We start from the raw sequence: 98472 nt of genomic DNA, 5'->3' as shown, positions 1-98472 counted from the left end.
CTGGCGGACGCGCCCTTGCCGGATCACGGCCTGTGACGCCTGGGACCCAACGAGCTGCGCCCGCCAGCCATCAGGCGACCGCCCGACCTACATCGCAATACACAGGGACCCGGGGCGGGCGCACTGCCGGCGGGCCCCGGGTCCCGGCTCTGCGGTCCGCTATGCGAACCTCCGGCCAGGATGACGACCTTTATAGCTAAGCCAATAGAGTACGCGCCCCGTGGACAGGCCCCCCAGCGCCGCGCCTGTGCGGGCTCAACCGTTCCGTGCTAGAGCGGGGCGTTAGCGTTCGGGGGCGTGTCGCGGCATGGAATGGGTGTTCATCGTCGGCCTGACGGTGTGGATCGCGGTGCAGCACCAATCGCTCGACATGGTCAAGCGCCAACTGAGCAAGGCGCTGGTCGAACTGGAGCGCCTGAAGGCCTCCCTGGAGCCGTCCGCGCTTTCCGCTCCGCGCGAAGTCGCCGCGCCGATCGCGCCCGAGCTGTCCCCGCAAGCGCCGCAACCCTCGCCCTGGACGATCGAGCCCAAGGCCGCCCAGCCGCCGCGCGCGCCGGCGCCGTCGGTTGAGCCGGTCTCCAATCCCAGGCCCATTCCGGCGCCCGCCCCGCGGCCGATCATCACCCGCGAGGCGGCCTCGACCTGGCTGGCCGAGAACGGCCTGGCCTGGATCGGGGGCGGGGGTCTGGCCCTGGGCGGCCTGCTGCTGGTGGCCTACGCCGCCCAGAAGGGCATCTTCACCCCGCCGCTGCGGATCGCCGCGGCGGTGGTGCTGGGCGCGCTGATGGTGCTGGCCAGCGAGTGGATCCTGCGCCGCAAGACCGAGATGAGCCGCCACCTGCTGGCCGCGGCCATCGCGGCCGGGGCCGGGGCGGTCACCCTGTACGGCGCGGTCTGCGCCGCCCACGGCCTCTATCACCTGATCCCGTTCTGGCTGGCGGCGAGCCTGGCCGCGGCCGTGTCGCTGGGCCTGCTGGCCCTGTCGCTGCGACATGGCGAACCGCTGGCCCTGGTGGCCATGGTCGGCGCCGCCGTCACCCCCATCGTCACCGGCATCTCGTCCTGGTCGCCGATCGTCTTCGAGGCCTACGCCGTCCTGATCGGCGCCACCGGCTTCGTGTTGGCCGCCGGCCGTCGATGGGGCTGGACCAGCCTGGCGACCGCCGCGGGCGTGGCGGTGCTGAGCCTGCCGCCCCTGGTCGACCGGCAGTACGCCGCGGCCGCCGTCCTCGTCGTCCTGGCCGCCGCCGGGCCGCTGGCCGCGCTGTGGCGTCGCCGCCGGACGGGCGAGACGCAAGCCGAGGTGCTGCGCCTGCGCCAGGCGGTGATGACCGCGCTGCTGGGCGCGGCCGTGCTGGCCCTGGCGGTCTGGTTCGCCCCGCCGAGCCCGGCCGGAGCCGCGGCGGGCGTGCTGAGCGCAGTCCTGCTGGGCTTGACCGCCCTGGCGATCGCCACGCGCACGGCGCCGGCCGGCCTGTTCGCCGCCCCGGCCATCGTCACGGTCTTCGCCGCCATGGCCTGCCTGCTGTTCGACGGCGACGACGTGGGCGTCGCCGCCCGGCCGCCGTGGCTGCACCTGCTGCTGGCGCTGGCGCCGCTGACGGCCTTGCCCGCGGCCTTGCGGCTGCACGGGCGCCAGCGGACGCAGCTGCTGGCCATAGCCGGGATCACGACGGCCGTCGCCGCCAGCCTGGCCTGGATCCTGCTCGACGAGGCTCGCTTCGGCTACGCCTGGAGCCCGGCCGCCCTGCTGGGCGCGGGCCTGTTCGGTCTTGCGACGCTGATCGCCCGCCGGTCCGAGGAGCCGTCGCGCGACATGGGCCTGGCGCTGTGGCTGGGCGCTGCCGCCGAGATGGTCTTCCTGGCCGTTCACGGCGCCGTCCAGCCGAGGTTCGAGCCGGCCGCCTTCGCCGTCGCCGCCCTGGTCCTGGCTTCGCCGCCCGCCGCCTGCCCTGGCGGGGCCTGGCCGAGGCCAGCGTCGTCGCCGGCCTGCTGGCCCTGGTCGTCATGCTGCGGCCGGCCTTCATCGGCCCGGCGCTGGAGGGCCGCCTGCCGTTGCCGCTGATGGCGGCCGTGTCGGGCGGCGCCGCCGCGATCACCTTCGCCGCCGCCTGGCTGCTGAAGGCCGCCGGACGCCGCAACGAGGCCGAGGCGCAGGGGGCGTCGGCCCTGATGGTCCTGCTGCTGGGCCTGTTCATCGGCGTGCACGTGCTCGTGGTCGGCAAGCCAGGCGGCGCCTCGACGTTCCTGCTGGAGGCCTCGCTACGAACCCTGATCCTGCTGGCCGCGGGCCTCGTGTTGGTGCTGCGCCAGGGGCCGGGCGACGGCCCGCTGGCCCGCTGGCGCACCCTGCTGGTGGTCGGCGCCGGCCTGGCCCACGGCCTGCTGCTGCAAGGCCTGGTCGCCAATCCCTGGTGGGGCGTGGGCGAGGTTCCGGCCGGACCGCCGCTGCTGAACACCCTGCTGCTGGCCTACCTGGCGCCGGCCCTGCTGCTGGCCGTCGCGGCCTGGCGTCGGCCCGTCGACGCCGCCGGGCGCGGCTGGGTGGTCGGGGCCGCCGCCTGCGGCCTGCTGTGGGCGGTCATGGCCCTGCGGCACGGGATCCATGGCCAGGCCATGGGCGAGGCGGCGATCGGGCGCGGCGAGATCGCGGGCTATGCGGTGCTGGCCCTGCTGGCGGCCCGGGGCTTCTTCGACCCTCGCCTGGCCGCCCGGCCGGCCGCCAGCTGGCTGGCGCGCGCCGCCCCCACGATCGGTTGGATCGCCGTGGTCTTCGCCATCCTGGTCTTCGGCCTGCTGGCCAATCCCTGGTGGGGACCCGAGCAGGCGCGGCTGGCGCCGCTCGTCGCGGCCGTGCTGCTGGCCCTGGCCCATGGCGCGGGCGCGGCCCTGCTGCTCGAGCTTGGTCGCCAGGGCGGGCCGTTCGGAACGACGGCCCGGGCCAGCGCCGTCGGGGTGCTGTTCGTGCTGGTCAGCCTGATGGTGCGCTACAGCTTCCACGGTCCGGCCATGGGCGCGTCGATCGACGCCGGCGGGCTGGAGACCTGGACCTTCTCGGCCGTCTGGGCCGCCTTCGGCCTGGTGGTCTTGAGCCTCGGTTCGGCCCGCAAGGACGCCGTGCTGCGCTGGGCGGGCCTGGCGGTGCTGCTGCTGACCGCCGCCAAGGTGCTGCTGGTCGACCTGGCGCGGCTGGAGGGCGTGGTCCGCGCCGCCTCGTTCCTGGCCGTCGGCGCCCTGCTGCTGGGCGGGGCGGTGCTGGTGCGGCGCCTCAATGCACGCGGCGCGAAGGCCCCGGAGATCCCGCAGCCGCCCGAGGCCGGCTGAGCCGGCCCCGTGACTGGGCCCGTCAGCTTCCGGGCGTCGGCGCCTCCAGGCCCTTCAGCCGGTTGACCGCGTTGGTGTTGCCCGGGTCGAGCGCCAGCGAGCGGCGGTAGTGGACGATGGCGGCGGCCTTGTCGCCGTTGACGGCATAGGCTTCGGCCAGGCTGTCCTGGGCGTTGCCGCTGTTGGGGAACAGCTCGGCGGTCAGGGCCAGCACTGCCAGGGCCTTGGCCGGCTCGCCGAAGGCCAGCAGGCGATAGCCCCAGTCGTTCAACTCATGCTCGGCCGGCTTGAAACCGGGGGCCTGGCGCTGCTTGGCGATCACCCCGGCAAAGGCGGTCTGGGGCTGGCCGGCCAGGGCCGCGCGCAGGGCCGCCACCCCGGTCAGCTTCATGCCGGGCACGAACAGCTGGGCGATCTCGTCGATGGCGTCCTCGGGCGTGCCGCCGGCCAGGTTGCTGAGGATCGCCACGCCGACCTTGTCGTCCGGATAGAGATAGACGGCGTTGCGGCTGCCGCCGGTCATGCCGACCACCAGGCGGTCGGAGCGCTCCAGCACCAGCCAGCCCATGCCCCACTGGCCCAGCTTGCCGTCGGCGTAGGCGTCCTGGGTCCACATGGTCTTGCGGGCGGCGGGCCCCAGCAGGCGGCCGTCCATCAGGGCGATCATCCATCGGCCCATGTCGTCGCCGGTGCTGTCGAGACCGGCGGCGGCGCGGGCCAGGGGCGAGAACAGCTCCTTGCGCACGCCGGGCTGGTCGGGGGTCTCGCGGCGATAGGTGTACGAGGTGGTGCGCGAGGGGCCGGGGTCCTGGCTGTCCCCGTAGCGCGAGCTCTTCATGCCGGCGATGGCGAACTGCTCGCCGCCCAGGGGCGTGGTGACCGGAAGGCCGTGCAGGCGGTCGATCGCCATCTGCACCAGGGCGTAGTTGGTCTGGCAGTAGTGGAAACGCTGGCCGGGCGGGAACAGCACCGGCGCGGCCAGAGCCTCGTTCCAGGCGACGGCCTCCTCGACCGCGCCGTCCTTCTGGCGCGGCACGAAGTCGGGCAGGCCCGAGGTGTGGCTGAGCAGGCGGCGCACCTGGATGGAACGCCAGGCCTCCGGCAGGTCCTCCACGTAGTCGCCGATCGGCTTGTCGAGATCCAGGCGCCCGGCCTCGACCTCGCGCATGGCCGCGACGCCGGTGAAGGCCTTGGTGATCGAGTTGATCGGGAAGGTGGTGGTCGGGGTCGCCTTGGCTCCGCCGGCCAGGTCGGCCAGGCCATAGACGCGCGAGAAGACGATCGCCCCGTCCTTGACCACCACCACTTGCGCGCCGGGCACGTGGCGGTCGGCCATGAACCGCCGGACGAGGGCGTCGGCGCGATCGGCCGGGGCCGGTTCGGCCGCGAAGGCCAGCGGGGCGGCGACGAAGGTGGAAACGGCGAGCGCCGGACAGGCCAGTCCGGCCGCCAGCAAGGCGCGGCGGTTCATGATGCGATTACCCCTGGAGCTGTCCCCGCCCCGGCGGGCAAGGGATCAGCCCCGCGCGCGGCGGGCCAGTTAATCTTCGGTCATGCGCCGCCGGTTTCCTTCGCCGGCGAACCCGCCTAGGAAGGGCCCATGCCGACCGGACCCGACATGATGCTGGAAGCCGCCTGCGGACCGGGACCGGTCTGCGGGGTCGACGAGGCTGGCCGCGGGCCCTGGGCCGGGCCGGTCAGCGCCGCCGCCGTGATCCTGGATCCGGCGCGGATGCCCAAGGGGCTCAACGACTCCAAGAAGCTCTCGGCCAAGGCCCGCGCGGCCCTGGAGGCCGAGATCAAGGACATGGCTGTCGCCTGGTGCGTGGGTATGGCCAGCGTCGAGGAGATCGCGCAGCTCAACATCCTGCACGCCGCGGGCCTGGCCATGCGGCGCGCGGTCGAGGGCCTGTCGGTGAAGCCCAGCTTCGCCCTGGTCGACGGCAACTACCGCTTCGTCCTGCCGTGCGAGGTCAAGACCGTGGTCAAGGGCGACAGCCTGTCGTGCTCGATCGCCGCGGCCTCGATCCTGGCCAAGGAAGCCCGCGACCGGATCATGGTCGAGATGGACGCGGTCTATCCCGGCTACGGCTTCGCCGGCCACAAGGGCTATCACGCCCCGATCCACCTGGAGGGGCTGCGCAAGCTCGGCCCTTCGCCGATCCACCGCCTGGGCTGGGCCCCGGTGAAGCTGGCGCTCGCGGGCGGGCTGGCCGAAGAGGCCTGAGGCCTCAGCCGGCGGGCTTCATGCCGGCGATCAGCCAATCCCACTGGAACGGGATCTGCACGTGGGCGCCCGCCGTGGGGAAGCCTTCCCTGGTCTGCGGCGCCGCCCGCATGCGCGACACCGCCTCGGCGGAGGCCGCCTTGGCCTTGGGATCGTCGACGCCGCGATAGTCGCAGGTCGTCAGGCGTCCGTCCTCGGCGATCTCGCAGTCGGCGAGGCGATCCGTCGGATCATCCGATGTCCCCCTCAATACCGGCGATCGACCTAACAGCCGGATGTCCGGCGGACAACCGAAGGATGAGTTCGGAGCGGAAAGACCGTGACCGGAATCGAGATCGCATCGAGGTCAGGCGGGGACGGTCTCCCACGCCGCCAGGGCGCCGAGCGCGCGCAGGCGCGCGAAGAGCCGCTTGAGATTGGCGCGATTGGCCTGCGCCATGGCGAGGAGGGCAGGCGCGGCGTCGGCCGGGGCGGTGGCGACCCAGCCGTCGGCGCGGCGCAGGCCGTAGCCCTGGGCCTCCAGGCCGTTCAGATGGCGGCGGACGGTTTCGGCCGGCACCCGCAGAGAGCGGGCCAGGGCCGCCGTCCGCGCCGTTCGGCCGACGCCGCTCGGATCGGCCGCCCAGTCGGGGAGCTCTTCGGCCGGCAGGGTCTCGATGTTGCTGACCACCAGTTCCAGCAGCACCCGGCTGGCCACCAGGTTGTCGGTCAAGGCGATCAGGTCGTTGCAGGCCCGCAGCACATACTCCGACAGCGCCCAGTTCATGGCCCGCAGCGGCGGCTCGTCGCCGGACGTCGGCGCGGGAGCAAGTTCGGCCGGCAGGGCTCCGATCGCCTTCAGATCCTGGTGAAAGCGGCGGGCGCGGGCCTGGCGTGCGCGCATCTCGGTCAGATAGAGGTCGGTGGTCACCGCGCTGTTGGGCACCACCACGCCGTGCGGACCGACCACGCACTGGCCCTCGCGGGCCAGACGCAGCACCCGACGGCGCACGGTCTCGAACGGCAGCCGCAGCGACTGGGCGACGGCGTTGACGCTGACCGGCCGCCGCAGGTCGTCGGGCGTCGACTCCGCGGCCCGGCCATAGGCTTCCATCAGCGCCGGATCGCGCGTCACCGGGGCCATGTTGGCGTCGAGGGCGGCGGTCAGGATCCAGGCGTCGAGCAGGTCGCGCTCGCCCCGGGTGATCTCGATGGTGTCGCGCACATAGGCCAGGGAGGCGCGAAGCTCTTCGCCGAGCCGTTGCGCCGACAGGGGCGCGGGGGGACGGGATGTGGCCGGCGGCTCGAGCATCGATCGATGAGAGCAAGCCGGCGGATCGGGCGCAAGACCCGCGACCGCACAGAATGGGTAGCGAGACCGGTATTTTTCCAACCCGCCGGCCGCCTACAGTCCGCGCCGTCCGATTGCGGGCCGCCTCGGGGGAGCGCGGCGCGCGGACCGTTCGTGATCCGGCTGGGGGGCTGGGTGCAACGGGGGAGCGGGAAGCGTGCGGGGGCGCGCGGCCCGCTCCTTGGAACCGCGCCGGATCGGCTAGCGCCGCCGCGCGACGAGGGCCCAGACGGTCACCGCGACCGACACGCCCAGCGCCGCCGCGCCGATCCAGTCCCAGATCCCGTCGTCGAGCAGGGCGGCCACCAGGCCAAACAGGCTGAGCGCCGCCACAACGGCCGGGATGCGGAACACCTGCCAGAGGGTCAGATGCGGGCGGCTCATTGCACGCTCCCGCGCTTGACCAGCCACAGATAGACCCCCGAGCCCAGGATCACGATGGTGGCGAGGTCGAGCAGCGCCCACAGGATCTTCAGCGGCAGGCCGCCGTAGTCGCCGAAATGCAGCGGCTGCGACAGCGACAGGGTCTTCACGTACCAGGGCGTGGGGGCCACGGCCGAGAGTTCCCCGGTGCGGGCGTCGATCAGGGCCGGGGTGGTCAGGTGCGCGGTCAGCGGCGTGTCGCCGTGGAAGAACACCGCATAGTGGTGGTCGGTCGAGTAGCTGCTGCCGGGGAAGGCCACGAACTGCAGCTGCTTGCCCGGCAGGGCCAGCTTGGCGCGTTCGACCGCGGCGGCCAGCGAGCTGCGCTCGCCCGTCGGGGCGGGCCTGTCATAGGCCTGCGTCAGCTCCTTCAGCGCCGTGTCCTTCCAGTAGGCGATGATCGGCGTGGCCAGGGTGTTGACCACCCCGGTGACGCCGACGACCAGCACCCAGGCCAGGGTCACCGCGCCCAAGAGGTTGTGATAGTCGAGCCAGCGGGTGCGGGCGGCCTTGCGGGCCCGCACCGCGCCGAACGGCAGCTTGCGCATGAACGGGGCGTAGAGGACGACGCCCGAGACCAGCGCGGCCACGAGCAGCAGGCCCATCGCCCCCAGGAACAGCATCCCCGCCAGGCCCAGGAACATGTCGGTGTGCAGCTGGAGCAGGAACTCCATCACCGGATGGCCGGCGACCGAGGGGGCGGGATGGCCGCTGGTCTGGTCGATCGGCTGGAAGCTGTAGCCTGACTTGCCCGGCTGGACGGTGGTGACGTTCACCACCGGCCGTTCGACGTCGAAGCTCATGAACGCGGCGACCTCGCCCGGCTTGCGGGCGAGCGCCGTCTCCAGCACTTGGTCGAGGCTCAGCCTGGGGCCGTCCGGATGGGCCGGCGTCCAGGCCTGGTGCATCGCGACCTCCTCGATCTCGTGGGTGAACACGAGCGGCAGGCCGGTGACGCACAGCATCAGCAGGAACAGGGTCGAGACCAGGCTCGACCACTTGTGGACCCACGACCAGGCGCGGAGCGTCGACGGCTTCATCGCGGGCTTAGAAGTCCGTGGTGATCGACAGGCGCAGGGTGCGCGGGGCCCCCAGCGTCAGGTAGTTGGCGCCCGGATAGCCGCCGACCGCCACCCACTGGTTCTTGTCGGCCAGGTTCTCGATGCGGGCGCGCAGGGTGATCGGACGGTCGCCGGCCTCGAAGGCGTAGCGCGCGCCGATGTCGAAGCGGGTCCACGAACCCAGCTTGACCGTGTTGGTCGCGTTGGCGGCCTGCGAGCCGGTGTAGACCGCGCGGCCCTCGACGGTCAGGCCCTCGAGCGCGGCGACGTCGTATTCGACGTTGAGGTTGGTCTGGAACTCCGGCACGCCGATCGGCGACTTGCCTTCCAGCGAGGCGTCTAGGGCGCGCTCGACCTTGGCGTCGACCCAGGTCGCGCCGCCGATCAGGCGCAGGCCCGGGGTCAGCTCGCCATAGGCGGTCAGCTCGGCGCCCTGGTTCTTCTGCTCGCCGCCGGCGCTGTAGATGCGGCTGGCGGCGTCGAAATACTCGCTGGGCTGGGTGGTGCGGAACAGGCTGATCGTACCGCCGAACGAGCCGGCGTCGTACTTGGCGCCCAGTTCGGTCTGCTCGCCGCGGAACGGCGACAGGATCTCGCCGGCGTTGGCCACGACCACGCCGTTGACAGTGCCTGGGGCCGTCTTGCCGGGGATCAGGGCCTGGGCATAGTTGGCGTAGAGCGAAACCTGGCCGGTCGGCTTGTAGACCACGGCCACCGCCGGGGTAGTGGCGTCGCCGTCATAGGCCCCGCTGCGCGCGCCGGTGTTGTAGTCGTACGAGCGGGTCTCGATCTCCTGGTAGCGCACGCCGGCGGTGACCAGCAGGCGCTCGTCCAGGAACGACAGGGTGTCGGCGATCGCGACGCTGCGGGTCTTGGAGCGCTCGGTGACGTTCGGGTCCGACAGCGAGCCGCCGATGAAGAAGTCGGCCGCCGGCCTGGCCACCTGCACCGGCGTGTAGAGGTTGCTGGCGAAGCCCGCGAAGCTGGAGAAGGCGTAGGCGTTGCGCGACTTCAGGTTCACCTGGGCGACCGAGGCGACGATGCTGTGGCCCACCGAGCCGGTTTCGAACTTGGCGCGCAGGCCCGCGTCCGCCGAGACGACGGTGTCCTTGCGGACGTTGTCGAAGCGATAGGCGCTGATCGTGCCGTCCGCCTGGGCGGTGGGGTTGGCCAGGACGTTGTCTTCCTTGCCCTTGCGGCCGCCGATCGCGGCCCAGGCGCTGACGTTGTCGGTCAGGTCGAACTCGCCGCGGGCCGCGCCGAACAGCTGGCGCTCGTCGGTATAGGTCCAGTCCTGGGCGAAGTTCTTGCCGGCCGACGGGGCCTTGGGGATCGCGCCGGCCGGGGTGACGGTCGGGCGCGGGGCGTCGATGTGGTGGTCCTGCCAGCCGAGGTCGGCCGAGAAGCGGGCGCGCTCGCCGCGGCGGTCCAGACCCAGGCCGACCACCTTCAGGTCGCGGTCCTGGCCGTCGATATTGGTCTCGCGGCCGTGCAGGCCCAGGTTCAGGCGCGCGCCGTAGGCGTCGGCAGGGCCGAAGCGGCGGGCCACGTCGGCGGTGGCGTAGAGCTGCTCGCCGCCGTCCCAGCCGGCGGTGACGCGGGTCAGCGGGCTGGCGCCGGCCCGCTTGGGCACGAGGTTGAAAGCGCCGCCGACGCCGCTGCCGCCCGGGGCCGCGCCGTTCAGGAAGGCGTTTGCGCCGCGGAACACGTCTACGCGCTCGACCAACTCGGCGGCCACGAACTGCCGGGGCAGCACGCCGTAGAGGCCGTTATAGGTCATGTCGTCGGAGTACACGGGAAAGCCGCGCACCACGTACAGCTCCTGGAAGTTGCCGAAGCCCTTGGTGACGCGCACCGTCGGGTCGTTCTGCAGCACGTCGCCGATGCTGATGGCCTGCTGGTTGCGGATCAGCTCCTCGGTGTAGCTGGTCACCGAGAACGGGGTGTCCATGGTGTCGAGCGCGCCGAGCAGGCCCACCCGCGCGCCCTTGGCCACCTGGCCGCCGGCATAGGCGGGCGGCAGGCGCACCTGCGAGCCGGTGACGATCACTTCCTCGACCGCGGTCGGCGCGGCTTCCTGGGCCAGGACGGGGCTCGCCGCGAGCGGGGCGAGGAGGGCGGTGGTCAGCAGCAGGGACAGGCGGGGCGACACGGTATTTCTCCGACAGGTGAGAATGCGTCGCGATAGAGGGAAAGCGCTGTCGTGACAACAACGGGGCACTCACGGGGCGAGTTTTCCGGTAACCCGTTGCCGCAACTCGCGTTTCGGCTGCGTAAGTGCCGGGTAGGCGACGCTACGGCCGCCGCCACCCGGTCGGCTGGCCGACGCCCGCCGCGTCGATGCGGGCGATGGCTTCGGCAAGGGGCTCGATCGCCACGGCCATGTGGTGGGCGTTGGCGTGGACGATGGTGTCGCGGTCCAGCAGGATGGCCACGTGACCGTTCCAGAACACCAGGTCGCCGCGCCGGCGTTCGGCCTCGTCGATCGCCGGGAAGAACGAGAACTGCATGTCGGTGTCGCGCGGGGCGGCGCGGCCCGTGGCGGCCAGCGCCTGCTGCACCAGGCCCGAGCAGTCCAGGCCCAGCGACTCCCGCCCGCCCCACTGGTAGGGCGCGCCCAGGAAGCCGAGGGCGACCTCGGCGGCGTCGACCGCGCTCGCCAGGCCGATCGGCGCCAGGTGGGCCTCGATGAACCAGCCCGTGCCCGCGCCCTTGGCGAAGCGGCCCTCGCGGGTCTCCACGCTCACCAGCGCGGCAAGGGAATAGAGCCCTTCGGGGCGCGACTTGATGTTGGGCTCGCTGAACGCATAGGTCCGCAACACCGCCACCTGGTGGGTCGCCGGCTCGCCGAGGGGGACCAGATCAGCCTGGGCCACCCAGCCCACATAGCCGTCGCGCGCGCCCTGGCCCCAGGCGAAGCCGTCCTGCACGTCGAGGACCGAAAAGCGCTCGCCGAACAGCAACTGGGTCCATTGCTCGGCCTCGGCGGCCGGGGCCTTGCGCAGGGCCGTCGCCGGGACCGCGACCTGCCAGGCCTTGGGGGCGTCGTAGCGCTCGGCGGCCGCCACGCCCTGCAAGGCGGCGTCGGCCAGGTCGGGGCGAGCAAGGGTGAGGCGCGGATCCATCAGGCGAACCGGCCCTTCAGCATCGCATAGAGGCCGCGGATGGCCTGGGCCTCGCCGCCGCTGGGACGGCCGGGCGCGCCCTTGGGGTTCCAGGCGAAGATGTCGAGGTGCACCCACGACCCGGTGGTCGGGGCGAAGCGTTGCAGGAACAGGGCGGCCGTCACCGAGCCGGCCTGGGCCCAGCCGTCGGGGTCATTCTTCAGGTCGGCGACGTCGCTTTCCAGCGCTTCGCGATAACCGTCCCACAGCGGCATGCGCCAGACAGGGTCGGCGGCCTTGCGGGCCCCGGCCTCGATCTGCCCGGCCAAGGCGTCGTCGGGGGTGTAGAAGGGGATCACCTGCGGGCCCAGGGCGATGCGAGCCGCCCCGGTCAGGGTGGCGAGATCGATGGTCAGGGCCGGCGACAGCTCGGCCGCGCGTGTCAGGGCGTCGGCCAGGATCAGGCGGCCTTCCGCGTCGGTGTTGCCGACCTCGATGGTGAGTCCCGCGCGGCTGTCGAGCACGTCGCCCGGCCGCATGGCGTCGCCGGCGATGGCGTTCTCGACCACCGGGACCAGCACGACCAGGCGCACCGGCAGCTTGGCGGCCATGACAATGCGCGCCAGAGCAAGAGCGTGGGCGGCGCCGCCCATGTCCTTCTTCATCAGCCTCATGCCGGCCGAGGGCTTGATGTCGAGGCCCCCGGTGTCGAACACCACGCCCTTGCCGACGATGGCCACGACGGGGTTCTTCTCGTCGCCCCACTGGATCTCGAGCATGCGCGGCGCGCGCTCGGGCACGGCGGCGCGGCCCACGGCGTGGACGGCCGGATAGTTCTGCTCCAGCAACTCATCGCCGACGACGGCCGAGAAGTCGGCGCCGAACTGCTCGGCGATCTCGCGGGCGATGGTCTCGATCTGGCGCGGGCCCATGGCGTTGGCCGGGCTGTTGACCATGTCGCGGGCCAGGGCGCAGGCGTGGGCGATCGCCTGGACCTCGGCGAGGTCGACGCCGTCCGGCGCGACAAGGCGTCGCGCCCCGTCTGCGCCGCGCGCCTTGAAGCGGTCGAAGCGATAGGTCCCCAGGGCGAAGGCCAGGGCGATCTGGGCCGGGTCCAGGCCCTCGGGCGCGGCGTGCAGGCGATAGTCGCCGGCCGGCAGCTTGGCCGGCAGGGCTCGGAAGGCCATGGCGTCGGCCTTGGTCCCCTTGACCCGTTGTCCCAGGCCGAAAAGCACGCGGTCCAGCGCGCCTTCGGGGGTGGGCACGGCCACCGCCTGGCCGGCCTTGGCCGAGAAGTCCGACAACTGGGCGAAGCCGCGCACGAAGCTTGGCCGCGCGTCCAGGAAGGCCGCCAGTTCGTCTTCCCACAGGGCGTGCACCGGGATCACGGGGCCGTCGGCGGCGCCGCGCGAGGAGGCGGTGATCAGGGGTTCGGTCATGGGCCGGGGCCTTCGCGAATTTATGCTTAACGATTCCTTGAGGGGGCCGCGCGATGCTCGGCCGACCTTCCGGAGACATGCCTTCCATGTGTCGCAAGCCTGCCCTGCTCGCAACCGTCCTGACGCCCATTCTTCTGCTGAGCGTTCCGGCCCTGGCCGCCGACAAGGGCGACAAGGCGGGCAAGATCGCCGCCAGCGCGCCGGTCGCCGCCCAGCCGGCCGCCCAGTCGGCCGCTCAGCGCAAGGCCGGCGCCGCCGAACGCGCCGAGGCCGCCCGTATGGATCCGCTGGCCCGCGCCGCCTTCTGGAGCGCCGAGTTCGAGGCCGACCCGCGCGACCCCGAGGCCGGGGTGGGGCTGTCCCAGGCCTTGCGCGCCCTGGGCCGCTATGACGACGCCGCGTCTGCTTCCGGCCGCGTGCTGGTTTCGCATCCCAACAATGTCGAGGCGCTGCTGGAGTCGGCGCGCGTGCAACTCGCCCGCGGCGAAGGCTTCTTCGCCATCGAGCCGGCCAGGACCGCCGCCGCCGCCGCGCCGAAGGACTGGCGTCCGCAATCCTTGCTGGGCGTGGCGCTGGAGCAGTCCAAGCGCGACGACGAGGCGCTTGTCGCCCACCGCCAGGCGGTGGCCCTGGCTCCGAACGAGGCCGCTCCGGCCGCCAACCTGGCCATGTACCTGGCCGGCCACGGCGACCTGGCCGGGGCCGAGACCCTGCTCCGCAAGGCCGTGGCCATGCCGTCCTCGACGGTGCAGGTCCGCCAGAACCTGGCCTTGATCGTCGGCCTGCAAGGCCGTGTCGACGAGGCCGAGCGCATGGCCCGCCAGGATCTGCCGCCCCAGATGGTCGACAACAACCTGGCCTGGCTGCGCGCGGCCCTGGGCCAGGGCTCGGCCACCCGCACCTGGGGCGCGATCAAGGCCGGCGGCTAGGGCGCCAGCGTCACCCCGACATCCGGCCGGGTCTCGCCGTTGACCTGGTCCAGCCAGGCCGCCGCGATCGCCTCGGGTCCCTGAGAGCGCCGGGCGTGCAGCCAGCGCGGGGCGTCGGCGACGAAGCCGGTCCAGGCCTCGCCATAACGCTCGTCGAACCCGCCAGGCCCCCAGTCCTGCCGCCGCTTGGCGATGCGGTCGGGCGCGAAGAAGAACACCGGCCTGGGGCCAGGCAGGCCGCCCTGGCGGCCGCCGGCTTCCCAGTGGGCGCCGCCGACCAGCATCGAATAGGCCAGATCCTCGCCGAAGGTTTCGTGCACGGCCCGCAGCACGTCCGCGTCGCCGGCGAAGTCGACGGAGACCGCCGGACGAGCGATCGTCGCGCCCGGCAGGTCGTCATAGGCCAGCACCTGGTCGTAGACGCCCAGCCCCTCGACGAAGGCGCGGCCGCGCGGCGAAGTCAGGCCGACGACCCTGGACGTCCCGCGCTTCTTCAGCAGGTGGGCCAGGCCGATCGCCGTCTTGGACGAGGCGCTGGTCAGCACCACGGACGCTGCGCCAAAGCCGCCATGCTCGTCGAGGAAGTCCTCGATCAGGAACGAGGTGATGAACAGGGGTTGCAGCAGGGCGCGGTGGTCGTCCTGGACCTGGTCGTCGTCCAACGCCTGATAGTGGTTGTAGGCGGCCGCCAGGCCCTGGCGGTGGGGCGCGGTGTCGACGAGGCCCGCGCGACCGGGGCGGGCCTGCACCGTCAAGTGCGTCGACATCGGCAGGTAGCCGTAGAACCGTCGCCCGACCGCGACCTCGGGATGGGCCGAGGCCTCGACCCGGGCATGACCCCAGACCGGAACCCGACCCCAGCCCTCGGGGCCGGGGAAGAAGTCCCAGTAGCGCATGGCCTCGCCGAAGGCGGCGTAGGTGACGTTGTTGGCGGTCAGGGCGAAGTTCTCGATCGCCAGCCGAACCTGGCCGTCCTCCAGCGGCGGTGGATCCGCCGGCTGGAACCGCGTTTGGCGCAGGTCGGACCTGGCGACCAGAAAATCCCAGGCCATGGCCGGCCTCCCTCGTCGAGCGACGGGGGAGTAGGCGGCTGCTGGCGCTGGAAGTCAAACGATTGTTTGAATTCTGTCCTCTCTCTCGGGGATGACGAGGGAAGGCTACTACCCCGCTGGGAAGATCCGCAGCGCCGCGTACTGCAGCAGCATGATCGTCTTGGCGTCGCGAATGGCGCCATCGTCGACCATCGTCAGGGCGTCCTCGATCGTCATTTCCTGGACGGCGATGTCCTCGCCCTCGTCGATCTCGCCGCCGCCGGCCGAGACGCGGTCGCCCGGTCCGTATTCGCCGACGAAGAAGTGCAGGCGCTCGGTCACCGAGCCCGGGCTCATGAAGGCGTCGAAGATCTTGCGCACCTTGTCGACGCGAAAGCCGGTCTCTTCCTCGACCTCGGCGCGGATGCGGGTCTCGGGGTCGGCGTCGTCGAGCAGGCCCGCCGGCGCCTCGATCAAGAGGTCGTCGTGGCCGTTGACAAAGGCGGGGTAGCGGAACTGGCTGACCAGCACGACGGTGCGGCGGGCAGGGTCATAGAGCAGGATCGTCGCGCCGTTGCCCCGGTCGTAGGTCTCGCGCGACTGCCGCTGCCAGGTTCCGTCGGCGCGCAGGTACGAGAAGGTGGTTTTCTTCAGCGTGTACCAGTCGTCGGACAGCACGGTGACGTCCTCGACGCGGATGCGATCGGCGATACTCATGGCGAAACTCCCGGCCTGGATCGGCGTTCAAATTCGTGCAATATCATGCAGAGTCAAGAAGGTTCGTGCATAGATGCTGACATCCGAGCGCAAGGCGCTGATCCTGCGGGTGCTGCGGCGCGACGGCCGGCTGGTCGCCAAGCCGTTCAGCCAGGAGCTGGGCGTCTCGGAGGACACCGTTCGCCGCGACCTGCGGGAGCTGGCCGCCGAAGGGCTGTTGCAGCGTGTCCACGGCGGCGCCTTGCCCAGTTCGCCGGCCATCGCCGATTTCGGCGCTCGCGAAGGGCGGGCTACGGCGGAAAAGGTTGTTCTGGCCCAGGCGGCAGCGCGCATGATCCAGCCGGGACAGATCGTCTTTCTGGACGGCGGCACCACCAATGCGCAGCTGGCGCGAGGCCTGCCGAGCGACCTGCGGGCGAGGATCGTCACCCATAGCCCCAGCATCGCCGTCGAGCTGGCGCGTCATCCGTCGGTCGAGGTCGAACTGGTCGGCGGCCGGCTGTTCAAGCATTCGATCGTCGCGGTTGGCGCGGCCGCCGCCGAGGCGATCGCCCGCGTGCGAGCGGACATCTTCTTCATGGGCGTCACGGGCCTGCACCCGGAGACGGGCGCCACAACAGGTGATCCGGAAGAGGCGACGATCAAGCGTCTCATCGCCCGACAGTCGGCCGAGACCGTCGTGCTGGCCACCCGCGACAAGCTGGGCGCCGCCTCGCCCTACGGCATCGTGCCGTTGGCCGAGATCGGGACGGTGGTGACCGAGCCCCGCCTGCCCGACGACCTGCTGGCGCCGGTTCGGGCGGCGGGGGCGAGGGTGGTCGAGGCCGCTCGCCCCTAGGCGATTTGCTGGGGCGCGAGCCGGGCCTGAGCCAGCCCGACGCTCGTCTCCACCACGAATTGGCTGCCTTGACCCGGCGAGCTGTCGACGTGGATCTCGCCGCCCATGGTCTCGACGATCTGGCGGGTGATGCTGAGGCCAAGGCCCGTGCCGCCGGCGTGGCGCGAGGCGTCGCCGACCTGCTCGAACGGCCGGAAGATGGCGTCCAGCTGGTCGGGCGCGACGCCGACACCGGTGTCCTCCACCGTGAAGACGAGGCGCGCCGTGTCGCCCGCCTCGCCCTCCAGGCGCTCGACCCGCAGGGTGACCGAGCCGGCGTCGGTGAATTTCACGGCGTTGCCCAGAAGGTTGATCAGCACCTGCCGCAGCCGCTTGGGATCGGCGACGATCTGGGTCGGGACGCCGGGGGCCATGGCGACGGCGAAGGCCAGGTCCTTTTCCTCGGCCCGCAGGCGGAACATCTGGTCCAGCTCCGCCAGGCACGCGGCTAGGTCGAAGGCGACCGGTTGCAGGTCCAGCTTGCCGGCCTCGATCTTGGCCAGGTCGAGAATGTCGGTGATCACCGCCAGCAGGTGCTCGCCGCTGGAGCGGATGGCGTCGACGGCCGTGCGTTGCCGGGGATCCAGGTTCCCGCGGCTGAGCCAGTAGCTGTAGCCGATCACCGCGTTCAGCGGCGTGCGCAGTTCGTGGCTCATGTGGCTGAGGAATTGCGACTTGGCGGCGTTGGCGGTCTCGGCGGCGATGCGGGCGTCCGACAGGGCGAGGGCCTCGTCCGCCTGCTGGCGCTGGCGGGCCTCGAAGTCGCGGCGCATGCCCAGCAGGCGATGCACCAGGAAGGCGCCGATCATCAGCAGCCAGACGCCGAGGATGATCAGGTACCACTGCTCGTCCGAAAGCTGGACGCCCTCGGCGCGCACGGCGTCCATCGACACGGCCAGCGGGCCGGGCGCCGCGCCGCTGACCGCGACGGCGATCGCGCGCACGTCGGAGAATTCAGCGTCGACGTCGCGGCGCGACAGCCCGTGGCTCGACAGCCACCATGGCTCGGGCTCCAGCCGGTCGAGCGGCAGGACGATGGTGTTGGCGCCCGGGACGACCGAGACCTCGGCCGCCAGCGGTACGTCCAGGTCGCCCAGCCGCGGGCGCAGGGCGGCCGAAGGAGCGGTCTTGACCAGCACCTTCAGGCGGTCGGCCTCGCCGCGCCAGTGCAACTGCAAGGTCAGGGTCTGGAAGCGCGAGAAGTCGAGCCCCCTGGCCTTGGCGCCCGGGTTCAGCAACAGGCCGTAGCCGCAGTAGGGATAGGCGACGCCCGCGCGGATCTCGCACGACCAGGCCATCGGCCGGTTTGGATCGGGCGTCACGGTCGAGCGGCCGCCGGTCTCGTAGTCGGCGAAGGCGTAGCCGGCGAACTGGGTCGATCCCGGCGTCAGTTCCAGCGCCTGGCGGGTGAGGGCGCTCTTGCCCAACACCGCGGCGAAGGTGACCAGCACCAGCAGGAAGATAACCGCCTCGACCTTGAGGTGGCGATAGCGCAGCCAGCCGGCGTCGTTCTCGTTCGACGCGGCCGGCCGATCGGCCCGACGGTCGAGAAAACGGAACGGACGCTGGGGCACGAGACGCTCCTGCAGGGCCTGGGCGGACGGCGGAAAAACAAGAAGGCGGGACCCTAGACGGTCATGTTTGATCGCCGTTTAACGCGGGACGAAATTTCTTGCCGAACCGTCGCAAATTGCGCGCCTTGCGTCTTTGCCGTGTCAATCGATCGTGGTTCAACCCATCGTGGGGCGCGCCACGCGACCCCCCTGATATTCATGGAGCCGCCGCATGTCCGTCCGTCGCCAGCTTGTCGCCGTCGTCGCCCTGGCGGGCCTGATCTCGGGAGCGGCGGCCGCGCCAGCCTGCGCCCAGATCCCATCGAACCTGCGCGACCTGGTCGGCGCCCGCGCGGCCGGCGGCGAGACCGAACTACAGGCCCGCGGCTATGCGCTGGACCACGTCGACGAGGGCGGTTCGGCCAAGTTCGGCTACTGGCGGCGCGGCGACGAGTGCGTGCAGGTCACCACCCGCGACGGCCGCTACCTGACCATCGTCGAGGCCCGCAACATGTGCCGCAAGAAGAGCTCGGGCTCCGACGCCTCGGCGGTGGTGGCGGGCGTGGCCATCGTCGGCCTGGCCGCGGCCCTGGCGGCCCACAAGAAGAAGCACGACGACGCCGACCGCGACCACGACGCCGAATACGAGCGCGGCTACCAGGCGGCGATGTACGGTTCCGACTACGACGACCGCCACGAGAGCGAGGGCTATCACGAGGGCTACCTTGCCGGGCAGTCCGAGCGCGACAACCGCCGCTTCTCCAACTCGCGCTACGTGCGCAACGCGCCGCGCGCGGCCCAGGACGCCTGTTCTCGCCGGGCCGACGAGTACCAGAGCCGTCCCTACGGCAGCAGCGTGCCGATCAGCGTGCGCGACCTTGGCCGCGGCGACTGGGAGCTGACCATGGCCACCGGCTCGTACCGCTCGCGCTGCACGGTCTCGTCCAGCGGCCAGGTGCGGGCGATGAACCCCTACTGAGCGGTCACAGCAGGGCCAGCGGCAGCACGATCAGCAGCATGTAGAAGAGGGCGCGCGCCAGGGCGGCGATGGCCATGACGGTCGCGCGCGCCTTGCTGATCTTCAGGTGTTTCGACAGCCAGCGGCCTTCGGTGAGGATCAGCCACGCGGTCGCGGCCAGGATCAAGGCGCCGCCCGCCGCGCTCCAGGCCGTCCCGCCGCGCTGCACGGCCACCAGGCCCAGCGAAACGCACAGGGCAGTCGGCGCGGCGAGGTAGCACTGGGCGTAGAACGGCTTGCGCAAGGTTCGGCGCGAGACGGCGTGGCCCTGTTTGCTCAGCAGGGTCAGGGCGACGACCAGCGGCGTCATGCCAAACAGCAGGCAACGGAACATCAGCAGGTTCTGCTGGGAGTCGAAGACCGCCTTGGCCAGGGGCGTGGCCCCCTGCGGTTGCGGCGCGTGCAGCGCCCAGGCCAGGGCGTTGGCGATCACAAGGGTGATGATCAGCAGCACCGGCGGACTTAGCGAGTCGTCATAGCGCTCGCCCTCCGGCTGGCCCTCTTCGCGATCGGAATAGGCCATGGCGGTCAGGGGGCGGGTCACGATCCGCAGCATGGTGCGGGGGTAGAAGTAGAGCCAGGTCATGGCTTCGAAGAGCAGTTCTTCGAAGCTTCTCAGGATCTTCAGCAGGTCCACGTCGTTGCGCCTCGTTCGTCGCTCCCGCCGGTGATAGCAGCGGCGTTCGGCGGCTTTCCAGCCTTTCGACCGTCGCGAGCGCGGCGGGCGCTATACACGCATCGCGAAGCCGGGCCTTAATCCCGCGACAGCGGAGCTTCGAGCATGGCCACCCGGCGCGACTTTCCCTACTACCGCGGCGAGCCCGTCGCTTTGTCGGGCCTCGGCTGGACGCTGGCCCTGGGCGGCTGCGTCGCCGGTTTCCTGGCCCTGATCCTGATCCCTCGCGGCGAGGCGGGCCAGACGCCCGGCCTTATCGGCCCCTTGCTGTTCGTGACCCTGCCCCTGGTCGGCCTGGCGCTGGCGGCGGGCAGGGTATGGACGGCGCTGTTTCCGCGACCCACCGTCCGCGACCTGCTGCTGGGCCTGGCCTTCATGCCGCTGGCGCTGCTGGTCTCCGGCGTCGTGGCGTTCTTCTATGGCAAGGGAGGGCTGGCGCAGGCCAATCCCGTCGCCGGGATCCTGCTTCACCTGGAGCCCGTGGAGCGGGTGGTGTTCATCGCCGGGACCGCGCCGCAGCTGCTGGGCGAGGAGTTGGTGACTGTCCTGCCCTTCCTGGCGGTGCTGACCCTGTGCCATCGGCGGCTGGCCCTGCCGCGCGGCGTGGCGATTGCGATCGCCTGGGTCGTATCGGCGATGATCTTCGGCCTGCTGCACCTGCCGACCTACGGTTGGAACGTCGTCCAGGTGCTGCTGATCATCGGCGTGGCGCGGCTGGTGCTGACGATTCCCTATCTGCTGACCAGGAGCGTATGGAGCTCGTTCGTCGCTCACATCTGCCTGGACTGGTCGATCTTCGCCTTCGTGCTATTGCAGGCGCTGCGGACCTAGCGGCCCAAGCCCTTGGCCTGACTCAGCTTCCGGCGCTTTTGCGCGGTTGACATCGCCCGGCTCGTCGCTTATCCACCGCCCCTCACTCGCGGCGGCCAACCGGCTTTCGCGTCAACGCTATTAGTTTCGGAGCCACGTCGTGAAGCGGACATTCCAGCCGTCGAAGCTCGTGCGAGCCCGCCGTCATGGCTACCGCGCCCGCATGGCCACCAAGAATGGTCAAAAGATCGTCGCGCGTCGCCGCGCCAAGGGCCGCAAGCGCCTGACGGCCTAGGAGCGGGGTCCCCCGCTCTTCTTTCCTGCTTCGGCAGGATCGTACGACATGACAAAAGCCGCCCCTTCCCAGAACCAGGCCTACAGCCTGCGCCGGAAAGGGCGGCTTTTTTCATGACCGATTCCCAAGTTTCGGCCGCCGCCCCGCAGAAGGGGCCGAAGATCGAGCGCCTCAAGGTGCGCGCCGACTTCCTCAAGGCCGCCAAGGCGCCCTCGCTGTCACGCGGCGCCGTCTTCATGCAACTGCGCCCGCGGTCCGACGAGAACGCCCTGATCCGGGTCGGCTTCACCGCCTCCAAGAAGGTCGGCGGCTCGGTGGAGCGAAATCGCGCCAAAAGACGCCTTCGAGAGGCGGCCAGGCTGCTTCTGCCCCTTCATGGACGCCCCGGTTGCGACTATGTGTTCATCGCTCGCGGCGGCACGCGCTCGCGGCCCTGGGGGCGTTTGCTTGACGATGTAAAAGCCGCGCTGATAAGCCTCGCGGCCGAAATCGACCGCGGGAGCAAGCCTGCCCAATCTGGGGCTATCTCTCCCGCGCCCGCCTCACCCTCTTCGCACGCGCAAGCGCCCGAACCCTCCGATCCCGGTTAAGTCTCAATGCAGAACGACAACAAGAACACGCTGGTCTTCATCGTCAGCGCGTTGGCGATCCTGATCGGCTACCAATTCTTCGTGCTGGGCCCGAACCAGAAGAAGCAGGAAGCCGCCGCGCGCGCCAAGAAGGCCGCCGAGGCTCAGGCCGCCGCCGCCAATCCGGGCATGGCCATCGGACCGGACGGCAAGCCGCAGCCGATCAAGCTGTCGCGCGAAGCGGCCAAGGCCGCCAGCCCGCGCATCCCGATCGACACCCCGACCCTGTCGGGCTCGGTTTCGCTGAAGAGCGGCAGCGTCGACGACCTGCTGCTCAAGCGCTATCGCCAGACCACCGACAAGGCCTCGCCGCCGGTCGAGCTGCTGCGCCCCGCCGGCGCGGAGAACGCGTTCTTCACGCTGTTCGGCTGGAGCGGCCAGAACCTCGGCGCCATGCCGGGCCAGGACACGGTGTGGACCGCCGCGCCGGGCCAGACCCTGCGTCCGGGCTCGCCCGTCACCCTGACCTATGACAACGGCGCGGGCCTGGTGTTCAACCGCACCATCGCCGTCGACGCCGACGCCATGTTCACCGTCACCGACAGCGTCCGCAACAACGGCGGCCAGCCGGTGTCGATCACGCCCTACGCCTCGGTGCGCCGCTGGGGCGTCCCGGCCGACCTCGGCAAGAACCACATCGTCCACGAAGGGGCGATCGGCATGCTGGGCGAGAAGGACTACAAGCTCGAGCAGTCCAAGTACCAGAAGTGGAAGAAGGACAAGCCGCAGCAGACCATCACTTCGGTCGGCGGCTGGACCGGCATCACCGACAAGTACTGGCTGACGGCCCTGATCCCGACCCAGAACGAGCGTATCAACGCCCAGTACAACGTCACCCCCGTCGGCGGCGTGGACGTCTACGAAGCCAACTTCGCCGCCGTCGCCAAGACCGTGAACCCGGGCCAGGCCGTCACCGAGACGACCCGCCTGTTCGCCGGCGCCAAGACCGTGCCGCTGCTGCGCAAGTACGAGTACGGCGAAGGCCAGACCCCGGCCTGGTGGCAGTTCTGGGACAAGAAGGCCCAGGCCATCCCGCGTTTCGAATGGGCCGTGGACTGGGGCATGTTCGCCCTGATCACCCGCCCGATCTTCAACGTGCTGGAGGTCTTCTACAAGCTGGTCGGCAACTTCGGCATCGCCATCATGCTGCTGACCGTGACCCTGAAGCTCCTGCTCTATCCGCTGGCGGACAAGAGCTACGAGTCGATGGCGAAGATGAAGAAGGTCGCCCCCGAGGTCGAGAAGCTGCGCGCCAAGCACAAGGAAGACCCCGCCAAGCAGCAGCAGGAGATGATGGCGCTGTACGCCAAGGAGAAGATCAACCCGTTCATGGGCTGCGTGCCCATGCTGATCCAGATCCCGGTGTTCTACTCGCTGTACAAGGTGCTGACGGTGACCATCGAAATGCGGCACGCGCCGTTCTTCGGCTGGATCCAGGACCTGTCGGCGCCGGATCCGACCACCATCTTCAACCTGTTCGGCCTGATCCCGTGGGATCCGGGCATGCTGCCCTTCGTCGGCGCCATGATCGCTCACCTGGGCGTGTGGCCGCTGCTCTACGGCTTCACCATGTGGCTGACCACGGCGATGAACCCGCCGGCCGGCGACCCGATGCAGCAGAAGATCTTCCAGCTGTTCCCGATCATCTTCACATTCACGCTGTCGGGCTTCGCCGTCGGCCTGGTGATCTACTGGTGCTGGAGCAACGTGCTGACGATCATCCAGCAGTACATCATCATGCGCCGCTACAAGGTCGAGAACCCGATCGACAAGATCATCGGCCGGCTGACCGGCAAGTCAGCGACGGCGACCTGATGACCGATCCGATCGAGCCTCTCTACTCTGACGAGGAGATCGAGGCGGCCCGGGTGCTGTTCGCCCAGCCGGTCTCGTTCATGATGGGGGCCGTCCGCATGGACGGCCTGCCGCCCGCCGACCTGCCGGAAGTGGCCTTCGCCGGCCGCTCCAACGTCGGCAAGTCGAGCCTGATCAACGGCCTCGTCGGCCAGAAGTACCTGGCCCGCGCCTCCAACGAGCCGGGCCGCACGCGCGAGTTGAACTTCTTCCTGCTGGCCGAGCAGCTGCGGCTCGTCGACCTGCCGGGCTACGGCTTCGCGCGCGTCTCGCGCTCGACGGCCAGCAAGTTCCAGGACCTGGGCCGCCAGTTCCTGCGCGGCCGCCCGAACCTCAAGCGGGTCTACCTGCTGATCGACGCGCGCCACGGCCTCAAGAAGGTCGACGCCGAGGCCATGGACGCGCTCGACATCTCGGCGGTGTCCTACCAGATCGTCCTGACCAAGGCCGACAAGATCAAGCCGCCCGAGGTCGACAAGGTCGTGGCCGACACGCTGAAGGCCATCGCCAAGCGCCCGGCCGCCTTCCCGCGGGTGATCGCCACCTCGTCGGAAAAGGGGCTGGGCCTGCCGGAACTGCGGGCCGAGATCCAGCGCACCTGCCTGAGCTAGACGGCGCCGTCGCCAGCCTTCGGGACCTCCCCCACAGGGGAGGTTCCTTGGCGGGTGAAGGCGCCGTTATGATCCGCGCACGGATCATCCGCGCATCTACATAAAACCGCAATAAAACTGTCGCCGAAACTTCTCTGGCTCAAGAGTTGTGGCGAAACTATGCCCTCCCCCGACAAGAACACCCGTGTCCCCCGGTGTCGGGCCGATGGCGCGGAGTGTCCGTGGGGATGTTCCGATGAAGAAGACCGCTCTGCTGGCGCTGTGCGCCATCGCTCCGCTGGCGCTCGCCGCCCAGGCCGCGGCCGCCGACCTGGCCGACGCCCCGATCGCCACCGCCGCCGAAGAACCGGTCACCGCTTCCGAAGTGGTCGTCCAGGCCGGCATCGCCTATCGCAACCGCACCGAGGAGACCGCTCCGGTCCTGGAGTACGGCCTCGACTACTTCCAGCGCTTCGAGCCGCTCAGCGCCGGCGACGCTCTCAAGCGCGTGCCCTCGGTGGCCTTCCTGTCGGACGTGCTGGAATCGGACGGCGTGCGCCTGCGCGGCCTCGACCCGGCCTATACCCAGATCCTGATCAACGGCGAGAAGGTCCCGGGCGCCGGTTCGGGCTCGGGCGCGTTCGGCGCCGGCGCCGACGGCTCGTTCTTCGTCGACCGCATCCCGGCCGAGCTGATCGAGCGCATCGAGATCGTCCGTAGCGCCAGCGCCAACCGCAGCGGCGACGCCGTCGCCGGCGCCATCAACATCGTGTTGCGCGACGCCTACGCCCTGGATGGCGGCTTCGTCCGCGCCGGCGCGATGATGTTCGACGACAAGCGCATCCGCGAGACCGTCGGCGGCGTGTGGGGCGGTCAGGTCGGCCCCGGCCGCCTGCTGATCGGCGCCAACCTGCAGGGCCGTCGCAATCCCAAGCTCAAGACCAGCCTGCGCTACGACGAGCCGAACGGCACGCTCGACAACAGCGAGGTCCAGACCGACACCCGCAACGGCACCGACTATTCGGTCAACGCCAGCTACCAGGTTCCGGTGGCCGGGGGGGACCTGTCGCTGGCCGGCTTCTTCGTCCGCACCGACCGCACGCAGGACGAGGACTCGATCGAGTACGCCAAGGACATCCGCACCAACGCCAACATCCAGACGATCAACAACAACGACGTCCAGATCGACCAGGACAGCTGGTCGCTGACCGGCAAGTACAAGCGCGACATGCTGGGCGGCCGCACCTCGGTGAAGCTCGGCTACGCCGGCTTCAAGGGCAAGGAAGACGAGTTCGAGGACGAGATCGAGTACCTGCGCGACGCGATCCCGTTCCCGGACGGCGACCGCATCACCCGCGACAAGTCGCGCCGCGACATCGACGACACCGAGGTCTCGGCCAAGCTCGAGCACGAGCGTGACCTGTCGTTCGGCGCCGAACTGGAGTTCGGCCTGCAGTACGAGAAGAAGGAACGCGACACCTACTTCACCGAGGTTCCGCGCAACCGCTACAACCTGCCCCAGGCCAACCCGCCCGCCTTCGGCGCCTATGCCCCGATCGCCGGCGGCGACTCGACCTTCGAGCAGACCCGCCTGGACCCCTACGTGATGCTGTCGGGCAAGTCCGGCGCGCTGAAATGGGAAGCGGGCCTGCGCTACGAGACCACCGACGTCTCGATCGAGGACCGCACCTCGGGCGACACCTACGACGCCGACTACAAGATCCTGCTGCCGTCGGCCTCGGTGCGCTACAACCTGACGGCCAGCGACCAGTTCTACGCCGCCACGGCCCGCACGGTCCGCCGTCCCAGCTTCGAGTACCTGTCGCCGGCGACCCTGGAAGCCGAACTGGGCGACAACGACTTCATCGGCGTGCCCACCCTGAAGCCGGAAACGGCCTGGGGCCTGGACGTCGGCTATGAGCGCCGCCTGGGCCGCGCGGGCGTCGCTGGCGTCAATGTCTTCTACCGCAAGGTCAACGACCTGCTGGAGCTCTACAACACGGGCGACGAAGGCAGCGAAGGCGACGGCACCTTCGTCTACTCGGCGCGCAACGCCGGCGACGGCAAGGTCTGGGGTATCGAGTTCGACCTCTCGACCCCGCTGACCGTCATCGGCCTCGAGAACACCGGCGTGTTCCTGAACTACTCGTGGCTGGACAGCGACATCGACGACGAGTTCGGCTCGCGCAAGTTCAACAGCCAGTCGGACTACGTGCTGAACGTCGGCTTCATCCAGGACCTGCCGACCTGGGGCGCCTCGTTCGGCGTGACCTACCGCAAGCAGGGCGAGGCCTACAGCCGCGTCGTCGGCGAGGAAGTCACCACCACCTATGGCGGCGACCTGGAGATGTTCGTCGAGAAGCGCATCGGCAAGGACATCACCATCCGCCTGACCGGCTCGAACCTGCTGGACGCCTCCAAGAAGGAGAGCTTCAACAAGTTCACCACCATCGAGGACCAGCTCGACCGCAGCTTCGACGAGTACGAACTCGAGCGCGAGCAGGCCGGCCCGGTGTTCCAGCTGATCGCCCGCATGGCGTTCTGATCGGACGATGCGAGACCCTTCTCCCCTTGCGGGAGAAGGTGTCGGCGAAAGCCGACGGATGAGGGGTCTCTCAAAAGCAAGACGCCGCGAAAGCTGATCGGCTTTCGCGGCGTTTCTCGTTTAGGCGCCCCTCCCCCGCTTGCGGGGGAGGGGGACCACGAAGTGGTGGAGGGGGCGAGACTGGGCGCCGAGGCGGCGGTCGCCCCCTCCGTCACGGCGCTGGTAGCGCCGCGCCACCTCCCCCGTTTCACAGGGGAGGAGCAAAAGTCGCTAGGCCGCGCGGCCGTTGCCTTCGTCGGTCATGAAGCCCATCAGCACGTCGATGCGCTTGACCAGTTCGGCGCGGGCCATGGCGCCGGTGACCTCGACCTGGGTCATGGCGCTGAGCGCGTTGGCGGCCTCGATCAGGCGCGGTTCCTTCACCGCCTCGCCGACGGCGCGCAGTTCGGCTGCCTGGGCGGCCAGGGCGCGGCGGGCCTGGGCCGGATCGCTGTCCAGCGACTGGGCGGCGGATTTGACGATACGCAGGGCCTGGGACAGGCGGGCGGCGGGCGTGCCGGCCGCGTCGGCCTTGCGCTTGCGCGGGCCCTTGTATTCGGCCGAGTTGAAGCGGCGGCGGTCGGGACCGACATATTGCACGGCCTCCACCCAGTCCCGCGGCTTCAGCGTCACTGCTTCCAGGCGCCGTTCCAGGTCCTTGATTGTGAACGGCTTGCGCATGAATTCATGGATGCCGGCGTCGCGAGCGCCGAAGATCGCCTCGGCGGTGGCCTCGGCGGTGCACATGATGATCGGGGCCTGGCGGCAGGCCAGATCGCTGCGGCGGATCTTCTTGGCCAGGGCCAGGCCGTCGACGCCTGCGCTGGAATGCTCGACGAAGATCATCTGCGGGTCGACGGTGCGCACCATCCCCCAGCCCTGCTCGATGGTCGGGGCGGAAAAGACCTGCACATTGCCCACGTGGCGCAGCTGGTCGCCCAGCAGGCGGACGGCGGCCGTGCTCGGGTCGACGACCAGCACGCGCTGCATCTTGGCGGCGATGCGCTGCAGGGTGCGAGGGTTGCCGTCGAACACGGGGCGGGGTCTCCAGAGGATCGAACCCGACTCTTACCCCAAGGAGGGTAAAAAACCGCTTGATGATCCGGAGGCGACCTGTGCGTCAGTTCGCCTTGCCTAGACCGCCAGCGAGGCCGACAGCCCGGAGTCGAAGTCCTGCAGGATGTCGACGGCTTCTTCCACGTCGACGATGGCCGGCTGGCCCTCCGGGAAGCGATAGCGCCAGAAGCTGGCGATGTGCGAGATCACCCCGACCTTCTCGCCCAGGGACAGGAACATGTCGGGCGCGCGCAGCAGGAACTCGCGGAAGGCCTGGGGCTTGCCGTTGTCGATCAGGTCCTCGAAGGCGTCGTCATAGACCTTGATGGTGCGCAGCACCGCGGCGCGTTCCAGCACCACGCCCTGCTGCAGGCGCTTGCGGGCGTCGTCGACATAGCGGGCCGTCTCGGCCTCGCGGGCGCCGGTGATGACCATCTGGCCGATTTCGCCGGCCGTGGCGGTCAGCTGCGGCCACAGGCGCGTGAGCATCCACTTGTAATAGAGGAAGCCCTTCCAGCTGAAGACGCCCTCCTTGAAGCTCTCGCCTTCCAGCACCAGGGTCTCGCGCAGCGGCTCCAGCCGCTCGTCGACGTCGGTGGACAGCAAGGCCTCGACCAGGCGGGCGGCGGCCGCGCCGTTGACCCGGCCGCTGTCGCGGTAGGCCAGGTCGATCAGCCGCGAAATCTCGACGGCCACGAAGCCCTGCATCTGCTCCAGGTCGCTCGGCGACAGGGCGAAGTAGCAGGGGGCCACGATCATGCCGTGGCGGCGCAGGTGCTCGCGCAGCAGGAACGGGTCCAGCGACGGCAGCATGTCGATCATGCGCAGCGTGGCCAGGTCCCGCGTCATGTCCGACGGGTCGTTGCAGGCCTCGCGCAGCAGGTCGATCCAGCCGCGCTGGCCCACGAAGAACGACTGGCCGCCCAGCGACAGGTCGCTGCGCTCGAACGGGATGATGATCTTGGTCGCCGTCGGGCGCGCCTCGTCGAACAGGAAGAGGTCGTCGCTGCGCAGGCGGTGCTTGACGATCAGCGCGTTGTTGAGGACCCGGTTGCGAAACAGCGGGTGCTGGGAATATTCGGGCCGCTGGCTGCTGTCGGCGGCGATGGCCAGCAGGTTCAGCACCCGACTGGTCGACGCGGTGCGCTCCAGGGCGCGCAGGCTGCGCGTCAGGCGGTCCGGCTTGCGGACGGGAGCGAGCTTTCGGCGCGCGGACAAGATCAGGAGCCCCCTTGGTTACGGGGGAAGTTGTAGCGTTGGCGGACTAAACAAACGCTAACCGTGACCGCAGGTAGTCCCCGGAATGGGGATTAGCGGATGGCGGGAGCGCCGGCTTTGTAAGGAACCCCCCTACGGGGGAGGCGATCGCGCAGCGATCGGTGGGGGAGTTTGCGAAATCGGCGAAGGTCGGTGGAGGCTGATAACGGCCCCCCACCGGCCTTCGGCCGCCTCCCCCACAGGGGGAGGTTTCTCGCTCAAGATCCTCCCCCTTCAGGGGGAGCGTCAGCAAATCACCCCTCGAACGGATCCCTCATCAGGATGGTGTCGTCGCGCTCGGGGCTGGTCGACAGCAGGGCCACCGGGGCGCCGATCAGTTCCTCGACGCGGCGCACATACTTGATGGCGTTGGCGTTGAGGTCCTTGAACGAGCGGGCGCCGGCGGTGCTTTCGCTCCAGCCTTCCATCTCCTCGTAGATCGGCTCGGCGGCGGCCTGGTCGCGCATGCCGGCCGGCAGGTAGTCGACGACCTTGTCGCCGATCTTGTAGCCGACGCAGATCTTCAGGGTCTCAAGGCCGTCCAGCACGTCCAGCTTGGTCAGGGCGATGCCGTCGATGCCGTTGATGGCCACCGACTGGCGCACCAGCACCGCGTCGAACCAGCCGCAGCGGCGCGGACGGCCGGTGTTGACGCCGACCTCGCGGCCGACCGTGGCCAGGTGCTTGCCGACCTCGTCGGAGAGTTCGCAGGCGAACGGGCCTTCGCCGACGCGGGTGGTGTAGGCCTTGACGATGCCCAGCACGTAGCCCGGGCCCTTGGGGCCCATGCCCGAACCGGCGGCGGCCTGGCCGGCGACGGTGTTGGACGAGGTGACGAACGGATAGGTGCCGTGGTCGACGTCTAGCAGGGCGCCTTGCGCGCCTTCGAACAGGATGCGCCGGCCGGCCTTCTTGGCCTGGTCCAGCACCCGCCAGGCCGGTTGGGCGTAGGCGAGGATCTGCGGGGCGATCTCCATCAGCTGGTCGAACAGCTGGCCGGCGTCGGCGTCCGGCAGGCCAAGGCCGCGACGCAGGGCGCCGTGGTGGCTGAGCAGGCGCTCGATCTTCGGCTTCAGGGCTTCGGGATCGGCCAGGTCGGCGACGCGGATGGCGCGGCGGCCGACCTTGTCTTCATAGGCCGGGCCGATGCCGCGGCCGGTGGTGCCGATCTTCTGGCTGGAGGCGGCTTCACGTGCCTGGTCCAGGTCGCGGTGCAGCGGCAGGATCAGGGTGGCGTTGTCGGCCAGCACCAGCAGGTCGGGGGTGATGTTGACGCCCTGGTCGGCGATCTTGCCGATCTCGGTCAGCAGGTGCCACGGGTCGACCACGACGCCATTGCCGATGACCGAGGTCTTGCCTTGCACGACCCCCGACGGCAGCAGGGCTAGCTTGTAGACCTTGCCGTCCACTACCAGCGTATGGCCGGCGTTGTGGCCGCCCTGGAAGCGCACGACGACGTCGGCCCGGTTGGAGAGCCAGTCGACGATCTTGCCCTTGCCCTCGTCGCCCCACTGGGCGCCCACGACGGTCACGTTGGCCATGATAGAGATATGCCTTGTCACCTGCCCGGTAGCGCCCGCGGCCCTTCGACAGGACTCGGCGGCGGACGTTCGTCAGATTGTGCGGCGACAAAGGGGGGGCCGTCAGGCGGCCCCCGCGAAGTCAGAAGGCGTAAAGCAGGCGCACGCCCAGATCGTCAAGCCCCTGGTTCTTGCCTTGGTGGAAGATCTGGCCGTTCGACAGGTGCACGTAGGACAGCTCGGTCGCCCAGCGGTCGTTGAAGCGGTAGCCGAGCGCCAGCTCCGGCTGGAACAGCACCTTCGAGCCGAAGTCGATGCGGGTGTTGTAGAGCTTCAGGCGGCGATCGATCTCGGCCTGGCTGATGCCCGGCTCGTTGACCGGCGGCAGGCCGGTCTCGCCGTCGGTGTAGGCCAGGCCCATGCCCGGACGGAAATAGAAGCCGCCCTTGTCGCCGAAATCGATCGGCCAGGAGAAGCCGGCGGCCACGAAGTTGGAGGTGTTCTCGCTGTTCAGCGACACGAAGGCGTGGACCTGCGGCTTGCCCAGCCAGGTCAGGTTCTCCAGGCGATCGGTGCGGTAGCCGAGGTGCAGGTCGACCCCGTCCTCGCGGCCGGCCGCGCCCAGGCCCACGGCCTCGCCGATGAAGGTGACGTCGTGCTTGTAGGCGCCGACGATCAGTTCGCCAGCCGAGGCGGCGGTGGCGCAGGCGAGCGCGGCGCCGGCCACGGCGGCCAACAGTGCGAATTTCATGGTCTCTGACCCCTCAGCAGTATCCGGCTCCCTTATGGCGCGAACCGCCGGTGCGAGCTAGAGCAGGGGCGATCAAATGCTGTGGTCGCGTGGCCACACAGCCACTGAGCCATTGAGGGCCTCATGACCGTCTCGCTCGCCGACATCCAGGCCGCCGCCGAACGCCTGAAGGGCCAGGCCGTGGTCACGCCGCTGCTGGAAAGCGCGGCCCTGTCGGACCGGCTGGGCGGCAGGATCTTCGTCAAGCCCGAGACCCTGCAGCTGGCCGGCGCCTTCAAGTTCCGCGGCGCCTACAACCGCCTGTCGCAGTTCACCGAGGAAGAGCGGGCGCGCGGCGTCGTGGCCTTCTCGTCGGGCAACCACGCCCAGGGCGTGGCCCTGGCGGCCGACAAGCTGGGCATGCCGGCCCTGATCGTCATGCCGGCCGACGCGCCGTCGGTGAAGGTCGAGGCCACGCGCGGCTTCGGGGCCGAGATCCGCTTCTTCGACCGCTTCAAGGAAGACCGCGAGGCGATCGCTGGCGAGATCGCCGCCGAGCGCGGCATGATCGTCGTGCCGTCCTACGACGATCCGCACATCATCGCCGGCCAGGGCACGGTGGGGCTGGAGATCATCGCCCAGGCTGAGGCGGCCGGCGCGACCCTCGACAAGGTGCTTTGCCCGATCGGCGGCGGCGGCTTGATCGCCGGAACCTCGACGGCGGTGAAGGCCCTGTCGCCCGCCACCCAGATCTGGGGCGCCGAGCCTGCCGGTTTCGACGACACCCGCCGCTCGCTGGGCAGCGGCCATCGCGAGGTCATCGACCCCGAAGCCCGCTCGTTCTGCGACGCCCTCTTGGCCCCGACGCCGGGCGCCCTGACCTGGCCGATCAACAGCCGAACCCTCACCGGAGTCGCCGCCGTCACCGACGAGGAGGTCGCCGCCGCCATGCGCTGGGCCTTCATGAACCTCAAGCTCGTCGTCGAGCCCGGCGGCTGCGTGGGCCTGGCGGCGGCGCTCTCGGGCAAGATCGAGGTCAAGGACCAGACAACGGTGATCGTGCTGTCGGGCGGGAATGTTGATCCGGCGGTGTTTGCGGGGGTCATCGCCTGATCCTTCTCCCCTTGCGGGAGAAGGTGGCGGCCGAAGGCCGTCGGATGAGGGGTCTCTCAGAACTCAACGCCGAGAACGGGAGCCGACAAGCAAGTGGCAACTTGAAGTTGTTCTTCATTTGTTCCAAGCTCCCGCCACGGCCGCCCTCGCTCAAGCTCGCCACCTGCGCCGCGCGCCCGTCGCTACCGAGCGCCTGCTATGGAGCCTCCTGCGCGACCGGAAGCTGGATGGTTTGAAGTTCCGACGACAGGTTCCGCTCGGCCGCTACATCGCCGACTGCGTCTGCTTCCGGCATCGGCTGATCATCGAAGCCGACGGTCCGCACCACGACGAGCGCGACCGGGATCTAGTCCGCGACGCCTGGCTGCGTGAGCAGGGGTTCCGCGTCCTGCGCTTCTCTAACAGGGCTGTGCAGGATGATCGCGAAGTCGTCCTCGCAGCCATACTGGCGGCCTGTGGTCGCTAGCTGTCGCCGTATGCAGCTGCGCCCGCCTTCGACCCCTCATCCGCCGGCCTTCGGCCGCCACCTTCTCCCGCAAGGGGAGAAGGAAGCTGAAGCAAGCCCACTTTCTCCGCACCCCCTAGTCGCGGTCAAAACCTCCCGCTAGGGTCCGCGACCTCGAAACGAACCGCTCGAAAAGAGTAGCGACGATGAAACGCCTTCTCCTCGCAACCGCGCTGATCGCCGCGCCGATGCTGGCTCACGCCGCCGACGCGCCCAAGATCGATCCCGCCCGGCTGTCGCAGCACATCAAGGTGCTGTCGTCCGACGAATTCGAGGGCCGCGGCCCCGCCACCGAGGGCGAGAAGAAGACCGTCGCCTACGTCGTCGAGCAGATGAAGGCGATCGGCCTGGAGCCGGCCGGCGACCTGCAGACCGACGGCAAGCGCGCCTGGACCCAGGACGTGCCGCTGGCCAAGTTCGAGATCGCCGGTCCCGTCAGCGCCCACATCATGGCCGGTCCCGACCACGTCATGCTGAGCCAGGGCGAGCAGATCGCCATCCGCGCGGCGATGACCAATGTCGACAAGGTGTCGATCAAGGACGCGCCTCTGGTCTTCGCCGGCTACGGCGTCACCGCGCCCGAGCGCAACTGGGACGATTTCAAGGGCCTGGACGTCAAGGGCAAGATCGTCGTCGTGCTGATCAACGACCCGGACTTCGAAACGGGTAAGGGCGACTTCGGCGGCAAGGCCATGACCTATTACGGCCGCTGGACCTACAAGTACGAGGAAGCCGCCCGTCGCGGCGCCGCCGGCCTCTTGATCGTGCACGAGACCGCGCCGGCCTCGTACGGCTGGGCGACGGTGAAGAACTCCAACACCAACACGATGTTCGACATCGTCCGCAAGGACCCGAGCAAGTCCCACCCGGCCCTGGAAGGCTGGATTCAGCGTGATGTGGCCGTCGACCTCTTTAAGAAGGCCGGCCTCGACTTCGAGACCCTGAAAAAGCAGGCCCAGACCCGCGACTTCAAGCCGGTGGACCTGAAGGCGACCTTCTCGGCCGACTACGCGGTCAAGCACGAGGTCATCGTTTCCAAGAACATCGCCGGCCGCGTGAAGGGCACGAAGTATCCTGACGAGACCATCATCTACAGCGGCCACTGGGACCACCTGGGCGTCGGCCTGCCGGACGCCAAGGGCGACAAGATCTACAACGGCGCCGTCGACAACGCCGACGGCATCGCCGCCCTTCTGGAACTGGGCCGCGCCTTCAAGGCCGCGCCGGCGCCGCAGCGCTCGGTGATGTTCCTGGCCGTGACCGCCGAGGAAAAGGGCCTCCTCGGCTCGGAATACTACGCCGCCAACCCGCTGTTCCCGCTGGCCAAGACGGTCGCCGACCTCAACATCGACGCCCTGTCGGCCGCAGGTCCCGCCAAGGACGTCACCACCTCGGGCGACGGCAAGGTCGACTTGCAGGACATGCTGGTGGCCAAGGCCAAGGAAGAGGGCCGCTACTTCACGCCCGATCCCGTGCCGCAGGCCGGCCACTTCTACCGCTCGGACCACTTCCCCTTCGCCAAGCGCGGCGTGCCGGCCATCTCGGTCGGGTCGGGCAGCGATCTGGTGAAGGGCGGCAAGGAAGCCGGCGAAAAGGCCGAGGCCGACTACAACGCCAACCGCTACCACCAGCCGGCCGACGAATGGTCGGCGGACTGGGACCTGTCGGGCCAGGCCATGGACATCGGCCTGTTCTACAAGGTCGGCGCGGATCTGGCGAACTCGCGCACCTGGCCCGAGTGGCAGGCGGGTTCGGAGTTCAAGGACCTGCGCGACAAGACCAAGGCCGAACGGAAGTAAGAGCAAATAACCCGATCACCCCCGCGAAGGCGGGGGCCCAAGCCGAGTCGACCGCGCACGCCGTGGCCAGCTCAGCTTGGGTCCCCGCCTTCGCGGGGAGAACGGTGAAGAATAAAAATGACCGCCTCCGTTTTCGACCTCTTCAAGCTGGGCGTCGGCCCTTCCAGCAGCCACACCATGGGGCCGATGACGGCGGGGGTGATGTTCGTCGAGCGGCTGCGCGCCGCCGGCAAGCTGGCCCTCACGGCCCGGGTCCAGACCCGGCTCTACGCCTCGCTGGCCCTGACCGGCAAAGGCCATGCCACCGACCGCGCCGTGATCCTGGGCCTGATGGGCCTTGCGCCCGCCACGCTCGATCCCGACGCCGGCGAGGCGGCCCTGGCGGAGACCAAGGCCACGCAGTGGATGATGCTGGGCGGCGAGGTCGGCATCGGCTTCGACGAAGCCCGCGACATCGTCTTCGCCGGCCACGAGCGCCTGCCCCAGCACCCCAACGCCCTGACCTTCAGCGCCTTCGACGCTGAAGGATCCTTGCTGATGGAGCGCACCTATTTCTCGATCGGCGGCGGCTTCGTGCGCGACGAGAGCGAGATGGGTCGCAATGCGCCGCCCGAGGAAGGACCGGCCATCCCGTTCCCGTTCGAGAGCGCGGCCGACCTGCTGGAGCGCGCCGAAAAGGCGGGGCTGACCATCGCCCAGGTGATGGCCGCCAACGAGCTGGCCCGGATGAGCGAGGGCGAGATGAACGCCGGCCTCGACCGCATCTTCGGGGCCATGGAGGCCTGTATCGACCGGGGCATGCGCGAGGACGGGATCCTGCCCGGCGGGTTGAGCGTCAAGCGCCGCGCCCGCCAGATCCACCAGACCATCCTTGGCCGGATGGAGCGCCAGATGAGCGACCCGCTGGCGGCCATGGACTTCGTCAACCTGTGGGCCATGGCGGTCAACGAGGAGAACGCCGCCGGCGGCCGCGTCGTCACCGCCCCGACCAACGGGGCGGCGGGCCTGGTGCCGGCGGTGCTGCGGTTCTTCGTCCGCTTCCACAAAGGGACGCCCGAGCAGATCCGCACCTTCCTGCTGACGGCGGCGGCGATCGGCGCGCTCTACAAGCGCAACGCCTCGATCTCGGGGGCCGAGGTCGGCTGCCAGGGCGAGGTGGGCGTGGCCTGCTCGATGGCGGCCGGCGGCCTGTGCGCGGCGCTGGGCGGCACCAACGCCCAGATCGAGAACGCCGCCGAGATCGGCATGGAGCACAATCTGGGCCTCACCTGTGATCCGATCGGCGGTCTGGTGCAGATCCCCTGCATCGAGCGCAACGCCATGGGCGCCATCAAGGCCATCGACGCCGCCCGCCTGGCCCTGCTGGGCGATGGCCAGCACTCGGTGTCGCTCGACAAGGTCATCGCCACGATGAAACGCACTGGCGAGGACATGAACGAGATCTACAAGGAGACCTCGCTCGGCGGGCTGGCGGTGGGGCTGTCTGTGAACCGGGTGGAGTGCTGAGGCGGGTCTAGGCCTGGAGGCGCTCCAGGCTCCGCGCCCAGACGTGCTGGATATCATGCAGCGTGTCCATGACGTCCTGCGCCGGGCGTTTCGACAGCGCGGACTGGCGCTGATAGATCGCGATGAAAGCGTTGAGCGGCGTCTTCTTGATGTCGACGAACGATCGGGCGGCGGAGACGACCAGCAGCCCGCGGATGTCGTTCGACAGCGGGTGCGCCGAATCCAGCGGCAAGACCCAGGTTCGGATGTCGATGCGAACCAGCGCGCGCTCATGGGTCGAGGCGGCCCTGTCCAGGCCCACCAGATACTTCCGGGACGGTTGCTCGGCCGTCGGGTGGTCGGCCGCCGCAGCGGCGAGCGCGATGATCAGTGGGGCTTCAAGTTCGGAGAGGACGGCGAAGTCCGCTTTCAGAGTCTTAGGGGCGTCGCCGGCTCTGTAGCCATAGCCGCGGTGTACGATCTCATCCAGCGCCACGACGGGCACGTTGGCGTTGTCGTGCGCCTCCGGCGGCGCGCGGAACGCGGCGTCGTCGAGCGCATGCCGTTCGGCGGCCAGTTGCTCCAGCGCCAGGACGGCCTCGCGGTTGGCCCCTCGGTCCAGCAGCGTCTTCAGCGGCAGCAGATCGGCCATGGCGGTTCCCTCACGTCGAATGGTGGGGCTCAACTTCCGCGAGGCGAATTAACAAACTCCACCGACGGCGCCTCTTCCCACGTGATCGCCGATAATTAGAATGAGCGTTTGAAAGAGCGCCGCCCCCGTCCCAGGTTAGAGCGGCCCGGCAGGAGGAACCCATGCGCGACTACCTGAAGTTCTACATCGACGGCCAGTGGGTCGAAGCGAAGTCCGACAAGACGGTGGACGTCATCAACCCCGCGACGGAAGCCGTCGCCGGCCGGGTGACCCTGGGTTCCGTGGAAGACGTGGACCTGGCCGTCCGCGCCGCCCGCAAGGCCTTCGCCAGCTACTCCCAGACCAGCCGCGAGGAGCGCATCGACCTGCTCGAGCGGATCATCGCCGAGTACCAGAAGCGCTTCGAGGACATGGCCAAGGCCATCACCGAGGAGATGGGCGCCCCGGCCTGGCTGGCCCAACGCGCCCAGGCCGCAATGGGCATCGCCCACGTCCAGACCTCGCTGCAGGTGCTGAAGGACTACAGGTTCGAGGAAGATCGCGGCACGACGCGTCTGGTGAAGGAGCCGATCGGCGTCTGCGCCTTCATCACGCCGTGGAACTGGCCGGTGAACCAGATCGCCTGCAAGGTCGCGCCGGCGCTCGCCGTCGGCTGCACCATGGTGCTGAAGCCCTCGGAAGTGGCCCCGTTCTCGGCCTGGGTGTGGACCGAGATCCTCGAGGCCGCCGGCGTGCCGGCCGGCGTCTTCAACCTGGTCAACGGCGACGGCCCCACGGTGGGCGCGGCCCTGTCCAGCCATCCTGAAGTCGACATGGTGTCGTTCACCGGCTCGACCCGGGCCGGCATCGAGGTGGCCAAGAACGCCGCCCCGACCGTCAAGCGCGTGCACCAGGAACTGGGCGGCAAGAGCCCCAACATCATCCTCGACGACGCCGACTTCCAGCGCGCTGTCGGCGGCGGCGTGGCCTCGGTGATGATGAATTCGGGCCAGTCGTGCAACGCCCCGACCCGGATGCTCGTCCCGGCCAAGCGCATGGACGAGGTGATCGCCATCGCCAGGGCCGCCGCCGAGGCCCACACCGTCGGCGACCCGAACGGCAATTCCAAGCTCGGCCCGGTGGTCTCCGAAGTGCAGTGGACCAAAATCCAGGGCCTGATCCAGAAGGGCGTCGACGAGGGCGCGACCCTGGTGTCCGGCGGCCCGGGCAAGCCCGATGGGCTGGAGACCGGCTACTACGTCAAGCCGACCGTCTTCGCCAATGTCACCCCCGACATGACCATCGCCAAGGAAGAGATCTTCGGCCCGGTGCTGTCGATCCTCGGCTACGACAGCGTCGACCAGGCCGTCGAGATCGGCAACGACACCGAGTACGGCCTGGCGGCTTATGTCTCCGGCGGCGACCCCGCCGGCGTCCGCGCGGTGGCCGCCAAGCTCCGGGCCGGTCAGGTCAACCTCAATGGCGCCAGCCCCGACTTGATGGCTCCGTTCGGCGGCTACAAGATGAGCGGCAACGGCCGCGAATGGGGCGACCACGCCTTCGGCGAGTTCCTCGAAACCAAGGCCATCCTCGGCTACGCGCCCAAGCAGGCGGCGGAGTAGGTCGACCTACCTTCTCCCCTTGCGGGAGAAGGTGTCGGCGTAGCCGACGGATGAGGGGTCTCTCAAAAATCAGACGCCGCGACAGCCGATCAGCCGTCGCGGCGTTCTGCGTTGGTGCGACCCCTCACCCGACCCCGCTCCGCGGGGCCACCCTCTCCCACAAGGCGAGAGGGATCACCAAGAGACCGCCGCCCGGGTCAGCACCAGGGTCTTGTCCGAGATCCCCCAGCCCATCAGGCCTTCCGGCTTGGCGCCCGGCGAGGGGGCGGCGCGGGGCCAGCCTTCGCGGGTTTCGAGGGCGGCGGCCTCGACGCGGCCGGCGCCGTTCAGGCGGCTGAAGCTGAGGGTCACGCCGTTGGGATCGGGGGCGTGGTAGGTCAGGCTGGTCCACTCGCCGCGCTTGGTGGTCAGGGGCACGGGGCGGCCGTTGAGGCGCGCGCCGGCCAGCATGCCGTCGGGCTTGATGCGCAGGGTGACGTATTCGGCGCCGGGGCCGGGGATCACCCGCACCAGCAGGCGCTCGCCGGCGTGTTCCATGATCAGCTGCGGCGGGTCCAGCGGCACGGGCCGGGCCTCGGCCATCCAGACCTTGGAGCGGAAGAACGGCGGCAGCTCTTTCTGGGCCGGGGTTCCGCCCTGGGCGACCAGGGCGCCGCGCGACCAGGCGTCCAGGCGCGGCAGGGTCGAGATCCGCCAGGCCTGACCGCTGGACAGGTCCGACAGGTGGGCGGCCTCGGTCAGCTCGGGCCGGGTCGGCGTCGCGCCGGCCAGCACGGCGTAGGCGACGAGGCCGCCGCCGACCGCCGCCACCAGGGTGGCGGGGATGGCCGCCAGCTTCAGGGCCGAGAAGTCGTGGGCCAGCGGGATCAGGGCGGGCAGGGCCAGCAGGCCGAACGCCGCCAGGATCGCCGGCAGGGTCACGCCCAGCCCGGCGAAGGTCCACGCGCCCCAGGCGCCGACCTGGACGACGACCACGATCGCCGCCACGGCCACGCAGGCGGTCAGGGCCCAGGCGACGCGGCGGTCGCGGGTGCCGCCCTTGGCCAGCACCAGCACGGCGGCCAGGGCCGCGACCAGCAGCGGCCAGACGGCCATCACCGAGCCGCCGGGCAGCAGGACCATGGCCGCCACGGCGATGGCCAGCAGGCCGACCAGCGCGCCGATCCAGGCGCCCAGAACGCCCACCGGCTTGCCCAGCGAGGCCCAGACCAGCACGGCGCTGGCGACGCCCAGGCCGGCCCCGATGGGGTCCAGCGCCGGCGGTCCGCCGATCAGGCAGGTCGCGCCGCCGGCGGCCAGGGCCAGCAGGCTCGGCCAGATCCGCGCCGCGCCCTTGGCCTGGCCGATGACCACCGCCAGGGCGACGCCGACCAGGATGGCGGTGCAGCCCAGCAGCAGCGGGTCGAACCGGCCCAGCAGGGCGTAGTGGGCCTGGAGGTCGGCGATGTGCAGCAGCTTGCCGGTCAGGTGCAGGACGAGCGCGCCCGACGTCCCGACCAGCAGGAAGCCGGCGAGGCCCTTGAGCAGCTCGACGACGCTGGTTCCCCGGATCATCAGGCCACGGACCAGGGCGTACAGCACCAGCACGCCGGCCAGGGCCAGCAGGCCCCAGGCGACCTCGACCGGATAGCTGACAAGGAACAGGCCGAAGACGTCGGAATAGACGGCGTTGGGCGCCTTGCCCGGCAGGGTCTGGGCCGTGGCCAGGGCGCGGGCGGTGGGCAGCACCTGGTCGCCGAAGTGCTGCAGGCTGCCCTGGTCGAGGTGGTCGGCCTTGGCCAGCGGCGTGTGATAGGCCAGCTGGTCGTCGATGAAGGCGAAGTTCAGCCCCGGCAGGCCGGCCTTCACCGCGTGGGTGAAGTCGGTGTCGTTGGGCATCTTTTCATAGACCGCAGCGGCCAGGGAGTTGGCGGCCGGCCGCTTGGCCTCGCGGGCGAATAGGGCCATCAGGGCGCCGTTCTGCGGACCGGTCTGGAACATGGCCGCCCGGCCGCTGTCGCCGCGCGCCTCCATGTTGATGACCACGCCGACCTTCTGGCGCAGCGGGTCGCGGGCGAAGAAGGCGTCGGCGCCCAAGAGGCCCTGCTCCTCGCCGTCGGTGAACAGGAATATGACGTCGCGGGCCGGCGTCGGGCCGGCCTTCAGGGCGCGGGCGACCTCGAGCGCGGCGGCCACGCCGGCGGCGTCGTCGGCCGCGCCGGGCGAATTGGCCACCGAGTCGTAGTGGCTCATAATCAGCACGGCGGGCTTTGAGCGGTCGGCGCCCGGCAGCACGCCGATGATGTTCTGCACCGAGCCGGCGACCAGCCAGCGGCCGTCGTTGCGGGGACCGGTGTAGCCCTCGTCGGCGCGGACCGACAGCTCCAGTCCCAGCGACGAAATCCTGGCCATCAGGTGGTCGCGCACCCGTACGATGTCGGTCGAGCCGGTGGGGTGGGGACGCAGGGCGATGGTCCGTACGTCGGCCATGGCGCGCTGCGCGGAGAAGGCGTCGGGCGGGGCGCTGGCGGGAACGACGGGCGGCGATCGCTGCGCCAGGGCGGCCAGCGCCAGGCCCAGCAGCAGGCAGATCCAGAATCCGAGCAGTCTGATCGCTTTCATGCGCGGCTCGCCCTCGCGTCCATCCCCGGCCCGCGTCGAGGGTGCGGGTGTTCGCGCGCGGGGGGAACGGGAAAGGCGGGCGTGCGGAGCGAAAATGGGCGTTTGGGCGCTAGGGTTTTCCCCCAGCATGGCGGCGCGCGACGGTCGCGCTATGCGTCGAGCCCTCCATCATTTTGTTCGAGGTCATCGATGAGCATCGTTCCCGCCTTCGCGATCCTGGCCATGCTGGCCGGCGCGCCGCCCCAGGCGACGGGGCCGACCGAGGCCGGCGGCAAGGCGATCGCCATCTCCGGGACCGACCATGTCGAGACCCTGGCCTGCGACGGCCGCGCCGTGGCGATCACCGGCGTCGACAACAGCGTCACCTTGACCGGTACGTGCAGGAGCCTCGAGATCTCAGGCAGCGGCAACACCGTCATGGCGACCATCGCGCCCGGCGGCGTGCTGTCGGTGACCGGCACGGACCAGAAGGTGCGCTGGCGCTCCACCGGCGAGGTTCGCCGCAGCGTGACCGGCGTCGACAACCAGGTCGTCCGGGAGAAGTAGCCCGTCGAGACTGAAAGCAATCCTTAGTAGGATTGGCGGTAGCGGATCAAGGTGAACAACTTTGAGGTGAACATGCCGTCCGTCTTGGTAAGCGCAGCCGACAAGCTGGATATCCTTCTGCGCATCCTCTCCGGAGATGACAGCGCAGTAGGCTTTCTTCATGCCGCCGATGGTCGCGCCTCCGTGAAGTGGGCGCGCGACGCACTGCTGCGGATGGCCGAGGGTGAGGAAGCGCCGCCGACGGCGGATCATCTCGCGCATATGCTGGTTCGTCCCTCGGTCGAGGGACGACAAGACGCGCTTTCGCATGTCCGTTCGTGGTTGAAGGGGGGCGAGCGCGTGCTGGTGTGCGATCCCTACCTCTTCAAGGAGCCGACCGCCGCGTACCCGAGCAACGAGGCCTATGTGGAGGCCCTGCTCAGGCTCCTCCCGTCCAGCGCCAGAGACGTCACGCTTTGCTTCGACGGCTATGCTGAGGCGATCCGGAAGCTGCTCTGGCCGCGATTGAAGGAGGGGCGCAACGTCACTCTGGTGAACACCAACCGGGTCCATGATCGCTTCGTGTCGCGTGACGGCGCAGTGAAGATCGTCGGAACCTCGTTCGGCGGACTGGGCAACAAGTTTTCGGTGGTCGCCGACCTGAACGCGGACGACGCCAGGGATGTGCTGGCGTCCCTCGAAGGGCTCAAGGCCGTCGCCCGCGAGAGAACGCGCGTCTCCCGAAGCGAAGAGGCGATCTGGATCCCCGTGGCGGAGAGCGACTGAGGTCGCTCGTTGCCTCCATCGCGCGCGGCTGGCACGGTCGCCGCCAAGCGGTCTTCAGCGCCGCGTGGAGGCGCGTCGTGACCCCGTTCCACCACCTGCTGGCCAACAACCTCGTGGCCAACATCACCAACTTCACGGTCTGGTTCGCCCTGACCTTCTACGTCTATCTGGAAACCCGCTCGGTGTTCGCCACCGGCATGATCGCCGGCGTCTATCTGGTGCTGACGGCGGCCTGCGGCTTCTGGTTCGGCAGCCTGGTGGACCATCACCGCAAGAAGACGGCGATGCTGGGCTCGAGCCTGGCTTCGCTGGGGCTCTACGTCCTGGCCCTGGCCGTGCACGAGGCGGCGCCGAAGGGGGCGATCGCCGATGTCGGCCGGCCCTGGTTGTGGGTGTTCATCGGCCTGTGCATGCTGGGAGTCATCGCCGGCAACATCCGGGGCGTGGCCCTGCCGACCCTGGTCACGATCCTCATTCCCGAGGACCGGCGCGACAAGGCCAACGGCCTGGTGGGCATGGTCAGCGGCATCGGCTTCCTGACCACCTCGGTGATCAGCGGCTTTCTGGTGGCCTGGGGCGGCATGCGGCTCGGCCTCGCCTTCGCCCTGGCCCTGACGTTGGCGGCCTTCGTCCACCTGCTGGCCGTGCGGGTGGACGAGCCCCGCGCCGTCGCCGAGGCGGGCGAGCACGCCGGCCCGCGTCGGGTGGACATCGCCGGCACCGTGCGGGTGATCGCCGGCGTGCCGGGCCTGTTCGCCCTGGTCCTGTTCGCCGCCTTCAACAACTTCCTGGGCGGGATCTTCATGGCCCTGCTCGACGCCTATGGCCTGTCGCTGGTGTCGGTGCAGGTCTGGGGCCTGCTGTTCGGCGTGCTGTCGACGGCCTTCATCCTCAGCGGCGTCGTCATCGCGCGGACGGGGCTGGGGCCAAGCCCCCTGCGCACCCTGCTGCTGGTCAACCTGATCAGCTGGGGCGTCAGCTGCGTCTTCACCCTGCAGTCGTCGATCTGGCTGCTGGCCGGCGGCTGCTTCGTCTGGATGCTGCTAGGGCCCTATGCCGAGGCCGCCGAGCAGACCACGCTGCAGAAGGTGGTGCCGCTGGAACGCCAGGGCCGGGTCTTCGGCTTCGCCCAGTCTGTGGAGCAGGCCGCCTCGCCGCTGACCGCCTTCCTGATCGGCCCGCTGACCCAGTTCGTCGTCATCCCGTTCATGACCGACGGCGCGGGCGCGGCGACCATCGGCGACTGGTTCGGCCGCGGGCCTGACCGGGGCATAGCGCTGGTGTTCACCCTGGCTGGCGCGGTGGGCGTGCTGGCCACCGTGGCGGCGTTCAACTCACGGCCCTACCGGCAGCTGAAGGCGGCGTACGCGGCGGGCGGCTAGATGCTCCCCCCTCTGGGGGAGCTGTCGCGGAGCGACTGAGGGGCTTTGCGGCATAGGTCGGCGCCGCCTCCTCCGGCCCTCTGGGCCACCTCCCCCAGAGGGGGAGGATCTATGCAAAGAAAAAGGGCGGCCCTTGCGGACCGCCCTTTCCCTGCCCCAGGCGCCCGTCGCCGGGCGCCTTAGCTGTACGTGATCAGAACTTCGCCCGCAGGGTCACGCCGTAGGTGCGCGGCGCGCCGAGGAAGGCGTCGTAGGTGAGGGTGTCGGCGGCGGGGTTGTAGACCTTGTTGGTCGCCGACAGGCCCGACGAGCCCTGCAGCGGGCCGTTGAACACCACCTGATAGTAGTCCTCGTCGAACAGGTTCTGGGCCCACAGCTCGACGGCCCACTTGTCGTCGGCGTCGCCCAGGCCGACGCGGGCGTTCACCAGGGTGAAGGCGTCCTGCATCTTGAAGGGGAACAGGTCCGAGCCGGTGTTGTATTCCGACACGTACTTGGCGCCGATGTTGTACTTGGCCTTCAGCGTGCCGCCGACGGCGTGCTCGTAGGTCACCGAGGCCGAGCCCGACCATTCCGGCGCGAACGACATCTGCGAGCCCGGCAGCAGGGCCAGGGCGTTGGTCGGGTCGTTGGCCACCGGCTGGTCGCCGTATTCGGTCTTGGCGTAGGTCAGGCCGCTCTGGACGGTCAGGCCGCGCACCGGGGTGAACCACAGGAAGTCGACGTCGACGCCCTTGGAGGTCACTTCCTCGACCGAGCGCACCGCGAACGAGGTGCCCAGGAAGGTGTTCAGCTGGAAGTCCGAGAACTTCTGGTAGAAGCCCGTGACGTTGAACAGCACCGTGCGGTTGAACAGGGTGTTCTTCAGGCCCAGCTCGTAGCTGTCGACGAATTCGGCCGGGAACGAGGTGTCGGTGATCGGCACGACGCCGACGCCGCCCGAGGGCGTGCCGTTCGACGACTGGGTGCGGTCCAGGTTGAAGCCGCTGCCCTTGTAGCCGCGGGCGTACGAACCATAGGCGAACACCGACGGGTTCAGGCGGTAGCTGGCCTTGACCGTGCCGGTCCACTCACGCTCGCTCAGGCTCTGCTGGGTGCCGCGGCCGTTGAACAGCGGATTGGCCCAGGGCAGGCACATGTTGCCGACGACGGTCGAGACGATGCTGGTGCCGGTGGCGGTGCCGAACAGGGCGGCCGGCACGCCGCGGCCGACCAGGGTCGAGGCCACGCGGGCCTGGCCCGCCGGGGTCAGCAGCACGCCGCAGGCGTTGGAGGCGCCGGTCTGGTAGGTCGACAGGTCCTTCTCTTCGGCCGTGTAGCGCAGGCCCACGGTGATGTCGAAAGCGTCGGTGACCTTCAGCGTGTTGTTGGTGAACAGCGCGATGGTCTTGGAGCGCTGGTTGTAGGTGTCGTGCAGGCCGGTGCCGGCCGTGAACGAGCTGCCGTAGGGCAGGGCGGTGATCTGCGAGGCGAACAGCGCGCTGTTGGCCTGGCTGACCGTGATGCCGGCCGGGGCCAGGGCGCCGGCGACGCCCGACAGGACGATCGTCGACATGTAGGCTTCGTAGTCGCTGCCGAAGCGGAAGTTGGCCTCGTTGTCCAGGCGCTCATCGGCCAGGAAGGCGCCGACCAGCCAGTTCAGGCGCTCGGTGCTGCCGGCCAGGCGCAGTTCCTGGCTGAAGGTGGTGAACTCGGCGTAGTTGGTGCCGTCCTTGGCGCGATAGGTGATGTCGGCCGTGGTGAAGTCGGCGTCCTGGCCGCTGTCGATGCGCCAGTTGCGGATGGCGCTGATCGAGGTCAGCGTGCCGATCGGCAGGTCGATGTCGGCCTGCAGCGAGACGCCCTTGTCCTCGATCTCCTGCGGCGCGCCGCGGTTGGAGTAGGCGACGCGGTCGAACGGCTTGGCCGGGTTGGCGATGCCGGTTCCGCCGGCCAGGGCGTTGATGATCGCCGCCGTCGGGCCGGTGCGGATCTGCACGGCGCCGCAGCAGTTTTCGTCGCGCTTGGAGTAGTCGGCGATGATCTTGAAGGTCGAGTTGTCGTCCGGCACGAACAGCAGCTGGCCGCGCACGGTGTAGAAGTTCTGGTCGGCGTCTTCCTTCTCGGTGCTCGGGCCCTTGCCGGTCACCACGTCGTTGAAGCCGTCGCGCTGGCGGGCGGCGGCGTAGAGGCGGCCCGCCCACTTGTCGCTGCCGAACAGCGGACCGGTGACCGAGGCCGAGGCGCCCTTGGCGCCGTAGTTGCCGGCGGTGACCTCGGCGTTGGCGCCGAAGCCGAACTCCGGCTCCTTGGTCATGATGTTGATGACGCCGGCCGAGGTGTTCTTGCCGAACAGGGTGCCTTGCGGACCTTTAAGCACCTCGATGCGGTCCATTTCGCCCAGGTCGCCGAACGACACGCCGTTGCGGGGGCGGTAGACGCCGTCGATCACCACGCCGACCGAGCTTTCCAGGCCGGGGTTGTCGCCGACGGTGCCGACGCCGCGGATGCGGGCGGTGGTCGAGGCTTCCGACGTGGTCGAGGTCACGGTCAGGCCCGGCGTCAGGATCGTCAGGTCCTTGATGTCGCGCACGCCGGTGTCCTGCAGCAGCTTGGCGCCGACCGCGGTGACCACCACCGGGGTGTCCTGCAGGTTCTGCTCGCGCTTCTGGGCGGTGACGATGATGCTGTCGACGGTAAGGGTTTCGGGCTCTTGGGCGGCCGCCGCGGCCGAGTCCTGAGCATGGGCGACGCCGACGGCGGCGACGCCCGCGAGCACGACGGCGGAGGCCGTGCCGCGAAGCACCTGGGTAAAGCGCATTTCCTACCTCGGTTCGTTATGACGAGAGCGCTTGCACCGCCCCCGCCGGTTTTTTGATTGGCCTTCACCCGAACGATCGTTCGAATGGACAGCCAATGGTTATGGGCGGTCCGTATGCTCGGCAAGCGAAAACCTTGCTGTGAAACGGTTCCAAGGTTCCTGTTGCGAAACTGCGACAGCGTTATGCGAACATGCCGAGCTTCTTAAAACCGCCCTCTGGGCTTCCTCGCCTTGCGCCGGGCGAGGGGCGGGCGCATCTGGCGTCCATGCCGGTCAACGCACGCTACCGCCCCGATTCCCGCTTCGCCTCGCTGGGCGGAGAGTTCGCCGACCCGGTGGCGGCCGCCGATTTTCCTGAAACGATCCTGCGGTTCCGCAATGATCGGGCCGCCGCGAGCGTGGGCCTGGAGACCCTGACCGACGCCGAGTGGATCGCGCATTTCGGAAGGTTCCAGCCCCTGCCGGGCGCCCAGGCCCAGCCGCTGGCCATGCGCTATCACGGCCACCAGTTCCGATCCTACAACCCCGAACTCGGCGACGGCCGGGGTTTCCTGTTCGCGCAGGTGCGGGAAGAGGGAGCCGATCGCCTGCTGGATCTCGCCACCAAGGGCTCGGGCCAGACCCCGTGGTCGCGGCATGGCGACGGCCGGCTGACCCTGAAGGGCGGCATGCGCGAGATCCTGGCCGCGGGCCTGCTGGAGGCCCTGGGCGTTCCCACCTCGCGGGCCTTTTCCCTGATCGAGACCGGCGAGGCCCTGACCCGCGGCGACGAGCCCAGCCCGACCCGCTCGGCCGTGCTGACCAGGCTTTCGCACAGCCACATCCGTTTCGGGACCTTCCAGCGCCTGGCCTATTTCGAGCGCGCCGACCTGATCTCGACGATGGTCGACCACGTGGTCGAGACCTACTTCCCGCATCTGGCCGACGCCCCTGACCGGCCCACGGCGATGTTCGAGGAGGTGGTGACCCGCACCGCCCGCCTCGTCGCCCGCTGGATGACCGCCGGCTTCGTCCACGGCGTGCTCAACACCGACAACATGGTCGTCACCGGCGAGAGCTTCGACTACGGCCCCTGGCGGTTCCTGCCGCGCAACGACCCCAACTTCACCGCCGCCTATTTCGACCACTCTGGCCTCTACAGCTTCGGCCGCCAGCCGGAGGCGGGGTTCTGGAACCTGCAGCAGCTGGCCGCCTGCCTGGTGCTGGTCAGCCCGGATCAGACGGGCCTGATCGGGGCGCTGAACCGCTTCTCCGACGCCTACAAGGACGGCCTGCGCGAGGCGATGATCGGGCGGCTGGCGGTCAGGAGCCGGGGCGCGGAGGCCGACGTCGAGCTGGTCAACGCCGCCTTCAAGGCCTTGGCCGAGGGAAGCAAGCTGTCCGGCGGCGAGGCTCTGCGCTGGGAGCCGTTCTTCTTCGACTGGTTCGGCGGCGAGGCCTCGGAAGGCCGGGCGCTGGAGGGGCCGCGCGGCGCGCTGTACCAGGATCCGGCCTTCGCCGACTTCCGCACGCGGTTGTCGGGCTTCGAGCCGGATCGCCCCGAACGCCTGGAAAATCCCGTGTTCGGACGAACCGAGCCGGAGGAGCTGCTGATCGAGGAGGTCGAGGCCCTGTGGGCGCCGATCGACCAGTCCGACGAATGGGCGCCGCTCGAGGCCAAGCTGGCGCGGATCGAAAACGCACGCGCGGCCTACGACCTTCATGTGTGAACTGGACGACTGACATAAGTTTGAGGCATTTATGCCGCATGCTGAGTTTTCCGGAGTCGCACCCGGAACCAACGTCAAGCTTGCGATTTAAGCGTGCTGGACGGCGGTCTATCAACCCCGCGGCCGACCCCTTCCCCCAAGGGCGGCGGGACAAGGTGGAGAATAACGCATGCGCATCTTCCAACCGATCATGCTGGTCTGCGCCGTGGCCCTGTCGTTCATCGGCGCCCTTGGTCTGCCGGGCTGCGCCCGCGCTATCGGCGAAGCGCTCTCGGACGGACCCGAGCTGGCTTAAGCCAAGAGATCCTCCCCCTCTGGGGGAGGTGGCCCGGAGGGCCGGAGGGGAGACGTTTTCAGCTTCCGCTGACGTCACTCAGCCCTTGCTCCTCCTCTCCGTCGGCTTCGCCGACACCTCTCCCAGGGGGGAGAGGATCTATTGCGCCAAATCCGCCACACCGCTCGCAACTTCCGCGCGCGCCGCTCGCCTGCCCCCTGGCGCGGGCCGGCATAACCCTGTAATCGCCCGCCTCCCGATAAGGACCTCGAAGACCATGGCGCGCAAAGCCCCAACCTTCATGACCGTCAGCTACCAACTCGACCTGCAGGTCGAGCGTAATGACGCGTGCATGCTGGAGGGGAAGACGGCCTAGGTCCAAGCGGACTTCGGGAAGTACGAGGAAAACCCCTCCTGGCCTTGGCCGGAGGGGTTTTTCGTTCTTGCGCGGAAATTCCACCGACCATGACGCCGGGAGGGGCGGATTGGAAAGGAGAAGCCGATGAGCGGCTTCATGGACATCGAAAGCGGGGGCGCGCCGATCAAGGCGTGGACCCAAGGGGTGCCGATCGAGGATTCGGCGCTCAAGCAGTTGCGCAACGTCGCCAGCCTGCCGTTCATCCACAAGCACGTGGCGGTGATGCCCGACGTGCACTGGGGCATGGGCGCGACCGTGGGCTCGGTGATCCCGACCTGGAAGGCGATCATCCCGGCCGCCGTGGGCGTCGACATCGGCTGCGGCATGATGGCGGTGCGCACCTCGATCCGCGCCGAGCACCTGCCCGACAACCTGTTTGCGATCCGCTCGTCGATCGAGGCGGCCGTACCGCACGGCCGCACCGACAACGGCGGCCGCAACGACAAGGGCGCCTGGCAGACCGAGCCTCCGGCGATCGCCGCGGCGAAGTGGACCGACCTGAAGGCCGGCTACGACGACATCGTCGACCGCAATCCCAAGGCCGCCCACCCTCGCGGGTTCGGGCACCTGGGGACGCTGGGCACGGGCAACCACTTCGTCGAGCTGTGCCTCGACGAGGCCGGCGACGTGTGGGTGATGCTGCACTCGGGCTCGCGCGGGGTCGGCAACAGGTTCGGGACCTACTTCATCGAGCGGGCCAAGCACGAGATGCGCCGTTGGTTCATCAACCTGCCCGACGAGGACCTGGCCTACTTCGCCGAAGGCAGCGACGGCTTCGTCGACTACGTGCGGGCGGTGGCCTGGGCCCAGAAGTACGCCCGGGCCAATCGCGAGGTGATGATGGATCAGGTTCTGGGCGTGCTCCGTGAGCACTTCCCGGATCTGGTGGTGACGCAGGAGGCGGTGAACTGCCACCACAACTACGTCTCCAAGGAAAAGCACTTCGGCAAGGACGTCTACCTGACCCGCAAGGGCGCGGTGTCGGCCAAGGCCGGAGAGCTGGGCATCATCCCCGGCTCGATGGGCGCCAAGTCGTTCATCGTGCGCGGCAAGGGCAACCCGGACTCGTTCTGCACCTGCTCCCATGGGGCGGGCCGCGCGATGAGCCGCAACGAAGCCAAGCGCCGGTTCACGGTGGAGGACCACGTCGCGGCCACGGCCGGCGTGGAATGCCGCAAGGACGAAGGCGTGATCGACGAAACCCCGATGGCCTACAAGGACATCGACGCGGTCATGGCCGCCCAGAGCGATCTGGTGGAGATCGTCCACACGCTGCGCCAGGTCATCTGTGTGAAGGGCTAGCAGGACGCCGTCCGGTCGTAAGACTGGGCGGCGTTTTGCGTGTGCAGGGCGTGTCGCCTACCCATTGTGGGCGGGTGCTGCGTACAGCGCGTGCGCCTGTTGCTAAGCCTCCGCTCTAGGTTGACCTGAGGCGCGCGCCATGGCCACGGAAGTCCCGTTCCCGAACCGGCCCTTCTACATCGTCTCCAAGCTGCCCGGCGACGAGCGCATGGCGCTGACGAAAGGCGAAGGGGGCAAGGTGGCGCTGCAGCCGTTGGTCGGCGACTTCGAGCAGCTGTGGACGGCCGAGGACAACGCGCAGGACGGGTCGGTGCTGCGGCACCTGGCCAGCGGTCTGGCCCTGACCTATCGAACCCGGCGCTACTCGACGCCCAGGGCCGGCGGCTACGAGACGCCCGAGGGGCTCGTGCACCTGACGCCGTTCGTTCCGGGCGAGGTGCGGCAGGTCTGGCGCGCCGAAGCGGTGAACGGCTGGGTCGCGCTGAACACCCGCCTCGACTGGGAACGCAAGCTGAACGTCTATCGCTCCGACCCGCATGGCGACATCGGCGTCTACCCCTGGGATCGCGGCGCCAACAACGAGTGCTGGGACCTGCTGGTCGAGAACGGCCACGTGATCGTCGCCGACATGCGGTACGCCGGGACGGGGTCGGTCGAGCTCGAGTATCTGGCCGGGCGTCCGGGACCGGTCATGACGGTCGACAACCGCGCGGGAGACGCGCTGCTGACCGACGTGCGTTGGGCGCCGCGTAGCTACAAGATCGAGCGGGCGTTCGTCATCGACGAGGCCAGCAAGCGCGGTGGACTGCCGGCCATGGGCGAGGCCTTCGGTTTCCACCTCGCTGCGGAGGGGGCCCCCGACCGCGAAGTCCTGGAGCGGCCGATCCATCCCATGGCGGAGGGGCGTTCCGAGGACCTGGAACAGGAGATGGTGGACGACCCGGCGCAGGTGCTGATCGAGGTTCCGCCGGGACGGATCTATGGCTACCAGGTGGTGGTCCAGTATGCCCGGGTCATCGCGCCGTTCATCGCGACCCTGCGCCTGGGATCGTCGGTCTCGGGCCGCCTCTCCGGCGAGGCGGTGGTCAAGGGACGGTTCTTCGGCGTCAATCCGGTGAGCAGCGAGGTCGAGGTGCAGGACCTCACCGCTGTCGGCGTTGACGGCGGTGAGGGCGAGCTCGTCGGCTCGCTGGCGCCGGCCTAGGCGGGCCGGCCCGCGCGCCGCAGCCACAGCTCGGCGGCGATCAGGTTGGGAACCCAGGCCAGGAACGAGATGGCGCGGTACCAGGGCAGGAACGGCAGGTCGAGGACCATGACCAGCGGCAGGTAGAGCCGCAGGGTGACGGCCGCCAGGGTCAGGGCCCAGGAGCGGATCATCCACCGGCGGTGCGCGACGAAGCGGCCCTGCACGGCGGCGCGCCAGCCCAGGATGTTGACGGCGATCCAGATGACCGCGAGCAGGCCGAAACCCGTCGTGGCGATCGGTCCCGCGTAGGAGCCGGGCGCCAGGACCAGGCCCGCGACGCCGCCGACCAGGCATCCCAGCACATAGACCCGTCCGGTCCAGCGATGCGGCGGGGCAGCGCCCCGGCGCAGCGCGGGAATGAACTGCAACGACCCCAGAACCAGGGCGGTGACCGAACCGGCGATGTGGATGACCAGCCACGGAACCCCGCGCGGATTGCCCAGGGCCTGGGCCGGGGCCTGAGGCGGGCTTAGCAGGTAGCGCGCCGAGTAGGCGGCGATCCCCAGGCACAGGAGCCCCACGACGATCCAGGCAAGGCGGGCGCGCCAGGACATGGGCGGCAGGCGAATGGCGGCGGTCGTGGCGGTCAAGGCGAAGGTCCCCGTTGCGAATTGGCGCAACCTCGTTGCCGGACGGCCGGCGGCTCGCTAGGCCTTGCTTCGCGAACGGCGCCGGGGCTGCGCGAACGGGACGGCATGGACAGCGGCATGGACAGCGGGATGGACAGCTGGACGGACAGGGCGGGCGGAAACCTCGCCGCGCGGCGGTGGGCGATAGACCTCGCCATGCTGGTGGCGATCGGCTTGGTGATGGGGTTCCTCGGGCCCTTCGCCTCGGAGCGCGCGCCCGTGGTGCAGCGCTATGTCTACTGGATGATCTGCATGGTCGGCGGCGGGCTGATCGGCATCGGCGTGGACGCCGGGCTCCGCCGGCTCGTGCCCGCGACCTGGCCGCGGGTGATCGTGGTCTCGGTGCTGATGACGCCGCTGGTGTCGCTGTTCGTGCTGACGACCGAGCACCTGGTCATGGGCGGCGCGGTCAAGCCGCACGGCTATGTGCGCCTGCTGTGGCAGGTGTGGCCGATCTCGCTGGCGGTGATGGTGGTGCGGGCCCTGGCCTGGCGGCGGGCGGCGCCGAGGATCGAGACGCGGACGGTCATCGCCGCGCCCCTGCCCGAGGCCGAGGCGGTCTTCCGCCGGCGTCTGTCGGCCAAGCGCCGGACGGCGCGGCTGATCGCGGTCGAGGCGCACGACCACTACCTGAAGGTGCACACCGACGCCGGCGTCGAGATGATCACCCTGCGCTTCAGCGAGGCCCTGGAAGAGCTGGCGCAGGCGCACGGCTGGCGCGTCCACCGCTCGTGGTGGATTGCGGCCGAGGCGGTCGAGGCGGTGCGCTGGCGGCGCGGGGCGGGCGAGGCCAGCCTCGCCGGCGGCCTCGTCGCACCTGTCAGCCGCACCCACGCGCCGGTGCTGAAGGAAGCAGGCTGGTTTTAGGCCCGCCTCACGCCAGGACGGGCATCTTCTCCAGCAGCTTGTCCAGGGTCACCGGGTACTCGCGCACCCGCACGCCGGTGGCGTTGTAGATGGCGTTGGCCACCGCCGCGCCGACGCCGCAGATGCCCAGTTCGCCCACGCCCTTGGCCTTCATCGGCGACGACATCGGGTCGGTCTCGTCCAGGAAGATCACCTCCTGGTGCGGGATATCGGCATGCACCGGCACCTCGTAGCCCGCCAGGTCGTGGTTGACGAAGAAGCCGATACGCTTGTCGACGACCAACTCCTCCATCAGGGCCGCGCCGGCGCCCATGACCATCGCGCCGATCACCTGGCTGCGGGCCGATTTCGGATTGAGGATCCGGCCCGCCGCGCAGACGGCCAGCATCCGGCGGATGCGGATCTCGGCGGTGTCGGCGTCGACGCCGACCTCGACGAAGTGGGCGCCGAAGGTCGACTGCTGGTGGGTCTTGGTGAGGTCGCCGTACTCCATGAAGTCCTCGGCGGTGACCGGGCCCGAGGCGGCGGCCTGTTCCAGCGGCAGGCTCTGATTGCCTACCTTCACCCGGCCGTCGGCGAACTGCGCCTGGGCGGCATCCAGGCCCAGCTTGCCGGCCACGGCCTCGCGCAGCTTCACGCAGGCCGCGTAGACCCCGGCGGTGGAGCTGTTGGCGCCCCACTGGCCGCCGGAACCGGCCGAGACCGGGAACGACGAGTCGCCCAGACGGACGTTCACGCGGGTCAGCGGCACGCCCATCATCTCGGCCGCGGTCTGGGCGATGATGGTGTAGCTCCCGGTGCCGATGTCGGTCATGTCGGTCTCGACGGTGACGACGCCGCTGGTCTCCAGCCGCACGCGGGCGGCCGACTTCATGACGAGGTTGTTGCGGAAGGCCGCCGCAACGCCCATGCCGACCAGCCAGCGGCCGTCGCGCACCTGGCCGGGCTTGGCCCGGCGGCTCCAGCCGAACTTGTCGGCGCCGGTGCGCAGGCACTCGTTCAGCCGCCGCTGCGAGAACGGCCGGCTGGGCTTTTCCGGATCGACCTGGGTGTCGTTGAGCACCCGGAACTCGACGGGGTCGATCCCCAGCTTCTCGGCCAGCTCGTCGACCGCCACCTCCAGCGCCATCAGTCCGGGCGCCTCGCCGGGCGCGCGCATGGCGTTGCCCTCCGGCAGGTCCAGCACCGCCAGCCGGGTTTTGGTCATGCGGTTCTCGCCCGCATAGAGCAGGCGGGTCTGCTGCACGGCCGTCTCCGGCCCGCCGCCGGGCAGGTCGCCCGACCAGCTCTCGTGGCCGATGGCGGTGATCTTGCCGGCGCGGTCGGTCCCGATGCGGATGCGCTGGATGGTCGCCGGCCGGTGGGTGGTGTTGTTGAACATGAAGGGCCGGGTCAGGGCCACCTTCACCGGCCGTCCCGCCGCCTTGGCGCCGAGGGCCGCCAGGATCGCGTCGGCCCGCACGAACAGCTTGCCGCCGAAGCCGCCGCCGATGAACGGCGACATCAGCCGCACGTTCTCGCGCGGGACGCCCAGGGTCTTGGCGACGTCGCCGGCGCCCCAGGCGATCATCTGGTTCGAGGTCCACAGGCTCAGCTTGTCGCCCTTCCAGGCGGCGATGCTGGCGTGTGGCTCCATCATCGCATGGCCTTGGTCGGGGGTGGTGTAGGTCTCGTCCAGCTTCACCGGCGCGGCGGCGAAGGCGGCCTCGAAGTCGCCGACCGCGCTGTCGGGGCCGCCGTCCTTGGGCTTGGTCGCCCCGTCCTTGGCCGAGGCCAGGTCGAAGGTCCCCTTGGCGCGCTCGTAGTCCACCTTCACCAGGCCGGCGGCGGCGCGGGCCTGTTCGAAGGTCTCGGCCACGACGATGGCGACGGCCTGGTGGTAGTGCTGGATCTCGGGTCCGCCCAGCAGCATGGCGGTGTTGAAGTCGCCCTTGGCCAGCTTGCCGGCCTCGGCGGCGGTGACGATCGCCAGCACCCCCGGCGCGGCCTTGGCGCGCGAGAGGTCCATCGACGTGATGCGGCCCTTGGCGATCGCCGCCCCGACCACGTAGCCGTAGGCGATGTCGGGGATCGCGTCGTGGCGCTCATAGGCGTAGGGCGCGCGGCCGGTGGTCTTCAGCGGCCCGTCGATGCGGTCGAGCGGCTTGCCGATCACCTTCAGCTGGTCGATCGGATTGGTGGTGGCTGGGGTGTCGAACTTCATGGCCTCAACCCCTCGCTTCGGTGACGGCCGCGCCGATGGCGCGCTCGGCCAGGGTCAGCTTGAACGCGTTCTGGGTGGTGGTGCGGGCGCCGGCTAGCAGGCCCTCGGAGACGGCTTTCGCGCCGCGCGGCAATGAGCTTTCCGCCGCCTCCACCCGCCAGGGCTTGTGGGCGACGCCGCCCAGGGCGATGCGGCCGCCGCCGTCCTTGTGGATCACGCTGGCCACCGAGACGAGCGCGAAGGCGTAGGAGGCCCGGTCGCGCACCTTGCGATAGGCGTGAACCCCGCCGATGGGCTTGGGCAGGGTGACCGCAGTGATCAGTTCGCCGCGCGCCAGGGCCGTCTCGACATGGGGCGTCTGCCCCGGCAGGCGGTGGAACTCGGCGATCGGGATGGAGCGCTCGGTCCCGTCCGGGGTCACGGTCTCGACGGCGGCGTCCAGCACCCGCAGGGCCACGGCCATGTCGCTGGGGTGGGTGGCGATGCAGGCCTCGCTGGCGCCCAGCACCGCGAGACTGCGGGTGAAGCCGCCGATCGCCGCGCAACCCGCGCCGGGGGTGCGCTTATTGCAGGGCATGTTGGTGTCGTAGAAATACGGGCACCGGGTGCGCTGCAGCAGGTTGCCGGCGGTGGTGGCCTTGTTGCGCAACTGGCCCGAAGCGCCGGCCAGCAGGGCCCGCGACAGCACGCCATAGTCCTTGCGCACCCGCTTGTCGGCGGCCAGGTCGGTGTTGCGCACCAGGGCCCCGATGCGCAGGCCGCCGTCCTTGGTGGGCGTGATCTCGTCCAGCTTCAGGTCATTGACGTCCACCAGGCGCGCGGGCGTCTCGATCTCCAGCTTCATCAGGTCGAGCAGGTTGGTGCCGCCGGCGATGAAGCGGGCGGTCGGGTCGGCGGCGACGGCCGCGGCTGCTTCGCGCGGGCTTTTGGCGCGCTCGTAGGTGAAGGCCCTCATGCCCCTTTACCCAGGATAGGGCCTCCGGCGACTTCGGCCACGGCCGCGACGATGTTGGAATAGGCCCCGCAGCGGCAGATGTTGCCGCTCATGCGCTCGCGCAGCTCGTCTTCGCTGAACTGGACCTTGGCGTTGAGGTCGGCGGTGACGTGGCTGGGCACGCCGGCCTTGATCTCGTCGAGCACCGCCTTTGCCGAGCAGATCTGGCCCGGCGTGCAGTAGCCGCACTGGTAGCCGTCATGCCTGACGAAGGCCGCCTGCAGCGGGTGCAGCTTTTCAGGGCTGCCCAGGCCCTCGATGGTGGTGACTTCGTCGCCCTCGTGCATCACCGCCAGCGACAGGCAGGAATTGATCCGCCGGCCGTCGACGATGACCGTGCAGGCGCCGCACTGGCCGTGGTCGCAACCCTTCTTGCTGCCGGTCAGCTTCAGGTGCTCGCGCAGGGCGTCCAGCAGGGTGGTGCGGGTGTCCAGCTCCAGGGTCTGGCGCTGGCCGTTGACCGTGAAGGACACCTTCATCAGCGAAGGCCCTGGTTCGACGGGCGCGGCGCCGGCCGCGCCCGGGGCGGCCGCAACGCCCACCGCGGCGCCGGTCGCCATCACTTCGCGCCTGGAAAGCTGAAGGTCTTCGAGTATCGCCATCCCATCCTCCGGTCCTCCACGCGCCAAGGGGCCGCGATCTAAGCGGCTGGGCGCGCGGGCGGTTTCGTCGCGGGTGTCGGCCCAGCGAAAGAGGCGAAGCGTAACAGCGGCGGGGACGGCGCATTAGCCGCCTGGCGGTGCATGGGGTGTTGAGCCCTGCTCAACAATCCAGATCGGGTTTCGCGCGTTGCGGCGGACGCCTCGGAGCGATCGGAGCGATCGGAGCGATCGCGGCGTTGTCCTGGCGAACCAGATGGAGATCGCATGGACCTCGACACCAAGCCCGACATTCACCCAGACCAGCAGCCCAAGCCGGTCAGGCGCAAGCACGTCAAGGCGCTGGCCGTGATCGCCATCATCATCGCCGTGCTGGCCGTGGCGATGTTCGTCGGCTTCAACACGTTCTATGCGGTGGAGGCGACCTAGGGCCCTTACGCCTCGCCCTTGCTCCCGCCTGAGCGCTGGAAGAGCTGCAACGTGCGCAGCATCGACAGGCGGGCGCTGTCGGCGTGATGGCCGCTGGGGGCGACGAAGGCGTGGCCGGCGTCGTACTGGAAGATCGGCAGGTCGGGATGGGCCGCCACGATGGCCGCCACGTCGGCCGGGGGGATCATCTCGTCGGTCTTGCCGAAGTGCAGGATGGTCGGGACCTTCGGCGTCTCGTCGCGATAGCGCACGATGTCACCGCCATAGAAGCACGAGACCGCCGTAAGGCCGTGGGCGCGAGTGGCGGAGAGCCAGGCGGTGGTGCCGCCGAAGCAGAAGCCCAGGACGAACACCGGCCCCTCCAGCGCGTCGATGGCGGCCTGGACGCGCGGAACGCTGGCCGCGCCCCAGCCGGCCTGCTCGCCCAGCGCCATGCGCTGGTCGAGGGTCGCAGGATCGGTGTTGTGCTCGGGCCAGGGCGCGTCGGCGCTGTCCAGCAGGTCGGGGGCGATCACCTCGTAGCCGTGCTCGGCCAGGCTTTCGCTGAACTCGCGGATGTGCGGGGTGATCCCCCAGATGGCGTGCAGCACGACGAGGCCGCCGCGCCGGGCCTCGCCCGGCCGGACGTGGAAGGCCGACAGCGGGCCGCCTTCGCGGTCGCACAGGGCGATGCGGGTTCCGGCGGCGCTCATGCGGGGGCGCCTTCCAGGGAAGCGGCGATTTCCTCGAACAGGGCCACGGTGCGTTCGCGCGCCAGCTCGGCGTCGGCCAGATCGCTGTCGGGGCGGCCGTCGTTGTTGAAGCCGTGGCCGCTGGCTTCGTAGACATGGACCGGCACATCGGGGTGCGTCGTCCAGATGGCGGCCTTGGTCGCCTCGGCGTCGATGTGGGCGTCCTGGGCGCCGAGGTGGACGATCACCGGACAGTGCAGCGGCAGGGCGGCGTTGGCCCGCACCTGGCTGCCGTAATAGCTGGAGCCCGCCGCCAGGCCTTCCAGCTTCGAGGCCGCCAGCCACACCAGCGAGCCGCCCATGCAGTAGCCGACGGCGAACACCGGGCCCTTGTCCTTCAGGGCGTCAATGCAGGCCTGGATGTCCGACAGCATGGCCGGCATGCCCACCTTGCCGACGGCGGCGACGCCGTTCTGGAAGCCTTCCGGGTCGTGTTCGGCGACATAGCCGGGGGTGACGCGGTCGAACAGCGACGGCGCGATGGCCTCGTAGCCGCGCGCGGCCCAGCGCGCGAGGTCGGCCTGCACGTACTGGTCCAGGCCGAAGATCTCTTGGATCACCACCACCCCGCCCTTGCGCGGACCTTCGGGTTGCACGCCGAGGGCCGAGAATTCGAAGCCATCGATGGCGGAGGTCAGGGTCAGGGTCTGCGACATGGGATCTCCGGCGTCTTCGAGGCGCCTTGGTCAGGCGCGCGCATCCAGAACCGCGCCGCCCTTCCGGTCAAGGCGCGCCGTCGTCGAACTCCAACAGCCGGACGTGCGGGGCCAGGGCGCGGATCATGTCCGGCAGGTCTTCGCCTGCCCGGCCACGTTCAGCGGATGGCCCACGCCGCCTTTGGCGAGCGGTCGGTGAACAGGTGCGGCGCGCGGCGATGAATAGCGCTCCGCAGCGCCTCGCGGATCTTGGGCGCCAGGCCCCCGCCGCCCAGCGAGATCGAATAGGTCCGCACGAGCCGGTCGCCGGCGTAGAGGCTCATGCGGTGGGCGGCCTTCTCGACAACGATGCGGTCCACCGAGCCCCCGACGGCCGGCGGCTGGGCCGCCGTCGCGCCGCAGCCGGCCAGGGCCAGGACCGCGAGGGCGGCGAGAACGGGGCGCATATGAAGACCTCCCCGCCTTAGTCCGTCGCGCCCAGCCTTTCGCGCAGCATCCTGACCACGTCCTCCTTGCCGAGCGGCGGCGACAGCATGGTTTCGCCCGGGGCCATGCCCGAGATCAGCCGCACCGTGGCGGGGCCGTCGATCGTCACGTCGGAGATCTCGATGCGATAGGCGCCGAGGATCAGTTCGCCCTTGCCGTCCTCGATTTCGACGATCTGGGCGTCGCCGTCGAAAAGGGCGTCGCGGCTGGCGCCGGCGACGACCTGGAACTCGACCACGCCGTTGCGCAGCTTGCCGTCGGGCGAGATCCTGCCCTGCACCGGGCCGCCATAGCGCAGGCCCAGCAGTTCGGTGAACGGCGCGGTCGCTCCGGACTTGGTGTAGGGCGCCGGCGCCAGGAGCTTCTCGGGGCGCCCCGGCTCGGTGATCTGGAAGACGCTGCCGGGACGCAGGCTGTCGGCGTAGGCCCGGGTCAGGGTCTCGAAGCGTCCGTCGTCGTCCTTGTCGGCGAAGCAATAGACGTCGCCCGCCGCCGGCTTCTGGCGACGGCAGTAGATGGTGCGGCCGTCGATCACGGCCGGCCACAGCGCCTCGCCGGCGGCGCCCAGGCGGGGCTTTTCGTCGGGCGTCTTGGTCAGGGTCACGCCGGGCGCGGGCCGCACCACCTGTACGCCGATCACGGTGCGCTGGTCGACCGAGCGGGCGGCGAGCGGCTCGAGGGCCTGCTCGACCACCAGCCGCGACTGCGGCGGCGCCTTGTCGAGCATGGGCGTCAGGCTCTGCTGCACGCTGGGGGGCAGGTCGTCCCAGGTCTTGGGAAGCTGGAACCGGATCGGCGCCGCCGGCGTGGGCCGGTTGGCCGGCGCGATCTTCAGCGGCTCGCGCTGGACCGGGGGAATGGCCAGCGGCGGGGCGGCTGGCTTGGCCTGCTGGGCGGTGGCGGGCAGAGCGGTCAGGCCGGCGGAGGCGAGGCCTGCGGCGACCAGCAGGATGGCGGGGATCGAGCGGCTCATCGGTACACGTAGGTGGTCGTGGTGGTGATCGACAGCGTCACGCGGTCGACCTGCGGAGGGATGGTCTCGAGAACGCGGTAGAGCAAGTCGCCTTCGGGGGTCAGTCCCAGCACTTCGATGCGCGAGCCGCGGACCGTGATGCTGGCCGGCTTGTCCTCACCTTGCAGCGGGCGCGTGGCACCGCCGTTGCGGATGGGCTGAAAGCCCAAGGGGCTCTCGAAGGCCGGCTGGACGGTCACCGTGCCGGGCTTGGTCGGCTCGCCCTCCTTGGCCCGTGGGGCCTGGGCGTTCCAGATCAGGCCGAAGTCGACCGAGGGCCCTTCGGCATAGGGCGTGCGCTCGTAGGCGACCGAGGTCTCCAGCGGCTTGGGCGCGCCCAGGGTGAACACGAACAGGGCCACGTTCATGAACGGCGAGCCCGACGGCCGCACCTGGTCGAAGTCGCCATCGGCGTCGACGTCCTCGAAGCACGAGAAGGCGGCGCTGGACCACCAGCGCTTGCCCTCGGACACAGCGCAGTAGGCGAAGCCGCCTTGCGAGGGCACGCCGAACATCTTGGCGCCGACGGGGAAGACGGTGGCCTTCTTGCCGCTGCCCAGGGTCGCCTGGGCGGTCAGGCGCGCGGCGCGCGGCGCGACGGCCTGTTGCACGAGAAGCGGCTCGCCCTTCTTGGCGACCTGCACGCCCTCGGGCGCGGTCGCCGGCAGGATGACGTAGCTGGCTGACTGGGTGCGGGTCTGGGCGGCGGCCTGGCCGCCGACGGCGGCGAGGGCCGCCAGCAGGGCGCCGCCAACCCAAGCGGCGCGCCCGAACGATACTGATTTCACGCTAAGCCAAGCTCCCCCGAACAATTGCGGTGAAGCTTGGCTGAAACGCGAACTATTTCAAGTCCGCAATCAAACGTTGAAGCGGAAGTGCATCACGTCGCCGTCCTTGACGACGTACTCCTTGCCTTCCGAACGCATCTTGCCGGCTTCCTTGGCGCCCGCCTCGCCGTTCAGCTTGACGTAGTCCTCGTAGGCGATGGTCTCGGCGCGGATGAAGCCCTTCTCGAAGTCGGTGTGGATCACGCCGGCCGCCTGCGGGCCGGTGGCGCCCACGGGGATCGTCCAGGCGCGGGCTTCCTTGGGGCCGACCGTGAAGTAGGTCTGCAGGCCCAGCAGCTTGTAGGCCTCGCGGATCAGGCGGTTCAGGCCCGGTTCTTCCAGGCCCAGGGTCTCGAGGAACTCGGTGCGCTCGGCTTCGTCCAGCAGGGCGATCTCGCTCTCGATCTGGGCCGAGATGACCACGCTCTTGGCGTTGTCGGTCTTGGCGCGCTCGGCCACCAGGTCGGAGAACTTGTTGCCCTTGTCGGCGCTGGCTTCGTCGACGTTGCAGACGTAGAGGGCCGGCAGCGAGGTCAGGAGCTGCAGCATGGCCCAGGCCTTGGCGTCTTCCTTGTCGATCGTCGCGGCGCGGGCCGGACGGCCGGCGCGCAGCTGTTCGAGCGCCAGGTTGATCAGGCGCAGGGTGGCGATCATTTCCTTGTCGCCGCCGCTCTTGGCGCGCTTCTCGACGTTGGGCAGGCGCTTTTCCAGGCTTTCCAGGTCGGCCAGCATCAGCTCCATCTCGATGATCTCGAGATCGGCGATCGGGTCGATGCGGCCTTCCACGTGGGTGATGTCGCCGTCCTCGAAGCAGCGGGCCACGAAGGCCACGGCGTCGCAGTCGCGGATGTTGGCCAGGAACTGGTTGCCCAGGCCCTCACCCTTCGACGCGCCGCGCACCAGGCCGGCGACGTCGACGAAGTTGATGCGGGCCGGGATGATTTCCTTGGAGCCGGCGATGGCGGCCAGGGCGTTCAGGCGCGCTTCCGGCACGGCCACGTCGCCGGTGTTCGGCTCGATGGTGCAGAACGGATAGTTGGCGGCCTGGGCCGACGCCGTCTGGGTCAGGGCGTTGAACAGGGTGGACTTGCCGACGTTGGGCAGGCCGACGATGGCGACTTTCAGGGCCATGGAACTCTCGTGAATTTCGTTGGGCGGGCGCTTAGCACGGATCGCGCCGGAAGTCCGCCCTCACCACATCGGATCGACGTCCGCGCCCTTCAGGGCCTCGGCGACGCGCTGGCGGGTGGCGTCGGTGACGTCGTCGGGCAGGGCGTCGGGGTGGAACCAGCCGATCTCGTGGATCTCGCCCTGCTGCGCCGCCTCGCACGGCTCCCAGGCGTGGACGCGGTAGAAGAGGACGTGGTCGCCGGGATGGCGCGGCTCGTTGCTGTGCACCGACAGCAGGGTGGGGCGGCCGATGACGCGCACGCCGGCCTCTTCCTGCATCTCGCGGACCAGCGAGGTCTCGGCGACCTCGCCGCGCTCGACCCCGCCGCCAGGCAGGTACCAGCCGGGGACATAGGTGTGCTGGATCATCAGCACGCGGCCTTCCGCGTCGGTGACCAGGCCGCGCACGCCCAGCGTCAGGCCGCGGGTCATGCGGAACCAGGCATAGATGAAGGGACGGGTGTAGGGTTCGACTTTACGGCGCCAGAGCATGGCGTGCAGGCTAGGCTGTTTCGGCGGCGAGGGGCAGGCCTTGCTCCACCGAACATTGGCCGCTAAAGCCGGAGGCGAGGAAACAACAACCAAGCCGGAGCGGCGCCAACATGCTCGCGATCCTGATCATCGCCATCTTCCTGGGCGTCATCGTCGGCCTGAACGCCTTCGAGTTCGGCCGCATCGACTGATCCAGTCCGCGCGGCGGTTCCCCGCCGCGCTCGCTCTCCCTAATCCCGCACCCGCGCCATCAGCCGCCGGCCTCCGGCGCGCATCAGGAAGCGGGTCTCGGCATTAGCCGGGATGCGGGGGTCGTCCCACAGCGCCAGCTGCAGCCAGGCCTCGACGCGCAGGCGGCGGGTGAGGCCGCGCGCCGTCTCGAAGGCGTCGCCCAGATCGCGCACGGCCCGGGCCTCGACGGCCTCGGCCACCGCCTCGCCGTCGGCCAGCATCGGGTCGGCCCCGGCCAGCACCCAGGCGCGCACGTCCTCGCGGGCCTCAAGCGACGGCGTCATCTCCTCGGCGAAGAACAGCGGCCAGTGGGCCAGCGGGCGACGGCCCTCGGCAAGGTCGCCGGCCGCCAGTTCCAGGGCGCGGCTCAGAAGCTGGTCGCGGGCCACCGGCGAATGGGCCAGGTCCTCGGCGTGCAGCGACAGGCGGGTGGCGGCCTCGCGCGGCGTGGCGCCGGACGAGGCCTGTTCCACATGGTCGGCCGCAGATAGCAGGGCGGCCGCGGCGGCGGTGCTCAGGCCGTGGCCGGGGCTGGGGCAGGGGCCCGGCGCGTCGTCAGCCGTCATTGCGCACCGCCAGCACCTTGATCGAGCGGACCCGGCCGCCGGCTTCCGCCCACGAGAACCGCTGGCCGGGCTTGAGGCCCAGCAGCGCGGCCCCGATCGGGGCGGTGACCGACACCCGGTGCTCGTCGATGCTGGCCTCGTGCGGCAAGGCCAGGCGGATGGTGCGCATCCGGTCGCGGTCCAGGTCGTGATAGTCGACCTCCGAGCCCAGCCGCACGCGGTTGGCGGCCAGGGCGCCCTCGACCACGGCGGCGCGCTCGAGCTCGACGGCCAGCAGGGCCTGGCCCGGCGCGGCGCTGGCATGGGCCACCAGGGCGGCGAGGGCGTCGTAGTCCTCGGCGCAGACGGTGATCGGCGGACGCGGATCGCGTTTGGAGTCAAATGGGGGGACAGGCGGGGAGGCGGGCATCGAAGCGCTCCTGGCGTTTGGCCATGTGGCATGGCGCGGCGTCGCAGCCCTCGGCCGCGCGCCGTAGTAATGCGGGTATGCGCGCAAGTTTTCTGGACCTCGACCGGTTATGTGTCGAAGTCTTGCGCAACGCTGTTGTCGATGTGATTTTCGTCCCGAGCCCGGCGCAGGCGCGTCGATAGGGGCTCGGGACTAGGCTCCTGCGATGAGGTGGCCCGCCCTATGCTGCTCGCGATTGAAGAATTCGATGCGATACATGGTGGCGGCATCATAGGTCAGGCAGCGCTGCTGTCAAATCAGGCAGGTGGCGGCAATCGCTGTTCGCGCGACGTGGGTCGCCGAAGCGCCCGGCGGCGGCTAAACCGGGGCGTGGTCCTTCGCGCCCGGAGAGTCGCTTCCATGTTCCGTCGTCTGTCGGCCGCCCTTGTCGCCGCCGCCCTGCTGGCCGGTCCCGCCCTGGCCCAGGACCCCAATGCGCCGCCGCCGACCGAGGCCCACTACGCCACCGCCCGGGCGATGATCGCCGATCGCCAGAAGATCGTGACGCCGAACGGGATCCAACTGCTGGAACAGGTGAACCTGAACGGCTTGCCGCAGTGGGTGTCGATCCGTGGGGCCGACAAGGCCAATCCGGTGATCATCTATGTCCACGGCGGCCCGGGTGCGACCGAGATGGGCCGGTCCTGGCCCTACCAGCAGGGCTGGGAGGACTATTTCACCGTCGTCCAGTGGGACCAGCCGGGCGCGGGCAAGACCCTGCGCTCGGCCGGCGAAGCGGCCAACCGCGCCCACCTGTCGCGGGCCCAGATGACCAGGGACCTCCTGGCCCTGATCGACGACGTCCGGACCCGTGTCGGCGCGCGCAAGGTGATCCTGCTCGGCCACTCGTGGGGCAACGTCATCGCGCTCGACGCGGCCATGGCCCGGCCGGACCTGGTGGCTGCCTATGTCGGCGTCGGCCCGCTGTTATCCCTGCGCGCCAACGAGGCGGCCCAGTATGAAGCCCTGCTGAAGATCGCCGCCGAGCGCAAGGACGAGGCGGCGCTGGCCGAGCTGAAGGCCCTGGCGCCCTATCCCGGCGACGGCGAGATCCCGTTCGCCAAGGTCAATGTCGTGCGCAAATGGGTGATGGCCTACGGGGGCCTCGCCGCCTATCGCGACAACGCCGACTTCTATTTCCGCGCCGCCCGCCTGTCGCCGCTCTACGACTACGCCGACCGCCTGGCCATCGACCAGGGCGGCCAGCTGTCGGTGCCGGCCCTGCTGCCCGACATGGCCGAGGTGGACCACACGAAGATCGCGGCGACGAAGTTCCCGGTCTTCATGTTCCTGGGCCGCCACGACATCACCACGCCCTCGTCGGTGATCGAGCCGTGGCTGACGCGGCTGAAAGCCTCGAAGAAAGAGCTCGTCTGGTTCGAGCACTCCGCCCACCTGCCGCCGCACGAAGAGCCAGGCAAGTTCCTGGTCGAACTGGTCGAAGAGGTGCGCCCGCTGGCGGTGGAGAAGCTGGCGAAGTAGGAAGGCTGGATGTCCAGCTCTTCGCTCACCCCATCCCCGCGCGGCGGCGCGCTCGTCACCGGCGCGGGACGGCGCATCGGGCGGGTGCTGGCGCTGGAGACGGCGCGGGCGGGGTATGACGTGGCGGTGCACTACCGCACCGCGCGGAACGAGGCCGAGGCGGTGGTGGCCGAGATCACGGGGCTGGGCCGCCGGGCGGTCGCCGTGCCGGGCGAGCTTGCCGATCCGGATATCGGCGAGGCCCTGGTCGGGGCGGCGTCGCGGGCGATCGGGCCGCTGACCCTGCTGGTCAACTCGGCCTCGACCTTCGAGGACGACCGGGTTGGAGGCTTGACCGCCGACAGCTGGAACCTTCACATGGACGCCAACCTGCGCGCGCCGGTGCTGCTGGCCCAGGCCTTCGCCGCCGCCCTGCCGGCTGATGCGAAGGGGCTGGTGGTCAATCTGGTCGACCAGCGGGTGCTCAAACCCAATCCGCAGTTCTTCAGCTACAGCGTCTCGAAGGCGGGCCTGTGGTGGGTGACGCGCACCCTGGCCCAGGACCTGGCGCCGGCGATCCGCGTCAATGCGATCGGCCCCGGGCCGGTGCTGGCCTCGATCCACCAGGCGCCCGGCGAGTTCGAGGCCGAGGCCGCGGCCACGCCCCTGGGCGGTCCCGTGGATCCGGCCGAACTGGCGGCCGCGATGCGCTATCTCATTGACGCGCCGTCGGTCACGGGCCAGATGATCGCGGTCGACGGCGGCCAGCACCTGGCCTGGCGCACGCCCGACGTCCTAGGTTCCTGAAGGCCCCCGCCCTTGTCCGCCTCCCCCCTCTCCGAAACGCCGTTCCCGGCGCCCGTTCTCGCCAAGATCATCGTCACGAAGGTCTTCGTGCGCGGCCTCAAGGTCGAAGCCGAGATCGGCGTCTACGACCACGAGCACGGCCGCGTGCAGCCGCTGGTCATCGACGTCGAGCTTGACGTCGCCGCCAGCCACTGCGAGCAGCTGGGCGACACGGTGAACTACGAGACCATCCGAACCGCCGCCCAGGACATCGCCGCCGCCGGCCATATCGACCTGGTCGAGACCTTCGCCGAGCGCCTGGCCCAGGCCTGCTTCGACGACCATCGCGTCACCCGCGCCCGGGTGCGGGTCGAAAAGCCCCTGGCCCTGGCCCCGCACGCCGCCGCCGCCGGCGTCGAGATCACCGCCGTCCGCGGGTGACCGGCCTTTCCCATAGCGCCCGCCTGGCTCCGTTCCAGCCCGAAACGGCCTGGAGCCTGGAGGGCGGGACGCTGGTGGAGCGCCGCGGCGCACGCGAACGCCGCTTCGACCTGGCCCATCTTCGCCGCTTCCGCCTGGCCATGCCGCGCGGCGGCGGTCGCCGGCGCGCCCTGGTGCTGAGCTTCGGCCGCCAGCGCTTGGCCATCGCCTCGCAGAGCTGGCGCGGCCCTGGCGCCTACGAGGATCGGCTGGAAAGCTTTTCCCTGCTCGCGCGGGCCATCGCCGCCGTCGGCGCCGACCTGTCGCCGCACGCCCGGTTCGAGACCGCCGGCTTCAAGCTGCGCGACGCCACGACCCTGGTCATCGGCCTGCTGGCGGTGGGGATGGGGGCGCTGCTGCTGCTGGCGATCTCGTCGTCGATGCGGGGCATGGCCATCGACCTGGCCGCGCGCATGGGCTTCCTGCTGCTGCTGATCTTCGCGGGCCTGCCCTGGTTGCCCCGGGGCGAGGCGCTGGACCCGCACGACCTGCCGGCGCGCTGGCTGCCCTGAGGCCTTGCCGCGACCCGCTGGGCGCTCTACCTCCGACGCCATGATCAGCTACCGACCCTCCTTCCCCGACGACGGCGAGCGCATTGTCGAGATCTGGCGCCGCGCGGTCGACGCCACCCACGATTTCCTGTCGCCCGAGGACCGCATCGCCATCGAGGCCGAGGTCCAGGCCTTCCTGCCGACCGCGCCCATGTGGGTGGCCGTCGACGAGGCCGACGTCGCCGTCGCCTTCATGCTGTTGGACGGCGCGCACATGCAGGCGTTGTTCGTCGATCCCGACCATCGCGGAACCGGCGTGGGCCGCAACCTGGTGACCCTGGCCCTGGCCACGCAGTCGACCCTGACCACCGACGTCAACGAACAGAACGCCCAGGCCGTGGGCTTCTACGAGCGGATGGGCTTTACGGTCACCGGCCGCTCGCCCGTCGACGGGCAGGGGCGGGCCTATCCGTTGGTGCATCTGCGCAGGGGTGGCTGACTAGGCCGTCCTTTCCTAAGCTTCATTTGCATCGGCGCGCGTTTTTGGCGAGCATCCGTCAAACATCGCCTCTCGATCCAGGAAGCCCGTGACCGACGTTCAGCCCGACCCCGCCGTCCCGCCCACCCCGCAGGACGACAAGACCCTGCCGATCATCGCCTATGCCTGCTACATCGCCGGCTGGGTGACGGGCATCTCGCCGGTCATCGGCGTGATCCTGGCCTATGTCTCCAAGGCCTCGGCGCCCGAATGGCTGCAGAGCCACTATGTCTTCCAGATCCGCACCTTCTGGCTGTCGCTGCTGTTCGGCCTGGTCGGCGTGCTGACCCTGATCATCGGCATCGGCGCCCTGATCTTGATCGCCGTGGGCATCTGGGTGACCGTGCGCGCGATCGTCGGCCTGTCGTGGCTGCTGAAGGGCGAGGCCTATCCGACGCCCCGCAACTGGATGCTCTGAGGCCCGATGAGCGACCTTGCCCCCTCCGTCGCCCCGCAGGTCGAGCGCCACTCCGAGGACAAGATCGTCCCAGCCGTTGTCTACGGCCTCTACCTGCTGGGCTTCAGCAACGGCCTGACCTTCTTCATCGGCCTGATCGTCGCCTACGTGCAGCGCGGCCAGGCCGGGCCGATCAACGAGAGCCACTATACGTTCGCGATCCGCACCTTCTGGCTGTCGATCGCCTGGTTCCTGCTCGGCGGGGCGCTGGTGCTGTTCGGCATCCCGCTGTCGCTGGTGCTGATCGGCGTGCCGATGATCATCGCGGGGGTGGCGATCATCTCGGCGATCAGCCTCTGGTTCGTCGTCCGTTGCATCGCCGGAATCGCCTTCCTCGTGCGCGGCGAAGCCTATCCCAGGCCGCGCACGTGGTTGATTTAGAGGCAGGAACGGCCGTCGGCGCCCGCGCGGGCGACTTCCAGGTTATCAACGTTCCCCTGACGGGCGAGTATGCTCGACGCCGGTCGCCCGGTCCTATGACTTTCCGCCCCTGGCGGAAGTAAGTCGTGGAGGGGGCGACATGCTGGCTCGCATCGTAGGGATCATCTTGGGGCTGATCCTGACGACGTCGGGATACGTGATCTCAGGCCTGGGCACGCTGGGGACGTGGGCCCTAAGCTGGGATCTCGGCCCGTTCGAGCCGCATCGGACGACCGCCGGCTGGGCGGCGATGACGTTGGGGGGAATCCTTCTCGTCGCCGCCCTGCTGCCCCGCAAGGGGACGTCGCGTCGGGGGACGCGACGCAGGAAAGGGAGCGCTCGCGGGGGCGAGCGTTCCCTGACCAAACCCTTCGACATGGACGGGCCCCAGATGGACGGGCCTCAGATGGATCGGCCCGAGCCCGCCGCGCCGGTTTCGGCTATAGCGGCGCCCATGACGATCGCTCCCGCCGTTCAAGCCGCGCCCGCATCGACGCCGGTCGGCGCCACCGAGTTCGAGATCCTGCGGGCCGAGATGCTGGCCCTGTGCGGCTCGGAGGCCTGGAATCCGGCCGCCCGGGTGCTGGCCCGGCTGGTCCGGGTCGCCGAAAGCGACCGCGAACGGACGATCGCCTATCGCGACCTGGGCGACTTCGCCGCCGCCCAAGGCCGTCATGACGACGCCGCCGAGGCCTATGAGGAGGCCGTCTCCTACGCCCGTATGGTCAGGAAGGCGCAGCCCAATGATCCGTCGGCGGACGAGCTTCTGGCCGGGGCCCTGGCCGGGGTGGGCGACACCGCCGAGGCGGAAGGCCGCCTGAACGAAGCGCTTGCCGCCTTCGAGGAGGCGCTGGCCCTGCGCCGTTCGCCCGGCGGCCGCGAAGCCGCCGATCCCGGCGCGCAGCGGGCGCTGTCGGTGGCGCTGGAGCGGCTGGCCGACCTGCGCGAGGATCGCGGCCACCGCATGCGGGCCCTGGACCTCTACCGCGAGAGCTACGACGTCACCGCGCGCCTGGCCGCCGCCGACCCGGCCCGCTTCGGCCTGGATCTGGTCGCGACACGCGCGCGCCTGGAAGAGATCGAGGCGCGGGTCGCGGGGTAGAGACCCTGGATCCCTCCCCCCTTTATGGGGGAGGGGCAGGGCGGGGACCACGGCGGTCGAAGTTGCAGCGCCGTATCCGGTCCAGCCGCCGCGCCACCCCCATCCCCGACCCTTCCCCCATCAAGGGGGAAGGGGGCGAAACGCAGACTTGTGGCCAAGCTTTCTGCCCGTCATCATCCGCCGCCTTCGGGGGCTTGCGTCCCCCGCTCTGGGGGAAGTCATGGTCTATCTGCGCTGGCGGCGCTTCATCGAGATGGCGTCGCTGGATCGTCCGTGGCTGGGCGACCTGATGGAGAAGCGCAAGGGCGAGGCCTTCCGCGCCGCCCCGGTCGAGCGCTGGGACCAGGAGTATCGCGACGGCGTCTACGATCGCCTGCATCGCTCGGACCAGCGCCATCATCACCGGTTGCTGGCGGCCATGATCGCCGACCGCTGGCCCAGCCCCCGCGTGCTCGAGATCGGGGCCGGCGAGGGTGTGTTCTTCGAGGCCCTGCGCAACCACCGCCCCGCCCGCTATGTGGGCGTCGACTTCTCCGAGCCGGCGGTGGCGACGGGGCAAGAGCGCCTGTCGGCCGAGATCGCCTCGGGCCAGGTCCAGATGCTGCTGGGCGACGGCCGCACGTTCAGCACCGACGAGACCTTCGACGTGGTGGTGTTCTCCGAGTGCATCGAGCATTTGGGGCAGGTCGAGCCGCTGATCGACCACTATCGGTCGATGCTGGCGCCCGGCGGCGCCGTGGGCCTGACCATGTGGCTGTCGCTGAAGCCGCTGCGCCTTTGGCGGACGCTGAAGGCCATGGGCCAGGTTCACGACGAGGCCGTGGTCAACACGCCGTGGGGCGGCGGCTGGCTGGTGGCGACGGTCGGCGTGACGGACTGATCGGCTTGAGGAACCTCCCCCTGTGGGGGAGGCGATCGCGCAGCGATCTGTTGGGGGGGAGTTTTGCTGTCTCCAACGTTCCGGAAGCTGAAAACGGCCCCCCCGCCGGCCTTCGGCCGCCTCCCCCAGAGGGGGAGGTTCCTTGAAGGCGCAGCGTCCGAAGGCGGCTCGCCCAAAGAAAAACCCCGGAGCGTTTCCGCCCCGGGGTCTTCAATTCAAAGCTCGAACCAGGCCTTACGCCGGGACGACTTCCTCGCGGCGCACCAGGGCGGCGTAGGCGTCCATCAGGCCCAGCGACAGCTTGCCGGGCGTGAAGGTGAATTCGCCGATCTCGGCCACCGGGGTGACCTCGGCGGCGGTGCCGACGATGAAGCACTCGGAGAAGCCGGCCAGCTCTTCCTTCTCGATGTGGCGCTCGACCACCTCGACGCCCTGGCCCTTGGCGATCTCGATCACCGTGCGGCGGGTGATGCCGTCCAGGAAGCAGTCGGGCTTGGGCGTGTGCAGCACGCCGTCCTTGACGAAGAACACGTTGGCGCCGGTCGCCTCGGCCACGTAGCCGCGGTAGTCCAGCATCATCGCGTCGGTGTAGCCGTCCTTCTCCGCGGCGTGCTTGGAGATGGTGCAGATCATGTAGAGGCCGGCGGCCTTGGCGGCGACGGGGGCCGTCTTCGGGTCGGGGCGATTGTACTTGGCCCAGGTCAGGCGGATGCCCTTGGCCTTCAGCGCCGGGTCGAAGTAGCTGGGCCAGTCCCACACGGCGATGGCCACGTGGATCCTGGTCTGCTGCGCCGAAACGCCGATCATCTCGCTGCCGCGCCAGGCGATCGGGCGCACGTAGCAGTCCGACAGGCCGTTCTTGGCGGCCGTCGCCTTGCAGGCCTCGTCGATCTCGGCCACCGTGTAGGGGATCTCGAAATCGAGGATTTCGGCCGACTTGAACAGGCGCTCGGTATGCTCGGTCAGCTTGAAGATCTCGCCGCCGTACATGCGCTCGCCCTCGAACACCGACGAGGCGTAGTGCAGGCCGTGCGTCAATACGTGCACCTTCGCCTCGCGCCAGGGAACGAACCGGCCATCCAGCCAGATCCATCCGTCGCGATCATCGAAGGGAACGAGAGACATCGGTCCAAGACCTCCTTATTTGGAACCCGGTCCTTAGACGCCCGAGGAGCCGGAAGGTCAAACGAAATGGACGCCCGAGCATGACGCCACACGCCGATCCCCGCCTGATCCTGCGCGAGGAGGAGCTCGACGGCGGCCTGGAGTTGATTCTCCTGGCCGAGGCGGCGCTGTGGGCGGCGGTCGACGGCGTCCTGGAAACCGAGGGGCCGGGCCTGGGGCGTTCGCACTGGCGGGCGGCCTTCCTGCTTCGCCGGCGCCCGGGCATCGGCGTGCAGGACCTGTCCAAGCTCACCAGCCTGTCCAAGCAGGCGGCCAGCAAGACCCTGTCGGACCTCCAGCGTCTGGGCCTGGCCGAAAAGGCCTCGGGCGATCTCGACGCGCGACGCCGTCCGGCCGTGCTGACCGAGGCCGGCAAGGCCTTCGAGGCGCGGGTCAGCGAGCGGCTGCGGGCGCTTCTGGGGCGCGCCTACCGCACGGGAGGGCTGGATGGCGTGCCGGGGGCGCGCCGGATCCTGGCGGCCCTGGCCGGACCTCGCCAGGGGGTGGGCGTCAATCGAAGGGAGGCGCTGTGAGCCCCGAGGAAAGACGCGACCGCCACCTCCTGGTGGTCGACGACGACGACCGCATCCGCGAACTGCTCAAGCAGTTCCTCAGCCGCGCCGGTTTCCGGGTCAGCGCCGCGGCCGACGCCGCCCACGCCGATCGGCTGATCGGGGTGATGGACTTCGATCTGCTGGTGCTCGACGTGATGATGCCGGGCGAGGACGGTTTCGCCTTCACCAGGCGGGTGCGGGCCAAGGGCGGCGAGGTCGGCCGCATGCCGATCCTGATGCTGACCGCGCGCGACACCACCGGCGACCGCATCGAGGGCCTGACCCACGGCGCCGACGACTACCTGGCCAAGCCGTTCGAGCCGCAGGAGCTGTTGCTGCGCATCGAGTCGATCCTGCGCCGCGCCGCGCCCAAGCCGATGGGCCCGCAGGAGATCCTCATGGGCGACTGCGCCTTCATGCCCGATCGCGGCGAACTGACCCGCGCCGGCGCGCCGGTGCGCCTGACCGAGGCCGAGGTCGCGCTGCTGCGGCGCCTGGCCCGGGCCCTGCACGAGCCGGTCGACCGCCTGGAACTGGCCCGCGACACCGCCGACGCCACGGGCCGCGCCGTCGACGTCCAGGTCACCCGCCTGCGCCGCAAGATCGAACCCGACCCCAAGAACCCGCGGTACCTCCAGACCGTGCGGGGGGTGGGTTATCGGCTGGCGCCGGATTGATGGGGGTCATGCCGCAAGGAACCTCCCCCCGTGGGGGAGGCGGCCGAAGGCCGGTGGGGGGGCGTTTTCAGCTTCCATCACGGTTGGCTGATTTCGCGTTCACTCCCCCCACCGATCGCTTGGTGATCGCCTCCTCCTTCAGGGGGAGGATCTAAGTCATGCGCCTGCGCACCCGCCTGTTCATTCCGCGCCAGATCAAGCGCTGGCTGCCGACCTCGCTGTTTGGCCGGTCCCTGCTGATCATCGTGCTTCCCGTGGCGGTGATGCAAATCGCCGTCACCTGGGGGTTCTTCGACGCCCACTGGGAGACGGTGAACAGCCGCCTGTCCGAGGGCCTGGCCGGCGACATCGCCTGGGCCGTGGCCACCTACCAGGACGACCCCAGCCCCGCCGCCGTCGACCGCATGGCCCAGCGGGCCGAGGAGACGATGGACCTGTCCATCGCCCTTCTGAGGGGGCGCGAGCTGCCGACGGGCAAGCGGCCGGCCATGTTCGCCTCGCTCGACCGCTCGATGCAGCGGGCCCTGGAGGAGCGGCTGGACGAGCCGTTCTGGTTCGACGCCTCCAACCGCTACGCCGCCCACGTCCAGATCCAGGTGAAGGTCAGGGAAGGCGTGCTGCGGATTTACGCCCCCACCGACCGCGCCTTCGCCACCCAGGGGCACATCTTCATCCTGTGGATGGTGGTGGCGACGATGCTGCTGACGGCCATCGCCATCCTGTTCATCCGCAACCAGGTGCGGGCCATCGAGCGCCTGGCCGATGCGGCCGACGCCTTTGGTCGCGGAGCCGACCACGAGTTCAAGCCGCACGGCGCGCGCGAGGTGCGCCAGGCGGCCCAGGCGTTCCTGGCCATGAAGGCCCGCATCCAGCGCCACATCGAGCAGCGTACGGCCCTGTTGGCCAGCGTCAGCCACGACCTGCGCACGCCGCTGACCCGGCTGAAGCTGGAGATGGCCCTCTCCGAGCCCGGTCCGCAGGTCGAGGCCATCAAGCGCGATCTCTCCGAAATGGAGCACATGATCGACGAATACCTGGCCTTCGCGCGCGGGGAGGGCGGCGAGGCGCTGCAGCAGATCGAACTGGCCCCGCTGATCGCCGGCGTCTGCGCGGCGGCCGAGCGGGGCGGGGCGCGGGTCGAGACCGTGCTCGAACAGGACCTCGTGGCCAACCTGCGGTCCAGCGCCTTCAAGCGGGCCCTGGCCAACCTGGTCGAGAACGCCGCCGCCCATGGCGACACCGTCCGCGTGACGCTGGAGGCGCGGCTGACGGGCGGGGTGAACATCATCGTCGACGACGACGGCCCCGGCATTCCCGAGGATCGCTACGAAGACGCCTTCAAGCCCTTCAACCGCCTCGACGAGTCGCGGAACCAGAACGAGAAGGGCGTGGGGCTGGGCCTGGCGCTTGCCCGCGACATGGCCCGAGGACTGGGCGGCGATCTGGTTCTGGAACGCTCGCCGATGGGCGGCCTGCGGGCGGTGATGAGGCTGCCGGGCTAGAACGGCGCGGGGATGCGGCCCTGGATCAGGATCCTGGGCCGGGCCTCCGGCGCGCGCTCGACCGACACGTCGTACATCAGGTGAACGCTGTCGCCGAGCGGCCGCGGATGGCGGCTGATCCACAGGCTCCAGCGGCCGTCCTTGTCCTTGCGCAGGTGATAGAGGCCGGGCAGCGGCAGGGCGGCGAAGGCGGCCGTCTCGCCTTCCGGGCAGGCGGGCGGGCCGCTGATCGTGTCGCAGGCCAGGCTGGCCTCGGCGCGCTGGCCCAGGGCCTGCTGGTCGACCAGCCAGGCCAGGAGCTGCGCGGCCTCCTCGCGCGTGGCGCCCGAGACCGTGGCGAACCCCTCCAGACTCTCGCCCCGGCAGGCGGCGCCGGCGGCCAGGGTCTCTCTGACGCGGACCTTGTCGGGATCGGGCGCGATCGTCGGATCCCCGCCGCCGGGGTGCTGGCGATAGCGCAGGCCGACCTCGTGGATGCGGCGGGTGCAGACGCCGGGCGCGACGGACGCTGGGGCGTCGCCGAACTCGAAGCGACCCATCACCGCCAGCATGTGGTCGGGGGTGAACCGGTGCGCGGTCGGGGCGGCGTCGGCCGGCAGCAGCGCGCGGGCGGCCGCCAGGTTGGCCGGGGTGTCGGGCGATGGCGACTGGGCGAGGGCCGGGGCGGCCAGGCCCAGGGCGACGAGGAACGGAAGGGCGGTGTGCGGCATGGCGCGAGGCTCCCGCTATTTCGCGTTGCGCGCAATGACCTTGAATGCATCTTTTGGTTGACTATCTGCCATGTTCGCCTTTCCCGCATTCGCGCCACGCAGAGGGGCCGCGCCATGAAGATCAAGGACATCCAGCAGCAACTGGCCGCACGCGGCTACACGCCGGGGCCGATCGACGGGATCTGGGGTCGCCAGACCATCGCCGCCGTCCGCCGGTTCCAGGGGCGGCACGGGCTGGAGCCCGACGGCGTGGTCGGGCCGCTGACCCTGGCGGCGCTGTTCCAGGGCGCGCCGGCCGCCGCCGCGCCGACGCCCTCGTCCCTGACCGGCTTCGACGACCCCAGCCTGGTCTGGTTCCAAGAGGCGCGGCGCCTGATCGGCACGCGCGAGAAGCCCGGCAAGGGCGACAATCCCGAAATCCTCGACTGGGCCTCCGAGCAGGGCCTCAAGAACATCTATACCGGCGACGACATCCCATGGTGCGGCCTCTTCGTCGGCCACTGCGTCAGCAGCACGCTGGATCGCGAGGCCACGCCCTCGAACCTGCTGACGGCCAGGGCCTGGGAGCGGTTCGGCATCCCGATCGCCCCGACGCCCGGCGCGGTGATGGTGTTCTGGCGAGAGAGCCGGGGCGGCGGCAAGGGCCATGTCGGCTTCTACGCCGGCGAGGACGAGGCCGGCGCCTACCGCATCCTAGGCGGCAACCAGTCCGACAGCGTCTCCCTGGCCTGGCTGGGGAAGGACCGCTTCCTCGGCGCCCGCTGGCCCGCCACCGTGCCGCCGCCGGTTCCGCGTGCGATCAGGGTGACGCGCACGGCCGGCCTGTCGTGGAACGAGGCCTGACTAGCGAACGCGAGGCGTCCTGGATGTTCGATCCGCCGAGGTGATCAGGCGGTTCAGAACGTGCGAGCAGGCCAGGAACAGGCCTGCCCCGCCGACGCAAGCCGCGACGTGAAACGCGTTGATCGAAGCGTCCGTGACGAGCAGTGGCCCCAGAAGGCCGCCTGAAAGCATGGCCCACCGCAGGAGCCAGGGTGCGCGTCCGGCGAACATGCCTATCCCGCAGGCGACGAGGCACGGGACAAGCCATAGGTGCTCGGAGCGCATGGCGGGTCTCTGTCTCGCAATCAGTCAGGCGGCGACCAGAGGCTCGATCGCCTCCAGGTCGGCTCGGCGCTCGATCACGGCTTTCGAAAGGTCGTGCTGGGCCTGGAGGTTCATCCAGAACTGCGCGTTCATGCCGAACACCCGCTCCAGCCGCAGGGCGGTGTCGGGAGTGATGGGCTGAGCTTCACGGGTCAGGCGTTCGATCCGCGTGCGGTCCTTCAAGCCCATGGCCTTGGACAGCGCCCCGGCGGTCAGGCCCATCGGCGTCATGAAGTCCTCGCGCAGGATCTCGCCCGGATGCGGCAGGGGACTGACGAAATCGAGACCCAGGAAGGTGGCGTTCATCGTTGCGGATCCTCAGTGATAGTCGCCAAACCTGACGTCCTCCGGTCCTTCCGCGTCCCACCGGAACGTGATGCGGAACTGGTCGTTGACGCTGGCAGACCATTCGCCCGCCCGATCGCCTTCCAGCGCATGCAAGCGATTGCCCGGCGGGATGCGCATCTGCGTAACCTCGGTGACCGCGTTCAACTGAGCCAGCAGCCGGCGGGTCCGCTTCACGAGGTCGGCGGGGAAACCCTTGGGCGAGCCCCCGAGGAAAACGGCCAAGGCGGCGTCGCTCTTCCAGCTCTGGATCATCGGCGGTGATCATTCGAGGATTGACTGTAGCGCGTTGCGCTACATTTGACAAGGTCTGTGTAGCGTGTTGCGCTACGCCTTCGAGGTCACCAGCGGCCCGGCTTCCATTCGATCGGCAGGGTCAACCAGCGGCCGTCGACCGGCTTGCCCTCGGCGTCCTTAGGCTTCATCCGGAACAGGCGCGACAGCTTGAGGGCGGCCGCGCCGAGGTCGACATCGGTCGGGGCCTCGCTGGTCACGGTGCAGCCGGAGAAGGCGCCGGCGGCGTCGATCTGGCATTCGAGCACGGCCTTGCCGCCCTTGGTTCCCGCGCGCACCGGGTAGTGGTTGTGCATGTCGTTGACCGACGGCGTGCGCGCCCACACCGGACGTGTGACGAAGTCGCGGGTCTCCTCGGCGGCGGCCGAATGCGCGGCGCCAAGGGCGGCGATCGCGGCGGCGTAGGCCAGCGTGGTCTTCCAGGTCATGTGCGGCTTTCGTCCCCCGACGGTAGTTACGGCGCCACTATCGGCCGTAACGGCCTGGGCCTGCAACCTGGCTTCAGAATCCCGCGCCGACCTTGGCCAGTTGCTCGGCCATCTGCTTCAGGCGCTTGTCGAGCTCGGCCATGGTGCGGTTCAGCGCGCCCTCGTCGTCGCGCCAGACCTGCAGGGTGCGGGCCCAGACGGCGGTCATGGCCGCCAGCCGCACGGGCGTGGCCTCGATCCCGGCCGCCTCGAGGATCGCCCGGGCGGTCTTGGGAAAGCGCACGGCGGCGCGGGGCAGGCCTTCCGACTTGGAAATGGCGATCAGGGCGTGGCGGTGCGGCTCCATGGCCTCGACCCGGGCCATGGCGGCGTCGAACAGGCGGTCGTGGGCGGCCGCGCCCTCGCCGGCGTCGGCGTTCAGCGCCGCCTGATCGAAACGCAGGGACAGGTGGGCCAGCACCTTGGCCTTGCTGTCGGCCTTCACATAGAGCTCGGCGAACGGCGCACCGGCCGCGACGGCGATGTCGCGCAGGGCGATCTGCGGCCAGGGACGGTCGGCGGCAAGGGAAAGCGCGGCGGCGGCCGCGCGGTCGAGCAGGTCTTCGGCGGGCGTGGTCATGGTCAAAGACATGGCCGTGCAGGCGCCGACTGGCAAGGTCGGCGCTTGCCTCGCGGCCCTAGTTCGGGGAAAGGGGCGCCCATGAGCCTTTCCTATTTCCGCTGCGACTGGGCCCACGAGAGCGCCGAAGAGCCCGTGTCGATCTTCTACGAGGTCGACGACGAGGGTCGGGTGCTGCGCCTGATCGACGTTTTCCGTGACGGCAGCCGCGAGCGCGACGCCGTCGCCAACTATGTCGGCCGCGAGCACGAACTGCCTGGCGAGGCCAGCCTGTCGGAAGACGACTTCCACGACTCGGTCGAGGCCCTGCTCGACGACGAAGACGTGGTCGAGGGCGAGGATCGCCTGTCGCTGACCCCCGTGGAGGCCTCGGTGTTCGAGGCGGCCTGGCGGTTGGACGCCTGATCCAGCCCTAGCCCAGCAGCCACCGCAGGCCGGCCGCCGCGACGATGCCGATCGGCACCACGGCCAGCATCGGCAGGCGCAGGGCCGCCAGGAAGGTGATCGCCAGCGCGGCGAGGTCGGCCGGGCGCGGCGAGGCGAAGTGGGGGGCGATCACCGCGATCAGCACGCAGCCGGGGGCGGCCTCCATCACCGCCGTGGCGCGCGGGCCCAGCGTGCGGTTCCTCAGCACCAGGTAGCCGCCGATGCGGGTCAGGTAGGTGACGGCGGCCATGGCCAGGATGGTGGCCAGGACGGGCAGCGAGATCATGCGGTTTCTCCCTTCCGCGCGGAGCCGGCCCACAGCCAGGCCGTGGCCAGGCCCGCGATCGCGCCGGCCGCCACTGTCCAGGCCCCCGGCGCCAGCAGGTGGCCGGTCGCGGCGACGGCCAAGCTGACCAGCCAGGGACGCGCGGCGCGGAAGCCGCTCCACATGCCGCGCAGCAGGACGAGGAAGATGGCCGGGAAGGCCATGTCGAAGCCCAGGGTCTCGACATCGCCCAGCACCGGCCCCACCAGCGCGCCCAGGGTCGTGAAGGCGATCCAGGCCAGCCACATGGGCAGGGCCACGCCCAGGTAGTGCGCCAGGCTGAAGGTTCCGCCCGCGCGGGCGTCGGCCAGGGCCATGGCCCAGCTCTCGTCGCACATCAGGAACAGGGCCGGCAGCACCCGCCGCTTGGGCAGGGTCTTGAGGAAGGGCACCAGGGCCGCGCCCATCAAGAGGTGGCGGCTGTTGACCATCAGGGTCACGGCGGTGATCAGGGCCAGGTGCGGCGGCGAGGTCCACAGGCCGATGGCCGCGAACTCCGACCCGCCGGCGAAGTTGAGGCCCGTCATCAGCGGGGTCTCCAGCGCCGACAGCCCCTTCTGGCCGGCCTGGGCGCCCAGCACCAGGGCGAACGGCACGAAGCCGGCGGTGACCGGCAGCGAGGCGACGAGGCCTCGCATGAATTCGGAACGCAGTTCGGAGGGCCCGTCGCCAGGCACGGCGGCGGGAGCGCAGGTTTCGATTGTCATGGGCGACCGAGGAGGAGCGGTTGCGAGGAGGATTGGCAGCCTAGCGCAAACCTCGCGCAATCGGGTTGCGACCATGCTCCCATATGATCGATGATTGGCATTCAAGCGAAGCTGATCGCCAGATCTTGGTTCTCGATTCCATGAAGCTCGACGACATCGACCGCCGCGTCCTGCGCGAACTGCAAAAGGACGGCCGCATCCAGAACGCCGAACTGGCCAAGCGCGTGGGCCTGTCGCCCTCGCCGTGCCTGCGCCGGGTGCGGATCCTGGAGGAGACGGGGGTCATCGCCCGCTACGTGGCGGTGGTCGACGCGGCCAAGGTCGGCCGGGGCCAGACCTTCTTCACCCGCATCTGGCTGAACTCGCAGCACGAGGACGCCGTCGACCACTTCGTGGCCGAGATCAACAAGATGCCCGAAGTGGTCGAGTGCTACGTCATGCTCGGCGATTGCGACATGCTGCTGCGCGTGGTCGCCGCCGACATCGCCGCCTATCGCCGCTTCCAGGCCGATCACCTCAGCCGCATCCGGGGCGTGCTGAACGTCAAGACCGACATCCCCGCCCAGACCGTGAAGCAGACCTACGCGGTGCCGCTGTAACGCCCCTCTCCCGGAGGGGGGAGGGAGGGGCCCACGCCTTGCGGCGCGGGTCCCTCCTTCTCCCTATGGGAGAAGGTGATTATTCGGCGGCCGCCGCCAGTTCCGTGGCCGGACGGTACTTGTCCAGCCAGTGGGCGTAGGGCGCCGGCAGGGTCGCCCAGGTCGGGCGTTCGACGCCCAGTTCCTGGGCCAGTTCGTAGGCGTAATGCGGGTTGGCGAGATGCGCGCGGCCGATCATCACCAGGTCCATCTGCTCGCTGGCGACCAGGCTTTCGGCCAGCTTCGGCGCGTCCAGGCCCCAGGACGAGGCGACCGGCAGGCCGGCTTCCTCGCGCACGCGCTTGGCGATGGGACCCAGGAACGGCGTGCCCCACGGGATGCTGGTGTTGGGGATCGTGAAGCCGACGCTGACGTTCAGCAGGTCCAGGCCGCCGGCCTTCATGCGGCGGGTCAGGTCGATCGACTCGGCCAGGGTCTGCTCGTCGTGGCCGTCATATTCCAGCACGCCGAAGCGGGCGGTCAGGGGCAGGTTCTCGGGCCATTCGGCCCGGACGGCCGCCAGGGTCTCTTCCATGAACCGGCCGCGAGCCAGAGCGTCGCCGCCGTACTGGTCGGTGCGATGGTTGGAGTGGTGCGAGAAGAAGCTCTGGGCCAGGTAGCCGTGGGCGAAGTGCAGCTCCAGCCACTCGAAGCCGGCCTCGCGGGCGCGGCGGGTCGCGGCGGCGAAGTCGGCCTTGACCCGCTCGATGTCGGCCAGGGTCATCTCGCGCGGGACCTTGGGCAGGCCCTGCCCATAAGCGATCGCCGAGGGGGCGATGGTCTGCCAGCCGCGCGGGTCGCTTTCGGCGATGTGGTCGTCGCCCTCCCACGGACGGTTGGCGCTGGCCTTGCGGCCGGCGTGGGCGATCTGGATGCCGGGGACGGCGCCGGCCGCCTTGATAGCCGCGGCGATCTTGGCCAGGCCCTCGGCCTGCTCGTCGGTCCAGATGCCGGTGCAGCCGGGGCTGATGCGACCTTCGGGCGAGACGGCCGTGGCCTCGACGATCACCAGGCCCGCGCCGCCGCGCGCCAGGCCGGCATAGTGCGGCAGGTGCCAGTCGGTCGTGACGCCGTCCTCGGCGCTGTACTGGCACATCGGCGGGATGGCGATGCGGTTGCGTAGGGTGGCGTCCTTCAGGCGGAAGGGCGTGAACAGGGCGGACATCAGGGCGGGCTCTTTCGGGGAGGAAAGGGAATGGAGGCGGCAGAGGTGTAGGTCCGCTCCCCGCGTCTCAAGTGCCGTTCGGGCGCAAGACCTGTGCCTTGGCGGCACAGTGCCCGTTATGCGAGCGGTGCTGGCGTGCGCTCAGGCCGGCGAGTCGTAGCGGTTGGCGTCCGGTTTGCCTTCGCGGCACAGCAGGAAGACCAGCAGGCCCAGCGAAGCCAGATAGGCCATGTTGTTGGCGAACAGCGGCAGGAACAGGCCGATCGCGCCTTCGTCGCCGGCCATCAGCCGCTGGAACATCGAGGGAAACAGCGTTAGCGCGATCCCCAGAAACACCACCGGCGGCAGGCCCCACAGGCCCGAGCGGCCGGTGTCGTGCAGGCGGCGGGTCACGGCGGCGGCCAGCAGCAGCACGATGATCGGCACGATCACGCGCAGGCCCAGGAACATCGGGGCCATGTCCGGCATCAGCTCGGGCGTCGGCTCGTGGATGGTCACCGACACGCTGCCGCCCGAGCGGGTCACCGTCGCCTTGTCGGGGTGGGCCTCGGCATAGGCGATGGTCTTCTGGAAGCTGCCGGCGAAGCCGACGCCAAAGCTCAGGAACATGGCGACGAAGGCGGCCCCCACCAGCACCAGCGCGTATGGCCAGAAGCGCTCGCGCGGATCGCGTCCGGAGAAGCGGGCCAGGTTGGCGAACCCGTGGCGGATCGAGGCGAACATGGACGCGCTCCGGTGAAGCTTGGTCTTCCAGCCTTACTGGCGTCGACCTGCGCAAGGCAAGCGGGGCGCCGGCGATCATGAAGCGCCCGGTTGACCTCTCCAAACGAAGAAGGCGGCCCGCTCTTGCGAGCGGCCGCCTTCGATCGTTCCAGCCTTGGAGAGGCCTTTAGGCCACCTTCACCCGGGCGGCGCTTTCGGGCAGGTCCTGGCCGAAGGCGCGCTGGTAGAACTCGGCGACGGTCGGGCGTTCCAGCTCGTCGCACTTGTTGAGGAAGGTCAGGCGGAAGGCCAGGCCGATGTCGCCGTCGAAGATCTCGGCGTTCTGGGCCCAGGTGATCACCGTACGCGGGCTCATGACCGTCGAGATGTCGCCGTTCATGAAGGCGTTGCGGGTCATGTCGGCCACGCGGACCATGGCCGCCAGGGTGCGCTTGCCCTCGGCGTTGTCGTAGTGCGGGTTCTTGGCCAGCACGATGGCCGCCTCGACGTCGTGCTCGAGGTAGTTCAGCGTGGTGACGATCGACCAGCGGTCCATCTGGCCTTGGTTGATCTGCTGGGTGCCGTGATAGAGGCCAGTGGTGTCGCCGAGACCGATCGTGTTGGTCGTCGAGAACAGGCGGAAATACGGGTTGGCGCGGATGACCCGGTTCTGGTCCAGCAGGGTCAGCTTGCCGCCGGCCTCCAGTACGCGCTGGATGACGAACATCACGTCCGGACGGCCCGCGTCGTATTCGTCGAACACCAGGGCGATCGGGCGCTGCAGCGACCAGGGAAGAATCCCTTCGCGGAATTCGGTGACCTGCTTGCCGTCCTTCAGGACGATGGCGTCCTTGCCGACCAGGTCGATGCGCGAGACGTGGCTGTCGAGGTTCACGCGGACCAGCGGCCAGTTCAGGCGCGCGGCGATCTGCTCGATGTGGGTCGACTTGCCGGTGCCGTGATAGCCCTGGACCATCACCCGGCGGTCCTTGGCGAAGCCGGCGCAAATGGCCTTGGTCGTCTGCGGGTCGAAGCGATAGGCGCTGTCGATCTCCGGTACGTGGCTGTCGCGGTGCGAGAAGGCCGGGACTTTCATGTCGCTGTCGACGCCGAATGCGTCGCGAAGCGTCACCCACTTGTCCGGGACCAGGGTGATCAGGGGATCGGCGGCGTGGCTGTCGGTCAGTTCGGGCATGTTTTTCGATTAGCGCTCCACCCCAGGGAGGGGAAGGGGGAATTGCTGGAAACTGACGCTCCCGCCCCAAAGGAACCTCCCCCTGTGGGGGAGGCGATCGCGTAGCGATCGGTGGGGGGGCTGAGAAACCTGCCGGCGCCTCGGAAGCTGAAAACGTCCCCCCTCCGGCCTCCGACCGCCTCCCCCACGGGGGGAGGTTCCTTGAAAACAGAAAAGGGCGGCGGATTGCTCCGCCGCCCTTCGTCTTAAGGATCCGAAGGTCCCTAGTTGTTGGCGATGATCACCGAGGCGATGATGCCGGTGGCGACCGCGGCCAGGATGTATTGGTTGTCCACGCGCTGCCAGCGGTAGCCGCGGGGCGGAGCGCGCAGGCCGTGACGACGGTAGTCGCTGACATAGTAGCCGTTGCCGCGATAGCGGGCGTCGAGGCGTTGGCCCTTGGCCCAGCGGCGGTACTCGCGGCGATCTTCCTTGCGCTCGTAGCGAGCCTGGTCGCGGCGGCCCTTTTCATAGGCCCGCTGCTGCTCGTAGCGGTCGTGACGGTCGTCGTGGCGGGGCTGGGCCATGGCGGTCCCCGACAGGGCGGTCCCGGCCAGCAGCGAGGCGGCGACGGCGGTGATGATGAGACGTTTCATGACAAGTCCTTTCCCTTCGATGCCTCCACCTTAGTGAGGTCGATTTGGACTGGTGATGAACGAAGCAACTCAGGAACGGTTCATGTTTCTTTCATGAAACATTGTAGCTATACACGCCGAATACCGGTTGCGGCCAAACTGCTTTTCGCGCGTTGAGGGTGCATGCCGCTCAAGCTCCGCCTGAACCCCCGCCGCGACCTGGCCCTGCTGCTGCGGTCCGCCCTGCGCGAGGTCGCCGCCACCGCCGCCCTGCTGGTGGCGGGCCTGGGCCTACTGGCCTTTCTGAACATCGCCGACGAGGTGGCCGAGGGCGACACCCGCGCGCTCGACCTCCAGATCCTGCAGGCGCTGCGCGCGCCGGGCCAGCCGCACCAGCTGATCGGTCCGGAATGGCTGCACACGGCGGCTGCCGACGTCACGGCCCTCGGCTCGGTGACGGTGCTGACCCTGCTGGTGCTGCTGGCCCTGGCGATCTGCGCCAGCCTGCGCCGCTGGGCCGAGGCGCTGGTCATCGTCGTGGGCGCGGTCGGCGGCGTCACCATCAGCCAGGGGCTCAAGCACCTGTTCCTGCGCGAACGGCCCGACCTGGTCTATCGCGCCGTCGAGGCGGCCAATCCCAGCTTTCCGTCGGGCCACGCCATGCTGTCGGCGGTGGTGTTCCTGACCCTGGGGACGCTGGCGGCGCGTTTCGCGCCCCGGCGCCGGGTCAAGGCGCTCGCCCTGGCGTCGGCGGTGTTCTTCTCGGTGCTGGTGGGGCTCAGCCGCGTCTATCTCGGCGTCCACTGGGCCAGCGACGTGCTGGCCGGCTGGTGCGTCGGCGCGGCCTGGGCCATGGCCTGCTGGCTGGCGGCCTGGGGCTGGGCGCGATTTTTCCGCTCGCCGCTGGCGGAGACCTGAGACCCTCCCCCTTCAGGGGGAGGGTTGTTCCAGCCGCGCCTTCAGCGTTTCCAGGTCGCGGGTCACGGCCGCGGCGTCGCGCTCGAAGGCGGCGTCGTCCATGTCGGGCAGGCGGAAAAGGGTGAGCGTCACTTCGGCGCCGTCGCCGTTGGCCACGACGCGCAAGGGGACCGAAATCTCGGTTCCGTCCGGCAGGGCCACCCAGTGATCCAGAACGCCGAAGGGATTGGCCGGCGAGAAGCGCACGCGGGCCTCGCCCACGGGCGTCTCGGCGATCCACACGCCGTCTTCGTCGGGAGCCCGGCGCAGGCCATCGCCGATGCCGGCGGCCCAGTCGGCCATGTTTTCGGGATCGGCCGCATAGGCGTAGACCGCGTCAGCCGGTCGGGCGACGCCGATGGTGATCGGGCGGCAGGGGTGCAGAGTCATGCGAACGGCCTCGTCATCGGCGGAACGCGCCGCCGGCGGGGCGTCCACGCAGGATCAGGCGCGCAGGATCAGAAGAGGACGGTGGCCAGGGCGATGAGGCCGGCCCAAAGCGCGATGCTGGCGCCGACGACGGCGACCCGGCTCCAACGGACTCGGCGACGAGGCGACGCGCTGTCAGGACGCGCCCCCATGCTGAGATAGGCCATGTCTTCCTCCCCCGCCTCTGTTCTCCCTTAGGGGCGGGAGCGGGCGGTTTCATTTGATACGATCTCCTGGGTTGCAACGCTTGGCAAGAGCAACGGAGCCACGGACTCACAAAAATGTGCGTTCCAACACAGTGACTTGTGTCGCCCAGCCGACTTCACCGCAGGGCGGACGGCCTCAGATCGATCCGGTCCCATGATATGGGCGGCCGACGACCTGGTCTTCGTCGCCTTCCCAGGCCTCGTCGTCGGGCATCGAGACGTTGGCGTCCCAGTGCTCGGCCTGGCTGGAGCCAGAGCCGCTGTCGGTGTGGCGGACGATCTCGTCGATGTCGCGGGCATTGCGCGGAGCGGTTCCCGGCGGGATCGTCGCCGTCTCGGCCGGGCTCAGCGCGCCGTTCTGGAAGTCGACGTGCTGCGGATAGAAGGCCAGGCGCCCGGTCAGGCGCTCCATGCCCGGCAGCGGCGCCTCGTACGACCATACGGCGTCCTCGATGATCTGGCCGTCGCGATAGATCGTGTAGTAGCTGGCCGAGCCCTTGTAGGGACAGCGGGTGGTCTTGTCGGAGCGGCGCAGGAAGGCCATCGCCACGTCGTCGCGCGGGAAGTAGCGGACCGGCGGATAGTCGGCTTCGCGCAGCACCAGGACGTCGTCGCTGTCGGCGATCTCGTGGCCTTCGAACAGCACGCGGACCCGGCCGCTTTCGCGGGCGCAGGTGATCGGATGGTTGGGGTCTGACGATTGCATGGGCGTTCCCCAGGCGTTGAGGGTGTCGTTGCGGAACTTGCAGCCAGTGAAACGCGCGGCGCGCCCCAACCGCTCCCTCCCGGCAAGCCTTTGCTTGTGAAACGGAAAGCCGCGTGATCTTCTCCCCGCGAACCGGGGAGGGGAGGGCGAAACGACCGTTGGTGTCGCCCTATCTGACTTGAATATAGTCAAGGTCGAGAATGAATAGCATTGTCGTGGTCGCCGGCATTCTCGTCACGTTAGTGACGGGCCTACCGGTCTTTTTGCAGCTCATCAAGGAACACCCGAAAGGGTTGATCATCCTGTTCTTCGCCGAGATGTGGGAGCGGTTCTCCTACTACGGCATGCGCGCCATCCTGATCTTCTATCTGACGCAGCACTTCCTTTTCGACCCGAAGGTCGCCAACGGCCACTACGGCTCCTATACCTCCCTGGTCTATCTGCTGCCGCTGATCGGCGGCTTCCTGGCCGACAAGTGGCTGGGCACCCGCAAGGCCGTGGCTTTCGGCGCCATCCTGCTGGTCGCCGGCCACCTGGCCATGGCGGTGGAAGGCAAGCCCGCCACCCAGACCCTGACCTATGCCGGCCAGACCTACAGCTTCCAGGCCGAGGGCCGTGGCGGCGAGCGGGTCGCCAAGCTGGTGGTCGCGGGCAAGCCCTACGACGTATCGGCCACCAAGGCCGGCGACTTCGAGATCAAGGACCTGCCGGCCGCCGCCCCGCTGCCCGCCGTGCTGCCCAAGGGCCAGTACCAGCTGGGCGTCGAGGGCCGTGACCCGACCTACCTGAACATCTTCTGGCTGGCCCTGTCGCTGATCATCGTCGGCGTCGGCTTCCTCAAGCCCAACATCTCGACCATCGTCGGCCAGCTGTATCCGCAGGGCGACCCGCGTCGCGACCCGGGCTTCACCCTCTACTACTACGGCATCAACCTCGGCTCGTTCTGGGCCTCGATCCTTTGCGGCCTCTTGGGCATCAAGGTCGGCTGGTGGGCGGGCTTCGGCCTCGCCGGCCTGGGCATGCTGGCCGGCTTCGTCGTCTTCGTGCTGGGCAAGCCCTGGCTGCTGGGCAAGGGCGAGGCGCCCGAGCCCAAGAAGCTGAAGCAGAAGGTCGCCGGCCCGCTGACCCGCGAGCATGTGATCTACGCCCTGTCGCTGCTCGGCGTGCTGGGCGTGTTCTTCCTGGTCCAGCGCAGCGCCATCGTCGGCGTGACCCTGGTGGCCGGCATGATCGGCTCGATCGGCTACGTGCTGTGGTTCATGTTCGCCAAGGTGCAGAAGGTCGAGCGCGAGCGCCTGGCCCTGGCCCTGTTCCTGATCTTCGGCGCGGTGGTGTTCTGGACCCTGTTCGAGCAGGCCGGTTCGTCGCTGAACCTCTTCGCGGCCACCAACGTCAACCTCAACCTGACCTCGGCTCCGGTGCAGTGGTTCGGCGGCGCGGTGACCTTCGCCACGCCCGCCCAGCTTGCCGCCGCGACCATCGACCCCGCCAAGACGCTGTGGATCGATTCCAGCTTCAACGCCGCCCAGACCCAGGCCCTGAACGCCGGTTGGATCCTGATCTTCGCTCCGGTCTTCGCCGCTCTGTGGACCTTCCTGGGCCGTCGCGACAAGGATCCGAACCCGGTCGTGAAGTTCGGTCTGGCCTTGCTCCAGGTCGGCCTCGGCTTCCTGGTGCTGCAGTGGGGCTCGACCTTCGCCGACGGCGCCTTCCGCATGCCGCTGTTCTTCCTGGTGCTGATGTACATGCTGCACACCACCGGCGAGCTGTGCATGTCGCCCGTGGGCCTGTCGCAGATGACCAAGCTGTCGCCGGCCTCGATGGTGTCGTTCATCATGGCCGTGTGGTTCATGGCCGTGGCCATCGCCCAGTACGTCGGCGGCTTCATCGCCGGCCTGACGACGGTGGAAACCGTCGGTGGCCAGGTGCTGGATCCGGAAGCGGCCCTGCGCACCTCGCTGCAGGTGTTCAACGTCATCGGCCTGATCGCCGCCGGCATCGGCGTGCTGTTCCTGATCGCCTCGCCCTTCCTCAAGAAGTGGTCGCACGGCGCGGACGAGCACCACGCCGCCCCGACCGACACGGCCACGGTCGCCGACTGAACTCGGCGGCCCTGACGAAGACGAAGGCCCCGGAGCGATCCGGGGCCTTTTTCTTTGGCCCTGTCGGGTTTCGCACAGTCGCCCGTTCGCCGGCCGCGCGAAGTGGCGTCGATGCACGTCAGGGTCGCGTTGGCGGCCGAACGGGGAGACGGCGATGGGAACGACCTACACGATCTTCGGCGCGGGGCCGGCGGGGCTCTACACGGCCTGGCGGCTGGTCACCGGCGGCAAGGCGGTCTCCGGCGACACGATCCAGCTCTACGAATGGGGCGATTACGCCTTCGACGGCCCGGGCTCGGGCACGCGCCTGCCTGCCGGCCGCATCGTCACCCACTTCTGTAACGACGACCCGCGCCAGTCCTACATCGAGGCCGGCGGCATGCGCTTCATCCAGTGGGACGCGACCAAGAGCGAAGGCCACCAGCTGGTCACCCTGACCATCGAGAAGCTGGGTCTGGCCGGCAAGATCATCGACTTCAACACCACCGACAATCCGCTGCTGTTCCTGCGCGAGGAGCACATCTACCAGAACGACCTGGCGACCCATCCTGCGCCCTACAACACGCCGGGCAACAACGAGCAGCCGGCCGCCACCCTGTTCTCGAACATCTCGGCCCTGATCACCGGCGACGCGCCGGTGAAGACCCGCGCCCAGCAGTGCGCCTTCTACGGGTCGGGCCAGCTGCCGCCGACCTTCAACTCGTTCGTCTATCCGCCGGGCTCGATCGCCGGCAACATCGGCTACTGGAACGTCTTCTACGACCAGGCCGGCAACGAGGGCTACGAGTACGCCGCCGACGCCGGCGGCTACACCTCCAACGTCATCAACTGGAACGCCGCCAACGCCGCCGTCTATAACGGCGAGTTCGCGCCCGGCGGGGCGTTCAAGACCCTCAGCGGCGGCTACTCGCAGGTCTTCGTCGAGCTCTACCAGCAGACCCTCAAGGCCGCCCAGACGGCGGGCGTGACCTTCGAGCTGACCCAGCGCACCCGCCTGCACTCGATCTGGCTGGAGGGCGAGACGGTCAACTATCGCCTGGCCAGCGCCGAGACACCGTTCAAGGGCGGCGCGGTGGCGACCACGCAGAACGCCTTCCTGGCCATGCCGCCGGCCTCGCTGGACCTGGTGGCCGGGGCCACGCAGTACGCCGACATGCCGGGCGGCACGCTCGACATCCTCAACGCCGAGGGCGTGCAGCTCTATATCGACGGGGTGATCCGCCAGCCGTCGATGCGGGTGATGCTGTTCTTCGACCGCCCGTGGTGGAACGATCCCGGCGTGCCCTATCCGCCCAGCCTGACGGGCGCGCCCAACACCTTCGGCCCGACCATCACCGACCTGCCGCTGCGCCAGGTCTACTACTTCGGGAACAACAGCGACGGCGCGGCCAACCCCGCCTACGGCGTCCTCGCCTCGTACGACGACATGCAGTACGTCCAGTTCTGGCAGGAGCTGGAGGTCGACGTCACTGAGCGCCGCAAGGTGCCGATCGACCAGGACCACCAGGTCTTGTTCGGCCCGCGCAAGGCCACCGACACCATGATCCGCATGGTGCTGCTGGAGCTGGCCAAGGTGCATTGGGGCGACCCGAACGCCGCCCACCAGATCCCCTGGCCGGTCGAGGCGATCTTCAACGACTTCTCGCTGAACCCGTTCGGGGCCGGCTATCACGCCTGGGCCGCGCACTACGACATCTGCGACGTGATGCAGCGTATCCGCCAGCCCACCGGCCTGGTGCCCGGCGCGACGGCGGCCAACCTCTTCATCATCGGCGAGGCCTACTCCAACGACCAAGCCTGGGTCGAAGGCGCCTTCTGCACGGCCGAGTCGGTGCTGGTCGACTATTTTGGCATGACGAGTATCGCCGACACGACCAACTATCCGCTGATCTGCAGCTGCTGATCTGTGAGGGTCAGGCGGCGGCTTCGGCCGCCGCCGCGTCCTTGGCCGCCTGCACCTTGGGCTGGCGGGCGGCGACCAGGAACGACAGGATGATCGCCGCCACGCCGATCAGGGCGGTGTAGATGAAGAAGGCCACATAGCCCGCGCCCATGGCCTGGCCGCTGACGCCCAGCTTGGCGCCGGCCGCGGCGAAGGTCTCGGGCGGGGTGCGGGCGAACAGGCCCTTCAGGCCGGCCAGGGCCCCGTGCTCGGCGGCGGCGGCCGAAGCCTCGACGATGCGGCCAGACTGCGAGGCCACCAGCTTGCCCGGCAGGGCGTAAAGCGACGAGAACAGGGCGTACTGGGTGGCGGTGAAGCCCGCCGTGGTCAGGCTGGACATGTAGGCTATCAGCGCCGTGCCGGCGATGCCGCCGCAGATGTTGTCCAGGCAGATGCTGGTGAACAGCATCGGCACGCTGTGGCCGCTGACGGCCAGCACCGCAAAGCCCAGGTTGCTGATCGGCTGGGCGAAGGCGCCGATGATCAGGGCCTTCATCAGGCCGAAGCGGGCGACGATCACCCCGCCCAGGAACACGCCGATCATCGAGGCGATGATGCCGAACACCTTGCGGATCTCGGCGATCTCGGTGAGCGAGAAGCCCATGTCCCGATAGAAGGGGTTCATGATGTTGAGCACGAAGTCCGAGACCCGGTAGATGCAGATCGCCGCCAGGATCAGGCCGGCGACGCCCGAGAAGCGGGTCATGAACTCCTTCAGCGGCGAGCCCAGGGCGGTCGACAGGTAGACGCCGGGCTTGGTGCGCAGGCCGGGGATCGGCCAGGCGGCCAGTACGATGACGCCAAGGCCCACGAGCGCGCCGATCAGTTGCAGCCAGACGCCGTTGGGCTTGGCCTTCCAGGCCTCGGCCAGGGTTTCGCCGCCGACGACCTTCGACAGCAGATCGGCGTCGCCGGCCAGGCCCGAGCCCAGGATCAGCGCGCCGAAGGCGATGATCGCCAGGCGCGCCAGCCACTCGAGCAACACCAGGGCCTGGGGCTGGGCGACGTCGTCGGTATGGATCGGTCGGATGGTGTGAGCGGCCTCGCGCGGGGCCCACAGGGTGGCGGCGACGCCGATCAGCACCGCCAGGGCCATCAACGCGTAGGAGAAGTTCCAGCCGAAGCGCTCGGCCAGGATCAGCGGCACGGCGCCGGCCATGACCATGGCCCCGCGATAGCCCCACTGCACCGCCACGGCCATCGGGCCCTGGCGCTCGGCGTCGGCCACCTCGATGCGCCAGGCGTCGATGACGATGTCCTGGCTGGCGGTGAGGAAGCCGGTCAGCACGGCCAGGGCGGCCAGCAGGCCGAGGTTGGTCGCGGGATTTAGCGTCGAGATCGTCCACAGGCCCAGCATGATCCCGGCCTGGCAGACCAGCATCCAGGCGCGGCGATGGCCCAAGAGCCCGTGCAGCACCGGGATCTTGGTGCGGTCGATCAGCGGCGCCCACAGGAACTTCAGCGAGAACGACAGGGTGGCCAGGCTGAAGAAGCCGATCACCGCCAGCGACAGGCCCGAGTCGCGCAGCCACAGCGACAGGGTGTCGAAGATCAGCATGTAGGGCAGGCCGGAGGCGAAGCCGAGGCCCAGCAGGGCCAGGGCCCGGCGCTCGCCGAACACCGCCAGGGCGCCGGCCAGGCTCTTCTTGGGCGCAGCGGCCGCTTCGCTCTTGGTCTGCTCGGTCATGGTCTTCCCCGAAGTGGACGGGGAGGCTGGGACCGTCCCGTCAGCCGGCGACCTTGGCGCGCGTCGCGTCGTTCGTCCAGCGGCGGGGGCGGTCGGGGCCGGTCCAGCGCGACAGGGCGTCGCGCAGGGCGGCGGGGGTCAGCGGCTTGACCAGGAAGTCATCCATGCCGGCGCTCAGGCACTGGCGGCGATCCTCGTCGAAGGCGTCGGCGGTCAAGGCCAGGATCGGGGTGTCGACGCCCTTGGCGCGGACGGCGCGGGTGGCCTCCAGGCCGTTCAGGCCCGGCATGCGCAGGTCCATGAACACCAAGTCGTAGGTCCCGCGCGACAGGGCCGCCACGGCCTCGTCGCCGCTGGCGATGCGGTCGACCGTGCAGCCTTCCCGCTCCAGCAGGGTGCGGGCCAGGAGGGCGTTGATCGGATTGTCCTCGGCCAGCAGCACGCGGGCGCCGGGGGCTGCGGCCGGGGCGATGCGGTCGTCCTGGGCCTCGGCCGGGGTGACGATGGCCTCCAGCGCCGCGTCGATCGGCTTGGCGCCCAGAACCTGGGCGGCCAGCGAGGTGCGGCGCAGCGGCTTGATCAGGTAGCCCGAGAAGCCGGCTTTGGAGAGGTTGGGGATCAGGTCGCGCTGGTCGGGGGTCAGCATGGCCACGGCGGCGCGGCCGGCGGGCGCGGCCAGCGGGCCGGGGAGGGCGGCGTCGACCAGCAGCACGGTCTGGGCCGGCAGGGCGTCGACCTTGTCGAGGCCGGCCAGGTTCTTCACCCAGGCGCCGCTGGCGATGGCCTGGGCGCCGACCGCCTCGCGGACCACGGGATTTGGCGAGACGACGGCGACGAACCGGCCTTCCAGCGGCGGGACCGCCGGGGCTTGGTGATGGCGTTCGAACGGGGCCTCGAACCAGAAGTCGGCTCCGCCGCCCGGGTTTTCGCCGACCCCGGCCTCGCCGTCCATGGCGGCGGCCAGGCGGGCGACGATGGCCAGGCCCAGGCCCGCGCCGCCCAGCTGGGCCTGGTGCGACGGATCGGTCTGGACAAAGGCCTCGAAGATTTTCTCGCGCTGCTCGGGGGCGACGCCCGGGCCAGTGTCGGCCACCGAGAAGCGCACGCGGCCGGCGCCGGCGTCGCGGGCGGTGATCAGCACCCCGCCCTTTTCCGTGAACTTCACCGCGTTGCCGGCGAAGTTCAGCAGCACCTGGCGCAGGCGCCCCTCGTCGGCCAGTAGCGGCTGCAGCCCGCGCTCGACGGCCCAGGCGATCTCGACGCCCTTCTCGTGGGCGCGCGGGCTCATCAGCTCGGCCACCTGGCGCAGCAGGTCCTCGGGGTTCACCGGGGCCAGGTGCAGCTCCAGCGCCGTGGCGCCCAGGCGCGCGAAATCCAGCACGTCGTTGACCAGGGAAAGCAGGTGGTCGCCGCTCTCGCGCAGGGCCGCGACATAGGAGCGCTGCTCGGCGGTCAGGCGGGTGTTTTCCAGCAGACGCGCCATGCCCAGCACCCCGTTCAGGGGCGTGCGGAACTCGTGGCTCAGGGTGGCCAGCTGCTCGGCGGAGACGGCGTCGCGGGTCTTGGTCATGGCGCGGGAGTGTAGGGCGCGCGGGTTAAGGGGGGGTGGAGGCGGGCCTATGCTTCTGGAACCTCCCCCCGTGGGGGAGGCGATCGCTCAGCGATCGGTGGGGGAGTAATCAGAAGATCAGCCGGCTTCCCGGAGGCTGAAAACGGCCTCCCCCACAGGGGGAGGTTTCTAGATTACCCCCTCCATCTCGCCCGCCGGGTTCGTCCGCCGGTGGGCCAGGGCTTCGGCGACGTGCACCCGCTTCACCGCGCCCGCGCCTTCCAGGTCGGCGATGGTGCGGGCCAGGCGTAGGGTGCGGGTCCAGCCGCGGGCGCTGATGCGGCCGGCCTCGGCGGCCTTGGTCAACAGGGCGCGGCCGGGCTCGTCGAGGGCGCAGACCCGCTCGAGCAGCTCGCCTTCGGCCCGGCCGTTCAGGGTTTCGGGCGCGCCGGGCATGAGCGCCAGCGCCCGATCCGCCTGCAGCTGGCGAGCGGTCGCGACGCGGGCGGCCACCTCGGCCGACCCTTCGCTGGCGGCGGGCAAAGCCAGGTCGGCGGCGGTGACGGCGGGCATGTCGACGGCCAGGTCGATGCGGTCCATCAGCGGGCCCGACACCCGGCCCTGATAGTCGCGGATGCAGCGCGGGGCCTTGCCGCAGGCGCCGCGTCCGGCGCCGCCGTGGCCGCAGCGGCAGGGGTTCATGGCCGCCACCAGCTGCACCCGGGCGGGGTAGCGGACGTGGGCGTTGGCGCGGGCGACCATCACCTCGCCCGTTTCGAGCGGGGCGCGCAGGCTATCGAGCGCCTGAACGCCGAATTCAGGGAGCTCATCAAGGAACAGAACGCCGTTGTGAGCCAGGGACACTTCACCAGGCTTGGCGCGCAGGCCGCTGTGAATTCTCAAAGGAAATGAGAGAAATGAACAGGCCAATCAGCCCTCAGGGGCTACCAAAGGCTCATACGCCTTCAGAAGTCGATGAGACGGTTTGGGCGATTCCAGAAGCGTGGGAGAGTGTTTGATGTCCGCTCGCACTATCCCTCCTGGCCACCGGTCAATCACCGGCGCCCTGCCATCGCTTCACTCGGCTAAGCCGCTTGAGTATGAGTCCAAGCTGGAGCGCGATTTCCTCATGCTCATGGAAATCGAGTGGTGGCTGATATCGATCGCTACACAGCCCGTGACCATCGACCTCGATGTCGATGGTCAGGCGCGGCGATATACGCCAGACGTCCTAGTCACCTGGCACCCTGACTGCGCCTATCCGTTTCGATCGCACCAAGTTCTTTTCGAGGTGAAGCCCCTGGATATTCTCCGGCGGGATTTCGCCAAGCTCGCGCCGAAATACAGAGCCGCGCGGCGTTATTTCCGGAGGCTGGGCATGGATTATCGCGTCGTCACGGAGCGAACCATCCGGGTTCCTCGCTTGGCCAACGCTCTGCGGATCGCGCCGGCGGCGCGTCAGCACGCAAGCGAACATCTTTTTGAATCCATCTGCGACGCGCTGCTGGAGAGTCCCTATGACATGACCTTTGGGCGGCTTCGGGATCACCTTGAGCGCGCTGGCTTCATGCGCAGCGTGGCAGTCGACGGGATCTATAATCTAATCAGCCGTGGCCGCATCCACTGCGACCTACACGCTGAGCTGACCGACACATCGCCGCTTTACTGGTGGACGGTGAAGGACGCGGAAGTGCGGACCGTTGATGAAACCGCTGAACTCAAGGCCCGGCCTCCACAGGCCTCGCTCTATAACCGTCCGTGCTGATAGCGCTAGGCCGTCGGCGCATCGCGTCGCCGACGGCTAAGCTGTATAGACGGGCAAACTCCGCTGAACGTAGAGTTGGGCTGTGGCAGGTTGGAAGATTGAGATTGGCGCCGAGACCCGCGTGGGCGGAAGGCGAGCCACGTTCGTCAGTATCATCGACTTTGACCAGTACATGGTCTGCTTCCCAGACGGGAGCTACAAGGTCGTCGGCGCCGCCGATCTCGATCCCAAGGATAACCCGCAAAGCGTTTCGCGGCCAGTCGACGACTATTCGCCGGCCGAGCTGGAAGAGGCCTATCGCTGGTACGAAGCGCTGAAAGATCTCCTCGATGCCAAGGTCCCGCGCGGTGAGCGGTCGGCTTTTGTCGCCGCCGCAGCGTTGGTCCTGAAGGTGGGACAGTCGACAGTATGGCGCCGTATCCAGGGGTGGGACGGCAATCCTCTTAGCTTAGTGCGCGAGAGGCCAAATGGCGGGCGCGGTAAGTCCAGGATGGCCCCTGAGCGCGACGCGCTCATGTCCAAGGTCATCGGCGACCACTACATGAACAAGCGTCAGCGACCTCCCAAGGAGGTCTATGACGACTTCCTCCTCGACGCCTTCCGCAATGCGCGTCTGCGGCCGCCGTCGCTGGCGACCTTCTATGAGCGGATCCACCGCCTGGACTCGGTGGAGGTAATTGAAAAGCGGCACGGCAAACGGGCCGCGCACGATGCGCGCAAGCGGATGCAAGGCAAATTTCCATTCGGAGACGAACCGCTTGGCTGTGTTCAGATGGACTACTGGCTCTATGATGTGGAGATCGTGGACGACGTTGACCGTGAGGTCATTGGCCGAGGCGCCCTCTTGGCCTTGGCCATCGATGTCTGCACGATGATGCCATACGGCTACCATCTCTCGCTTGACCCCACAGGCGCCAACAACGCCGGCTTGGCTATCTTTCACGGGATGACCCGCAAAGAGCGTTGGTTGAAGGAAGTCGGCTTCGACATGGAGTGGCCGGTGTGGGGCATGCTTAAGATGCTCCACCTCGACAACGCAAAAGAGTTTCGCGGCTCAATGTTGCGTAGGTTCCTGGCGGACGAAGACGGTCTCAAGGGCGTGGCCGCCGAGCTGGTGAACCGAAAGGTCAAGACGCCGCGGTATGGGCCACACATTGAGCGGTTCTTCGGGACTCTCGCCTGGAAAGTCAAAGGTCTTCCCGGCGCCACTGGTTCGAACACGAAGGAGCGGCAGACCCGCAACTCCAGCAAGACAGCCAAGCTGACGCTTCATGACCTCGAGCTTCACTTACTAAGCGTCCTGAAGGAACACACCAACACCAAGCGCAAGGAGCTTGGCGGCCTGACGCCACTGCAGAAGTGGCGCTCGTACTTCTTCGAAGATGGCAAACAGATACGCCCCCTTCCTGATGAGCCTAAGGACCTCGATCTCCTTCGCAAGGAGTTGATGCCGATGATCACCCGCACCGTTCAGGACTACGGGATTAGGATCGACAACATCTTCTATGACTCCACCGAACTGGTCGCGGTTAGGCAGCGCCACGCGAACGAGCCGAGGCGAGAGTTCATTGTCCGTAGGGACCCGCGCGACATCTCGGAGGTCTACGTCTTCGATCCCGACAACAAGAGATACCTCACTGTGCCATACCGCCGGCACGGCGCTCCCGTGATCAGCCAGTGGGAAGCAAAGGCCGCGATCCGTCACTTCAACGATATCGATAAGGATTTCGCTGAGGGGGACATATTTGATTTCATCACTGAAAGGCGCGAACGCCAAAAGAGGATCGAGGAGGCGGGAAAGCTCACCACGAAAGTTCGCAAGGAACGCGCGCAGCAAAGGCAGCGGGAAAAGGCCAAGTCGCGCGAATCCGCAGTCATCGCGTCGGCAAAGCCAAAAGCTTACCCACCTGTTACAGCAGCATTGGCAATAGGCATGAAAAAGACCATTGGCGATGCTGAAGCACCGGATGATCCATACGCGAATGTTTTCGATGAGCTCGACATTTGATGGCCGAGCCGGACCACATCGAACGCGGCGCCCATCTGGTGCCTTCGGCACGGGCCTTGCTCGATCTGCCGATGGAGGAGCGTATCCTAGGACGATGGCCGGACTTATGGATTGGGCATCGCGAAGCCAAAGATATCCATCAGTGGCTCGATCAGATGTTGGCGTCGCCGAGGTCCTCACGGCCTCGTAACGGTCTACTCCACGGCGAGTCCGGCGTCGGAAAATCAACGACGCTGCGGCGTTGGGCCCGACAGGTGAACGACCGGGCGGCGCGACGTGTAGAGGAGGGCGATCCCGCCGAACTTGGCGAATGGGCGGTACTTCCCGTCCTCCTGTTCGATACTCCGCCCAAGGGAGATGAGACCCGGCTCTACAACGCCATGCTTGAGGCCTTCGGCTATGACGCCAAGAGCTTAAGGTCCTTGGCCGACAAGTACTGCCGCGTGAAGGATCTCATATATGCCTGCCAGGTGCGCGTGATCGTCATGGACGAGTTCCACAATGCGCTGTCAGGTCGTTTCGATCAGCGGCTTCACTTCAACGTCGTCATAAAGCACATCACCAATGAGACGGGCATACCGTTCGTCGTCGCGGGTACAGCGAGCGTCGATCAGGTGTTTCGCAAGGAGGACCAGCTACACCGCCGCTTTTCCCGCTTCGAGATGAAGCGATGGAAACAGACCGCTGACTGGGCCAAGCTGCTCACCAGCTTTGAGCGGGTCATTCCACTTGCCGAGCCGTCGCGCCTGTTCGAGCCGGAAATCGCCAACAGGCTGTTCGCGTATAGCGATGGTATAATCGGTGAGCTTTCAGAAATCCTGAAGCAGGCCGCGATTACAGCGGCATTGAGCGGCAAGGAGCGGATCGAACTCGATATGATCCGCCCGCTGAACTGATGTCTCCGCTCGATCGCGCAGATGCCGAATGGCGGCGCGCGATCGAGAACGGGCGCCGTCGGCGCTGGCCATATCGATCAAGGCCTCGCTCTGACGAACTTTTGTCGTCGTGGTTTCTTCGGTGCGCTGCCGGCATGTGGCTAAAGCCGTTCGCGCTCGGCAACGCCGTCTGGGGAAGAAGCCTTCAGATTCTGACGCGTGATATCGATAACTTCGCGCCACCATCTCTTGTCGCCGGGATGGCCGCCCTCACGGATACGCCTCTCGAGGCGGCATGGGGGACCAGTCTCGCAGAATTCGAAGGCCGGCTTGTCGAGCGATACACCATGGCTGGCCGAACCAACTGGATCATGCCTCTGGGCGTGCGCCACCGACGCCGTCATCAGCCCGGCCTTCAGTTTTGTCCGGCCTGCCTTCAGGAACCGATTTCCTACTATCGACGCATCTGGCGCCTAGCCTGGTCGACGGTCTGCTGCCGCCACGGATGCATCTTGCTCGACAGATGCCCCAGCTGCGCCGCGCCGCTAGAGCCTCACCGTGCCCCGCACCTTTGGCTATGTGCTACATGTCGGACCGATCTGCGGACCGTTGATGCTGCAGCAGCTCCGCCAGGCCTAGCCGCTCTGCAAGCTCGCCATGAAGAATTCCTGCGGCGAGGGTGGGCTGAGCTCGGGCGCGTGACCTTTCCCTACTCCCATCTCTATTTCGAACTGGTCCGACAGGTCGCGCGGGTGCTCTTCTCCGGAGCTCGTTCTGAGCGGCTGCGCATTTCCGTTTCGGGCTCGGTGGCGCAGGCGCCAGGGTTTCTCGCTGTTTGTCATGACGTT

Annotated in this window: 96 protein-coding genes and 3 pseudogenes (1 of these 99 running past the window's edge); 49 read left to right on the top strand and 50 right to left on the bottom strand. The window is 69.3% G+C overall.

All coding sequences use genetic code 11. From position 1 onward, the window contains the following. The first annotated feature begins 307 nt into the window (after positions 1 to 307). Positions 308 to 2065 carry a DUF2339 domain-containing protein gene (locus tag SGCZBJ_RS25990; protein ID WP_101716870.1) on the top strand — a complete coding sequence of 586 codons (1758 nt, stop codon included), beginning with the start codon at positions 308 to 310 and terminating at the stop codon, positions 2063 to 2065. After that, on the top strand, positions 1948 to 3324 hold the full coding sequence (locus tag SGCZBJ_RS04755) for a DUF2339 domain-containing protein (RefSeq protein ID WP_240621416.1): 1377 nt from the start codon (positions 1948 to 1950) through the stop codon (positions 3322 to 3324). The genes SGCZBJ_RS25990 and SGCZBJ_RS04755 overlap by 118 nt, the downstream gene beginning before the upstream one ends. Before the next feature lie 22 nt (positions 3325 to 3346). On the opposite strand, the gene SGCZBJ_RS04750 is transcribed toward SGCZBJ_RS04755, so the two are convergent. After that, positions 3347 to 4795, bottom strand: coding sequence for a serine hydrolase domain-containing protein (locus SGCZBJ_RS04750; RefSeq protein WP_101716868.1), 1449 nt, complete (start codon positions 4793 to 4795; stop codon positions 3347 to 3349). Positions 4796 to 4924: 129 nt separating this feature from the next. Between SGCZBJ_RS04750 and SGCZBJ_RS04745 the strand changes: the two genes are divergently transcribed. Next, entirely contained in the window at positions 4925 to 5551 is a 627-nt protein-coding gene (locus tag SGCZBJ_RS04745; RefSeq protein WP_101716867.1) for a ribonuclease HII, read from the top strand. Between the two features lie 4 nt (positions 5552 to 5555). On the opposite strand, the gene SGCZBJ_RS04740 is transcribed toward SGCZBJ_RS04745, so the two are convergent. From SGCZBJ_RS04740 to SGCZBJ_RS04710, 7 genes and pseudogenes are all read right to left on the bottom strand, one after another. Next, positions 5556 to 5801, bottom strand: coding sequence for a hypothetical protein (locus SGCZBJ_RS04740; protein WP_101716866.1), 246 nt, complete (start codon positions 5799 to 5801; stop codon positions 5556 to 5558). 96 nt (positions 5802 to 5897) lie between these two features. Further along, positions 5898 to 6842: a hypothetical protein gene (locus SGCZBJ_RS04735; RefSeq protein ID WP_133149189.1), complete on the bottom strand. Its 945-nt coding sequence runs from the start codon at positions 6840 to 6842 to the stop codon at positions 5898 to 5900. A 240-nt stretch (positions 6843 to 7082) separates the two neighbouring features. Then, positions 7083 to 7265, bottom strand: coding sequence for a hypothetical protein (locus tag SGCZBJ_RS04730; RefSeq protein ID WP_165799240.1), 183 nt, complete (start codon positions 7263 to 7265; stop codon positions 7083 to 7085). Beyond that, positions 7262 to 8442: pseudogene (locus SGCZBJ_RS04725) on the bottom strand (PepSY-associated TM helix domain-containing protein). The gene SGCZBJ_RS04730 and the pseudogene SGCZBJ_RS04725 overlap by 4 nt, the downstream one beginning before the upstream one ends. Next, positions 8352 to 10517, bottom strand: a complete 2166-nt coding sequence (locus tag SGCZBJ_RS04720) for a TonB-dependent receptor (protein WP_101716862.1) — start codon at positions 10515 to 10517, stop codon at positions 8352 to 8354. The pseudogene SGCZBJ_RS04725 and the gene SGCZBJ_RS04720 overlap by 91 nt, the downstream one beginning before the upstream one ends. Positions 10518 to 10659: 142 nt before the next feature. Further along, the gene (locus SGCZBJ_RS04715) at positions 10660 to 11490 is read right to left on the bottom strand and encodes a C40 family peptidase (RefSeq protein WP_101716861.1); all 831 of its coding nucleotides are present in this window, start codon (positions 11488 to 11490) and stop codon (positions 10660 to 10662) included. Next, entirely contained in the window at positions 11490 to 12908 is a 1419-nt protein-coding gene (locus SGCZBJ_RS04710) for a leucyl aminopeptidase family protein (protein ID WP_101716860.1), read from the bottom strand. Before SGCZBJ_RS04710 ends, SGCZBJ_RS04715 begins: the two co-directional genes overlap by 1 nt. An 86-nt stretch (positions 12909 to 12994) precedes the next feature. On the opposite strand from SGCZBJ_RS04710, the gene SGCZBJ_RS04705 reads away from it, so the two are divergent. Further along, positions 12995 to 13837, top strand: coding sequence for a tetratricopeptide repeat protein (locus tag SGCZBJ_RS04705; RefSeq protein WP_101716859.1), 843 nt, complete (start codon positions 12995 to 12997; stop codon positions 13835 to 13837). Here SGCZBJ_RS04705 and SGCZBJ_RS04700 read toward each other — a convergent pair. Beyond that, positions 13834 to 14889 carry a DUF2855 family protein gene (locus tag SGCZBJ_RS04700; protein WP_101716858.1) on the bottom strand — a complete coding sequence of 352 codons (1056 nt, stop codon included), beginning with the start codon at positions 14887 to 14889 and terminating at the stop codon, positions 13834 to 13836. The genes SGCZBJ_RS04705 and SGCZBJ_RS04700 overlap by 4 nt on opposite strands. Positions 14890 to 14997: 108 nt before the next feature. Then, positions 14998 to 15585, bottom strand: coding sequence for an NUDIX domain-containing protein (locus SGCZBJ_RS04695; protein ID WP_101716857.1), 588 nt, complete (start codon positions 15583 to 15585; stop codon positions 14998 to 15000). Positions 15586 to 15658: 73 nt separating this feature from the next. On the opposite strand from SGCZBJ_RS04695, the gene SGCZBJ_RS04690 reads away from it, so the two are divergent. Further along, positions 15659 to 16423, top strand: coding sequence for a DeoR/GlpR family DNA-binding transcription regulator (locus tag SGCZBJ_RS04690; protein ID WP_101716856.1), 765 nt, complete (start codon positions 15659 to 15661; stop codon positions 16421 to 16423). Here the strand turns inward: SGCZBJ_RS04690 and SGCZBJ_RS04685 are convergent. Next, positions 16420 to 18036 (bottom strand): sensor histidine kinase, encoded by a 1617-nt coding sequence (locus tag SGCZBJ_RS04685; RefSeq protein WP_101716855.1) that lies wholly within the window; start codon positions 18034 to 18036, stop codon positions 16420 to 16422. The two genes, SGCZBJ_RS04690 and SGCZBJ_RS04685, sit on opposite strands and share 4 nt — an antisense overlap. 211 nt (positions 18037 to 18247) lie before the next feature. Between SGCZBJ_RS04685 and SGCZBJ_RS04680 the strand changes: the two genes are divergently transcribed. Beyond that, positions 18248 to 18994, top strand: coding sequence for a hypothetical protein (locus SGCZBJ_RS04680; protein WP_101716854.1), 747 nt, complete (start codon positions 18248 to 18250; stop codon positions 18992 to 18994). A 4-nt stretch (positions 18995 to 18998) separates the two neighbouring features. Here SGCZBJ_RS04680 and SGCZBJ_RS04675 read toward each other — a convergent pair whose 3' ends face one another. After that, complete coding sequence (locus SGCZBJ_RS04675; protein WP_101716853.1) at positions 18999 to 19670, bottom strand: hypothetical protein; 672 nt, start codon at positions 19668 to 19670, stop codon at positions 18999 to 19001. Between the two features lie 144 nt (positions 19671 to 19814). Between SGCZBJ_RS04675 and SGCZBJ_RS04670 the strand changes: the two genes are divergently transcribed. The 6 genes from SGCZBJ_RS04670 (at position 19815) to SGCZBJ_RS04645 (ending at position 26432) form a co-directional block, all read left to right on the top strand. Then, positions 19815 to 20540 carry a CPBP family intramembrane glutamic endopeptidase gene (locus SGCZBJ_RS04670; protein WP_101716852.1) on the top strand — a complete coding sequence of 242 codons (726 nt, stop codon included), beginning with the start codon at positions 19815 to 19817 and terminating at the stop codon, positions 20538 to 20540. Between the two features lie 139 nt (positions 20541 to 20679). Then, a complete protein-coding gene (gene rpmH, locus SGCZBJ_RS04665; RefSeq protein ID WP_012284717.1) occupies positions 20680 to 20814 on the top strand; it encodes a 50S ribosomal protein L34 in 135 nt (44 codons plus the stop codon). Between the two features lie 113 nt (positions 20815 to 20927). Beyond that, entirely contained in the window at positions 20928 to 21404 is a 477-nt protein-coding gene (gene rnpA, locus SGCZBJ_RS04660) for a ribonuclease P protein component (RefSeq protein WP_101716851.1), read from the top strand. Between the two features lie 6 nt (positions 21405 to 21410). Beyond that, positions 21411 to 23258, top strand: a complete 1848-nt coding sequence (gene yidC, locus SGCZBJ_RS04655; protein ID WP_101716850.1) for a membrane protein insertase YidC — start codon at positions 21411 to 21413, stop codon at positions 23256 to 23258. Then, on the top strand, positions 23258 to 23908 hold the full coding sequence (gene yihA, locus SGCZBJ_RS04650) for a ribosome biogenesis GTP-binding protein YihA/YsxC (RefSeq protein WP_101716849.1): 651 nt from the start codon (positions 23258 to 23260) through the stop codon (positions 23906 to 23908). The genes yidC and yihA overlap by 1 nt, the downstream gene beginning before the upstream one ends. Positions 23909 to 24143: 235 nt before the next feature. Beyond that, positions 24144 to 26432 (top strand): TonB-dependent receptor plug domain-containing protein, encoded by a 2289-nt coding sequence (locus SGCZBJ_RS04645; protein WP_101716848.1) that lies wholly within the window; start codon positions 24144 to 24146, stop codon positions 26430 to 26432. Positions 26433 to 26702: 270 nt separating this feature from the next. On the opposite strand, the gene SGCZBJ_RS04640 is transcribed toward SGCZBJ_RS04645, so the two are convergent. The 4 genes from SGCZBJ_RS04640 to SGCZBJ_RS04625 form a co-directional block, all read right to left on the bottom strand. Beyond that, complete coding sequence (locus SGCZBJ_RS04640) at positions 26703 to 27461, bottom strand: response regulator transcription factor (protein ID WP_101716886.1); 759 nt, start codon at positions 27459 to 27461, stop codon at positions 26703 to 26705. Positions 27462 to 27605: 144 nt separating this feature from the next. Beyond that, positions 27606 to 28751 carry a hypothetical protein gene (locus SGCZBJ_RS04635; protein ID WP_101716847.1) on the bottom strand — a complete coding sequence of 382 codons (1146 nt, stop codon included), beginning with the start codon at positions 28749 to 28751 and terminating at the stop codon, positions 27606 to 27608. Between the two features lie 287 nt (positions 28752 to 29038). Continuing rightward, a complete protein-coding gene (locus SGCZBJ_RS04630; RefSeq protein ID WP_101716846.1) occupies positions 29039 to 30325 on the bottom strand; it encodes an adenylosuccinate synthase in 1287 nt (428 codons plus the stop codon). Positions 30326 to 30446: 121 nt separating this feature from the next. Then, positions 30447 to 31055, bottom strand: coding sequence for an acyloxyacyl hydrolase (locus tag SGCZBJ_RS04625; RefSeq protein ID WP_101716845.1), 609 nt, complete (start codon positions 31053 to 31055; stop codon positions 30447 to 30449). A 123-nt stretch (positions 31056 to 31178) separates the two neighbouring features. Here SGCZBJ_RS04625 and SGCZBJ_RS04620 point away from each other — a divergent pair, with 123 nt between their 5' ends. From SGCZBJ_RS04620 to SGCZBJ_RS04605, 4 genes are all read left to right on the top strand, one after another. Next, entirely contained in the window at positions 31179 to 32147 is a 969-nt protein-coding gene (locus tag SGCZBJ_RS04620; RefSeq protein ID WP_101716844.1) for a threonine ammonia-lyase, read from the top strand. Between the two features lie 118 nt (positions 32148 to 32265). After that, positions 32266 to 32613 (top strand): endonuclease domain-containing protein, encoded by a 348-nt coding sequence (locus tag SGCZBJ_RS04615; RefSeq protein WP_240621415.1) that lies wholly within the window; start codon positions 32266 to 32268, stop codon positions 32611 to 32613. 185 nt (positions 32614 to 32798) lie between these two features. Continuing rightward, entirely contained in the window at positions 32799 to 34451 is a 1653-nt protein-coding gene (locus tag SGCZBJ_RS04610) for a M28 family metallopeptidase (protein WP_101716842.1), read from the top strand. A 117-nt stretch (positions 34452 to 34568) separates the two neighbouring features. Next, positions 34569 to 35957: an L-serine ammonia-lyase gene (locus SGCZBJ_RS04605; RefSeq protein WP_101716841.1), complete on the top strand. Its 1389-nt coding sequence runs from the start codon at positions 34569 to 34571 to the stop codon at positions 35955 to 35957. 7 nt (positions 35958 to 35964) lie between these two features. On the opposite strand, the gene SGCZBJ_RS04600 is transcribed toward SGCZBJ_RS04605, so the two are convergent. Further along, complete coding sequence (locus SGCZBJ_RS04600; RefSeq protein ID WP_101716840.1) at positions 35965 to 36588, bottom strand: hypothetical protein; 624 nt, start codon at positions 36586 to 36588, stop codon at positions 35965 to 35967. Between the two features lie 161 nt (positions 36589 to 36749). Between SGCZBJ_RS04600 and SGCZBJ_RS04595 the strand changes: the two genes are divergently transcribed. Continuing rightward, a complete protein-coding gene (locus SGCZBJ_RS04595; RefSeq protein WP_101716839.1) occupies positions 36750 to 38189 on the top strand; it encodes an aldehyde dehydrogenase family protein in 1440 nt (479 codons plus the stop codon). A 174-nt stretch (positions 38190 to 38363) separates the two neighbouring features. On the opposite strand, the gene SGCZBJ_RS04590 is transcribed toward SGCZBJ_RS04595, so the two are convergent. Beyond that, positions 38364 to 40790: a M20/M25/M40 family metallo-hydrolase gene (locus SGCZBJ_RS04590; protein ID WP_101716838.1), complete on the bottom strand. Its 2427-nt coding sequence runs from the start codon at positions 40788 to 40790 to the stop codon at positions 38364 to 38366. 189 nt (positions 40791 to 40979) lie between these two features. Between SGCZBJ_RS04590 and SGCZBJ_RS04585 the strand changes: the two genes are divergently transcribed. Genes SGCZBJ_RS04585 through SGCZBJ_RS04575 form a run of 3 tightly spaced genes read left to right on the top strand, consistent with a single transcriptional unit; the run spans position 40980 to position 43483 of the window. Continuing rightward, positions 40980 to 41336, top strand: a complete 357-nt coding sequence (locus tag SGCZBJ_RS04585) for a DUF3060 domain-containing protein (protein WP_101716837.1) — start codon at positions 40980 to 40982, stop codon at positions 41334 to 41336. A 51-nt stretch (positions 41337 to 41387) separates the two neighbouring features. Further along, entirely contained in the window at positions 41388 to 42101 is a 714-nt protein-coding gene (locus SGCZBJ_RS25360; protein WP_133149188.1) for a hypothetical protein, read from the top strand. Between the two features lie 17 nt (positions 42102 to 42118). Next, on the top strand, positions 42119 to 43483 hold the full coding sequence (locus SGCZBJ_RS04575; protein WP_420808148.1) for an MFS transporter: 1365 nt from the start codon (positions 42119 to 42121) through the stop codon (positions 43481 to 43483). A gap of 193 nt (positions 43484 to 43676) precedes the next feature. Here SGCZBJ_RS04575 and SGCZBJ_RS04570 read toward each other — a convergent pair whose 3' ends face one another. After that, positions 43677 to 46283 carry a TonB-dependent receptor gene (locus tag SGCZBJ_RS04570; protein ID WP_101716834.1) on the bottom strand — a complete coding sequence of 869 codons (2607 nt, stop codon included), beginning with the start codon at positions 46281 to 46283 and terminating at the stop codon, positions 43677 to 43679. Positions 46284 to 46549: 266 nt separating this feature from the next. Between SGCZBJ_RS04570 and SGCZBJ_RS04565 the strand changes: the two genes are divergently transcribed. From SGCZBJ_RS04565 to SGCZBJ_RS04550, 4 genes are all read left to right on the top strand, one after another. Beyond that, positions 46550 to 47992, top strand: a complete 1443-nt coding sequence (locus tag SGCZBJ_RS04565) for a protein adenylyltransferase SelO (protein ID WP_101716833.1) — start codon at positions 46550 to 46552, stop codon at positions 47990 to 47992. A 169-nt stretch (positions 47993 to 48161) separates the two neighbouring features. Then, on the top strand, positions 48162 to 48287 hold the full coding sequence (locus SGCZBJ_RS04560) for a hypothetical protein (RefSeq protein ID WP_101716832.1): 126 nt from the start codon (positions 48162 to 48164) through the stop codon (positions 48285 to 48287). 481 nt (positions 48288 to 48768) lie between these two features. Next, positions 48769 to 49986, top strand: a complete 1218-nt coding sequence (locus SGCZBJ_RS04555) for an RtcB family protein (protein WP_101716831.1) — start codon at positions 48769 to 48771, stop codon at positions 49984 to 49986. Between the two features lie 139 nt (positions 49987 to 50125). After that, a complete protein-coding gene (locus SGCZBJ_RS04550; protein ID WP_101716830.1) occupies positions 50126 to 51190 on the top strand; it encodes a hypothetical protein in 1065 nt (354 codons plus the stop codon). Here SGCZBJ_RS04550 and SGCZBJ_RS04545 read toward each other — a convergent pair. Then, positions 51187 to 51822, bottom strand: coding sequence for a DUF2306 domain-containing protein (locus SGCZBJ_RS04545; RefSeq protein WP_240621414.1), 636 nt, complete (start codon positions 51820 to 51822; stop codon positions 51187 to 51189). The two genes, SGCZBJ_RS04550 and SGCZBJ_RS04545, sit on opposite strands and share 4 nt — an antisense overlap. Positions 51823 to 51939: 117 nt before the next feature. Between SGCZBJ_RS04545 and SGCZBJ_RS04540 the strand changes: the two genes are divergently transcribed. Beyond that, positions 51940 to 52728, top strand: a complete 789-nt coding sequence (locus tag SGCZBJ_RS04540) for a LytTR family DNA-binding domain-containing protein (protein WP_240621413.1) — start codon at positions 51940 to 51942, stop codon at positions 52726 to 52728. 7 nt (positions 52729 to 52735) lie between these two features. Here SGCZBJ_RS04540 and paoC read toward each other — a convergent pair whose 3' ends face one another. From paoC to paoA, 3 genes are read right to left on the bottom strand one after another with little or no spacing between them, the layout of a single operon-like run. Beyond that, on the bottom strand, positions 52736 to 54931 hold the full coding sequence (paoC, locus tag SGCZBJ_RS04535) for an aldehyde oxidoreductase molybdenum-binding subunit PaoC (protein WP_101716829.1): 2196 nt from the start codon (positions 54929 to 54931) through the stop codon (positions 52736 to 52738). A gap of 4 nt (positions 54932 to 54935) precedes the next feature. Beyond that, positions 54936 to 55886: an FAD binding domain-containing protein gene (locus SGCZBJ_RS04530; protein ID WP_101716828.1), complete on the bottom strand. Its 951-nt coding sequence runs from the start codon at positions 55884 to 55886 to the stop codon at positions 54936 to 54938. Then, positions 55883 to 56527 carry an aldehyde dehydrogenase iron-sulfur subunit PaoA gene (gene paoA / locus SGCZBJ_RS04525; RefSeq protein ID WP_101716827.1) on the bottom strand — a complete coding sequence of 215 codons (645 nt, stop codon included), beginning with the start codon at positions 56525 to 56527 and terminating at the stop codon, positions 55883 to 55885. The genes SGCZBJ_RS04530 and paoA overlap by 4 nt, the downstream gene beginning before the upstream one ends. Positions 56528 to 56791: 264 nt before the next feature. Here paoA and SGCZBJ_RS25560 point away from each other — a divergent pair, with 264 nt between their 5' ends. Then, a complete protein-coding gene (locus SGCZBJ_RS25560; protein WP_165799238.1) occupies positions 56792 to 56953 on the top strand; it encodes a hypothetical protein in 162 nt (53 codons plus the stop codon). A gap of 5 nt (positions 56954 to 56958) precedes the next feature. Here SGCZBJ_RS25560 and SGCZBJ_RS04520 read toward each other — a convergent pair whose 3' ends face one another. From SGCZBJ_RS04520 to SGCZBJ_RS04480, 9 genes are all read right to left on the bottom strand, one after another. After that, the gene (locus tag SGCZBJ_RS04520) at positions 56959 to 57645 is read right to left on the bottom strand and encodes a dienelactone hydrolase family protein (RefSeq protein WP_101716826.1); all 687 of its coding nucleotides are present in this window, start codon (positions 57643 to 57645) and stop codon (positions 56959 to 56961) included. Next, the gene (locus SGCZBJ_RS04515) at positions 57642 to 58340 is read right to left on the bottom strand and encodes a dienelactone hydrolase family protein (protein WP_101716825.1); all 699 of its coding nucleotides are present in this window, start codon (positions 58338 to 58340) and stop codon (positions 57642 to 57644) included. Before SGCZBJ_RS04515 ends, SGCZBJ_RS04520 begins: the two co-directional genes overlap by 4 nt. Before the next feature lie 158 nt (positions 58341 to 58498). Next, on the bottom strand, positions 58499 to 58786 hold the full coding sequence (locus SGCZBJ_RS04510; RefSeq protein WP_101716824.1) for a L,D-transpeptidase: 288 nt from the start codon (positions 58784 to 58786) through the stop codon (positions 58499 to 58501). Positions 58787 to 58803: 17 nt separating this feature from the next. After that, positions 58804 to 59799, bottom strand: a complete 996-nt coding sequence (locus SGCZBJ_RS04505; RefSeq protein ID WP_101716823.1) for a hypothetical protein — start codon at positions 59797 to 59799, stop codon at positions 58804 to 58806. Then, positions 59796 to 60626, bottom strand: a complete 831-nt coding sequence (locus SGCZBJ_RS04500; RefSeq protein WP_101716822.1) for a hypothetical protein — start codon at positions 60624 to 60626, stop codon at positions 59796 to 59798. The genes SGCZBJ_RS04505 and SGCZBJ_RS04500 overlap by 4 nt, the downstream gene beginning before the upstream one ends. Positions 60627 to 60695: 69 nt before the next feature. Further along, positions 60696 to 61796 (bottom strand): redox-regulated ATPase YchF, encoded by a 1101-nt coding sequence (gene ychF, locus SGCZBJ_RS04495; RefSeq protein WP_101716821.1) that lies wholly within the window; start codon positions 61794 to 61796, stop codon positions 60696 to 60698. A 60-nt stretch (positions 61797 to 61856) separates the two neighbouring features. After that, positions 61857 to 62327 carry an NUDIX domain-containing protein gene (locus SGCZBJ_RS04490; RefSeq protein ID WP_101716820.1) on the bottom strand — a complete coding sequence of 157 codons (471 nt, stop codon included), beginning with the start codon at positions 62325 to 62327 and terminating at the stop codon, positions 61857 to 61859. A gap of 230 nt (positions 62328 to 62557) precedes the next feature. Then, positions 62558 to 63124, bottom strand: a complete 567-nt coding sequence (locus tag SGCZBJ_RS04485) for a hypothetical protein (protein WP_101716819.1) — start codon at positions 63122 to 63124, stop codon at positions 62558 to 62560. Further along, positions 63114 to 63533 (bottom strand): GreA/GreB family elongation factor, encoded by a 420-nt coding sequence (locus tag SGCZBJ_RS04480; RefSeq protein WP_101716818.1) that lies wholly within the window; start codon positions 63531 to 63533, stop codon positions 63114 to 63116. Before SGCZBJ_RS04480 ends, SGCZBJ_RS04485 begins: the two co-directional genes overlap by 11 nt. A 399-nt stretch (positions 63534 to 63932) precedes the next feature. Between SGCZBJ_RS04480 and SGCZBJ_RS04475 the strand changes: the two genes are divergently transcribed. The 9 genes from SGCZBJ_RS04475 (at position 63933) to SGCZBJ_RS04435 (ending at position 70187) form a co-directional block, all read left to right on the top strand. After that, on the top strand, positions 63933 to 65054 hold the full coding sequence (locus tag SGCZBJ_RS04475; RefSeq protein ID WP_165799237.1) for an alpha/beta fold hydrolase: 1122 nt from the start codon (positions 63933 to 63935) through the stop codon (positions 65052 to 65054). 9 nt (positions 65055 to 65063) lie between these two features. Continuing rightward, the gene (locus SGCZBJ_RS04470; RefSeq protein ID WP_101716816.1) at positions 65064 to 65840 is read left to right on the top strand and encodes an SDR family oxidoreductase; all 777 of its coding nucleotides are present in this window, start codon (positions 65064 to 65066) and stop codon (positions 65838 to 65840) included. A 12-nt stretch (positions 65841 to 65852) separates the two neighbouring features. Then, entirely contained in the window at positions 65853 to 66260 is a 408-nt protein-coding gene (folB, locus tag SGCZBJ_RS04465) for a dihydroneopterin aldolase (RefSeq protein WP_101716815.1), read from the top strand. After that, positions 66257 to 66811, top strand: coding sequence for a hypothetical protein (locus tag SGCZBJ_RS04460; protein ID WP_101716814.1), 555 nt, complete (start codon positions 66257 to 66259; stop codon positions 66809 to 66811). The genes folB and SGCZBJ_RS04460 overlap by 4 nt, the downstream gene beginning before the upstream one ends. Before the next feature lie 40 nt (positions 66812 to 66851). Next, positions 66852 to 67289 (top strand): acetyltransferase, encoded by a 438-nt coding sequence (locus tag SGCZBJ_RS04455; protein ID WP_101716813.1) that lies wholly within the window; start codon positions 66852 to 66854, stop codon positions 67287 to 67289. 88 nt (positions 67290 to 67377) lie between these two features. Beyond that, positions 67378 to 67746, top strand: coding sequence for a DUF4870 family protein (locus SGCZBJ_RS04450; RefSeq protein WP_101716812.1), 369 nt, complete (start codon positions 67378 to 67380; stop codon positions 67744 to 67746). A gap of 6 nt (positions 67747 to 67752) precedes the next feature. After that, the gene (locus SGCZBJ_RS04445; RefSeq protein WP_101716811.1) at positions 67753 to 68166 is read left to right on the top strand and encodes a DUF4870 family protein; all 414 of its coding nucleotides are present in this window, start codon (positions 67753 to 67755) and stop codon (positions 68164 to 68166) included. 139 nt (positions 68167 to 68305) lie between these two features. Then, positions 68306 to 69307 carry a tetratricopeptide repeat protein gene (locus SGCZBJ_RS26460; protein WP_101716810.1) on the top strand — a complete coding sequence of 334 codons (1002 nt, stop codon included), beginning with the start codon at positions 68306 to 68308 and terminating at the stop codon, positions 69305 to 69307. Positions 69308 to 69527: 220 nt separating this feature from the next. Beyond that, on the top strand, positions 69528 to 70187 hold the full coding sequence (locus SGCZBJ_RS04435; RefSeq protein ID WP_101716809.1) for an SAM-dependent methyltransferase: 660 nt from the start codon (positions 69528 to 69530) through the stop codon (positions 70185 to 70187). Between the two features lie 234 nt (positions 70188 to 70421). Here the strand turns inward: SGCZBJ_RS04435 and SGCZBJ_RS04430 are convergent, their stop codons facing one another. Further along, positions 70422 to 71312 (bottom strand): branched-chain amino acid aminotransferase, encoded by an 891-nt coding sequence (locus tag SGCZBJ_RS04430; RefSeq protein ID WP_101716808.1) that lies wholly within the window; start codon positions 71310 to 71312, stop codon positions 70422 to 70424. Between the two features lie 80 nt (positions 71313 to 71392). Between SGCZBJ_RS04430 and SGCZBJ_RS04425 the strand changes: the two genes are divergently transcribed. The 3 genes from SGCZBJ_RS04425 to SGCZBJ_RS04415 all read left to right on the top strand — a co-directional run bounded on the left by SGCZBJ_RS04425 (position 71393) and on the right by SGCZBJ_RS04415 (position 74084). Then, positions 71393 to 71884, top strand: a complete 492-nt coding sequence (locus tag SGCZBJ_RS04425) for a MarR family winged helix-turn-helix transcriptional regulator (protein ID WP_101716807.1) — start codon at positions 71393 to 71395, stop codon at positions 71882 to 71884. Then, on the top strand, positions 71881 to 72582 hold the full coding sequence (locus tag SGCZBJ_RS04420; RefSeq protein ID WP_101716806.1) for a response regulator: 702 nt from the start codon (positions 71881 to 71883) through the stop codon (positions 72580 to 72582). Before SGCZBJ_RS04425 ends, SGCZBJ_RS04420 begins: the two co-directional genes overlap by 4 nt. A 158-nt stretch (positions 72583 to 72740) precedes the next feature. Then, on the top strand, positions 72741 to 74084 hold the full coding sequence (locus SGCZBJ_RS04415) for an ATP-binding protein (protein WP_101716805.1): 1344 nt from the start codon (positions 72741 to 72743) through the stop codon (positions 74082 to 74084). Here SGCZBJ_RS04415 and SGCZBJ_RS04410 read toward each other — a convergent pair. Next, positions 74081 to 74794: a hypothetical protein gene (locus SGCZBJ_RS04410; RefSeq protein ID WP_101716804.1), complete on the bottom strand. Its 714-nt coding sequence runs from the start codon at positions 74792 to 74794 to the stop codon at positions 74081 to 74083. The genes SGCZBJ_RS04415 and SGCZBJ_RS04410 overlap by 4 nt on opposite strands. A gap of 114 nt (positions 74795 to 74908) precedes the next feature. On the opposite strand from SGCZBJ_RS04410, the gene SGCZBJ_RS04405 reads away from it, so the two are divergent. Then, positions 74909 to 75637, top strand: coding sequence for an NlpC/P60 family protein (locus SGCZBJ_RS04405; RefSeq protein ID WP_101716803.1), 729 nt, complete (start codon positions 74909 to 74911; stop codon positions 75635 to 75637). 288 nt (positions 75638 to 75925) lie between these two features. On the opposite strand, the gene SGCZBJ_RS04395 is transcribed toward SGCZBJ_RS04405, so the two are convergent. From SGCZBJ_RS04395 to SGCZBJ_RS04380, 4 genes are all read right to left on the bottom strand, one after another. After that, positions 75926 to 76246 carry a HigA family addiction module antitoxin gene (locus SGCZBJ_RS04395; protein WP_101716801.1) on the bottom strand — a complete coding sequence of 107 codons (321 nt, stop codon included), beginning with the start codon at positions 76244 to 76246 and terminating at the stop codon, positions 75926 to 75928. A 12-nt stretch (positions 76247 to 76258) separates the two neighbouring features. Further along, entirely contained in the window at positions 76259 to 76540 is a 282-nt protein-coding gene (locus SGCZBJ_RS04390) for a type II toxin-antitoxin system RelE/ParE family toxin (RefSeq protein WP_101716800.1), read from the bottom strand. Positions 76541 to 76626: 86 nt separating this feature from the next. Continuing rightward, positions 76627 to 77007 carry a TonB family protein gene (locus SGCZBJ_RS04385; RefSeq protein ID WP_101716799.1) on the bottom strand — a complete coding sequence of 127 codons (381 nt, stop codon included), beginning with the start codon at positions 77005 to 77007 and terminating at the stop codon, positions 76627 to 76629. Positions 77008 to 77080: 73 nt separating this feature from the next. Further along, positions 77081 to 77626, bottom strand: coding sequence for a TetR family transcriptional regulator (locus SGCZBJ_RS04380; RefSeq protein ID WP_101716883.1), 546 nt, complete (start codon positions 77624 to 77626; stop codon positions 77081 to 77083). Between the two features lie 81 nt (positions 77627 to 77707). On the opposite strand from SGCZBJ_RS04380, the gene SGCZBJ_RS04375 reads away from it, so the two are divergent. Continuing rightward, positions 77708 to 78031 (top strand): DUF6881 domain-containing protein, encoded by a 324-nt coding sequence (locus SGCZBJ_RS04375; protein WP_101716798.1) that lies wholly within the window; start codon positions 77708 to 77710, stop codon positions 78029 to 78031. A 7-nt stretch (positions 78032 to 78038) separates the two neighbouring features. Here the strand turns inward: SGCZBJ_RS04375 and SGCZBJ_RS04370 are convergent, their stop codons facing one another. Together SGCZBJ_RS04370 and SGCZBJ_RS04365 are read right to left on the bottom strand one after the other, a co-directional pair. After that, positions 78039 to 78338, bottom strand: coding sequence for an AzlD family protein (locus SGCZBJ_RS04370; RefSeq protein ID WP_101716797.1), 300 nt, complete (start codon positions 78336 to 78338; stop codon positions 78039 to 78041). Continuing rightward, positions 78335 to 79084 carry an AzlC family ABC transporter permease gene (locus SGCZBJ_RS04365; protein ID WP_101716796.1) on the bottom strand — a complete coding sequence of 250 codons (750 nt, stop codon included), beginning with the start codon at positions 79082 to 79084 and terminating at the stop codon, positions 78335 to 78337. Before SGCZBJ_RS04365 ends, SGCZBJ_RS04370 begins: the two co-directional genes overlap by 4 nt. Positions 79085 to 79209: 125 nt before the next feature. Between SGCZBJ_RS04365 and SGCZBJ_RS04360 the strand changes: the two genes are divergently transcribed. After that, positions 79210 to 79683 carry an Lrp/AsnC family transcriptional regulator gene (locus SGCZBJ_RS04360; protein WP_205685318.1) on the top strand — a complete coding sequence of 158 codons (474 nt, stop codon included), beginning with the start codon at positions 79210 to 79212 and terminating at the stop codon, positions 79681 to 79683. A 79-nt stretch (positions 79684 to 79762) separates the two neighbouring features. Here SGCZBJ_RS04360 and SGCZBJ_RS04355 read toward each other — a convergent pair whose 3' ends face one another. From SGCZBJ_RS04355 to SGCZBJ_RS04340, 4 genes are all read right to left on the bottom strand, one after another. After that, positions 79763 to 80887: an NADH:flavin oxidoreductase/NADH oxidase gene (locus tag SGCZBJ_RS04355; RefSeq protein ID WP_101716794.1), complete on the bottom strand. Its 1125-nt coding sequence runs from the start codon at positions 80885 to 80887 to the stop codon at positions 79763 to 79765. 141 nt (positions 80888 to 81028) lie between these two features. Beyond that, positions 81029 to 81610, bottom strand: coding sequence for a DUF805 domain-containing protein (locus tag SGCZBJ_RS04350; protein ID WP_101716793.1), 582 nt, complete (start codon positions 81608 to 81610; stop codon positions 81029 to 81031). Between the two features lie 166 nt (positions 81611 to 81776). Continuing rightward, positions 81777 to 82784, bottom strand: a complete 1008-nt coding sequence (cobS, locus tag SGCZBJ_RS04345; protein ID WP_101716792.1) for a cobaltochelatase subunit CobS — start codon at positions 82782 to 82784, stop codon at positions 81777 to 81779. A 263-nt stretch (positions 82785 to 83047) separates the two neighbouring features. Then, on the bottom strand, positions 83048 to 83419 hold the full coding sequence (locus SGCZBJ_RS04340) for an RcnB family protein (protein ID WP_101716791.1): 372 nt from the start codon (positions 83417 to 83419) through the stop codon (positions 83048 to 83050). Positions 83420 to 83581: 162 nt separating this feature from the next. On the opposite strand from SGCZBJ_RS04340, the gene SGCZBJ_RS04335 reads away from it, so the two are divergent. Continuing rightward, entirely contained in the window at positions 83582 to 84316 is a 735-nt protein-coding gene (locus tag SGCZBJ_RS04335) for a phosphatase PAP2 family protein (RefSeq protein WP_101716790.1), read from the top strand. Between the two features lie 12 nt (positions 84317 to 84328). On the opposite strand, the gene SGCZBJ_RS04330 is transcribed toward SGCZBJ_RS04335, so the two are convergent. From SGCZBJ_RS04330 to SGCZBJ_RS04325, 3 genes are all read right to left on the bottom strand, one after another. Continuing rightward, positions 84329 to 84745, bottom strand: coding sequence for a polyketide cyclase (locus SGCZBJ_RS04330; RefSeq protein ID WP_101716789.1), 417 nt, complete (start codon positions 84743 to 84745; stop codon positions 84329 to 84331). A gap of 68 nt (positions 84746 to 84813) precedes the next feature. Continuing rightward, a complete protein-coding gene (locus SGCZBJ_RS25555; protein ID WP_165799236.1) occupies positions 84814 to 84951 on the bottom strand; it encodes a hypothetical protein in 138 nt (45 codons plus the stop codon). A gap of 175 nt (positions 84952 to 85126) precedes the next feature. After that, the gene (locus SGCZBJ_RS04325; RefSeq protein ID WP_101716882.1) at positions 85127 to 85696 is read right to left on the bottom strand and encodes a DUF427 domain-containing protein; all 570 of its coding nucleotides are present in this window, start codon (positions 85694 to 85696) and stop codon (positions 85127 to 85129) included. A gap of 200 nt (positions 85697 to 85896) precedes the next feature. Here SGCZBJ_RS04325 and SGCZBJ_RS04320 point away from each other — a divergent pair, with 200 nt between their 5' ends. Beyond that, positions 85897 to 87798 carry a peptide MFS transporter gene (locus SGCZBJ_RS04320; RefSeq protein WP_101716788.1) on the top strand — a complete coding sequence of 634 codons (1902 nt, stop codon included), beginning with the start codon at positions 85897 to 85899 and terminating at the stop codon, positions 87796 to 87798. 154 nt (positions 87799 to 87952) lie between these two features. Continuing rightward, positions 87953 to 89701, top strand: a complete 1749-nt coding sequence (locus tag SGCZBJ_RS04315) for a flavin monoamine oxidase family protein (protein WP_101716787.1) — start codon at positions 87953 to 87955, stop codon at positions 89699 to 89701. Between the two features lie 10 nt (positions 89702 to 89711). Here SGCZBJ_RS04315 and SGCZBJ_RS04310 read toward each other — a convergent pair whose 3' ends face one another. From SGCZBJ_RS04310 to SGCZBJ_RS04300, 3 genes and pseudogenes are all read right to left on the bottom strand, one after another. Further along, entirely contained in the window at positions 89712 to 91427 is a 1716-nt protein-coding gene (locus tag SGCZBJ_RS04310; protein ID WP_101716786.1) for an AmpG family muropeptide MFS transporter, read from the bottom strand. 40 nt (positions 91428 to 91467) lie between these two features. Next, complete coding sequence (locus tag SGCZBJ_RS04305; RefSeq protein ID WP_101716785.1) at positions 91468 to 92997, bottom strand: response regulator; 1530 nt, start codon at positions 92995 to 92997, stop codon at positions 91468 to 91470. Between the two features lie 168 nt (positions 92998 to 93165). After that, positions 93166 to 93864: pseudogene (locus SGCZBJ_RS04300) on the bottom strand (ATP-binding protein); the annotation flags it as partial. A gap of 130 nt (positions 93865 to 93994) precedes the next feature. On the opposite strand from SGCZBJ_RS04300, the gene SGCZBJ_RS04295 reads away from it, so the two are divergent. The 5 genes and pseudogenes from SGCZBJ_RS04295 to SGCZBJ_RS25980 form a co-directional block, all read left to right on the top strand. Then, positions 93995 to 94741, top strand: coding sequence for a TnsA endonuclease N-terminal domain-containing protein (locus tag SGCZBJ_RS04295; RefSeq protein WP_101716784.1), 747 nt, complete (start codon positions 93995 to 93997; stop codon positions 94739 to 94741). 82 nt (positions 94742 to 94823) lie between these two features. After that, on the top strand, positions 94824 to 96749 hold the full coding sequence (locus SGCZBJ_RS04290) for a Mu transposase C-terminal domain-containing protein (protein WP_133149187.1): 1926 nt from the start codon (positions 94824 to 94826) through the stop codon (positions 96747 to 96749). Next, positions 96749 to 97645: a TniB family NTP-binding protein gene (locus tag SGCZBJ_RS04285; protein ID WP_101716782.1), complete on the top strand. Its 897-nt coding sequence runs from the start codon at positions 96749 to 96751 to the stop codon at positions 97643 to 97645. The genes SGCZBJ_RS04290 and SGCZBJ_RS04285 overlap by 1 nt, the downstream gene beginning before the upstream one ends. Beyond that, positions 97645 to 98127: pseudogene (locus SGCZBJ_RS26455) on the top strand (TniQ family protein); the annotation flags it as partial. The gene SGCZBJ_RS04285 and the pseudogene SGCZBJ_RS26455, both read left to right, overlap by 1 nt. A 195-nt stretch (positions 98128 to 98322) precedes the next feature. Beyond that, on the top strand, positions 98323 to 98472 hold the 5' portion of the coding sequence (locus tag SGCZBJ_RS25980) for a hypothetical protein (RefSeq protein WP_240621411.1). 324 nt of this gene lie beyond the right edge of the window; 150 of the gene's 474 nt are visible here — the first part of the coding sequence; its start codon is at positions 98323 to 98325; the stop codon falls past the right edge of the window.

Origin of the sequence: Caulobacter zeae (genome assembly GCF_002858925.1) — a bacterium.
GTDB lineage: Bacteria > Pseudomonadota > Alphaproteobacteria > Caulobacterales > Caulobacteraceae > Caulobacter > Caulobacter zeae.
Note: the sequence above shows the minus strand (reverse complement) of the source record. Positions and strands in the feature narration are given on the sequence as shown.

Excerpts from the sequence above, each read along its gene's own strand:
- SGCZBJ_RS04705 (WP_101716859.1), top strand. The coding sequence starts at position 12,995 with ATGTGTCGCAAGCCTGCCCTGCTCGCAACCGTCCTGACGCCCATTCTT.
- SGCZBJ_RS04505 (WP_101716823.1), bottom strand. The coding sequence starts at position 59,799 with ATGAGCCGCTCGATCCCCGCCATCCTGCTGGTCGCCGCAGGCCTCGCC.
- SGCZBJ_RS04695 (WP_101716857.1), bottom strand. The coding sequence starts at position 15,585 with ATGAGTATCGCCGATCGCATCCGCGTCGAGGACGTCACCGTGCTGTCC.
- SGCZBJ_RS04710 (WP_101716860.1), bottom strand. The coding sequence starts at position 12,908 with ATGACCGAACCCCTGATCACCGCCTCCTCGCGCGGCGCCGCCGACGGC.
- paoA (WP_101716827.1), bottom strand. The coding sequence starts at position 56,527 with ATGGCGATACTCGAAGACCTTCAGCTTTCCAGGCGCGAAGTGATGGCG.
- SGCZBJ_RS04670 (WP_101716852.1), top strand. The coding sequence starts at position 19,815 with ATGGCCACCCGGCGCGACTTTCCCTACTACCGCGGCGAGCCCGTCGCT.
- SGCZBJ_RS04750 (WP_101716868.1), bottom strand. The coding sequence starts at position 4,795 with ATGAACCGCCGCGCCTTGCTGGCGGCCGGACTGGCCTGTCCGGCGCTC.
- SGCZBJ_RS04375 (WP_101716798.1), top strand. The coding sequence starts at position 77,708 with ATGAGCCTTTCCTATTTCCGCTGCGACTGGGCCCACGAGAGCGCCGAA.
- SGCZBJ_RS04305 (WP_101716785.1), bottom strand. The coding sequence starts at position 92,997 with ATGACCAAGACCCGCGACGCCGTCTCCGCCGAGCAGCTGGCCACCCTG.
- SGCZBJ_RS04625 (WP_101716845.1), bottom strand. The coding sequence starts at position 31,055 with ATGAAATTCGCACTGTTGGCCGCCGTGGCCGGCGCCGCGCTCGCCTGC.
- yihA (WP_101716849.1), top strand. The coding sequence starts at position 23,258 with ATGACCGATCCGATCGAGCCTCTCTACTCTGACGAGGAGATCGAGGCG.
- SGCZBJ_RS04640 (WP_101716886.1), bottom strand. The coding sequence starts at position 27,461 with ATGCAGCGCGTGCTGGTCGTCGACCCGAGCACGGCCGCCGTCCGCCTG.
- SGCZBJ_RS04555 (WP_101716831.1), top strand. The coding sequence starts at position 48,769 with ATGAGCGGCTTCATGGACATCGAAAGCGGGGGCGCGCCGATCAAGGCG.
- SGCZBJ_RS04470 (WP_101716816.1), top strand. The coding sequence starts at position 65,064 with ATGTCCAGCTCTTCGCTCACCCCATCCCCGCGCGGCGGCGCGCTCGTC.
- SGCZBJ_RS04425 (WP_101716807.1), top strand. The coding sequence starts at position 71,393 with ATGACGCCACACGCCGATCCCCGCCTGATCCTGCGCGAGGAGGAGCTC.
- SGCZBJ_RS04395 (WP_101716801.1), bottom strand. The coding sequence starts at position 76,246 with ATGAACGCCACCTTCCTGGGTCTCGATTTCGTCAGTCCCCTGCCGCAT.
- SGCZBJ_RS04520 (WP_101716826.1), bottom strand. The coding sequence starts at position 57,645 with ATGAGCGCCGCCGGAACCCGCATCGCCCTGTGCGACCGCGAAGGCGGC.
- SGCZBJ_RS04365 (WP_101716796.1), bottom strand. The coding sequence starts at position 79,084 with ATGACAATCGAAACCTGCGCTCCCGCCGCCGTGCCTGGCGACGGGCCC.
- SGCZBJ_RS04600 (WP_101716840.1), bottom strand. The coding sequence starts at position 36,588 with ATGGCCGATCTGCTGCCGCTGAAGACGCTGCTGGACCGAGGGGCCAAC.
- SGCZBJ_RS04430 (WP_101716808.1), bottom strand. The coding sequence starts at position 71,312 with ATGTCTCTCGTTCCCTTCGATGATCGCGACGGATGGATCTGGCTGGAT.
- SGCZBJ_RS04285 (WP_101716782.1), top strand. The coding sequence starts at position 96,749 with ATGGCCGAGCCGGACCACATCGAACGCGGCGCCCATCTGGTGCCTTCG.
- SGCZBJ_RS04490 (WP_101716820.1), bottom strand. The coding sequence starts at position 62,327 with ATGCTCTGGCGCCGTAAAGTCGAACCCTACACCCGTCCCTTCATCTAT.
- SGCZBJ_RS25555 (WP_165799236.1), bottom strand. The coding sequence starts at position 84,951 with ATGGCCTATCTCAGCATGGGGGCGCGTCCTGACAGCGCGTCGCCTCGT.
- SGCZBJ_RS04605 (WP_101716841.1), top strand. The coding sequence starts at position 34,569 with ATGACCGCCTCCGTTTTCGACCTCTTCAAGCTGGGCGTCGGCCCTTCC.
- SGCZBJ_RS04355 (WP_101716794.1), bottom strand. The coding sequence starts at position 80,887 with ATGTCCGCCCTGTTCACGCCCTTCCGCCTGAAGGACGCCACCCTACGC.
- SGCZBJ_RS04390 (WP_101716800.1), bottom strand. The coding sequence starts at position 76,540 with ATGATCCAGAGCTGGAAGAGCGACGCCGCCTTGGCCGTTTTCCTCGGG.
- SGCZBJ_RS04315 (WP_101716787.1), top strand. The coding sequence starts at position 87,953 with ATGGGAACGACCTACACGATCTTCGGCGCGGGGCCGGCGGGGCTCTAC.
- SGCZBJ_RS04385 (WP_101716799.1), bottom strand. The coding sequence starts at position 77,007 with ATGACCTGGAAGACCACGCTGGCCTACGCCGCCGCGATCGCCGCCCTT.
- SGCZBJ_RS04620 (WP_101716844.1), top strand. The coding sequence starts at position 31,179 with ATGACCGTCTCGCTCGCCGACATCCAGGCCGCCGCCGAACGCCTGAAG.
- SGCZBJ_RS04455 (WP_101716813.1), top strand. The coding sequence starts at position 66,852 with ATGATCAGCTACCGACCCTCCTTCCCCGACGACGGCGAGCGCATTGTC.
- SGCZBJ_RS04565 (WP_101716833.1), top strand. The coding sequence starts at position 46,550 with ATGCCGGTCAACGCACGCTACCGCCCCGATTCCCGCTTCGCCTCGCTG.
- SGCZBJ_RS04735 (WP_133149189.1), bottom strand. The coding sequence starts at position 6,842 with ATGCTCGAGCCGCCGGCCACATCCCGTCCCCCCGCGCCCCTGTCGGCG.
- yidC (WP_101716850.1), top strand. The coding sequence starts at position 21,411 with ATGCAGAACGACAACAAGAACACGCTGGTCTTCATCGTCAGCGCGTTG.
- SGCZBJ_RS04510 (WP_101716824.1), bottom strand. The coding sequence starts at position 58,786 with ATGCGCCCCGTTCTCGCCGCCCTCGCGGTCCTGGCCCTGGCCGGCTGC.
- SGCZBJ_RS04700 (WP_101716858.1), bottom strand. The coding sequence starts at position 14,889 with ATGGCCTGGGATTTTCTGGTCGCCAGGTCCGACCTGCGCCAAACGCGG.
- SGCZBJ_RS04410 (WP_101716804.1), bottom strand. The coding sequence starts at position 74,794 with ATGCCGCACACCGCCCTTCCGTTCCTCGTCGCCCTGGGCCTGGCCGCC.
- SGCZBJ_RS04540 (WP_240621413.1), top strand. The coding sequence starts at position 51,940 with ATGGACAGCGGGATGGACAGCTGGACGGACAGGGCGGGCGGAAACCTC.
- SGCZBJ_RS04445 (WP_101716811.1), top strand. The coding sequence starts at position 67,753 with ATGAGCGACCTTGCCCCCTCCGTCGCCCCGCAGGTCGAGCGCCACTCC.
- SGCZBJ_RS04320 (WP_101716788.1), top strand. The coding sequence starts at position 85,897 with ATGAATAGCATTGTCGTGGTCGCCGGCATTCTCGTCACGTTAGTGACG.
- SGCZBJ_RS04310 (WP_101716786.1), bottom strand. The coding sequence starts at position 91,427 with ATGACCGAGCAGACCAAGAGCGAAGCGGCCGCTGCGCCCAAGAAGAGC.
- SGCZBJ_RS04610 (WP_101716842.1), top strand. The coding sequence starts at position 32,799 with ATGAAACGCCTTCTCCTCGCAACCGCGCTGATCGCCGCGCCGATGCTG.
- SGCZBJ_RS04645 (WP_101716848.1), top strand. The coding sequence starts at position 24,144 with ATGAAGAAGACCGCTCTGCTGGCGCTGTGCGCCATCGCTCCGCTGGCG.
- SGCZBJ_RS04730 (WP_165799240.1), bottom strand. The coding sequence starts at position 7,265 with ATGAGCCGCCCGCATCTGACCCTCTGGCAGGTGTTCCGCATCCCGGCC.
- SGCZBJ_RS04550 (WP_101716830.1), top strand. The coding sequence starts at position 50,126 with ATGGCCACGGAAGTCCCGTTCCCGAACCGGCCCTTCTACATCGTCTCC.
- SGCZBJ_RS04330 (WP_101716789.1), bottom strand. The coding sequence starts at position 84,745 with ATGACTCTGCACCCCTGCCGCCCGATCACCATCGGCGTCGCCCGACCG.
- paoC (WP_101716829.1), bottom strand. The coding sequence starts at position 54,931 with ATGAAGTTCGACACCCCAGCCACCACCAATCCGATCGACCAGCTGAAG.
- SGCZBJ_RS04570 (WP_101716834.1), bottom strand. The coding sequence starts at position 46,283 with ATGCGCTTTACCCAGGTGCTTCGCGGCACGGCCTCCGCCGTCGTGCTC.
- SGCZBJ_RS25560 (WP_165799238.1), top strand. The coding sequence starts at position 56,792 with ATGGACCTCGACACCAAGCCCGACATTCACCCAGACCAGCAGCCCAAG.
- SGCZBJ_RS04560 (WP_101716832.1), top strand. The coding sequence starts at position 48,162 with ATGCGCATCTTCCAACCGATCATGCTGGTCTGCGCCGTGGCCCTGTCG.
- SGCZBJ_RS04380 (WP_101716883.1), bottom strand. The coding sequence starts at position 77,626 with ATGACCACGCCCGCCGAAGACCTGCTCGACCGCGCGGCCGCCGCCGCG.
- SGCZBJ_RS04325 (WP_101716882.1), bottom strand. The coding sequence starts at position 85,696 with ATGCAATCGTCAGACCCCAACCATCCGATCACCTGCGCCCGCGAAAGC.
- SGCZBJ_RS04415 (WP_101716805.1), top strand. The coding sequence starts at position 72,741 with ATGCGCCTGCGCACCCGCCTGTTCATTCCGCGCCAGATCAAGCGCTGG.
- SGCZBJ_RS04475 (WP_165799237.1), top strand. The coding sequence starts at position 63,933 with ATGTTCCGTCGTCTGTCGGCCGCCCTTGTCGCCGCCGCCCTGCTGGCC.
- cobS (WP_101716792.1), bottom strand. The coding sequence starts at position 82,784 with ATGCCCGAACTGACCGACAGCCACGCCGCCGATCCCCTGATCACCCTG.
- SGCZBJ_RS04585 (WP_101716837.1), top strand. The coding sequence starts at position 40,980 with ATGAGCATCGTTCCCGCCTTCGCGATCCTGGCCATGCTGGCCGGCGCG.
- SGCZBJ_RS04595 (WP_101716839.1), top strand. The coding sequence starts at position 36,750 with ATGCGCGACTACCTGAAGTTCTACATCGACGGCCAGTGGGTCGAAGCG.
- SGCZBJ_RS04715 (WP_101716861.1), bottom strand. The coding sequence starts at position 11,490 with ATGGATCCGCGCCTCACCCTTGCTCGCCCCGACCTGGCCGACGCCGCC.
- SGCZBJ_RS04340 (WP_101716791.1), bottom strand. The coding sequence starts at position 83,419 with ATGAAACGTCTCATCATCACCGCCGTCGCCGCCTCGCTGCTGGCCGGG.
- SGCZBJ_RS25990 (WP_101716870.1), top strand. The coding sequence starts at position 308 with ATGGAATGGGTGTTCATCGTCGGCCTGACGGTGTGGATCGCGGTGCAG.
- SGCZBJ_RS04405 (WP_101716803.1), top strand. The coding sequence starts at position 74,909 with ATGAAGATCAAGGACATCCAGCAGCAACTGGCCGCACGCGGCTACACG.
- SGCZBJ_RS04630 (WP_101716846.1), bottom strand. The coding sequence starts at position 30,325 with ATGGCCAACGTGACCGTCGTGGGCGCCCAGTGGGGCGACGAGGGCAAG.
- SGCZBJ_RS04295 (WP_101716784.1), top strand. The coding sequence starts at position 93,995 with ATGTCCGCTCGCACTATCCCTCCTGGCCACCGGTCAATCACCGGCGCC.
- SGCZBJ_RS04515 (WP_101716825.1), bottom strand. The coding sequence starts at position 58,340 with ATGTCGCAGACCCTGACCCTGACCTCCGCCATCGATGGCTTCGAATTC.
- SGCZBJ_RS04335 (WP_101716790.1), top strand. The coding sequence starts at position 83,582 with ATGCCGCTCAAGCTCCGCCTGAACCCCCGCCGCGACCTGGCCCTGCTG.
- SGCZBJ_RS04690 (WP_101716856.1), top strand. The coding sequence starts at position 15,659 with ATGCTGACATCCGAGCGCAAGGCGCTGATCCTGCGGGTGCTGCGGCGC.
- rnpA (WP_101716851.1), top strand. The coding sequence starts at position 20,928 with ATGACCGATTCCCAAGTTTCGGCCGCCGCCCCGCAGAAGGGGCCGAAG.
- SGCZBJ_RS04480 (WP_101716818.1), bottom strand. The coding sequence starts at position 63,533 with ATGCCCGCCTCCCCGCCTGTCCCCCCATTTGACTCCAAACGCGATCCG.
- SGCZBJ_RS04590 (WP_101716838.1), bottom strand. The coding sequence starts at position 40,790 with ATGAAAGCGATCAGACTGCTCGGATTCTGGATCTGCCTGCTGCTGGGC.
- SGCZBJ_RS04435 (WP_101716809.1), top strand. The coding sequence starts at position 69,528 with ATGGTCTATCTGCGCTGGCGGCGCTTCATCGAGATGGCGTCGCTGGAT.
- SGCZBJ_RS04485 (WP_101716819.1), bottom strand. The coding sequence starts at position 63,124 with ATGACGGCTGACGACGCGCCGGGCCCCTGCCCCAGCCCCGGCCACGGC.
- SGCZBJ_RS04680 (WP_101716854.1), top strand. The coding sequence starts at position 18,248 with ATGTCCGTCCGTCGCCAGCTTGTCGCCGTCGTCGCCCTGGCGGGCCTG.
- SGCZBJ_RS26460 (WP_101716810.1), top strand. The coding sequence starts at position 68,306 with ATGCTGGCTCGCATCGTAGGGATCATCTTGGGGCTGATCCTGACGACG.
- SGCZBJ_RS04350 (WP_101716793.1), bottom strand. The coding sequence starts at position 81,610 with ATGTTCGCCTCGATCCGCCACGGGTTCGCCAACCTGGCCCGCTTCTCC.
- SGCZBJ_RS04370 (WP_101716797.1), bottom strand. The coding sequence starts at position 78,338 with ATGATCTCGCTGCCCGTCCTGGCCACCATCCTGGCCATGGCCGCCGTC.
- SGCZBJ_RS04530 (WP_101716828.1), bottom strand. The coding sequence starts at position 55,886 with ATGAGGGCCTTCACCTACGAGCGCGCCAAAAGCCCGCGCGAAGCAGCC.
- SGCZBJ_RS04745 (WP_101716867.1), top strand. The coding sequence starts at position 4,925 with ATGCCGACCGGACCCGACATGATGCTGGAAGCCGCCTGCGGACCGGGA.
- ychF (WP_101716821.1), bottom strand. The coding sequence starts at position 61,796 with ATGGCCCTGAAAGTCGCCATCGTCGGCCTGCCCAACGTCGGCAAGTCC.